Genomic DNA, 115,343 nt, shown 5'->3' on the forward strand with positions numbered 1-115,343 from the left:
ACAACGTTCCTTATCATCATCGATAATATAAATCCTGTCATTGCTCCTCATAAACCTATCCTTAAGTTTGAGTCATTTAATTTAAAGTATCGGACACATAATGAATAACTGTCAAATAATTGTCACAATTTATTTTAACCGTCATAAAATCTATCAAATTAGGCCGTATCGCTATAATTAAAAAATACTAACCTGTCCGGATGTTAATTAAAAAAACATAGTCATCACCAGACTAAATATTTGATTTATCTGTAACAAATAATCATCTTAAACGCATTACATTGATTACCAAAACATAATTCCTGACTTCCTATGGTCTTCGTAGCACTCACTTGAGCCTGCTTCACGAAATCCTTGGCTTGCATATATCCCATACGATTACAGAACGAATTGGCGGCTTGTTTACCACAGCCTTTATTGCGCTCCATACACCAATCCACTCGGTAATCATTATAACGGGGTACGGCAAATTTTTTCTCTCGATAATGGTAAGGTTTGGGAGGAGTATGTGATAAACCAATAGCACAAGCTATTGTCATAAAACCATTACAACGCCATCCTTTGCATTGAGCCTTGCTACCCAAGTAATTAGTTAAACCGACGTTATAGGCAATGACATTTTGAGTGGAGTAATCATAACCCAGCATTTGACAATAACGATTCGCCACCTCCTTTCCGCACTCTTTCCCATCTAAAGTACAGTAATCAAGTCGTTGCCCTAAATAAGTAGGATGCCAAAAATTTCTAAATGCCAAATTCTGCTTACTTGAAGCTGTTAACTGACCGCAAAAAGAAAAAAATATAAGTATAAAAACCAGGAAATTTCTAAAATTGCTCATTATAACAATCCATTACCAAGTATTAGCACATGTTAGCTTAGGATGACTGGGAGGCACAAGAGAGATTTATTCTTCTTTTACTCGTACTGTAATGAACTTTTGTCTTATTGCATTTTCTAGATATGGCTATGATTTAAAAGCTGACCAAAGACAAAACAACTATATCAAGATAATTTTTCAAAGGCTATAAACAATGTTATAAATAACATATGAACAGAACTTATCCCCTGGAATCAAGGCAACAAATGTTTTTAATAAGAAAGTTTGGCCAAATTGAATGACAGAATTAAAAACACTTTGTAACAAAGAGCATAGGGGCTTAAGCAAATTCTAATGAAACAAGCTTTTCAATCATCACTTTAAAAGCCCATATCAAAGGCTAGTCGTTTATGAAAAAATATTTAACTTTTATAGTGTCAGGCTTAGCCTTAATTGCAATAATATGGTTCATTCGCCACTTATGGATAATTGGGACTGTCAAGGTTGTGCATCCTGTTTATGGAACAGCAGTTCAAGCTGTCTATGCCACAGGAACAGTCGAACCAACCGTCATGATGCCAATTGCCTCACAAAACACAGCCCGCCTTGTCAAGTTGAATGCAGATGAAGGCTCGGAAGTAGTAAAGGGACAGATATTAGCCAGCCTGGAAGATGAACACCTGCAACATAACTTAAAAGAGCTGAAAGAACATGAAACATTAGCAAAAATAAGATACGAGCGGAATGCTCAATTAGTTAAAAAAGGAGTCATCTCCAAAGATGAGTATGATCGCACCTTGTCCGAATGGCAAGCAGCCAGTGCCGCAGTACGCAGAATAGAAGCTCAAATCAGTTATTTACAACTGATAGCCCCTGCAGATGGCCGTATCATTAAACGTGACGGTGAAGTTGGACAACTAATCCCAGCAAATCAACCTGTATTTTGGCTTTCTTGCTGTGCTCCCCTAAGAGTTTCCGCTGAAGTCGATGAAGAAGATATTATATTGGTCAGAGTTGGGCAAAAAGTATTGATCAGATCGGATGCTTTTCCAAATCAAATCTTTTATGGCCGTGTCAAAAGCATCACCCCTAAAGGCGATCCAATAGCCAGAAGTTACAGAGTTCGCATTAGTTTTTCAGAAAATAATCCTTTATTGATTGGTATGACAGCTGAAACCAATATTATTGTCCATGAAAAGAAAAATGCCTTATTGCTTCCTGTAAGTAGTATTTCTGAAAACAAAGTCTGGATTGTACAGGATGATGGGAAGCTCTCTCAAAATACAGTGACTATTGGCGCAAGAGGATTAAAACAAGCCGAGATTTTAAAAGGTGTCAATATTAATGACCTGGTTATCTTACAACCTGATAATAAGCTAAAAAATGGGCAAAAAGTGCGTTTTATTATTGTAAAACAGGAAGAATAATGAAGCTATTTTTAAAGATCGCTTTAAAACATTTGCTTGCACGCAAACGACAAAGCCTGGTTTCTTTGATGGGAATTGTATTGGGGGTAGCCTTCTTTTTAACAATTTCTTCACTGATGCAGGGGTCTGAAAAAGATTTCATCAAACGCTTGGTGGATAATTCACCGCATATCACGATCATAGATGAATATCGAAACCCTCGTATACAACCCATTCAACAGCTGCACACACATGGCGCTATTGAAATTCGCAGTGTTAAACCATTAACAGAACCTCGAGGGATTAGAGGGTATGAACAAACAATAAATAATTTATCGCTTACCATCCCGGGAATTGTTATTTCTCCTGTTCTAATTGGACAAGCCTTAATTAGTTATGCAGGGAAAGATTATTCGGTCACTCTGAATGGTATGATCCCTGAAGAGATAAAAAAAGTTTCTACTATCGAAAATTATATGACTTCAGGTTCGATTGATGATCTCATAGTCAATCCCGATGGTATTGTCTTGGGAAGCGAGCTCTTGCGTAAACTATCCCTGACAAAAGATGATAACATTACTGTGACAGCGCCCAATGGTCAAATACGCACTTTCAAAATTCTTGGCGTATTTCGCACTGGCCGTTCAGATTTTGATACCAATCAAGCGTTTATTAGTATTAAACGCGCTCAAGCATTATTAAACCGACCCAACCGCTCCAATAACATCATTATAAAACTGCCTAACCCCTATCAGGCCTATGACATTGCCGCTCAAATTGAAAAACAGATAGGCTATAAAACTATTTCCTGGCAGGAAAAATCGGAAGATTTGCTCAATACACTAGTCATTCGAAATATCATTATGTATAGCGTGGTTAGCGCTGTTTTAATTGTCGCTGCATTTGGAATTTATAATGTTATTTCAACTGTAGTAATGGAAAAACACAGAGACATTGCCATACTTAAATCAATCGGTTTCCAAAAACATGATATTCAATTTATTTTTATCATAGAAGGTTTTCTTCTAGGACTAGTTGGATGTTTGTTAGGACTGCCTTTGGGAAGTGGACTGATGTTCAGTCTCATGCAAGTCCAATTCAAGCCGCCAGGAAGCTCTGAATTGATTAATATGCCACTCGATTGGAGTTATTTACAATTTGTCATCGCCACAGCTTTTGCGATGTCCGCCTCAATAATAGCCGCCGTTCTTCCTGCTCATAAGGCAGCACTTGTTCATCCTGTTGATATCCTGCGAGGAGGGGTAATGTGAACAAGATTGTCATAAAAACAAAAGAGCTTTCGCGTCAACTGTCAGGTGAAGTTCCCGTCACTTTAGTCAAGGACATAAATCTCGAAGTCAGAGAAGGTGAATTCTTAGTAATTTCTGGCCCCTCAGGTTCTGGCAAATCGTCATTGCTTTATTTGCTAGGCTTGCTTGATAGACCCTCTCAAGGAACAATTTTGCTGAATAATGAAGATGTTTCAACTTATGAGGAAGAAAAAATGGCCTGGTTGCGCTTGACTCAAATTGGTTATGTCTTTCAATTCCATTTTCTATTACCTGAGTTTACAGCCCTGGAGAATGTGATGTTGCCTATGCAACGTCTAGGCAAACTAAGTCTGGGGGAAATGAAAAACCGAGCTACCAAGCTTTTAACCAGCCTAGGGTTAGAAGAGCAATTATCAAAACTGCCTAAACAGCTGTCAGGAGGGCAAAGCCAGCGCGTCGCTATTGCACGAGCTCTGGCCAATGATCCCATATTGCTCTTGGCAGACGAGCCAACTGGAAATCTTGATACCGTTTCAAGTACCAATGTGCAAAATATACTAAAAGAACTTGCTCATGAATACAGAAGATCGGTTATCATCGTAACACACGATATGAATTTTGCTGCTACAGCGGACAGAGTGATTCACATTGTCGATGGCAAAATGCAAGAATAGCCTCACTTCTTGCTAGTCAATGCTTACTTCATCAGTTTCATACTGATCTATTCTTCAGGACTAACGAAAACCCCAAGTTAGAGGCAAAAAATGTTTTTAATGAGGGAGTTTAGATAAACTAAATGACCGAATTAAAAATATTTTTTAACAAAGAGCTTGGGATTTATCGTAAGTCCTATTCTTTTTAAATCGGATTAGGACTATCTATAAACCAATGTTCCAAGTCAAAATAGTTTGCAAGATAAACACCGAGGGATTGAATGCCAAAACGTTCCGTCGCATGATGACCGCAAGAAAAATATTGTATCCCCAATTCCATAGCCTGATAGAACGTTCGTTCAGAAACTTCACCGCTTAAATAAGCATCAACGCCAAGTTGGTAAGCTTCTTCTATAAAGTCCTGTGCTGCTCCAGTGCACCATGCTATGGAGTGAATCATTTTTTCATTTCCCGCAATATGTAGAGGATACCGGCCAAGTTTGTGCTCTAAAAAACTGGAAAACTGTTCGCTGTTCATTGCCTTTGATAATTTTCCAGACCAAAGGAGATTGGCAGTATTGTTGACCTTATGCATCTCATGGGACTCTATTAACAGCAAATTCGCCAGGCTGGCATTATTCCCTAGCTCGGGATGACAATCCAAAGGCAAATGATAGGCAAATAAATTCATGTTATGGCCAAGTAGCTTAGCAAGCCTTCGCCTTTTCATTCCGGAAATAACAGGATTTTCACCTTTCCAGAAATAACCATGGTGAACTAACAGTGCATCAGCTTGCTGTTCAATAGCTTGGGAAATCACGTCCTCTGATGCACTGACTGCCGTACATATACGCTTAATCTTGTCTTTGCCTTCAACTTGAATTCCATTAGGTGCATAATCCTGGTATTGAGAGCAATTCAAGAAATCCAGTAAAAAAAGGCTTAATTCATCTCTTGTAATCACCTGTCAGAAACTCTCTTAATGTCCGCTCCCAGTAGAGATAATTTTTCTTCTATTCGCTCATAACCTCTATCAACATGATAAATCCGCTCGACTACTGTTTCCCCTTCAGCAACCAGGCCCGCGAGAATTAAACTGGCTGATGCCCTTAAATCAGTAGCCATAACCGGTGCGCCAGTTAATTTTTCAACACCATGAACGATGGCTGTATTTCCATTAAGTTGGATATTAGCCCCCATTCTCTGTAACTCTTGAACATGCATAAATCGGTTTTCAAAAATAGTTTCTATAATAGTTGAAGAACCTTCTGCTACGGAATTCATTGCCATAAATTGAGCTTGCATATCCGTTGCAAATGCAGGATAAGGGGCGGTTGAAATATTAACTGCCTGAGGCCGCTTGTTATGCATATTTAAACTGACCCAATCCTCACCAATGGTTAATTCCGCGCCTGCCTCTTCGAATTTACATAATTGAGATAATAAAGTATCAGGACGTACTTTCTTAACAGTCACTTGACCACGAGTAAGCGCTCCAGCTGCCAAATAAGTGCCCGCTTCTATTCTATCGGACATGACCGAATAAGTCCCACCGTTTAGTGATTCCACACCTTCTACTTCAATAGTTGAAGTACCCGCGCCTCGAATTTTCGCTCCCATTTGAATCAGAAAGTTAGCCAAGTCCACCACTTCTGGTTCGCGCGCAGCATTTTTAATCGTAGTAATGCCTTCTGCCAACACAGCTGCCATTAACACATTTTCGGTTCCTGTGACAGTAACTGTGTCAAACATCAAGCGTTTACCTTGCAGACGTCCCTTTTTGCAACGAGCATTGATGTAGCCATTTTTAACAGTAATATCTGCCCCCATGGCTCTTAATGCTTTTAAATGCAGGTCAACTGGTCTTGTTCCAATGGCGCATCCACCGGGCAAAGAAACATCTGCCTTACCGAAGCGCGCCAGCATTGGGCCTAATACCAAAATGGAGGCACGCATTGTTTTGACCAGATCGTAAGGAGCAACAAACTCATTGACTTGACTGGAGTCAACTTGAACATTCATCTTTTCATCAACAATTAAATGAGCTCCCAATTGTCCTAACAGTTCCATCATGGTAGTGATGTCTTTAAGATGAGGCACATTAGATATTGTGACGTGATCACTGGCTAGTAGACTGGCAGCCATGATTGGAAGAGCAGCGTTTTTTGCTCCCGAAATGACCACTTCACCATGTAATGCTTTACCACCATTAATCAATAATTTATCCATTTTGCTTCCCCCATTCTTCTTTTGTCCATGTCTTCATACTGATAGCATGAAGCTTTCCGGTGGTAATAAAGTCTTTAAGCTGGGCATAAACCCATTGCTGTCTTGCTACTTTAGACTTCTTAAGAAATATATCGGTCACTACAGTTACCTGATATTGATAACCATCGCCCTCTACCTTGACATAAAATACATCGTCAATTTCATTAAGTCTTTGTTCAATTTCTTCATTACTTAACATAAACTTAGCTCACTAATTAAAATAAATACAAATTTTTTATACTTTTATTGACAAAAAATAATGGACATGACTGAATCATTATCAAAAAAATCCGTGTTTACACCATCATTCTCTAAAGATTTAGACTGTTTCACCAACCACAACATTACCTCAAAATTCATGGGAATTTATCAATTCATGAGGACAACTAGAGTCTGTTAATTTTTCTCTGGCTTGAAACCCAAAACTTTGATTTTTAAGCACCGCAGCAGAAATATAAAACCATTATTAAGCAACGGAACACAGAAAACCAACGCTTTAAAGCCAAGGCAGTAGAAATGTCGATAGATTCTAGCGCTCTAAAGGGATAAGCTCTATGGAATAATAAATATTTCTGACTCAGAATTGTTTCAAGATCTTTGTAAAATAGTCTTCACTCCACAGAATTCAGCCAGAGATTGTGTTTCAGGAGATATTCCTATTACATCAAAAACCTTATTATTTTGTTTACATAATTTTCTAGCTTCAATAATTAAAGCAAGTCCAGCACTATCGCAATGAGTCACCTCGCTTAAATCAAGGCAAAATCTCCCTCTGGTATCTTCCATTAAAGCCTTATACAGCTTGTCACGTACCGATACCACTGATTTGAATGTAAGCTCAGCGCCGGGTTTAAAGTTATTAATTTCCACGATCAGGAAGCCTTCTTAATCTGTTTTTGTTGCATTTCCTTAATCACTTGACTAATGCTGGAATGTTGCAGTGCCTGCGCAAATTGCGATCTAAAACTTTGCAACAAACTAACACCTTCAACGCTTATATCATAAATTTTCCATTTCCCATTCTTGGACACAAGACTATAACTTAATGGTATATTTTGCCCTGCAGAACGCACAATCACGCTATTTACACGAATAAACCGACTATTTAAAGAACCGCGTAAAGGTAAAAACTGCACAGTTTCATCGGAATATTGGGCCAATGGGCTAGAATATGTACGAATCACCAAGCGAGTAAATGCTTTTGAGAACTCAACCCTTTCCGCTTCAGTAGCTTTACTCCAGGCTTGTCTTCCCAAGACTGAACGAGACATACCAGCAACGTCAACGTTGGGTAAAAGATTCTCCTCGACTGCTTTGTAAATAATCTCAGGATTACTTTTTAAGCGCGCTTTATTTTCTTTGAGAATAGAAATAATTTGATTAGCTGCACGTTCTAACATAGGGATAGGAGAGGTCTGAGCAACCATTGCTTGAGACAAGGTCATCAACACAACTAATAAAATTGTTTTAAAAACTCTCATGGTTCACCTATTTTTTTATATTAAATAATAATTGGCCTATAAGATTTTCAAGGATAATTGCTTCCTGAGTCTTCGCAATGGCATCCCCATCACGTAAATAGGGATGTTCTGTGTCAACGTCCTCGTCAAAACCGGGAACGATACTAATATAATTCGAACCAAGCAAGCCTTCGGTCAAAATTCGTGCAGAAGCATCCTCATAAGGAATCTTTTTATCACCATTCAAAGTCATAGTCACTCTTGCATTGAGCTCACCTGGCTGCAACTCAATTCGACTGACCTCACCAATACGAACACCTGCAACGGTCACTGGAGCTCGAACTTTTAAACCACCGATATCAGTAAAATCTGCAGTGACACGATAAGTTTTATCAGACATAAAATCAGTAATGTTACTCACTTTCATCGCCATTACTAATAATGCTAGCAGCCCAAGCAACATAAATATTCCTACACTAATGTCTACATAACGTTGCTTTTTCATTTACCAATCTCCAATCATCATTGCAGTCAACAAGAAATCAAGACCTAATACAGCAAGCGATGAGTATACTACAGTTTTAGTTGTAGCATGACTGATGCCTTCAGCTGTTGGCACACACTCAAAACCTTGGTATACAGAAATCCAAGTAACCACAAATGCGAAAACCAAGCTTTTAATAATCCCGCTTAAAATATCTATACGAAAATTTACAGCAGCTTGCATATTAGACCAAAAACTCCCTGCATCCACGCCTAGCCAGTAAACACCAATAAAATAACCACCATATATAGCTACTGCAGAAAAAATCAAAGCAAGTATCGGTAACGCTATAAATCCTGCCACAAAACGCGGATAAACCACTCTTCCTAATGGATCTACTCCCATCATATCCATACTGGATAACTGCTCTGTTGCCTTCATTAAACCAATTTCAGCTGTAAGGGCCGAGCCGGCACGCCCTGCAAACAACAGAGCACTAATCACAGGTCCTAATTCTCTGGCGACGCTTAAAGCCAATAATTGACCTAATTGACTTGAAGCACCAAATTTTTGTAACGTATTATACCCCTGAAGTCCTACAACCATACCAATAAACAAGGCTGAAACCACAATAATTAAACACGACAATACACCGATAAAATAAAGCTGATATCGTAATAATGGCCATAACCTTAAAACATTAGGCTTTCTGAACAACATGGAAAATAAAAACAGCCCTGAGCTACCAATACCTTGTAAGGCTTGTACACCTCGATTACCCAGACGCGCGATTGTATCAAGCATTTAATAACTCCTCTGTATACGGTTTTGCCGGATAATGGAAAGGCACTACCCCATCCGCTTCTCCATGCATAAACTGTCTTATCTGAGGCTCAATAGATCGCTTTAATTCATCCGGAGTACCTTGACCTATAATTTTACCCCCTGATATTAAGTAGATATAATCTGCAATTGAGCAAGTTTCTTCAACATCATGAGATACGATAATAGTGGTGGTATGCAATAATTGATTCAATCGTTGTATTAATCTGACCAACACCCCCATGGAAATTGGATCTTGACCGGTAAAAGGCTCATCATACATCATTAATACAGGATCAAGAGCAATGGTTCTGGCTAATGCAACTCTCCTGCACATTCCCCCTGATAATTGAGCGGGCATTAGATGGGCGGCTCCACGCAAACCAACCGCTTCAAGCTTCATTAATACAATATTTCTTATCATAGACGCGTTTAATTCAGTATGTTCTCTTAATGGAAAGGCAACATTTTCAAATACTGAAAGGTGTGTAAATAAGGCACTATTTTGAAAAAGCAATCCCATGTTTCGCCTGGTTTCATAAAGTGATTTGCGGGATAATTGATGGATATTCTGACCATTAACATAAATTTGGCCACTATCAGGCCTCAATTGCGCACCAATTAACCGCAGTAAAGTAGTCTTTCCAGAACCACTGGGTCCCATAATAGCGGTAATCTTGCCTTGTTTAACTACCATATCAATGCCATCAAAAATGCAGCGATCATCAAGGCTAAAGAATAGATTTTTTATTTCAACCCAATTATCAGGCATGCTTTATTATCCACTTATTATTTTAACGGGTAATGATGTCAGTTTGATATCTATCAAAGACAGGTAATGCTTTATTATATCTTTAATTAAGAAGTATATACTGGATAAATAAAAATGTGTTTAATAATTGCGTTTCCATTAAAAAAAAACTTTTTAAACGTTTTTTTACAATACCAATTTTTCAAAAATTAATCAGGAAATTTAAATAAAAGGCGTTTTTTATTATTTAAGTTCAATTTAAGTGTCATTTTAATAAATAATAATGTTATAAGCCGTTAGTCGGTATCAGTTACTGAAATATAGGGTACATCATTTAAATACATTATGTTAGAATGAAAACCAAACAAAATTACGACTCAATGACCTATGAACTTTTGCATACTTGGACTAGCAGTTATTGAAACTGAAGCACAAGCTGTATTTGAGCTAACTCAACGAATTGATGGACATTTTGAAAAAGCTTGTGAATTACTCTTATCATGCAAAGGACGTATCGTCGTCACAGGCATGGGAAAATCTGGCCATATAGCTAATAAACTGGCCTCTACTTTTTCCAGCACTGGCAGCCCCGCTTTTTTTATGCATCCTGGAGAAGCAAGTCATGGAGACTTGGGTATGATAACTCGCCAGGATATAGTTGTCGCCATTTCCAATTCGGGCAATACCCATGAAATAGTTACTTTGCTTCCATTATTAAAAAGGCTTGAAGTCCCCTTAATTACATTGACCGGCAATAAACAATCAACTCTGGCTAAATCTGCTGATGTCAATCTGGATGTCAGTATTAAACAAGAAGCTTGCCCTCTGGGTCTTGCTCCAACAACCAGTACTACGGTATCGCTGGTTATGGGGGATGCATTGGCTATATCTCTTTTACAAGCACGGGGATTTAGTGCAGAAGACTTCGCTCTTTCCCATCCTGGAGGCGCACTTGGCAAAAAATTGTTGCTAAAAATAGACGATTTATGTCATACAGGAGAGCAACTTCCCTTAGCGAATGAAAACTCAACAGTGAGTGACGCTTTAATTGAAGTCACGAATAAAAAGCTGGGAATGACTTGTGTTGTAGACAACCATGGCTATTTAGTGGGTGTATATACTGATGGAGATATCCGTCGAACATTGACACGTCAATTTAATATCAACACTACTCTAATCAAGGACGTCATGACTAAAAACTGCAGAACTATTTCTAAAGGCATGTTGGCTGCCGAAGCTTTAGCAATTATGCAAAAATATAGCATCACATCCTTGGTAGTAGTTGAACATGATAACAGACCTTATGCGGTACTCCATTTACATGACTTGCTAAAAGCAGGTGTTTTTTAATACAGAGATAGAAATGAACGAACTATTGGAAAAAGCGAAAAAAATTAAATGTCTTATTTGTGATGTAGACGGGGTGCTCAGTGATGGCTTACTTCACATTGATAATCACGGCAATGAGCTGAAATCATTCCATGTACAAGATGGAATGGGATTAAAATTATTAATGGCCGCCGGGATACAAGTTGCAATCATTACCACAGCACAAAATGCTGTAGTTGACCATCGAATGGAGCAATTAGGGATAACTCATTACTATAAAGGTCAAGTTGATAAGCGTAGCGCTTACCAACATCTAAAAAAAACATTGGGACTCAATGATGAGGAGTTTGCCTATATTGGCGATGATTTGCCAGATTTACCCTTGATACAACAAGTGGGCTTAGGAGTTGCAGTCAGTAATGCTGTGCCACAAGTTCTGGAATTCGCTGATTGGAGAACAGAGCGGACTGGTGGTAGAGGCGCAGTTCGTGAATTATGTGACTTAATTCTTAACGCACAAAATAAAGCAGAATTGGCGATCACAGGCTATTTAAAACAATGAATATTACCAAGCAAGCAATTTGGCTATTCTTGACCTTGCTTATTTTAGCAGGATCTGGTTGGTATTATGCTCATTTTAATCAGGCTATTATCAATAAGAAAACGTTGTCAAATGAAGTTGACACAACGATTTCGCAGCTTACCGTAAAGCAATTTAATTCAGAAGGTGTGTTAATTAACTTATTAACCACTCCAAAGGTAGAATATATTCCTAACAACAATCTCCATTTGCTTAAAAAACCCCATATTATTATTAAGCAAGACAATCAACCCGCGTGGGAAATCAATTCATTACGGGCAAAATCGTTTGATGGTGGTAAACAAATTACTTTTATAGAGCAAGTAGTAGTTCATCAAAATCCGGGAGAAAGCACCAGGGAAAGCACTTTAAAAACTGAAGAGATTACTTATTATCCCAAGGAAAAAAAAGCAACAACAAGTCTTTTTGTAACCTTTGAACAACCAGGCAATATCATACAGTCTACTGGAATGAATGCCTATTTGGATGAAAAAAGAGTAGAATTACTCCATAAAGCCAGAGGTAGCTATGCCCCAGCTAAAGGTTAAATACATTATACTACTATTGTTGATGTTGTGCTCCATTTCAGGAAATACTCTTCCGTTTGATAAGGAAAAAATGGTACAAGTAGTTTCTGATTCAGCCGATTTAAATCAGAAAAATCATCAGGGAGTCTATATAGGAAATGTGGAGTTCGTTCAAGGGTCAACCAATTTGCGTGCAGAAAAAGCCATTACGCAAGGAGATGCCAAAAATCAACTCACTTTAGCCATTGCTGAAGGCTCTAAAGACAAGCAAGCTCATTATTGGACTACAACAGCCCCTGATAAACCCCCATTCCATGCCTATGCTGACACTATAAAATATTATCCGCTAAAACATTTAATCGAACTAATTGGGAATGCTCGCATAGAGCAAGGACCCAACTCTCTTTCAGCGGCAAAAATTAGTTATGATACTCAGGAACAACATGTTTTATCACATAGTGACGAAAAAACAAGAACGACAATCATTATTTATCCTGAAAAGAAATCATGAGTTTACTAGAGGCTAAACAATTAAAAAAATCATTTAAGGGCCGGACGGTTGTGAATGGTGTTAGCATTCACATTAAGCAAGGTGAATGTGTCGGTTTATTGGGTCCTAACGGGGCGGGTAAAACCACTTGTTTTTATATGATTGTAGGTCTGCAATCCTGTGATGAAGGCCATATTATTCTTAACGGAACAGACATAACTCAAGACGCAATGCACCTAAGAGCAAGGCATGGTATTAGTTACCTTCCGCAAGAAGCCTCCGTTTTTAGAAAGCTTACTGTCGCTGAAAATATCATGGCGATTCTAGAACTAAGAAAAGATTTAGATGATCAAAAACGTGAAGAAAAGCTGGATCTTCTCTTACAAGAGTTTCATATTTCTCACATAGAAAACAGCTTGGGCATGGCCTTATCGGGCGGCGAAAGAAGACGCGTTGAGATTGCAAGAGCCCTGGCAATTGAACCATCCTTTATCTTGCTTGATGAGCCTTTTGCCGGGGTTGATCCAATTTCTGTAATCGATATCAAAAAAATTATCCTGCATTTGTGTGATAAAGGTATAGGAGTTTTAATTACAGATCATAACGTGAGAGAGACTTTAGACATTTGCGAACGCGCTTATATTGTAAGTCAGGGAAAAATTCTTTGCGAAGGAACCCCCAAAGCGATACTTGCCAATCAACAAGTAAGGCAAGTTTATTTGGGTGAAGAATTTGCTTTGTAGCCTCATTTAAAAGAATACATTTTAATTATACTTATGTTACTAATTATTGATAACTACGATTCATTTACATACAACCTGGTACAGTACTTCCAGAGCTTAAATCAAAAAGTTGAAGTTTTTAAAAATGACGAAATTCAAATCGATACTATCAGGCAATCAGCTCCGCAATACCTGGTCATTTCACCGGGACCCAACTCTCCTGATGAATCAGGAATCTCTATAGAAGTCATTAAAGAGTTTCACAAGCATATTCCGATATTGGGTATTTGCCTTGGCCATCAGTGCATAGCTCAGGCATTTGGAGGCAAAATCATCCCAGCACCAGAAATCATGCATGGTAAAACCTCAGAAATCACCCATCATTACCAGGGCTTATTTATAGGAATACCAAATCACTTTCAAGCGACGAGATATCATTCTTTAGCCGTGGATATCATGAGCTTGCCTAATTGCTTTTCAATAGATGCGTGGGCAGACGATACAATAATGGCAATATCACATCGTCAATTTCCTCTTTTTGGTCTACAATTTCATCCTGAAGCCATATTAAGTCAATTTGGCTTGCAAATACTCGAGAATTTTTTACGCTATGAAACCCAAACTTCTATTTGAACAACTTCTATCCCGACAAGATTTAAGCTCAGACCAGATGCAAGAGGTCATCCATGCCTGTATGACAGGTGAATTTAGTGATGTGCAAATTGCAACCTTTCTGGCATTAATGCGCATGAAAGGTGAAACAGTCAATGAACTTACTGCAGCGGCTAAAGTCATGAGACAATTAGCCCACAAAATAGATTTGGGAAATCCTCTGATAGATATAGTTGGCACTGGCGGTGATGGAAGAAATACTTTTAACGTATCGACAGCCTGTAGTTTTGTTGTGGCTGCAGCAGGAATAAAAGTTGCAAAGCATGGTAACCGTTCTGTTTCGAGTCGTAGCGGTAGCGCTGATCTATTAGAACAAGCAGGGTTTATACTCAATCTTTCTGACTCACAGGTACAAAACTGCATCAACCAGTGTCAATTGGCTTTCTTGTTTGCGCCACATTATCATCCCGCCATGCTACACGCGAGAACTGCAAGGCAACAATTAGGAATAAGAACTTTATTTAATTTACTTGGTCCACTGATTAACCCGGCACAGGTAAAACGACAAGTAGTTGGTGTATTTTCAACGAATTGGCTCAAAACAATAGCCACTGTTCTGGCTAACTTAGGTAGTGAAAGATCATTAGTAATAAGCTCTCAAGATGGACTGGATGAGATTAGTATTGCAGCGAAAAGTGAAGTAGTTGAATACCAAGATGGAAATTTTAAGCAATGGTTCATTTCTCCTGAAGATTATGGTCTAAAGCATTCTTCTTTAGATGCAATCATAGTCGACTCACCAGAGCAAAGCCTGCATTTGATTCAATCCGTACTTTCAGGTGCTTCTGGTCCAGCTCGAGATACAGTCCTTCTCAATTCTGCCGCAGCCATTTATTGTGCCAAAGATGGCGTATCGTTTGATGCAGCCATAGAGGAAGCAAGAATTGCCATTGATAGTGGTAAGGCAAATCTTTGTTTTAACAAACTCCGATTATTGACCCAAACTTTAAATAAAGAATCAAATCATGAATAGTATCCTGGAACGAATAGCCAAACATAAACTAGAAGAAGTTGCAGTTGCGAAAAAAAATAAGCCTTTACATGTTCTGTCAAAACAACAGCCGGGGGAAATACGTGACTTCATAACTGCTTTAAAATCCAATACCTCACCTGCAGTCATAGCCGAGATAAAAAAGGCTTCTCCAAGCAAAGGTCTAATTCGAAAAGATTTTAATGTTGCAGAAATTGCCAAGATTTATACCCAAAATGGCGCAAGATGCTTATCCGTTTTAACGGATATTGAGTTTTTTCAAGGTCATCCTGATTATTTGGCTTTAGCAAAATCAAAAACTACTTTGCCCGTATTGCGTAAAGACTTCATTATTGATTCTTATCAAATCTATGAAAGCCTTGTCTTGGGCGCTGATTGCATTTTACTGATTGTCGCATTATTAGATGATGTTCAATTAATGGATTTTTGCCAACTGGCTCAAGAACTGAAAATGTCTGTTTTGGTTGAGAGCCACACGCAAGATGAGTTAGAAAGAGCATTACGCTTACCCACCCCTCTTATAGGCATTAATAACCGCAGCCTACACAACTTTAAAACAGACATTCAACTGAGTATCCAATTAAAACAATTTGTTCCTAAAGATAAAATTATTATTACTGAAAGCGGAATCAACACCCGTGAAGACATAAAATTAATGCAATCCCATGGCATTAATGCCTTTTTGATTGGAGAGAGTTTAATGAGGGCAGATAACATCGGGAAAGCATTACAGAAACTAATTGACTAAATAAACTACTCAAAACCTGGCTCAGGAGTTTGACTCGGTTCAGGCTCAGGCAACTCGGGATAACCAGGCTCCAGAGGCTCTGGATTATCAGGGTATTCCAAAGGTTGTTCAGGGTACTCTGATGGCTCCTCTGGATACTCAATTGGCTGTTCTGGTATTTCAGTTGTATTCAAAGTATCGCCTCCTTCTGATAGTTCTATTTAAAGTATAGCAAAATCAATTTTAGCAATCATTTTGGTAAATACTCTTGCCCATGATACACTTTTTCATAAAATCCACATTAGAAACCTCAATGCCTCCCTAGCGCCACAGGAACAGAACTTACGAAAAACCCCAAGGTCAAGGCAAAAAAAGTTTTTAATGAGGGAGTTTAGATAAACTAAATGACCGAATTAAAAACTTTTTTTAACTAAGAGATTGGGGTTTTTCGTAAGTCCTGAAGAAGAGGGCATTAAACTTTTGTAAGGTATTTTATATGAATGTAGTAATTATCACTGGTGCAGCAAGTGGCATTGGACATGCCGTAAGTCAAGTTTGTCTTAGTAATGGAAAAACTATAGTCATGGTTGATAAGAATCAGGACAAATTACATACAGAAGCCCAATCATTCATGACCAAATTTTCTCCTGAACATGTTATTTGTTTTGCCTGCGATGTAACCCAACCATCAGAAGTAGAACGACTTGCGGAATATTCCTGTAAACAACTAGGCCAGGTAGACTGGATATTTAATAATGCTGGGATCATTGGCAATTTACTTCCTGCCTGGGAACTGCAAGAAAATGATATTAATCAGGTAATGCAAGTGAATTTGCATGGGATGCTTAATATGATTCGCTCATTCATGCCTTATTTATTCAAACAGAATTTCCGTTCTCATATTATCAACATGGCAAGCCTGTATGCCTTATGTACAGGCTCACAAATGGCTGCCTATTCCATGTCAAAACATGCCGTATTAGCCTTATCCGAGTCATTATATTTTGATTTAAATCGCCTTAAAAAACCTGTAGATGTTTCTGTAGTATTTCCTTCTTTTACAGATACCTCGTTATTAGCGAGTAGTAGTAAATTAAACCATTCTTCAATCCACAATCAATTAAATAACTTGTTAGCACATTCTCGACCCGCCATTGAAGTTGCAGAACATATAGTAAGGGAAGTTGAACAAAAAAGATTTTATATATTGCCTGATAAAGAAGTTAAAGGATATTGTGAAGACAGAACCAAAGCCATCCTGTTGCAGGAAACGCCTCATCGTAACAGCGTCGAACAATTAATGTGTTCTTTATTAAAGCGACAATCATCAAAAGCCAATCTGTAAATTGTGTCCGATTTTTAAAACAGAATAGGTGTAATCAGGCTTATAACTGATATGATTTTCCATGCTTTAACATTTATGTACTCATTACGAATCTAGGGATAGAATCTCAGTCTCTTATGTTTTTGGCCTAGCATTTCTAACAATTCCTTTCTGAAAATATGATAATCGACCTCTAGGGCATGGCGCATGTGCGATTTAAATCGATGATGGGGTTTATTGATTTCTTTGGCTATTTTTCGATGTAATTGATCAGGTCGTTTCAAAGTCCCTGCAATAATGCGAGCCACTATTTTTGATTGATAATCAGCCAAAGGCCAAATGCAACCTTGAGGTTGGCATAGGCCAATGAAATACAAATTTTCAAACTCGGGGTGCATCATTTTTCGATATAAAGGGATGGTGGTAGAGTTACTAAAATCAATACAACTTTTATCAAAAAATGGAAAACTGATTTGGTAACCCGTAGCGAAAATGATCGTATCGAACTCCCCTTGGGTTCCATCAGTAAAATGAACTGTGTTGCCCTCAAATCTCGATATGCCGGAACGAGGGTGTATTTTGCCATGGCGAATAAAATACAAGAGTTCGGAATTAATAGTAGGGTGAATTTCCAATGGCCCACAATCAGGTTTCATTAATTTATACTTGGCATACCGGCCTTGCAAGCCTCTAATAACCAAACTGATGAACTTCTGCCTTAGCCAGGATGGCATCCATTGTATTTTAGCTACCGCTACATCCGTTGGCTTACCAAAAATAAATTTGGGGAAAATATGATAACCCCTACGCATGCTAATGCAAGTTCCAGGAGCAACTCGCGAGATTTCAACAGCAACATCACAGGCTGAATTACCCCCACCAACAACCAGTACTCTCTTGCCTTTAAAAATTGAAGCCTTTTTATATTGGTGAGAATGAAGTATCTCCCCGTCAAATACTCCAGGATATACAGGCATAAAGGGATCCCAATGATGACCGTTTGCTACCAGCAAATAGTCATAGCACGCTTCATGAATTCCTTGGGCATCCTCATAGATAACATGCCATGTATTATCATCAAGTCGATGTACCTTTTGTACCACTGTGTTAAAACGAATGTATCTATCTAAATGAAAATGCTCCACATAACTCTGAAAATATTTTAAAAGCTGGGAGTGTGAGGGATAATCCGGGTAATCAACAGGCATAGGGAAGTCTTCAAACTCAGACCAGCGTTTTGAACTGATGATATGAGTCGTCTCATAAACGCTGGAATGCTCATTTTGCTCATCATAAACCCAATTACCACCTATTTGATTGTTTTTTTCAAAAACAGTAACATTAGTAATACCTTGTTCTTGCAAATTTTTAATGGCGGCAATACCGCTGGGACCAGCACCGATAACACAAACACGAGCAGATAGACGGTCCTTAAGCACCCTTTTTATTTCCATCAACTAACACCTTATCAACTTTATCCATTATCATGGCTTGTAAAATTTCGTCTTTGTCAATTGTAAAATGATTTACTTTTATCCCTTTTATCGAATCAACATTGATATTATCAATCTTTGTCAATTGAGGATCGACTGCTCTGAGTTTTAACCCGCTAAACATCGGTACAAAACCAGGTTTATATACATTCAAAGCTTGTTTAACATTAGGAGGCACAATAGTTTGTGATACTGCATCGACAGTCACCAACAAAGCAACAGGGACACCTGCGGCATTCAAATTTCGAGCCACTTTGATTTGTTCATTAGCCCCTAAAGAATGTCCCACTAAAATAATTGGCTTGTGATCTTTCTCTTGATAGTAATGGTCAATAATATACCGACTTACCGCTCCAGCGTTATACCACATAGTGCTATGAGCCGTGATATGGTATTTTTCAGACACTTTATCACGAAGTGTGTACATCCCCTTGCTGAAAATTCCCAGGCCGCCGAGCATAGTATGGACTTCGCCTTTTTTTGATGACATATTTTGTACTTTGGACTTTTTGTTAGGGACATCAGAAATTGCAGGTTGCACCTCTTTCTTGATATAAGTATTTCGTGCGCCCGTCAAATCCACACAAGCTGTTAAACTACTAACAATCAACAACAATAAAAATGATTTGGAAAAACGTATTTGCAGATTGCCAAAATAGTTCATATTAATATTATTATTGAAATTATTTGATTTTTTATCATACCTTATTCTTGTACCATTTTACAGAGGCACCTGGCGGGTTTAAGGCTATTCGCGAATTCATTTTAATGCCTTGAGAACAATCTGTTTTTCATCTCGTTATTTTATTAATTCTACAGAAGATAAAAAGCGTCCCTGTCCCCAAGGTATATGGACTATTTGTAATGCTTGCCATTGAGCCTCGCTCTCCACTTGAGTTGCTACCACCGCAATATCCATCGTTTTAGCCATTTCATTAAAATAATGTATGAAAAACTGCTTGCTTTCATTTTCATCAATATCTGTCACCAGACTCCCATGCAGCTTTAAATAATCTATGTTTAAATCACTCAAATAATGCAACGGAGAAAATTTAATACCCACTCGATCTATTCCAACTGTCACCCCCAATTTTTTGGCTTGCTTGATAAAGAACTTGGAGTTTGAAAAATGTGACAAAACGTGAGCCTCATTAATTTCCAGTGAGAGATTTCTCAAGACAGCTGCAGGAGTGTCTTTCAATTGCCGCAAATAACCAGTGCTATTGACTTTATTTGCTAAAGTATCTTCTGAAATATTAAGGGCAAAATGAGTATGTGTTGCAATATCCATGACGGTTAATTCATTGAGCACATACTGATCAATAGGATAGGCCAATCCTAATTTCTCAGCAACTGGTATAAAATAACCAGCGCCTAACTCCTCCCCTTCCTGGTTGCGAATTCGAACGAAGACCTCTTTATGAAAACAATTCTTACCATCTGTAACTGCCTGTGCATATAAACTTATTTTTTTCTGTTCCAATGAGTTTCTAATTTCATCGCCGCTGATTAACTGAGGATATTTATAAGTATCATGCTCTTTCTGGCAATAAAATACCCCGGTTTCACGAGCCTTTTTAACTGCTTGATCTACCATAGACAACAGATTGGAGACAGGTTGGTGGAGAAAATAACTCGCAGCCCCCATGTATGTTTTACAAATTTTAATATCAGTGATTCCTTGGCTCAAAATTTGTTCAAACTCCTTACATTCCTTTTCAAACACCAAAGGATCCCTTTCATGACTAATCAAGGCAAAGGTCGTCCCGTTAATTCTTGCCAATGTACTAACAGACGACTGCTTCCAATAGCTTTTACATATTTTGGCTACAGTTAATACCAATTGATCCCCTTGCTGATACCCTTGCTTCTGATTTAACTCATCCAGACCGTCTATGACTAGCATCATGACATAACCAGGTATAAATTCATCTTCATTACCCAGGATCAGAGCCAAATGCTGTAAAAAATAACGACGATTACTCATCCCTGTTAATGAATCTTGGTAAACCTGTGTTCTAAGTGACTCTGTTTGTTTTAACCGGTCTTGAAATAAGGATTTGACTTTAGTAACCATTTGGTTCATGGCTAAGGTAACTTGCCTCAATTCAGGGGTTTTTGGAATCTTCGTTTCTACAGGAAACTCATGTTCTGAAATTGCCAAAGCCTGTGCTGTGACTCGTTTTAAAGGTTGCAATAAATATTTTAGAAAGCAATAGCTTAGAACCAAAGCAACTAATGCAAAAATCAGATAAGCGTTTACCATTTCTACAGCATTGCGCCACAAAGAGGCGTAAACATAGCTCGGATCACTAGCGACTAAAACAACTCCTGCTTGCATCCACCCATCCATAATTAAGGATGACTTCTCAGTCGATGGCCATTTTATCAAGTTCACAAACCATTGTGGTATATCGCTTTCTTGTGGCAATTGATTCTTTAAAATGATCACTTTCCCTTTTATGTCTTTTACCTTAATTGATGAAAAATATCCTCTGTCAAAAACAGCTTTAACCATAGAATCCATGGTAGGTACATCATGATTGATTAAAGACTGAGATAAAGACAAGCCTAATGATGTCGCAGTATCTTGAGCATTACTTTCAAGTTGTTGGATAAAAAAATTACGCGCATTATTCATAGTGATGAAATAAGTTCCGATAAAAACGAATAACAACATAATCAACACGCCTACAGCCATTTTCTTAGTCAATGTCATGGTCTATCACCCTTTTTATTCCATACGTTTCATTAGAGCATCCCACTTGCCCAAACTTTTTGAATCCCCCATCAATGAGCTCTCTCCCCTTGTTTTCGCAAGCCATAAACCTTCCGCATTAAAGCTATAAACTGGTTTCAAATCAGGCCTTGCAGAGGCTTTCATAATTTTACTTTCTAAACTGTCAAGGATTAGTGGTTCGGATTCAGGAGTTGGGTAAAAAGACAGCACCATATGTGCTTGGTTTAGTGTCAGAGAAGCAGCATAAGTGATTCTTAACTGCTCAGAAGGAACACCAACAGCAACTAATGTAAAGTATTTTATTATAGCAAAATCTTCACAATCACCTCCCCCATCAACAATAAATTCTACTGGTGATTTCCAATAATCATCACTTGCACCAGTTATTGGGTCAGTTTCATAATTAAATTGATTAAAGAAAGAGTTGACTTTTTCCAGTTGTATTTTTACTGGCTTTTTTTTAAGCAAGTCAATTAAATTCGCCCATGCGGTAAACCGTTTTCGGGTGTCCCCCTGATAGGATTGCGCCAATTTCTGAATTTTTTCCACACTGATTAAAGGCGCGGCTTGAGTGGAAAAACTTGTTATATGACAAAGTATCAAACCAGTCCAAATAGATAAAACCAATCTATAACGAAGAGATTCCAAAAGAACATTCTGAAATCTCTTTGCTATAACACTAAGCCTTCTTGGGCGGCTCTTTGAAAGTAACCAGGACTCCTTCAACATGAGCCAATTCCTTTAGCCTTTCCATTCCATTACCCGCATGACCTCTGTATTCATAAGGACCTACAAAAACGGACAGAAGATCTTTATAAGGGCTCATGAAGGCAGTAAAGCCTAATCCATTTAACCGTTTAACCAAAACTAAAGCATTATTTCTATCTCTGAAAGAGCCTGCTGAGATATACCATAACTTAGGTGTTATTTGCTGAGGATAAGTAGTGTTTTTGTCTACCATCGACTTGGTTAAACGAGTTTTCTCCATGTTCTTAACAGGATGAGTGAGAACCATAGGATTATCCGTATTATTGGGATAAGGAATCTCATCCATTTTCCTGTTCAATAAAATATTGGTCTGAGCCGATGAGAACACATCATTATTAACCACATTTAACGGCAACCTCAAATTCAAATATTTTAATAAACAACCCATTCCATTCAGGATTCGATAGCGGGAAAGTATCTCGTCATTTTCCGCGCGGGCCAATTCAATTTGCGATTCATAATATTCATTTTGAGAATCAAGTAAATCGAGGAGTGTTCTTTTACCCACCTTAAATTCATCTTGATAGGCCGTACGTGTTTTTCTCGAAGCTGTAACGTGTTGCTTCAAAGGTTGGATGCGCAAGGCAGAGGCAACATAAGCATTCCAGGCTAACCTGATAGTCTCTTTTAATTCCAGCAATGTGCGATTTTTTGTTTCATAAGCTTCCTGGACTTGATAAGCCGTTTCTCGTATATGAGCGGCATCAGCACCACCACGAAATGCATTGTAATTCATTCTTACAGCCACCGTGTCGGAGTCATTGGGACCTACTAAACCACCTAAATTCTTGTTTTTTGAGCTATTCAAAACCAGATTAACCTCAGGGTAATAGGCTGCTCTGGCAACATCATACTGAGCCTTTGCTTCTTTAATATCAGCGTAACTTGATTTCACTGTTGGGTGATTATCCAATCCTTTTTCTATAATCCTGGCTAAATTATTAGGTAAACTTTTTCTATCTGGGACACGAGGCACTTGGAGGTTCTCTGGCCATTTACCTACTGTTTTTGCATAATTGATCTTCACCTCTTGCAAATCAGCCAATGCACTTATTTTATTAGCCTCGGCGAGAGCCAGCCTTGCATTAGCCTGATCGACTTCCGCCGTCCTGGTAATCCCAGCGGTAGCCCGTTCTTTTATCATCTTAAAAACCGCTTTATGTGCCTTAAGATTTTCAATGGAGTAAACATATAAACGTTCATGCAGTAATACAGCAAAATAATTTTTGGTAATTTCCAATGCCAAATCTTCAGCAATACCCTGTGTTTTCCATTTTTGGGCTTGAGTAAGGTATTGGTTGCGCTTAACCTCATTAATTATCCCTCCACCAGCAAACAGTCGCTGCCTTAATTCCACAGCGGATTCAACTGTATTCAAAGTTACACTGGGAGTGTTATCTATCGCTGCGGAGGTAGGGTTAACACTTCTTTGTCGTCCAAATCCACCAGTCACATCAATGGAGGGATATAAACCACCCTTGGCTTTATCAATTGCCTGTTTTGCTGACAGGCCTTTCGCAGTATTTAGTAATACATCGGGGTTGGCAATCATGCCATATTGTACTGCTTCATAGAGAGTATCCGCAGTGACGTAGGAAGAAGTTATCAATGCAGCTACAAACAGCACCTTTCTCATTCCTCATTCCTTATTATTGTTATTTTATTAATTATCTATATAGTAACGTATAACCTTAAATGAAATAACATCTCACTACAATATAATTTTATTTCTTTTTAATTAATTATTAAAGTATGTTTATAATTCAATTTAAAATGCTGATGTGCCGTGGCTTGTCCACAGAACCAGTGTTTTAGCGAAGATCTCCCGGATCCCGTGGACAAGCCACGGGACGTCGAAGCTCAGTAAAGTACTCGATTTTTAGAGATGTGTAGAAGATTGAGCTCACAAGGCGCGGGGCGAAGATTCAGGCTCGATTTGTCAACAGACACTAATGTTAATAAACTACTGATTTTATGGAATTTTTGCCAACATGAGCAGTCAATTACCAATACTGACAGTGAGTCAACTAAATAGACAAGTGAAAGGTTTTCTCGAAAATGAAATAGGTCTTGTGCATGTCGGAGGTGAAATTTCTAATTTAAGTAAACCCTCTTCAGGACACTACTATTTCACCCTGAAAGACAGTACAGCGCAAATTCGTTGTGCTTTTTTTAAAAATCGACATTCTGGTTCTGTGCTTAGAAATTTTAATGATGGTCAACAAGTTGTTGCCACCGGTAAGTCAAGTCTTTATGAGGCTCGAGGAGAATATCAGCTTATTGTTGAAGAGATAGTTGAAGCAGGAATGGGAGTTCTCTATCAACGATTTGAAGAGTTAAAAATCAAACTGGCCAGCGAAGGCTTGTTCAACACTGAAAGGAAAAAACCACTGCCCAGAATACCTGAAACGATTGGAGTCATTACATCACCTACTGGAGCAGCTATCCAAGACATTCTCTCGACTCTAGCTCGTCGATTCCCAATAGCCAAAATTATTATTTACCCAAGTGAAGTTCAGGGACAAACCGCTCCTCAACAACTAGCCAAGGCCTTAAAACTGGCTAATACCCATAAACGATGTCAAGTGCTCATCCTGGCACGTGGCGGTGGTAGCATTGAAGACTTATGGGCATTTAACGATGAATACCTTGCTCGACAAATTGCGATCAGCACAATTCCTATTGTTTCTGGTATTGGTCATGAAACAGATTTCACAATTGCTGATTTTGTAGCAGATTATCGTGCTGAAACACCTACTGCCGCTGCTGCGGCTGTTACCCCAAACTGCATTGAATTATTCAATCTTCTTAATGCTGCTATTTCCAGATTGCACGATGCCATCATCAGACTAGTCAAAGGATTGCAATTAAAGCTCAATCATTTGATGGATAAAATTGCCTCACCCAAGCAAACTATCTCAACATACTGGCAAACCCTGGATTATCTGGAGAGACAGTTAATATCTGCTATGACTCAATTTATTAACTTAAACATTAACAAGGTGAATCTTTTTTCAACACAATTGCAAGCTAACAATCCAAAAACACAAATTGAACGGACTAAAATCCAACTACGACAATTAATAATGCAATTAACCCAAGAGATCCGGATAAAAATAAACCAATTAAAAAATCAACTATCCACTAATCTTTCCACTTTGCATGCTGTAAGCCCCTTGGCTACACTAGATAGAGGTTATGCCATTGTGAGTAAAAACCAAAGAATACTCTTTGCTGCCCAACAGGCACAAATTGGAGATACTATCGATGTCCGTTTAGCAAAAGGAAGTCTTGCTTGTGAGGTTACTCAAATTAAGGATTGACTAAAACCATGAAGAAACTATTACATTCACTTGCCTGTCTATTGATATTAATAAGCTCAGCAAAACTATCCTATGGCCTGGCTCTACCAGAAAATCATTCTGTTAATGGGGGACTGACTATTATTCCTATTGATTTCAATCAGAAGCCTGAAGCCTATTTCGAGGGGAAACGCATCCCGGTTCTTCCTAGTACCCAACCCAGACAATGGTTATTAATCGTTGCAATCCCGCTTAAAAATACCAACTCTGTTCAATACATCAACGTGACAAAACCCATCAAAGCATCAATTCCCTTTCATGTTAGTGAAAAATTTTACAGTACCCAATTTTTAAATATAAAAGATATCAGTAAAGTGGATCCTCAACCTGAAGATTTAATCCGGATTGAAAAAGAAACCAAAAAGTTAACCCAAATTTTTGCTAATTACTCCAATACCAATCCATTTGAGAAACAATTCACAGCACCACTGAGAGGACCTATAACCAGTTTATTTGGCCTGAAGAGAGTTTATAATAAACAGCCAAGAGATCCGCATTCTGGATTGGATATCGCCGCTGACGAGGGGAAACCTGTGTATGCTGTAAATCAGGGAGTTGTAGCGGATACTGGTGATTATTTTTTCACAGGCAACACGGTTATCCTTGATCATGGCATGGGAGTATTCTCGGTTTATGCTCATCTTAGCAAAATTCTGGTTAAAACAGGAGAAACAGTCAAACAAGGCCAAGAGCTTGGATTAGTTGGTATGACAGGAAGAGTAACAGGCCCCCATCTCCACTGGACTATGGTAGTTAACCAAACTTTGGTTGAGCCTTTGCTTTTTGTGCCTTTTCGCAAAATCACAGTTACACCACTTATGCCAGATAAAAAATCAAACAAATCAACACAAGATGCAAAGGCAAAATCATGATTAACGAATTAACGACCAGTTTGAATGTAATTGTCACGCAGACACAAAATAGCCTGAAAATTTTGGGAGTAATACTACTAATTCCCTGGTCAGTATTTTTTATTAGTCATTATATAAGTAATAAAATTTTGCTTCTTGGCATTATCCCAAGGCATATATTGGGCCTCCCGGGGATACTATTAGCACCTTTACTTCACGCTAATTTTAATCACTTATTTTTTAACTCTATCCCTTTACTGGTTTTAAGTAATTTTATTCTGATTAATGGAGTTAACTATTATTTGATTGTCACAGTGATGATAACTCTTTTTAGCGGGACACTGATTTGGTGTTTTGCTAAACGAGGTATACACATTGGCGCCAGTGGTTTAATCACAGGCTACTGGGGATTCCTGGTGTATAACATTTATCAAACAGGTACCTTGACTACTATTATTCTTGGTCTGCTTAGCCTGTATTATTTTGCTGGTATTTTTCTGGGAATTTTTCCAGGTGAAAAAGGCGTATCCTGGCAAGGCCACTTGTTTGGGCTATTAGCAGGTTTTCTCACCAGCTATTTATTAGAAATCTATCCTCAGATTCTCATTTATTATTAATCATTAACTCTTCACAATAGCTGGCCTATGAAACCAGTTTATCATTTCACTTTGAACTTTTTTGTCATAATAAATTCAGTCTTAAACTGCAATTAAATCATCATATTTCACTAATAATCTATCTAACTCTATGCTATTCTTAAAAATAAAAACCAATCAGAGAACCACAATGAACATATTGAAACCAAAAGCATTTTTACTAGCCGGTGTGTTAGCTATATCAGCACCTCCTGCTTTCGCTGCTGATGGTTGCTGCAGTAAAATGGGAGGGATAAATTATTGCGATTCTTCTGCTGGTCGTCTTGTTTGTAACAATGGTTTCTATTCAACTTGCTACTGCACACGTCATGCCGTAATGGATTTACAATTTCTTATGGGATGTTGCTTATGGCATGGCGGGGTCTATCCACAATTAAATTCATCGGGTCTTGTGGTTTGCAATGACGGATATGTTTCGGAAGAATGCTCATTGCAAAAACCTGTTGAGCAAATTTCTGTTTATTGATTAGGTCTGACTTATTGCTGTTGAAGCATGGGCTGATAAAGGAGCAAGATGCTCTTCTTCTACGTCCTTGACTCTACGCTTCTCAATTAACTCACCAAAACATAAGGCACTCATCACTACCAACAAATAACCTGCAGTCGAATAGCATAAAATCGTGTCGGAAATGGAACCTATACAAAAAGAAAATAAAACACCTAAAAGAATAGGTCTGGAGCTAGTCAATTGAAATGATGTAATAAACAAACTCGCTAAAAATATTACCAAAAGTACCAGACCAATTAAACCTTGCTCAGCCAAAGTCATCCAATATTGACTGTGTGGATCTGTCAACTCTTTACCCCAACTTGGAACAGGTACGTCTTGTGAATAACTGTATTTAAATCCACCTGTGCCTATTCCAATAAAAGGATGTTTCAACATCAATTGCTTGGCATAGTGATGAAACTGCATTCTATAGCCTATCGATGTATTTTTATTATGTTGTTTTAATAACTTGATATCCTGAATTAAATCATAAATTCTGGTTTGCATTACAGGGCTATGATGATATGCCAAAGCAATGATGCCGCTGAAGAGAATAATCCCTGCTAAAGCCTGTTTGAAGTTTAATTTTTGTATCAAAAGCAATAACATCAAAATAAAGTAGACCAAATAACCTGTTCTTCCAGTATTTATAAAAAGCACTTGGTAACTGGTTAGTAACATCATGAAGATATAAATAAGTCGCAACCAGCCCGAACTTTGAAAAGCCAGCAATCCTGTTAAATAGGCTGCCAATGCCACCATAAAACCAGTAATAATATGATTGTAGAAAACCTCGCCCGGATCTTCTGACGCAATAATATTGTTAGCCTTTAAGATGGAAATAACACAAGTAATAAAAATAGCAGCCAAATAGCTATTGATACTCCAGTTTCTTACTTTGGGATTAATAAAACCAGTAGCTAAAATGGGAAGATAAATTAATTTACAATATTTACCAATGACCATCCATTGCATTGAATAAGGAGCGGGACTCCATAAACTTGCAATAACGACAAAGAGAAACAAACAAAATGCAGCGCGTCCCCACAAAGTATTATAAGCATAAACAATATGCTTTCTGTATTGTGGAGTAATCAATACGGCAATTAAACTGCAAATGAAACAAACAGACTTTATCGTAGGACTGATCGGAATAAAAAACATAAATGAAATAAAGAAAAAAGGAGCTAATAAAATACCCTTGGTATCCATTATGGTTAATCGCACGATTATTCCTCTTTTTTATGATTTACACCGGGTAATTTATTGATATCCCTGTCTTTATATATTTGTTTGACCCCACGATAAAAAGCGCCTTGCGCCCCAAATACTGCAAACAAAAAACCTGCCCTGCCGTCTAAAAATCCCTTCTGTAAAAATAGGCATCTGACAAACATCCATAGGGCACTAAAAAAAGTTTTTACTAATCCAATTTTTTCATTGGATTCTATACGGATTTTTGCACTATAAGAAGAATATTTGTTAAGTTTGTATAGTACATGATGTACATCGCTAAAAGAATGATGCCAAATCGGTTTTTTTAGTTTTCCCACTCTCGAATTAACAGGAATCAATACTTTTTCATGAACGATGTCTTTGCTATAAGAAGCATTCTCTCTTTTAAATAATCGTATATGCCTTTTAGGACTTCCTGAATATTTTAAAACTTGATTATAAAAAATCATTTGTATAGGAATACGAAAGGCATCTGCTGTATCCGATGAAATGGCCTGTAGTATTTCCTGTCGTAATTCCGAGCTTACTGATTCATCAGCATCAAGATTTAAAACCCAATCCCCTTGAGCCTTCTGCAAGGCCCTATCCTTTTGGATACCATAGCCTTGCCAATCTGTTGAAAATACTTTATCCGTATACTCCCTGGCTATTGTTAATGTATTATCTGTGCTGCCAGAGTCCAATACAATTATTTCATCTGCAAAATGAACGGATTCCAAGCACCGCCTTATGTTGGCTTCTTCATTTTTTGTGATAATGATTACGGATAACATGACTTTATATCAATTCAAAATAAATATTATATCGATATTTAAGCCGGATTGTAACAAGGTAAAATGGAATAATATTCGTTTAGCAGCCACAAAAATAAATTGTGATAACAATTACCAGTTATGCAACTAACAGGTTAAGGACAATTACTATCTCAGGATTATTGTGATTTTGTCTGTGCATAACAAAAAATTTGTCATGCACAGAACTGAAGAGAGTTCCGTTTAACAAACACCTTCTCTATGATCATGACTGTCAAAATGCAGTTTACCGTCTTTCACTCGCAAAGTGACATGACCACCATGCATTAATTTACCAAACAACAGTTCATCAGCAAGAGGCTTTTTGATGTTTTCCTGAATCAATCTAGCCATAGGTCTTGCTCCCATGGCTTTATCATAACCATGCTCCATCAGCCATTCCCTGGCTGACTTATCAACTGTAAAAGTAACGCCTTTATGACTTAATTGTTCATCCAACTCCATAATGAATTTATCAACGACTAGTCCTATAGTCTGAGTATCTAAGGGAGCAAAATTAATAATAGCATCTAAACGGTTCCTAAACTCAGGACTGAATTGCTTTTTAATTGCTTCCAACCCATCATTGGTATTATCTTGCGTTGAAAACCCTATGGAGTTACGAACAATTTCACTGGCCCCTGCGTTACTGGTCATTACAAGTATGATATGTCTGAAATCAGCTTGGCGACCGTTAGTATCAGTTAAAGTGCCATGATCCATTATCTGCAACAATAAATTAAAGACATCAGGATGTGCTTTTTCTATTTCATCAAGTAGCAGAACAGCATGTGGATTCTTAGTCACGGCTTCAGTCAATAAACCACCTTGATCGTATCCTACATAGCCGGGAGGCGCTCCAATCAAACGTGAAACAGTGTGTTTTTCCATGTACTCTGACATATCAAAACGCAGCAACTCTATGCCTAACACATTAGCCAGTTGCCTTGTTACCTCTGTCTTTCCTACACCAGTTGGTCCGGCAAATAAGAAACAACCTACTGGCTTCTGAGGTTCTCTAAGTCCGGATCTACCCAATTTTATTGCTGAAGCCAAGGCAGTAATTGCCTGGTCTTGCCCATAGACTAATAATTTTAGATCACGTTCCAGGTTACGCAGAGTATCTTTGTCGCGCGCAGATACCTTTTTAATTGGGATACGAGCAATTTTTGCGACAACACTCTCGATTTCAGTCACGCTTATGATTTTTTTACGTTTATTTGCCGTCAATAAATTCTGATAAGCGCCCGCTTCATCCACCACATCAATCGCTTTGTCAGGCAAAAACCGATCATTGATGTATTTTGCAGATAATTCTGCCGCCGCTTTTAATGAAGGAATTGAAAATTTTACTCCATGGTGAGCTTCCAATTTGCCTTTTAATCCTTTTAATATTTCAAAGGTTTCATCGATTGTTGGTTCTGAAATATCAATTTTTTGGAATCGTCTTGCCAAGGCCCTGTCTTTTTCAAATATTCCACGATACTCCTGATAAGTAGTTGAGCCAATACATTTCAATTCACCATTTGCCAATAATGGCTTAATCAGGTTGGAAGCATCCATGACTCCTCCAGATGCAGCGCCTGCGCCAATAATGGTGTGAATTTCATCTATGAATAAAATGGCTCCTTCTTGTTGACCCAACTGTTTCAGCACAGCTTTCAATCTTTTTTCAAAATCCCCTCTATATTTCGTTCCTGCCAATAACGCGCCCAAATCAAGAGAGTAGACTACGCACCCTCTTATGGAATCGGGGATTTCACCATCCACTATACGTCTGGCCAAACCTTCTGCGATAGCAGTTTTACCCACACCTGCCTCGCCAACTAATAAAGGATTATTTTTACGGCGTCTGCAAAGCACTTGTATAGTTCTTTGTATCTCTTCATGCCGCCCTATCAACGGATCTATCTTGCCCTGTTTTGCACGTCTGTTGAGATTGGTGCAATAACTATCGAGAGGAGATTCATTACCCTCAGGGGTCATCATGTCCTCGTCCATAGATGAATTCATGTTTTCATGCATATCATTGTTTTGATATTTTGACACTCCATGAGAAATATAATTAATGACATCAAGGCGAGTAATATTTTCACGTCGCAAAAAATATACAGCCTGACTTTCTTGCTCACTAAAAATTGCGGCTAGTACATTAGCTCCAGTGACTTCCGTTTTGCCTGCTGACTGCACATGAAATACTGCACGCTGCAAAACCCTTTGAAAACCTAAGGTTGGTTGAGTTTCCCTATCCAGTTCATCCTCAGGAATTCTTGGGGTTGTTTCATCAATAAATTCGATTAAATCACGGCGTAATGCCTCGATGTTAGCATCACAAGCCTGTAATACATTTCCTGCTGCTGGATTATCAAGCAAAGACAACAGCAAATGTTCAACAGTCATGAATTCATGACGCTTTTCTTTTGCTTCCTTGAAAGCTAGATTCAAGGTGAATTCTAGTTCTTTATTTAACATTGTCATTGCTCCTTACCAACCCACCACCAGTTTACTCCGGTTCCATACTAGATAATAACGGATGTTGATTCATTCTGGCGTATTCATTTACCAGGGCGACTTTTGTTTCTGCTATGTCTCTTGTAAACACTCCACAAACCCCCTTCCCTTGAAAATGAACCTGTAACATCACCTGAATCGCAACCTCCTCATTTAAATGAAAAAAGTGCTTCAGTACCTCTACCACAAAATCCATTGGCGTATAGTCATCATTGAGCAATAAAACCTTATACTTTCTTGGCCGTTTGATAGCTGTGCTAATTTCTGTGCTAAGCTCTGTATCAGCTATCCCTGTTTGTATTATTTCCTCTAAATTTTGCCTGCTCATAACTAACAACCTCTTACTATTTTTATAGACTCCCTACACGCATTTGGCCAGTAAATTTAGCTAATTTTAATGAAAAATTTAGTCATTGAAATAATCAATAGCATAGTGATTAGATATGATTCACTCAAATGTTGTACAATTTGTTATTGACCACCAGATTTTACTCAAGAGATTGAGCCGCCTCTAATCAGCAGAGTAGCATCATAATTAGCATGGATAAAGTTCCTGCTCAATTTTCATGAACTCGTAAGATGTATAAACCTGATAGTCAAAGATACTACCAATAATCTTGAAAGGATAATCCCAGTCTTTCATGAACAACGTATTGGCACTGAGTAAAGCTGTAAGCACTATATTGTCAATACGTGTTGTTCAGAAAGACCATGTGATAACTCCCCGGTTTACATATGCTTAATCATGGCATCTGCAAAACCAGAGCTGCTGACTAGCGTTGCTCCTTGCATACCACGTTCAAAATCATAAGTTACGGTTTTGGCTTCTATCGCGCCTTCCATACCTCTGATAATCAAATCAGCTGCTTCATACCACCCCATATGACGTAACATCATTTCGGCAGAAAGAATAATAGAACCCGGGTTTACTTTATTCTGCCCAGCGTATTTAGGCGCTGTTCCATGAGTCGCTTCAAACACAGCCATTTGATCACTAATGTTCGCTCCGGGAGCTATACCTATTCCACCAACCTGAGCAGCCAAAGCATCAGAAATATAATCACCATTCAAATTTAATGTAGCAATGACACTATAGTCTTCAGGTCTTAACAGGATTTGTTGCAAAAAGGCATCAGCGATCACATCATTAATGATAATCTGCTTACCGGTTTTAGGATTTTTAAATTCCATCCATGGCCCACCTTGATATTCTTTTGCTCCAAAAGAATCGCGAGCAACCTGATATCCCCAATCTTTAAAAGCCCCTTCAGTAAACTTCATGATATTGCCTTTATGTACCAAAGTCACTGTACTGCGGTCATTATCTATCGCATACTGAATGGCCGCTTTGACAAGTCGAGTGGTACCTTCTCTGGAAACAGGCTTCACACCTATACCACAATGATCAGGAAAACGAATTTTCTTAACACCCATTTCCTGAGTTAAAAATTGAATTACTTTTTTAGCTTCCACGGTATCTGCCTGCCATTCGATACCGGCATAAATATCTTCAGAATTTTCCCTGAAAATGACCATATCGGTTTTCCATGGCTCCCGAACTGGGCTTGGAACACCATTAAAATAGCGAATTGGACGTAAACAAACATAGAGATCCATGTCTTGGCGAATAGCAACATTTAATGAACGTATACCGCCACCAACAGGAGTAGTTAAAGGACCTTTAATTGAAACCACATATTTTTTCATGGCATCCAGAGTCTCTTTGGGAAGCCATTGATCGCCACCATAAACCTTAGTAGCCTTTTCCCCGGCATAAACCTCCATCCAGGAAATTTTTCTCTTATTGCCATATGCTTTTTGAACTGCAGCATCAACAACACGGATCATCGGAGGTGTTACATCAACACCGATACCATCCCCCTCAATAAAAGGAATAATTGGATTATCAGGAACACGAAGTGAATGGTCAGCAGCAACAGTAATAGCTTCGCCTTGGGCAGGCACTTTGATTTTATCGTATGTCATTGACGACTCCATAAATTTAGAGAAATTAATGATAGCATGTGATAATCGGGTTTCCCAAATATCAATTACGACTATTAATTATTTTTAGCTAAATTAGTTCAGATTGGAACTAGGCATGAAGCAACATCTTAATTTGTTCTGCTAACTGATCGTAACCTGCCTCGACATTAATATAATCACGTTTAGCGAGATAGACTGATAAAGATCCATCATCTGTAGCCGAAGGTTTTTGTAAAACACCATTAAAACCTTGCATTTTTAAACGCAGATAATCACTTAATTTAGTGACCAGATAAAAATTCCTAAAATAATTGTCAGGATTCATATACAAAGCTTTTGCATCCTTGGCAAGTTCATGTCCGGGCAAATAATCTTTTAAGGAATAGGAGGAGTTATTATGAACAGCTATTACTTTGCCCTCAGGTAGTAAGGCCTTAATTTTGTCTGCAAGTTTCTTCACTTCTTGATGTGCTTCAGGAGTATAATAACTGTATTGCGTCAAAGTTTTTTTGATCCCTTTGTCGGTAAAAATGCGGTTGGGATCAAATTCATAGCGTTGGTTATGTAAATAGAATACTATATTGCGACCGCCGGAATGGATCAGTGTAATGAGACTTCCACCCTCTTTTCTAATGACAGCTTTAGCAGCTTTTAATGCCGTTTGTTCATTGTGATGAACATGTACAAAAGTCTTACCTTGACCTTTGGTTTGTTGAATTATTACAGGTTCATCCCCAACCATAACCCTGTGATTCACTGCACAACTTGTTTGAGCGATAATTGCCATAACAACCAATACCCATTTCATGAATAAGAGTCACCATAACGAATAAAATTGTGTAATTGTATAGTGATTGGCCATAAAAAATCAATCTTGGCTTAAGTTCCAAGCGGGACAAAATCATATTTTAATTAATTAATGCACCTCATACCTTATTGCGTGAATGACAAAATATAACAATTACTTACGCTGTTTATCGTGCTTAAAGGCGTGACCTGGCCCTGAAGTGGTTGCTGTCAATAACCAAAAAATTTATCATTAATTTCCACAATCAACGCAATCATAAAATGCCGCAATTAATACTTTTTAATAAACCTTATGGAATCCTGACTCAATTTACTGGCGAATTACCCGAACAAACTCTCTCGGCATTTATTAAATTTCCGGGTTTTTATGCGGCTGGACGCCTGGATAAACAAAGTGAAGGCTTACTTATCTTAACTGACGATGGAAAACTACAACACCGCTTAACCCATCCTAAATTTGAGAAGAAGAAACATTACTGGGTTCAAGTAGAGGGGGTCCCTACAGACAAAGATTTACAACCTTTAAGAAAAGGCCTGGTAATCAAAGACATTACTTTTTTACCCGCCGAAGCCAAGTTGATTTCAGAGCCAAAAATCTGGCCACGAATTCCGCCTATAAGAGAAAGGAAACACATACCAACTACCTGGCTAGAAATTATTTTAAGAGAAGGAAAAAATCATCAAATAAGAAAAATGACAGCCGCTATTGGATTTCCTACTTTACGTTTAATTAGATACCAGATTGGTGATTGGCACTTAGATCAACTCCAGCCCGGGGAATATAAATTAATCAACCTTACTAACGATAAACTGAACGAGTTAACAAGGAAGAGTAACCCAAGACTCGAATCCAGGGCCAAATAATCATACCCAAAATGGCACTTGTCACAGGCATTATCAGGTTATAATTAAAACCTAACAGAGCATCAATAAATATAATAATTGATTGATATAGAAAACAAAAAAAACCAATCAAACAAACCTGCTGAATTAGTGAGAAAAATTGAACTCGTCTCGATTTGGTTGACGCTATCCATGTTACCAATAGCAATGCGAATGAATGTTCACCAATTACGGTTGATAAGAGTACATCCAGTAATAAGCCAACTATCAACAGAGCAGTCAGTTTAAATTTACCTGGTAAATAATATTCAATATATAAAACCAATAATAACACCCAAGGAGGTCGAAAAATTGAAATTAACTCCGGCATAGGCAGTATTGATAAAGCAAGTGCCACGAGAAACCCCAATCCTAAACGAATGTGAAGCACGCTCATGCTGTAGACTCCTCAGCATTCAATCGCTCATTAATTTGAGCAGTTAACTCCTCTTGTTCACTATCAGCCCAAATCAATAACACCAACCTGTTGCGATTGAGCAATGCGACAGGGCTAACTGTAACTTTGACAAAATCTTCACCAGGAATACTCTTAACTTCCTCAACGCGTCCTACAGGATAGCCCTCCGGATATCTTCGGCCTAAACCGGACGTTACCAGCACATCACCTGGATGAATAGAAGAAGTCTTCGGTAAATTAATCAAAGACAGTTCTTCAATATCATTAGTACCTACAAGGATTGCGCGCTCTCCGGTTCGATTGTTTCTTACTGGCACAGCGCTTTTTGAATCTGAAATCAGTAATAAAGTGCTTGTCATTGGTCCTACATCAATAACCTGCCCCATCACTCCCTTGGCATCCAACACGGGCTGTCCCACATAGACACCATCACGTGTGCCTTTGTTTAAGACGACAACTTGTCTTGCCTGGCTTGTATCAACAGCGAGTATCTGGGCAGCCATCACTCTCATATCAGCCTTGGATGAAGTCAATAATAATTCTTTTAATTGCGAATTTTCTTTTTGGATAACAATTAATTTTTGCAATTCAGCTTCAAGCATTGTTTGCTTGTATTTTAAACGCATATTTTCATCTATCAGCGCCTTTTTGGCACTAACCAACGACTGAATCCAACCGATGACTCGAACAGGATAATCTACCGCATATTGCAAGGGAGAAACTATTAGTGAAAAACCGCTACGAACGAAATCCAGGTATCGATAATGATAATCAGAAAACATCAGGAGAATAGAAAAAGCAAGGGCAAACACAAATCCCAGAGAACTGTGCCCGCCCTTGGCAAATAATCTATTGTGTTTATTATTCTGTTGAGAGGAAATCACCGCCGCGCAAATCCATGGTTTCTAAAGCTTTACCACCACCACGCGCAACGCAGGTTAATGGATCTTCAGCTATTAATACGGGTAATCCAGTTTCTTCCATCAACAAGGTGTCTATATTTTTCAACAGAGCGCCTCCGCCTGTTAAAACCATACCTCTTTCAGCAATATCTGCAGCCAACTCAGGCGGAGCAAGCTCCAAAGCAGCTCGAACCGCACCAACTATCCCTGATAGAGGTTCCTGTAGTGCTTCCAGGATTTCAGCGCTTGTTAAAGTAAAGCTACGTGGTACACCTTCCGCGAGATTTCTACCTCTTACCTCGATCTCAAATAAATCCCTGCTTGGGAAAGCGGAACCAATTTCATGTTTAATGCGTTCAGCAGTTGTTTCTCCGATGAGAGTACCATAATTACGGCGTACGTAGGATACGATTGCGTCATCAAATTTATCGCCACCAATACGTACTGATTGATGATAAACGATTCCACTTAGTGAAATAATTGCGACTTCGGTGGTACCACCGCCTATATCAACCACCATAGAACCACTGGCTTCCTCAACAGGCATTCCGGAACCTAATGCCGCAGCCATAGGCTCTTCAATAAGGAAAACTTCTCGAGCACCAGCGCCCATTGCAGATTCACGAATTGCTCTGCGTTCCACTTGTGTAGAACCACAAGGAACACAGACCAAAACGCGTGGACTGGGTCGTAAAAATTTATTTTCATGCACTTTGTGTATAAAGTGCTGCAACATTTTCTCGGTGACAAAAAAGTCAGCAATAACCCCATCTTTCATAGGTCTTATCGCATTAATATTGCCAGGGGTTCTTCCCAACATGCGTTTGGCTTCAAGACCTACAGCGGCAACACGCTTCTGGCCTGATTCATTACGCAATGCCACTACAGAAGGTTCATTGAGAACAATCCCCTTATCTCTTACGTAAATCAATGTATTAGCTGTTCCCAAATCGATTGACAAATCGCTAGAAAACACGCCTCTTAATTTCCTGAACATACGCAGTACTACCCCGTTGTTTTTTTGATTGCTACTTTATCCTATATTTGGATAAAAATCGACAGTTGCCGGATAAGAATTTTATACACCAGACAACTGCTTTTAACCGGATCCCATAGTAAAAGCAATGCTTTCATATGGGATCAATCTAATTTGCTTTATAAAACATGATTTACGTTTTATATTGCACGCGAATTAATTAATAACGAAAATTTCTTTCAGTTTTTCTCTATTTTTATCTACAAAACGCTGCCCTATACCCTTGATTTCTGCAAGCTCTTCCAGAGATTTAAACCCTTGATGATTCTCTCTATAAGCAATAATAGCTTCAGCCCGTTTTTTTCCTATCCCTTTAAAAGAGCCTGTTAAAGAATGCACATCCGCTGTATTAAGATTAATCTTGCCCTTAACAAGGACTTGTTTAGCTGGAGTTTTTTGAGGCTCGTTCTCAGCTTGAGAAGAGAAAGGGATTACGATAAATGACAACAAAATAGCAATGAGTCTTGCTTTCATAAATTTCTCCTAATTGTTGGACTAAACGGCTCGTTCCAGAGCCGCGAGCGAGTATCTCAATTTTTCAAACAAGAGTCTAGCCAATTTCAAATTATTTTTTCTGTGAAAAACTATAAAGAACGTACGAGACACATGAGGTGAGTTTTTTTACCATGTCCAAATGCAGGAACTCGTTCGGACCATGAGCATTGGAATGGGGGCCTAAAACACCAGTTATCATAAATTGTGCTTTGGGAAATTGCTCGCCTAGCATACTCATAAATGGAATGGTGCCCCCTTCTCCCATATAGGCAGCAGGTTTATCATAATAAGTCATTGATGCTTCAGATGCCGCTTTCGCCAACCAATCGGAAAGCAAAGGAGCATTCCATCCCTTCGAACCTCCATTTTGTATTTTAAAATTAACCTTTGCACTGTAGGGAGGGTTTTGGGTCAGGGCTTTTTCCATGGCAACAGAAGCTGCTTCTGGATCAACCAGGGGTGGAAGACGCATGGATAATTTCAAAGACGTAACAGGGCGCATTACATTCCCTGCATCAGCTATCGCTGGAAACCCATCTGCACCAGTCACCGTCAAGGCAGGTCGCCATGTTCTGTTTAATATTAATTGCTGTTTGTCTTGAATAACGGGTTTAGCAGAATCTATCCATGGAAATTCACTATAAACTTGCTCACCTAGAATTTCCGCACATTGTTGCGCTTGTTTTATTCTCTCATCAGGAATATCACAATACAACTGAGGTAATTTTATCTCTCCGGTGTTTTCGTCCTCTATTCTGCTGATCAATTGCCGAGCTACTCTGAAACTGTCTGCCACTATACCGCTGGCGCTCCCCGAATGAACGCCCTCATTAATTAATTCAACAGTTAACTTACCAACCAAATTACCGCGTAATGACGTAGTCATCCATAACTGCTCATAATTACCTGCTCCGGAATCAAGACAAATAACCAATGATGGTTTACCAATACGCTCTTTCAGCAACTCAATATAAAAAGGCAAATCGTAACTACCACTTTCCTCACACGCTTCGATGATTAATATACAACGGGGATATGGCAAACCTTGCTGTTCCAAGGCGCGAATAGCCGTGAGTGATGCATAAGCAGAATATCCATCATCTGCTCCTCCTCTTCCGTATAACAATCCATTTTTCAATACGGGTTTCCATGGATGTAAATCGTCACTCCAGCCTGACATCTCAGGTTGTTTATCCAAGTGGCCATAAAGCAACACAGTGTCATCAATTTGGCCTGGAATTTCCATAAATAGTAATGGAGTCCTATTTTTCAGGCGAACAATTTCCAGAGTCATTCCTTTGGGAGCATGCGACTTACACCAATTGGCAATGTGATTAACTGCCTGCTCCATATAACCATGTTCTTCCCATTTTGCATCAAAGTGAGGAGATTTATTAGGGATTTTTATGTAGTCACATAAACTTGGCAATATCTCTTCTTGCCACTGTTGGCATATGTAATCATACAATCCTTGGGGTTTGAACATGTGCTTGCTCCTTGATAATTGCCACAATCTTATCAGTGGCAGACTCAATTTTTAATGCTCTGATTTTATTATCTATTTCATCTTTTTTTCGCATTACGTCCTGTACTGCCTGTAATAGAATATCAGCTTTCAATAACTCGTCCTGAATCACAACGCTTATTCCCAATCCCTGGAAGTACCTTGCATTCTGAATTTGATCTCCTCTGCTTACTTGTGAAGAGATTGGAATTAAGATATGTGGTTTTCCTAATGCTAATATTTCATACAAAGAATTAGCTCCTGCTCGAGAAATCACCACAGAAGAAGCAGCGAACAGATCAGCCAACTCTTCATTGGCGTATTCAAATTGGCAATATCCCTCCACACCAACCAATGAAGAATCAAGTTTTCCCTTGCCACAAAGATGAATGACTTGAAATTCTGATGTCAATTGTTTCAATGCGCTTCGAATACAACTGTTAATTGAACCAGCCCCTAAACTTCCTCCCACTACAAGCAGGCAAGGTTTGGAGGAATTAAATCCGCACAACTCCAATCCTTTCATTCGATTTCCAGTTAATAGCTGTTGACGAATTGGAGTACCCGTCACTTCTATTTTATCCTGACTCTTAAAGTATTTTTTGCCAGCATCAAAAGTAAGGCATATTTTATTGACGAAAGGAAAGGATAAGCGATTCGCAAGTCCTGGACTCATATCAGACTCATGAGCGACAATAGGAATTCGATTTAACCAGGCGCCTACAACCACAGGAAAGGCTACAAAGCCACCTTTTGAAAAAACCACATCCGGTTTGATTTTATAAAATAGCAAAAAAGATTGAATAATTCCCAGAATAATTTTGAAAGGATCAAGCAAGTTCTTCAAACTGAAATACCTGCGCAATTTACCGCTACTGACTCCATGAAAAGGAATGTCCAGCGGTTCAATCATCTCCTTTTCAATTCCGGAAACAGAGCCGATATATTCTACATTCCAGCCTTCTTTTCGAAATTCCTTAATCAAAGCGATATTAGGCGTTACATGTCCAGCAGTGCCTCCCCCGGTAAAAACAATACTTGGGCTCATAATGTTTCCCTAATCAATAAGCTCAAATCAATTGCTTGAATTGACTTGGTTATGGATCCAACTGAAATAAAATCCACTCCGGTTTGAGCAATGTCTGCGATATTATTGATATTAATGCCGCCAGAGGCTTCCAACTCACAGTACTTGGGATGATTCATTTTGACCGCTTGCTCAAGCATATCTTGAGTGAAATTATCCAATAATATCCTGTCAGGATGAGCATCCAAAGCCTCTTGCAACTCCTCAAGGGTTTCTACTTCAATCTCAACCAGTAAGTGTTTATCGGTTTTCCTTGCCAGACTGATAGCATGAGCAACTGAACCACAGGCTTTGATATGATTTTCTTTGATTAGAAACGCATCATAAAGTCCCATACGATGATTTAACCCGCCACCACAATGGACAGCGTATTTTTGCGCTAACCGAAGTCCTGGAATTGTTTTCCGTGTGTCTAACAGCTTTGCCTTGGTACCTTTTAATTTCTGAGCATAGTGATAAGTTTGTGTTGAGGTAGCTGAAAGGGTTTGCAAAAAATTTAACGCAGTACGCTCTGCCGTTAAAATACTACTGGCAGTACCATGAATAATACATAAAGTAGCTGGCGTACTTAAAAAATCTCCTTCAGAAACCCGCCACTCCATTTCAACTGTATTATCAACTTGCTTAAAAACCTCATTTACCCAGGGCTGTCCACAAACAAGCATAGGTTCTCTTGATATAATTTCTGCTTCTACAATCAGCTGCTGAGGCAACAAAGCCGCAGTAACATCACCATTGCCCACGTCCTCTTGCAAAGCACGTTTTACATCAAATGTAACTTGCGATAAAACATTATTCATGCATTCCTATCCTCTTATGGTTTGGCATATCGCATCTTTAATAAAGGTGGCGCAATAAAGGTTGTGATCATGATCATCAATATAATTGCGGTAAACAAATTATCACTTATTACGCCTATAGTTCTGCCAATAGAAGCAAAAACCAAACCTACCTCTCCACGAGGCAACATTCCTATACCAATGAGCAGCCTATCATCCCGTCGATTAGCGCCTAAGCCACTAAGCAGCTTGCCGAGAATGGCCGCTACTGATAAGCCTCCCGCTAAAACAATGACATTCCAATCATAAAAAGTTTCTAACTTAACCTGTATCCCAATGAGAGTAAAAAACATAGGAGCCAATATAGTTTCCAAGGGAGATACCAAATGATGAATACTGCGATGATCTTTATGATGGGCTTTTTGCTCTCCAAAATAGTCGTCGTGCAAAATGACACCCGCAGCAAAAGCACCAATTATAGCCGCCAACTGTATAAATGAAGCCAACCAGGCTAATGCCATAATAAAAAGGAATGAGATAAATAATTTGGATTCCCAAGGCTCCAGAAAACGAAATAAATCGACTGCCTTCCGAAGTACAAAAGGCCCCATAAACAAGGTACCAATGAAAAACAGTAGGGCTAAAATGATAATTTTCATTACAATCATGATACTTACAGCACCACTGATAACGATACTGCTGACCACCGCCAAAATAATCAGGCCTAAAATATCATCCAAAGTAGCCGCACCAAGAATTGTTCTTGCTTCCCGTGTACTCAGTTTATTCATCTCTTTAAGAACACTTGCTGTAATACCAATGCTGGTAGCACTCAAGGTAGCACCGATAAATAAATTAATCTTGTAATTTGAGTTAGGTATGATAAAACAAGCCACTACAAACCCTAAAATCATTGGCGCAACGATACCGATCACAGCAACAAGAATGGATTCTTTGCCAGTTTTTTTCAAATCAGAAAGTGACGTCTCAAGACCAACCATAAACAGAAGAAATATGACACCATAACGTGAGAAAATATCAACGACATAGGCTATTTTAAGATATTCAGTTCCCTCTGCTCCACTTAAGGCATGGATCACCTGGTTAGCGTAATAGGAATTATGGATAACATGAGTTACCGCCTGATTTAAAGAAATTCCTGCTAACATTTCTTTGACAACATCATAAATGGCAGAACCTTCGCGAAGGATTACCACTAATTCACTTCCGAAAAAGTAAGAGAGATTCCCAACTATCATCCCTATCAGTAATTCACCAAGAACGCCAGGTTGATTAAGAAGCCTGGCCAAATAACGACCAATAATAGCTAAAAATAAAATAGTAGTGACACCCAGAAGAACAGAGGTGACTGGATCTGAATGCTCTCCCCCCTCAGATGCAAAAGTAATAGCAGGAATGAAACAGACTAAAAGAAACCACCATTTTGAATTACTCATACTGCTTTATCCTATATGCTTAATATGCTGCTTTCTCCCAAATGCAAGGGAATTTTGAATTGCAGCTCCATACCATCATAAGTAGTTCCATTACTAACAGCCAAAATAATTGTATTGATCAAAAAAACTCATCTTCCAAGGCAATCTGCTGCATTTCAAAATCATAGGAATGCCTCAGTAAGTCCCTAATGCATCAATAGCTTAACAATTTCAAACTGAATTGCCAGCACACTCTGGTTCATCAATTCATCGATTGTTTGGCTAAAAACAAACAGGTTTGTAAAACAGAGTCTGGGTTCAGAGAAACGCTCTCAATTCCTTCCTTCATCAGCCATTGGGCAAAATCCTGGTGATCTGAAGGACCTTGACCGCAAATACCTATATACTTGCCTTCTTTTTTACAAGCTGAAATAGCCATATGCAATAAAGCTTTCACAGCATCGTTGCGCTCATCAAATTGTGAAGCCACCAAACCTGAATCCCTGTCTAATCCTAAAGTCAATTGAGTTAAATCATTCGATCCTATGGAAAAACCATCGAAATACTGCAAAAATTCACTGGCTAACAAGGCATTAGAAGGTAACTCGCACATCATAATCACTCTTAACCCACATTTTCCTCTTTCCAGACCATGCTTTTTTAATACTTCGATGACATTACCGGCTTCAGAAACTGTTCGGACAAAAGGAATCATGACCTCAACATTATCTAAACCCATATCCTCTCTGACTCGTCTTACTGCTTTACATTCAAGAGCAAAGCACTCAGAAAAATTTGAAGAAACATAACGAGAGGCGCCACGAAAACCAAGCATAGGATTTTCTTCTTGGGGTTCATACAATGAGCCACCAACCAGATTAGCGTATTCATTCGATTTAAAATCTGAAAGCCTGACTATAACGGGTTTGGGATAAAAAGCAGCAGCAATAGTCGCTATGCCTTCTTTTAATCTTTCAATATAATATTCTACAGGTGAATCATACGCTATGGTCTTTTCTTTAATGTACCGCTTAAGTTCCGCATCCTTTAAAGTATCAAATTCCAGAAGCGCTTTAGGATGAATACCTATCGTGTTGGAAATCAAGAATTCAAGACGGGCCAATCCCACTCCGGAATTAGGTATTGATTGAAATGCGAAGGCTCTTTCAGGGTTTCCAACATTCAACATCACTTTCATGGGTAATTCGGGCATGGTTTCTACATCAAGTCGCTCTTGCTCGTAAGGTAACAGACCAGAATAGACAAAACCTGTATCGCCTTCCGCACAGCTTACAGTCACCACATCACCATCTTTAATCGTTTTTGTTGCATCACCACACCCAACAACTGCAGGAATCCCCAATTCACGAGCAATAATAGCCGCATGACAAGTTCTGCCTCCACGATTGGTAACGATTGCAGAAGCACGCTTCATGACAGGTTCCCAATCCGGATCGGTCATATCAGATATCAAAACATCGCCGGGTTGAACCCTGTGCATTTCATTAATATCTTTAATAACCTTTGCTTTACCCTGACCGATTCTTTGACCTATACTACGGCCTTCAGCCAATACGTCGCCTCTTTTTTGCAAAGTATACCGTTCGAGCACTTGTTTGTTATCCCTGCTTTTTACAGTCTCCGGACGAGCTTGCAGGATATACAGTTTACCATTGACCCCGTCTTTCGCCCATTCAATATCCATGGGGCGACCATAATGTTTTTCAATAATAAGTGCCTGATTTGCTAATTGCTCTACTTCCTCTTTGGATAAGGAAAACAATAATCTTTCAGCAGGGTCTACATCGACTGTTTTAACACGTCTTTCAAGGGAAGGGTCATCGCAATAAACCATCTTTAACGCCTTGCTGCCCAGGTTTCGACGGATAATCGCCGGTTTTCCGGCTTCAAGGCATGGTTTGTGGACATAAAATTCATCTGGATTTACAGCGCCTTGAACAACCATTTCACCTAAACCATAAGAGGAAGTGATAAAGACTACTTGATCAAAACCGGATTCAGTATCCATAGTAAACATAACGCCACTTACCGCCAAATCACTACGAATCATTTGTTGAATACCAGCAGATAAAGCCACTTCGTTATGAGCAAAATTATGATGTACACGATAAGCTATTGCCCTGTCGTTAAACAAAGAAGCAAATACCTGTTTAATGGCAGCCAATACCGCTTCTTCTCCTTTCACATTTAAAAAAGTTTCCTGTTGACCGGCAAAAGAAGCATCCGGCAAATCTTCAGCGGTAGCAGAAGATCTTACTGCAACACTAAAATTATCATGGCCAATCGTTTGAGCAAGTTTCTGATAGGAGGAGCGAACTGACTGTTCAAACTCCAGAGTGAATGGCGTATCAATAATCATTTCCCTAATCTGCTTCCCTACCACTGCCAGTTGGCAGACATCATCCGTATCGAGAGCAGTCAACTTATCATAAATTTTCTTATCAAGACCGTTTTGGGACAAAAATTCTCTGAAAGAATCAGCAGTTGTAGCAAACCCTCCCGGCACAGAAACGCCTGCTGATGACAAATGACTAATCATTTCACCAAGAGAAGAGTTCTTACCACCGACCTGATCCAAATCGCGCATGCCAAGATGTGCCAAATCTATAGTATGTCTTTTAACAGTCATAACCGCCCCAAATTCATAAAATAGTAAACATTCTACTTAAATTGTTACTTTATTGGAATTAGAACTTGTGCTGTATTTCATTTTTATAAAGGTCAAAATACCAGCATTTTCGCAAAAAATGACAAGTATATGTACTATGCGGTAAGATATCTTGCTGTCCATGTTTTAGGGTTGAACGGGTAAGCAAACCTGTTCCAAGAATATAATAAGCAAAAGGATTTGAAATGTTTAAACGCATAGGACTAATATCGATTGCCTTATCTTTAAATACTATCTCCTTAACCAGCGAAGCCTGTTCTGCCTTAGTGTTCAATAAAAACAAGCCCGCAACTGTTGCAGTCAATTTGGACTGGAAATACAGGGAAGGAGCCTTTGTGATTCATCCTCGGAATGCCATGATGGTTTCCAGTGTAGATTACCACAGCATGCATCCATTAATCTGGAAAAGCCAATATGGAAGTGTGATATTTCATGGAGGAAATCGGTTTAAAACAGGACCATCTGCTGATGGGATGAATGAAAAAGGACTTACTGCTTCGATACTGATGCTTGATTCATCAAGTTATCCCAGTAACTCTGAGCTTCCCGCTTTAAAAACTACTGAATGGGTTCAGTATATTTTAGATAATTTTCAAACAGTACAAGAAGTCATAGATGACAGCTCGAATTATCAACTGGTTGCAGACACCTACCGGGGAATAACCATGAATGTTCACTTGATGGTGAGCGATGCTGAAGGAAAATCTGCTGTTTTTGAGTACCTGGATGGTAAACTGGTAATTCATACTCAAGACAACTTGACCATGCCAGTACTAACCAATACAGACTATAAATCGTCATTGGCTCTTCTTGAAGAATACAAGGACCATGGTGGCTCTAAGGCTCTGCCAGGTGGATATGATTCTAAATCCCGTTTTGTAAGAGCAGCACATTATCTAAAAAAACTTCCCAGCTTTATAGCTAAAGAAGAACATATTGCTTACGCTTTCAACGGCCTCAATGTCGTCACACAAGCACCTGGTACTTCTTCTCCAACCCAACTGAGTATGGTGTTTGATATCTCGACCAAAACCATTTACTTCCGCAGCATTAACGAGGCTGCATTAAGAGTGATTTCAATGGATAGCATTGACTTTGATTATCTTTATCAACCAATCGCCCTGAATGTTTATCAACATTTGTTCGGGGACGTCACTGATAAATTTCAACCCATGATAGGATAAATTTGAATTCATTAGGCCCTCTTGCAGAACCTGATTATTTTGTTTAATGAAAAAGGCAGGTTTAGGCAAGGGGTCTATTGTGAAGACCCCAGGATATGGCACAAGCGAAGCCGAGAGGGATAATTGATTAATAACCGCTATTACAATTTATTGTAAAAATATTTAAGTACAACAAGAACTTAAAAGACTGTGATATCAATGCATCTATTAATTACCAAAGGATGGGGTAATGAGCATAAAAAATGAATATGAAACAGCAAGAGACCATTTCAGGTTATGGGACAAACAACTCAAAGACAATATACTGCTCGAAAAGTCTTGTTTAATGCACACTTACAAAACTCATTTTCCCGATGAGCCTGGTTTTATTCAACAATTGATTCAATTTTCCAAAGCAGTAGCTGAAGAATTAGAACCAACCGTTATGGAAAATAACCTGGATGCGAACTTGCCTAAAATAGAACAATACAATGCAATTGGTCAGCGCGATGATCGGGTAATCCACCATCCTGCCTATGTTCGATCCGGCGATATTATTTATGGTTCCAATCTCATGCAATACTTGCTAAAGCCAGGGCAAATGAAAAAGACGTTGAGCCTGTTTCTGCTCTCATCACATGCCGGGGAAGCGGGACACAACTGCCCTATTGCCTGTTCTGCGGGAGTAATACGTATTTTAAGTCGTTATTCCCAATTAGAGAAAACCCCATATTATCTTGATAAACTCACTCATCCTTCTTTCAGTTACAATTTTACTGGAGCCCAGTTTTTAACTGAAATTCAAGGTGGTTCTGACGTTGGCGCCAATGCGACCCGTGCCTACCAGGATGAGCAAAATCAATGGCACATCTCCGGTGAAAAATGGTTTTGCTCCAACGCGAATGCCGATTTAATTTTAATGACGGCTCGTTTCGACGAGGAAACTCCCGGAACCAAAGGGTTGGGTTTGTTTTTAGTGCCCAGTCACCTGGACGATGGCAGCCCTAATCACTATTACCTTCGTCGATTAAAACAAAAAATTGGTACTCGCACCATGGCAACCGCAGAAATAGATTTTGAAGGGGCGTTAGCCTACCCTATGGGTGATGTGACGGAAGGAATACATTTGGTTATGGAAAATGTGTTGCATTTATCAAGGATATTCAATTCCTTCTCAGTCTTGGGTATGTCCCGTCGCGCCTATCAGATTGCTTGCTATTATGCTAAAAACCGCCGAGCATTTAACCATCCTGTTATTGAATATCCTCTGGTAAAAGAAAGTTTGGCTAAAATAAAATCAGAAAATTTGGCTATGCTAGCCAGCGTGTTTCATATGGCTCGTTGTCAGGATGAATTGGATGCTCTCCCAGAGCCTCAACAAACCAAATCACAACAACTCTTATTACGTACACTGGCGAATATCAACAAGTACTTTACAGCCAAACGTTCAGTGGACAATATACATCATTGTCTCGATTTATTGGCAGGAAATGGCACCATAGAGAACTTTTCTTCATTACCAAGACTATTAAGAGACTGTATCGTTTGTGAAAATTGGGAGGGCACGCATTTTACATTATGGATGCAAACCCTAAGAGATATGCATAAATTTGCAATTGATGAATTATTCATTGCCCATTTGCAACAACTTCTGGAAAAAGTTCAGGATATCAACCCTCATAAAGCATTGTTTTTCGAAAAAATAAATGAGTTAGATAGAACAATAAAAACAATGAAATCAGCCAATCATGAGGATCAAAGTCTGCATATAAAAACAATCATTGAACATATGGCCTCGTTGCTTGCTGCTTTATGTCTGGCTATAGAGATACAACAAGGCCAGTCGCCAGAAACAAAACAAGTTGGATTAACTTTATTTATTCATGATCATATAGCCAGTTGTTTACTTGAACACGACGACTATATGAAAATACTAAATAAAATAATTGAATAGCTCACTCTGCAAATGCATTAACCAGCAGGCCGGGAAAAATTATTCGTAGTGTCAAACCAAAAAAATAGATTTTAAGTTTAGCAAATTGAATTACATATAAAAACAGGCTTGGCAATCTTTGAAATTTTTCGATTATCACTTTAATTCTATCTGTTCGAGCTAAGGAAGCACTCCCTCAACTCGAACAGATAGCCAGCTTCGCTCACTGGATAGCTGAGGCCAAAGGCTTTGCAACTTCAAAGGAAGGCTGACTCTTTCTGTCAGAATCATTAATTCGACAAACATCAAGAGCCTGAGAAAATTCCTTATAAAAATTTTGCTCTCCGATCAATTGAACAATTCCCATTTTACGGAGTTTCGCTTCAACCAATGAATTGGCCTCACTAAGTAAAACTCTGACTCCACGCTTTTGCAAATTCATAATCATTTCTTCCATAGCCTGCAAACCGGTGACATCAATAAAGGGAACCCAACGCATTCTGATGATCAAAACTCTGGGATCATTATGGGTATTAGTCAACGCCCTCTGAAATGTTTCGACAGCACCAAAGAAAAATGGGCCCTCGATAACATACACCATGACCCCTTCAGGCAAATCAAAATTCTTTTCTTGTGTTAGCTCTTGGGATAATTGCTCTTCTGACATACGTTGAATTTGAATGCTGTTAACCATTCGGCGCAGGAAATGCAAGACGGCAATCATGACACCTACATTAACTGCGACAACCAAATCAACAAACACCGTAAGACAAAAAGTAACCAGTAAAATGACTACATCAACCCGAGGGGCTACTCGAATTAATTTAATAAAGTGGCAGGCTTCACTCATATTCCACGAAACCACAAATAAAATAGCAGCCAGTGCCGCCAGTGGCACATTCACTGCTAAAGGAGCCAGGAATAACAGGACTAAAATCAAAGTAATGCTGTGAATAATTCCTGCCAGAGGACTATTTCCCCCATTGCGAATGTTCGTGGCCGTACGAGCAATCGCTCCAGTGGCTGCAAAACCACCAAACAAAGGTGCTACAATATTCGCTATCCCTTGACCGACTAATTCTCTATTGGAATTATGTCTGGTTCCACTCATCCCATCGGCAACCACAGCAGACAATAAAGACTCTATTGCTCCTAACATCGCAATAGCAAAGGCTGGCCCAGTCAACTCAATCAATCGGCCCATTGTGATTTCAGGCCAGATGAAGGCTGGCAAACCTTGTGGTATTCCTCCAAACAGGCTGCCTATAGTAGCAACTCCCTCAAAATGCCAAACTGACTGTATAATTGTAACCATTACCAAAGCGGCCAAAGGGCCAGGAATCCGTTTTAGTCCTGGTAATTTCTTGGAATACAATACAATAAATAAAGCACAAATACCTAAGGAAGTCGTAGCGATATTCAAGTGAGGAAAAGACTGAAGTAAATTCCAAAATTTTTCATAAAAATGTCCGCTTCCAGGTGTGGGTAAACCAAAAAAATACTGCCATTGTCCCACCCAAATAACGACAGCAATCCCAGAAGTAAATCCGATAATTACAGGACTGGGAATGAATTTAATAATGGTACCCAAACGGGCAAAGCCAAATAAAATCAGTATAAAGCCAGCCATTAAAGTAGCTATTTGTAACCCTGAAATACCATATTGGGCCGTTATCCCGGAAAGAACGACAATGAAAGCACCTGTAGGTCCGGCGATTTGAACTCTGCTGCCGCCCATAACCGAGACTATTAATCCGGCAACGATAGCCGTATATAATCCTTGTTCCGGTTTGGCTCCGGAGGCTATTGCAAAAGCCATTGCCAAAGGTAAGGCAACAACACCAACAATGAGCCCGGAAATAATATTTTGTAACCAATATTTCTTTTGAAATAAACCGGCTCGATAGGATTCTGTGAGCGTGTTCATAAATAATAACCTGACTCATTAAAAACCTGGTCATTATTATACACACTTTGAACAAATTTACGCTAATTTTCTAGAATATTTATCGCTTTAATTCACATCTTGTCCTGCATCTAATATTATATACGCTTTAATATTGGAATAAGCTACCTATCATGACACTTACTGCATTAAACGCGATTTCACCCATAGATGGTCGTTATGTCAATAAAACCAGAGTATTAAGTCCCTATTTTAGTGAGTTTGCATTAACCTATTATCGCTTAATGGTTGAAATCAAGTGGTTTGAATCATTAGCTGCTAACGACACTATTCCAGAAGTCCCTGCTTTGGATAACAAGGCCCGTAAATTTTTATCTGATCTTATTTCCAATTTTAATGAATCAGAAGCTGAAAAAATAAAAGAATTTGAAAAACAAACCAATCATGACGTTAAAGCTGTAGAGTATTATCTTAAGGATAAATTTCAGGAAAATGAACAACTCAAATCTTGCGTTGCTTTCATACACTTTGCCTGCACTTCAGAGGACATCAATAACCTGGCTTATGCTTTAATGATCAAACAAGCGATAGCCCAAGTTATACAACCTACTATAGCTGAGATCATGGGAAGCATTACGCTTCTTGGGAAACAACATGCTGACGTTGCGATGCTCTCAAGAACGCATGGTCAACCAGCAACACCAACCACCATGGGTAAAGAATTGGTCAATTTCGTAGCTCGCCTTAAACGACCCCAGCAACAATTAGCAGAAGTATTAATCCCAGCCAAATTTAATGGAGCTGTTGGCAATTACAATGCTCACGTAGCAGCCTATCCCGAAGTGGACTGGCGTAAGCATTGCGCTAATTTTGTTACATCCCTAGGTTTGTCCTTTAATGCCTATACCACTCAAATTGAGCCACATGATGGCATAGCGGAAGTCTCCCAGATTATGGTGAGAATTAATAATATTCTTCTGGATTATACTCAAGACATATGGAGCTACATTTCTCTTGGCTACTTTAAGCAAAAAACAGTTGCCGAAGAAGTAGGCTCATCGACCATGCCACACAAGGTAAATCCTATAGACTTTGAAAATGCCGAAGGCAATTTAGGTCTGTCTAATGCTTTATTTATTCATTTTGCCAATAAATTAACTCAATCACGCATGCAAAGAGACCTGTCTGATTCGACTGTCTTACGTAACTTGGGCGTAGCTTTCTCTTACAGTTTGATTGCCTATCACTCAGTAGCCAAAGGTAATGACAAATTACAAATCAATAAATCAGCTCTACAAAAAGATTTATCCGAAAACTGGGAAGTTTTAGCAGAGGCCATACAAACTGTCATGCGCCGCTACAATGAACCCAATGCCTATGAACAATTAAAAGAGCTTACACGAGGACAAATGATAGACGCTGAAAACCTTAAACAATTTATTAAAAACCTGCCTATTCCCGAAGAAGCAAAAGCAGAGTTAATGAAATTAACTCCAGAGACTTACACGGGTCTTGCAACCCAATTGGTCAAGGCTTTTTCATGAGTGATCAGCTATCACAACAAGGCCAATCGTTCGAATTCGATGTTCTCGTCATTGGAACAGGATTAGCCGGTTTACATTATTGTTTGCAGCTTTTAGCTATCCAACCCAAGCTAAACATTGCGTTAATCAGCAAAGCAGAGTCCATTGAGTGTAACAGCCGCTATGCTCAAGGGGGGATTGCTGCCGCCATTTCACCAGAAGATTCGCTGGAGTCTCATATATCTGATACTGTATTGGCTGGAGATGGGTTATGCTACTTACCTGCGGTGGAATTTATTATCCGCCAAGGGCCAGATATTATAAAACAACTTGATCAATATAAAGTTCAATTTAAAAGAGAAAGTGATGGTCGCTTTCACCTTGCCAAAGAAGGTGGCCATTCACACCGGCGCATTTTTAATTGTGGTGATCAAACAGGATTAACGCTAACACAAACTCTAAATCATTTGGCAAGCCAACATGAACAGATCCAGTTTTTTGAACATCACGTGGCGGTTAACCTGATTACTCAATATCATCCTCACCGGACAGATAATCAGGGTGAGGTATTAGGAGCCTATATACTCGACTGCCAATTTAATCGCATTCACACGTTTCTTGCGAAATGCGTTATTTTAGCAACTGGCGGCGCCGGAAAAACCTACAGGTATACAACTAACCCTATGGTTGCAACAGGTGATGGTGTTGCGATGGCATACAGGGCTGGGGCTCGTGTGGGCAACATGGAATTTTATCAATTTCACCCTACCCTCTTGCACCATCACACCATTAACAATTTTTTAATTTCTGAAGCAGTTCGAGGCGAAGGAGCTTTGCTTAAAAATCCTGAAACAGGTGAGCGTTTTATGAAGCGATATGCACCTGACCAACTTGAGTTAGCAACCAGAGACGTCGTCGCAAGAGCTATTTTTAGTGAAATTGAGCAAGGCCAGGCTGGATATGTGCATTTGGATATTTCTCACCAAAGCAAATCTTTCCTGAAAAAACGTTTCCCACAAATTTATTCCACATTGTTATCTATTGGAATTGATATGAGTCAGGATTTAATTCCTGTCGTTCCGGCCGCTCATTACCAATGCGGTGGGGTTCTTACTGATGTGGACGGTCGCACCGATCTGGCGCGATTATACGCTATAGGTGAAGTGGCTTTTACCGGATTGCATGGTGCGAACAGGCTGGCAAGTAATTCCTTACTTGAAGCCTTGGTCATGGGTTCCAATGCGGCACGCTGCACACTAAAAGACATTGCTACTCCGTTAAAACTTATCGATCATATCCCCAGCTGGAGCTCTCCAGGAGAAGTCAATGCAAGAAGAGCCAGCCAAATCAACGCCCAATGGAGAGGCTTAAGAGGGGAAATGACTTCCTATGCAGGCATTGTGCGCACTGAAGCAGGCTTAGAAGATCTACTACAATTAATATTGAAGCGTAAGAAAATTATTGAAGAGTATTACTGGAAACATTGCATTACCAGAGATTTTATTGAGTTAAGGAACATTATCCTTAATGCAGAATTGATTGTTAGAGCAGCCCTTTCCAGAAGGGAATCACGTGGTGGACATTTTCGTGAAGATTTCCCCAATAAAAATTTCAAAGCCCAGGAAAGTATTGCAAAACTGGGACAGGCAGACAGTTCATTAGGATAGCCTGGCAAGCTATCCCATTAACAATAATGAAAGAACCCTTCCCACAAATCCCTAATGACTAGAGGTAGATTTAATGTTTGAAAATTCAACAACTTACCAACCCGAAGCGACCCTCATGGCTATTCGTAATGATATGGCTATATGTCAAAGCGATTATCCATTAGACTGGTATCAAGAAGATTTTATTCCTTATGCCCAGGAATATCAGGCTTTACCCGATAGAAAGCTTACGACTGTTTTAAATTGGATGAAACCTTATCTTGCTAAAGCCCAAAATCATTTCGGTAACAAACTGTTACTGCTTGCTCATTATTATATGGGTGGAGAAATTGTTCGATTAATTGAACAGTTTGGGGGTAAAATCGGTGACTCCTACCAATTGGCTTTGATGGCTGCGAATAACCCTGAAAAATCAGTCATAGTGGAATCAGCAGTTCATTTTATGGCGGAATCCATAAGCATTTTGGCTAATGAAAATCAACACGTCTACATCACCAATCCCAAGTCAGGCTGCACCATGGAAATGCTTGCCAAAGACTTTATGGTCGAGCCTGCTTTCCTTGATTTAAATGAGCGTTATGGTGCTGAAAATATTTTACCTGTTTGCTACATGAATACCTCTGGTCGTGTGAAAGCCATGACCGGTGCCCAAGGAGGTGCGGTTTGTACAAGTTCCAATGTCAAAAAAATTTTTCAATGGGCTCAAAAGCAAAACAAGAAAATCCTCTTTATTCCTGATCAACACATGGGAGAAAATGTCGCTTACTGGCTGGGAATTAAAAATCTCGCTTATTGGCCTGGAGGAACTGCAGGCGCTAATTATTCACTACCAGCGCAAGACAAAAAAACACTCAAGCAATTTGATAAAGCAGAGTTGATTTTATTCGCAAGTCAATGCGCGGTTCATACCCATTATCAACCTGAAATGTGTGACTATTGGAAAAGCCAGGGATACACTACCATTGTACATCCAGAATGTCGTAATGATGTCATCAAAGTGGCTGATTACTCAGGTTCTACTGCATTCATATGGGATCTGGTAGTCCATGACAAAGCAGGTACAAAAAGTTATGCCATCGGAACTGAAAACCACATGGTAGAAAACTTAAAACAATATTGTAAAAGCCTTGGAATTCGTGTTGTAAATCTTGCTGAAGCCCCTCAAAAAGACACTGAAAAAGGAGTCGGATGTGGTTGTGCTACCATGTCTCGCAATGACCCGCCGCATCTGGTCGCTCTCCTCGATTTACTTCGCCAGGGCAAATCTATGCCTTACAATGAAGTAAAAGCAGGTGATGTGGTCAACGAATTCACAGGAACCAGAAACAGACTGCCAGTCAACGATCAACAATGGGTTATTAATAATGCCAAAAAAGCTCTGGAAATGATGATTAATATCACTGAAGACAGGGTTTAATACGTGTTAGCTAGTGTATTGTCCGCTTCCTTACGGTCGCGGCTCGGATTTGCATCAACAGGACTTACGCGCCCTGGGTCAGGGCAAAAAATGTTTTTAATGAGGGAGTTTAGATAAACTAAATGACTGAGTTAAAAATATTTTTAACAAACAGACTGGGGGTTTTTGTAAGTCCCGATCAAATCCGAGCCGGGACCGTAAGGAAGCGGGTATATTAAACCTTACCTCTAAACTATAACTCGAAAATTTATTATATTATGAATTAATACCTAGCCCAATCCACATCAAGCAGAAGGATCAGCCACATAAAACTGACATTCATTCAAACCACGTGTGCAGACATACCCGCACATAGTTTCTATCCAGCTATAATCAACACGAGCGGGTATTTTGGTCCGCACCTGCCATAAAATAGAAAAATCACCTACGGAGTTTCTATAAGTACAAGCCACACCCTGGCCATATCCTGCGACTAATATATTAGCCCGCACGAAGCGAGTATTTTCTTCTCCCTGAGGGCTATTTGGGGAAAAAGGATTTTCTATCCATGGTGATGGAGGCACACCCCATTGTAATGACGTGGTTTGAGGATCAGGGCATGTATGTGCATAAGCGATCAAACTGGTATGGGCTAAAGCCAAAACTAATAGTGTAGAATAATATCTTTTCATAAAAACTCCATCAACTCTAATCCTGATAATTCCAGTTTATTCTTGATATGATCTCATTATTTAATAAAGCTCAAGTAATTGTCAAATTAATAATCAAAATGCAATCAACCACGTAATTTTTCAAATAATAAATGAACTAAACCATTGTTAGAATTTATTTCTTTGTTATAATGACCGCGCGTGCCGGGGTGGCGGAATTGGTAGACGCGCCGGATTCAAAATCCGGTGGTGGTGACACCGTGTGGGTTCGAGTCCCACCCTCGGTACCATTGAGATAATTTTTATCAATTCTTAATGGTTCGCAATTCTACGTAACGCATTGATTTTTATTTAAATAATACTGACTTCTACTTCTCAAATCGTTCTCAACTATTCGTAAATTTTCATATTAAACCGTGCATACTTTGGGTAAGATCTTGGGTAATGTTTTTATACTTCCAAAGATGCCAATAGTTGAGGTAACTTCATATGTTAACTGACACATCAATTAGAGCATTAAAAGCAGAGAATGGAAAAACCAAAAGAAAAGCAGATCGTGATGGCCTCGTCATTGAAGCACGCCCAAGTGGAAAGAAGGTCTTTATTTTCAGATTCCAGTGGGAAAAAAAACCACAAACGATGACCCTTGGGCATTATCCCAGTTTAAGCCTCTCCGAAGCGCGTACTTTAGTTATAGATTATCGCGATCAAATCAATAAAGGCATTGATCCCAGAAGAGAAAGTGAGGATACCCCTAGAAAACTTACATTTCGGGAGGTAGCAGACCTATGGCATCGAAAAAACAGCCATCGTTGGAAAGCTGTCACCAGCAATCGTCATTATAAAAGTCTTGAACGTGATATCTATCCTTTTATTGGTGATAAGCCTATTGATGATATTACTAAAGCTGAGTTATTAGTTATTATCCATCCCCATGAATCATTGGGTCATCATGAAGTAGCTCATCGCTTACACGATAGATTAGAAGCAATATTCCAATTTGCAGTTGGAGCATCGCTTACAGAAAACTATCCATTTATTGGATTAAAGAAAGCTTTAGCTCCTAAACCCAGAGTTATTAATCAGCCCGCAATAAGCCCAAATGAAGCACATGAACTGTTAACAAGCATCAGAAATAGTAAGGCAACAAAAATAACAAAACTTTACATAGAACTGCTTGCTCATTTATTTACAAGACCATCAGAACTAAGGCTTGCAAAATGGAGTGAGTTTAACCTTGAAGGGACTGAATGGCATATTCCAGCAGAAAGAATGAAAATGGCAGCTCCTCACTGGGTACCATTATCACCCTACGTTATAAATCTTTTAAAAGAGCTTAGATTAATTACAGGATTTAATACTTACCTTTTTAATTCCCCTTCCTCAAAAACACCACAACCTATAAGCGAAACAAGTGCACGAAAAATAATTCATGTTACGGGCTACAAAAACCGCCATACCTTGCATGGCTTCCGTGCTTTAGCTTCCACAGTCCTACATGAACAAAGCCACTTTAGAAGTGATGCTATTGAGGCTCAGCTAGCCCATAAAGTTCAAGGGGTACGAGGGGTTTATTTAAGAGCAGATTTTAGACGAGAACGGAGAGAATTAATGAATTGGTATAGTAGTTGGTTATTAAATAAGCATGAGCGAATTTTATTAAAACAGGAGATGATCTAATATGAATTCGAAAATTGATTCTCTTGCGCTTGCTTTAAAACAATCTTTTTTAGGTATCTTCCCAAGAAGAACTTATATAGATGATTATGCAAAAGTAAAGGCGAGAATAAAAAAAGAACTGAAGATTCTATTAACTGTAAAAGAGATAGATCAAATTATTTTTTTCGTTATTAGATGCATTTCGAGTACCCAAAACCAATGCTCTTTGCTTCAATACATTAATTCAGAGCAAGCAAAAAATATCGTCAGTAGTAGTACAGTACTACTAAAAGAGTTTTATTATGAAATCAGTCATAAAATGGATAAAAGTATAGCTAATCAAGCAATAGGAATTGTTATTGAAGAAATGATTCAGTTTAAAGATCCCACAAAATTTATAAAAAATACTATCTCCTGGCGTCCTAAAATAGTTTGGGGCGATAAAACATATGAATCTAAGAAATCACAATTACAATCGTTGCTTAAAAGAGAGTTATTAACAGAAGAACTTCATTTGATTGCAGAGGTATGGTCTTATTACATGGCATTTATCGAAGATCTCCACAGTCCTGATAATTATACTAAAGAAAAAATAAAAGAATTAAAAACAACAATGACCGCCCTTATTGCACATCTTGAAGGGGTAGTTAAATCAAGTAGGGAGCTTATTGATCAACTCCGTGACTTTGATCGTTTTCCTTGGGTTGATATTGATGCAAAGGAAAAAAGCTTATTAGACAATCAAAGTAAGTTGGATGAAGCTAAAGCTCTTGCAGAGCTGTTACGACAAGATAATGGTTATAAATTAAGTACCAACCATATTCAAAAGTTATCTTTTTTTTCAATGTTCTTTTTAGGAGAGCTAATGGGGTTACATGAACCTGAATACAAGAAAGATGGGAATCCTCTCCTGACATTTTTAGATATCTTAACAGGTTGGACTGAATCTCAATTAGATAAGGAAGTAACTCGAAAAAGAATCAGTAAATATTACAGCAAATATAAGCAATTTAAATTAAACCAAAACACTAAGCCTTTAATCGATAGTTTATTAAGATGTCATCAGGAACAGGGAGTTAGTCTCAGCATTATTTTAAAAGAATTTCAATCTCACTTGTTAAAATTATCTATTAAACCCCGCGCCCTATCTATTGCCCCTGACGCTTAAATTAAAACAGCTATCGTTAAGGGGTTATTACCAATCCTCAAAATAACTAAAAATGCTCTTTACGAATCCTTGAGAACGATTCGTGAAGAGTAACAGCTATTTTTTGGAGAAAAAGATGAAAGAAGATTCATTATTGTTATACCCAAAACAAGCCCAAAAACTTTTGGGTATCGGAACAACTAAATTTTATGAACTGGTTAAATCACCAACCTTTCCAAAGGCTAAGTCTCCACTTGGAAAGCGGCCCATGTACTTAAGAGAGGAATTAGAAAATTGGGTTAAAAGTTTAGACTAAAACATAGGCTCATGGATGGCTTATGTTCCGTATAAAGCCACCTGAGCATCTGATAAGCATTAAAGAGGAAATTTATCATATGAACTTGATAATTGATAGAGCACAGGGGCAATGGCCTGAAATTTTAAGTGCATTAGGTATAGATAAGCGTTATTTAAAGAATAAGCATGGGGCATGTCCTGTATGCGGAGGAAAAGATCGTTTTAGATTTGACGATAAGGAAGGTAAAGGTACGTTTTATTGCAATCAATGTGGCTCTGGTTATGGAATAAAATTATTACAGAATTTCAATAAGTGGAGTTTTACTGAAGCAGTTAATCAAGTTGCAAAGGTATTAGGTATTCAAACTCAGATAAAGAACCATAATTTTAATCAAAGGATTAATTCCTCCCCCCAAATTCATAAACATAATAGGCTTAATACAGAGGAGTTATGGAAGCGTCAAGACTCTTTAAACTACACTTGGCTACAGTCGCAAATAGTCAGTTCAGGCGATCTCGTTGATGTTTATTTAAAATCACGTGGTATTTCTCTTAAAGAATATCCTTATTCATTACGACAGCACCCTCATTTACCGTATTATGATGATAAAGGCTTAGTAGGGCACTTTCCTGCAATGATAGCGCTTGTAAGAGATCAAAATAATAAAATGGTTACGCTTTATCGCACATACTTAGGAAAGGCTTGTAAGGCCGATATACCAACTCCTAAAAAGCTTATGCCTTCAATACAGCCCAGAGCATCTGTTGGAGCAGCGATAAAATTATACCAACCTGTTAATGGAAAAATTGTATTAGCTGAAGGTATTGAAACAGCACTTTCTATTCATGTTGCAACAAAGCTTCCAGTATGGGCAACAATAAGTGCCGTAGGATTAGAGAAGATAATACTACCTTCTTCAATTACAGAGGTAATAATCGCAATTGATAATGATGAATCACATTGCGGACAAAACGTAAGTAGTAAACTAGCAACACGTTTACTCGCTGAAGGACGTAAAGTGAAACGCATAATACCTCCAAAATCTGGACAAGATTTTAATGATTTATTGTTGGAGAATGCTATATGAGTATTGCTGCAATTAACGATCTTATAGATCAAGCACCTATTGAGGAACCAGTTTCGCTTGTTGCGGTTGAATTGATAAAATTTCTTGAAATGGAATTACCAGTACGAGGATCAATTTTATCTCCTTGGTTGCCAGAAGCTGGGTTGTGCATGATCCATGCCTATCGAGGTATAGGCAAAACACATATAGCACTGGGAATTGCTTATGCTGTAGCAAAAGGGGGTAAATTCTTAACTTGGGAAGCTTCAAAACCGCGTAATGTTCTTTACATCGATGGTGAAATGCCAGCCTCAGTGTTACAAGAACGTCTCGCCAATATTATTTTAATGATGGGTGATGATACGATAGGCGGGCGTCTCACCATCATAACGCCAGATTTGCAAAAATTTGGTATGCCAGATTTAGCAACCAAAGAGGGACAGGAGAAACTTAATCAATATATAACAGATGATACAGATTTAATTATTGTTGATAACCTATCTTGCCTAGCCCCGAGTATTAAAGAAAACGATGCAACTAATTGGGTGCCTCTACAAACATGGGTACTAAACCTGCGTGCTAAAGGCAAGAGCGTACTATTAGTGCATCATTCCGGCAAAGCTGGCGCACAACGAGGAACATCTAAAAAAGAAGATGTTTTAGATACGGTGATTGTTTTAAAACGACCGAAAGATTACAACTCAAGTCAAGGAGCACGTTTTATTGTAGAGTTTGAAAAAGCCCGTGGTTTTTGTGGAGAAGATGCAAAGTCATTTGAGGCTCAACTACTTAGTGATGAGCACGGTAATCCCTGCTGGACAGCCAAGTCCATAGAGGAAAGTACTTTTGAGAAAGTAGTCAAGATGCTTAATGACGGTATGACACAACAAGAGATAGCTGTTGAGTTGGAGATACATAAATCTAGTGTTTCCCGTCATGTTAGTAAAGCCAAAGAGGCTGGACTGATAAAGCAACAAAATGGGGGAAACTATGAATAACAATTTACAGGGTTGCGCTGTTGCCCCCATTACAAAGTGCAACCATGCAACTTCAACTCATGATAATGCAACTCATAATGAAACCACTACTCAACCTCTGGGCTTGTTAAGTATTGCTATCAAGGTTTTGGAGAGAAATAAAAGCAACTCTATACGAAACCTATCTGCAACTTCACAGTTGCATTATAGAAATACTAATGCAACTGAAACGTTAGAGGCTTTATCTTCAAATACTGGGTTGCATAGGAGAGCAACTATTCTAGGCGTTGCTGCTATTGGAGAAAACCATGATAGTTGCATAGTTTCATTTCCTACAGGGCACAACCACAAAACTCATTTTACATGTCATCAATGTGGATATAGAAATCCCTTTTGTTCTTGCAAATTACCTCCTAAATCAGGCATGGTAACTTGTAACAGCTGCAATTACTTTACTGTAGATATTATCGGTGATGGAGCAGGTATTGGTAGTTGCGAATTAGGTATAAAATGGACTCAAGAGTTTAATGGACGTATGCCGTTATTTCGTTATTCTGAAAGATACTGTGAGCAATTCAATAAGTTAATGGATTAATTTTAAGCTAAGCAAGGAGTATAAAATGACTGAAGTATCAGTAAAAAAAGGTAGGCCAACGAAATATAATGATACTCTGGCAAGAGAGATTTGCGACACTATTGCTTCGTCAAGCAAAGGTACAAAGAAGCTATGTTTTGAGCACCCACATTGGCCTTGCCAAGATACCTTATTCGCTTGGTTAAAAGCATATCCTGAATTTTCCGAGCAATACGCACAAGCCAAAAGATGTCAGGTTGAGTTGCTGATAGATGAAATTTTAGAAATTTCTGATGATGTATCCCAAGATCAGTATACGAATGAGGTAGGGGCATTAGTACCTAATCCACCAGCTATAAGCAGAGCACGATTAAAAATAGATACCCGTAAATGGTTGGCATGTAAGTTAGTTCCCAAGGTGTATGGTAATAAAATTGAGATTGAAAGCGATAGTAGAATGTCAGAGGAACTACGTAAGTTAAGTGCTGATCTTGATGCTAAGTATACTCGTGAATATTAATGAAGTGACTCTCAGTTGTAAGAGAATATCTCATGCGTGTCTAAGCATAGGTTTTTGAGTTCAAAATTGGTGCTACTTAGGGTCATATCAGCTTAAGAACAGTTAGGGGGTATACCGCCCCAAAGAACCTACCCCCTTTGTTTACTATGGAGTCCCTCCGCTTTAAGAGCTATTATATTTTTAAGTCACCGAGTCCAAATTACTTTAAAACGAACGTATCGCTCGTACGTTCCCTCCATAGGCACCACTTATACCACAAGCTGAGGAACCATGAGAAACTGCGCCAGTATCAAATTGTTGAAACCATGCTTGTCCTACTTCAAATTCATTGGAACTCCAATACGATTTACAACTATTATCAGCTGGACCAGTATATACACTGAACTCACCAATAATGTACCTCTGTTTAAACATTAGGTTAAGCTCATATTTTGATGGCAAATACCAGTCATTATACCCACCGTCCCTGCAAGAGGCGGCAATTTTAGCTGCATAATTTCCTGCTGGGCCTAGAGCCTCTTCAATTCGTTTGGTATTGAACTTTCCTGCATAAATGCCATCTTGGGTTGCACCAGTAACATATTGTCTATTTGCCCATTTAACACCCCTCGCTTGGTCAGAGCTAGCCGCAATCAATCCATGATTAGTACTTTCATCTATCCAAAATATCACTCCTCCTTGATAATATTCACCAATTTCATGAGCAAATATAGAGGTACTAATAAATACGCTAAAAAGTAATGTGGAGATGAAATTGATATTTTTCATATAATTACTATCCGTTATTAATGTTTCGTGGATTTTCACCACTCATCATTCGATTAATTGTTTGCTGTTCAAATCCACCCGAGCAGTATGCAAAAGTATTAAGGGAAATAACCCTCAACAAGCTTATTAAAAAAATTTTCATTTCTAATTTCCTACATTGATTACTCAAGTATAAATTCCAAACAACACCTATCCCGCAGAAGCACTCTTATGTAAACAAGCCCACGTTTTTATATTTATTGTTGTTTTTATTATTTTGAGAGCAGGAGACGTGATTAAAAACAACCTGTATGTAATTATTTTAATCAGATTGATGAATAATAAGGAATCATTGCTATATTGTCAAGGAAAAACCAAGAATCTCTTATCTATATTCTATTGAAATAATCGAGCTAAGATAGATGATTGATTCATCTGTACCAAAAAGATTAAAAGAAGCCAGAAAAATCGCGGGGTTATCTCAAAGAAAGTTAGGGGTGGATTCGGGAATGGATGAGTTTTCAGCTGGTCCCCGCATGAATCAATAGGAAACAGTGAAACATACTCCTGATTTTCTTACATTGAAGAAGCGCATTGCTGATGTGCTGCTTATACCCACTGCGTATTTTTATACAGAAAATGATCGGTTAGCCGAAATAATAAGAATTATAGTGGCCTTGGGTTTGAAAAACAATCTAATGTTTACCGACTTATACTACGTAAATATCCTAAAAAAACAGCCCTGGTTCATAGTAAAAATTCTTTAGTTTTTCATGTATAATTCATCACGAAATTACTACTTAAATGAGCCAATTGTATGCTTGATACATTTATTTTAAATAAAATTAATGAAAATGCTGCTCAATTAGAAGAAAAATTAAAGGGTGATATTCTTTATTATTATGGGCCGACACATCCCTTATTAGTAAAACCGTTTAGAGATCTAATTGAGAGAATGGCTTCTGAATCATCTCATAAGAAAATCTGTATTTTTTTAAAAACAGGAGGGGGACAAGTAGAACCTGTTGAAAAAATGGTTGATATTTTACGCTTTCATTATGAAACAGTCTGGTTTTTTGTTCCAGATTTTGCCATGTCTGCGGGAACAGTTTTTTGCATGTCTGGTGATAAGATATTTATGGATTACTCCTCGTCTCTTGGCCCCATTGATCCACAAGTTACAATTAAAGATAATGGTGTTGATAAATTAGTCCCTGCTTTGGGGGTTTTAGAGCAAGTTGAGCAACTTATTGAAAAATCAAAAAATGGTTCAATTAGCCCTGCCGAATTTGCTATCTTGCAAAGTCAAAATCTTGCTTTGTTAAGTAGCTATGAGCATGCAAAAGATTTGTCTATTGATTTAGCTGTAAATTGGCTCGTAGAGTATAAGTTTAAAAATTGGCAAACTCATCGAACAGATGCAATAAAACGTGGCAAAGCCGTTACTTTGGAAGAAAAAATTGAAAGAGCCAAAGAAATTGTTACTCAATTAGCAGATCATAAGTTATGGCATTCTCATGGTAGATTCATTAGTGCTAAAATGTTGCACGAAAAACTCAGACTCGAAATTGATAACTATCCAGATGATGCAAAAATATTAATCAGATCATACAATGACCTTCTTACTGACTTTATAGAACAAAAGAACTATCCTTATTATATGCATGAAAAAAATCGAATCGGTTAGAGGAATGGTGCTATGAATATTACCAGACGAGTTCGTGATGCTATAGAGCATGGTGAGAAAAATATAGTTAAAGACGATTCTTTAGCTAAGTGCATTGAATTCTCTAAACAAATGAAGGAAGCTGGATTATTAGACCCTGTACGAGAATCAAATGCTGAAATACTCACTGGTGGCTTGGAGCAGCTAAAATTATACCAACAGTCCGCAGTCTTATTTAAAAAAGGCTTTTAACCAATAATTTCCTTTGTTTCTAAATCACAAACTCTCCAATTGGAAGTATCTATTCTTGCGGGTACTTTTTCATGAGGAGCCTCATCGTCTAATTTTAAGTAGGAATCTGTACCAACAAAATTTTTAGGAAAAACGACTAAACATAAGCAGGCAGTGAGTTTTGAAGGATATAAAATGCCTTCTATTCCTGATTGATGGATAATATGTCCAAAGATTTGAGAATTTGCTGGAATATCATAGTTGCAAGGAAGTTGTCTCCATTCAGGAGTTAGTAATGTCTGAATTAATAATTCAGATGTTTTAATTATTTCTGGGGATGAAAATCCCAGTTTTTTAGACAATTTTTTAAGCTCTGGAGAAAATTTAAAATCTTTTATCAATTCAACCAACGGCAAAAGATTTTTTTCATTAGTTAAATCAAAAACCTTATCGATTTTTCCAGAAATTGAAACGATTGTTTCTGAGGCTGGGTTTGTTAAAGCAACTTCACGAGGGGTTAGTTGATCATGTTTCACTTGGCCAAGATGCTCTTGTAATGCAGTATCTTTATTTTCCGCTATGTATAACCCTGAGAAATATGGTACTTCAGTGTTTACACCCTTACCTGTATTAAATCGACCGCCTATAAAACTTAAGCTGCCTGCTGTAGAAAAGGGATGTAATCCATATTTATATTTAACGGCTCTTTGCCAATGAGTTAATTCATAAGGAATGCAAGTTTGAATCACTGCTTGCTGAATTTTATCTTGAATTTCATTTCGTTGGCGAGCTAATTCCGAATAATAAGCCCAATGATATTTTAGTAGTTCATCAGTAGTTTCTTTTGCTTGGCGTATACTTTTGATGGATCCTGATTCAAGTAGGTAAGATACCTTTTTAGTTTTAAAAGAATGACGACTACTTCTTTTTGTAAATTTGGGCATGCGGACTATCTCTGATTTTCTTCTATAGCCGTTTGAATAAAATTAAGCAATTTTTTGAATCGGCCAACACGAATCATGTCTCTTGGAGCCATATCGCCTAAAAGAGGATTCGGAATAGAAAACCAAAGTATTGTTTTATCTTTGTCTTTGAAAAAACCATAAACTAAATTTAAAGCAGTAGCCCACTCGGTAAGCCGTTCTTTAAGTTCAAGCGGCATTTTTTGGGGCTCATAGCGAATTGATGAAACGGGGACATTAGTTGCAGTTGAAACATCTGCTTTTCTATAATTTAAAAGATCAACAACTTTTTGTCCATCAACAACCCCCTCATTAAACACATGAAGATAGTCTTTGTCAGGAACAGTCCTGAATAATGATGGTTGCGACATGTTCATAGCTCTACTCGTAGAAGAATGCATTTTTAGCCTATTTAAGTAAAATAATAGTAGTTATACACGATTTAACCACAAATATACCATAATTTTTCCGATTTATGTTAAGTATAGGCCATGTTTTGGAAAAAAGTTTTTTATTAAATATGGATGAACAACGAAGTACCTCGATAAAATTTCTTCTGAGTTATTTTCTGACTAACAAAGACCGCAACTATTCTTATCTTTTCACATCAATTCAAATCAGCTATCATATGCCACGTTGGGTAAGATCTTGGGTAATTTTCGAGTCCTTATTATTTTAAACCAATAAAATCAAGGCATTGCGTGTGGGTTCGAGTCCCACCCTCGTACCATTGAGACTCGTTATTTTCTAAGTGAATTAACCCTGGTCATTAAAGTATCACCATTGTCTTCTATGTATTCAATATCAGATTGATTGATGTCCTGAATATGCATTTTTTCTGTGCTGTACTCAAGTTTATCTTTATCTAGCTTGGATAGTGTCGCGTCTTTTTTTATAGTCACTTCAGCAAGATAAGGTTTAATGTAAAGTACTCGGTTTTTACCAAAAAAAGTTTGGCTATTAACTCCCTCTTTTGCAGCTTCTTTAGATTTAAACAGTGTTGCTCCAGATATAAATGAGTCAATTATATCTTCAAGAGTGGGTTCGACATCGTTGAGACCATCATTGAAAATGGCATTCCATATACTATCTGATTTGACCTTGAACGCTACACCTTTTCCAACCGCATAAAATTTACTATCTTTCGCTAAAGCAATCACTCCAATTTTTTTTGCATTATCTTCTTTTTCCAAATATAAATTCACTAAATCGAACAGCTCTCTAGAAAGAGTTCGGACTTTCATGAGACTCTTTAAATCAAGCAGTGGGAATAGATCATTTAGGAGTACATCTTTTGGAATTAATAGCAAAGAGCCATTTTGATCGTAACGAATATCGGCATTATTATTGTTATTCGTACTTTTTAACAAAGCAGTCAATTTTTTAAACATTTAATTCTCCTATTTGTATGGATGGGAATACTATTCATATTTAAACATTCATAAATGCTAAATAAATTTAAGTTTTTGACTTATTCCATTATATTGAGGGTTAAAATAGTACCTCTTTTACCAATCGATTTTAGTATTTGGAATAGTGTATTCAAATTTTTACCAACTCCTGCTAATAGATAAAGCATCATCGCTAGAGCATCAAGTTCGGTTTTTTTGTATACTGTACAATATGTGTATTAAAATGCCCTTCATTTTTAAATAATGTCACTTTTTAAAACCATTTATTAGTTTCACCTGATCCGGAGTCTTTTGATTTACCATAAAGACCTGAAAGTACAGACTTTAGAAGCAAGAGATGTATGCCTAATTCAAGTATTTCTACTTTTGAATTACTTTGGTATTTTTAAAATATATCGATTCCATCAGTTTCATTTTTTCTTTACATGGTACATTTTTGTTCAATATATTAGCAAATTTATATTAAGTGAATATTAAATACTCAATTTTAATTAGATTCTCCGAGTTAATAGTATGGACCCTGCCCCCTTTAAGGTAGGCTCAAAAAATTGACCAGAAAGTGGTGGAACGAAATGAATTTAGTTAAAACATTATAGTAAGCGTTCACTTAATGGCGTCATCTTAAGGGAAATCATCAGAATACCCTCCTGAAGACGTGATGCCGCTTGGGTATTCCTACTTTGTCTCTGCTAAAAAACGACCTGGTCGAATTTTAACTTTTGCTCTAGCAGCCGCTCTATTAAAGAACTTTTGAAAGCGCTCTGGATTGATATTCCCCACCATAATTTCTTGGAACTGGACTTTCATGAGTCCAAGTAAGACTTAGAAATTAAGACGTGTTTCAGGAATATTATCTGGATCCCAGGGGCCTTTTGCATCACACATATGCAACGATAAAATATTACACATGACTATATGAGCCCAGAACTCTTGAAGGATTGCTTCAAGACGGGTTCCTGAAAAATTTTCTAATTCTGCACTAATCTTAAGCCGCTTATAGCATTCTTCTATATACCATCTCAAAGTGTAGATACGCGTAATATCATTCCATGAAAACAACCCTCGAGAGAATAGAGAAGTAATTAATACATCAACCTCCCCCGTATTAAGTGTTAATGCAACCACCCGAACCATTGTTTGGGCACCATCTCGAGTTTTTATCTGATGATCAAAATCAGTTTCCCCTTGGTCTACACGAGTCTAAAGACTCTTATACGCATGACGTTGCACGTGAAAAATAAAATTCACACCCAGCACCTCATGCTGTTGTATAAATTTTAGCTTCTATCATAGAGAAATAATAATTTATCTTACTTCAAAGCCCGCATTTTATTCACCACTTCGGGAAGTTGTTCTACTGCTAGATCTTGCTTCTCTACATCCTATGCTGCTAATTGAAACTGTTTGCAATCAATTTTATTTCTATAAAATTAAAGGAGTCAGCTTCCCTGATCCATGAACTTCCTAAATCAGGGACTTTATCTTGTTTTTTTTAAAACAATTGATTTTTTAAGTTATTGATACTTAATAATTAATTACTTAAGTTGATTCCATTACGCGAACGTTTACATTAGAAACTCTTTTCTCAACAGACCCTAGTAAGAACTGCCTTTTTTAGCATAGTGTTTATTTAAAGGAATTAAGCCGTACCTATTGGAGAAACGCCTGTTTTACTTATCAATCTCTCTCTAGTTTGCTCTTTTATCAAAACTAAAAAAGGTATAAAAAACAAAGCGAAAACGATGGATAACTGATATAAACCGACCCAGCCGATATGCATTTGAATGGTAGCAGCTACAGGACCTGAAATGATCCTGGGTAAAGTCGATAATGCGACTAACATAGAAAATTGTGTTCCAGTAAACTGTTTATTCACCAAACGCATAAATAAAGCAACCAATGCAGTAGAACCCATCCCTGCAACAAAGTTATCTGAAAACACTGCGATTGCTAACAGCACAATATTTTTTCCTGACATCGCTAATATGACAAAAAAAACATTAGTTAGTGCTTGTAGTAAGCCAAAGAAAAATAATGCGCGATACAAAGAATATCGCATTAACAAAAAACCTGCCGTTAAACCGCCTAACAGGATAGAGACTATTCCAAGCATTTTATTGATATAGCCAATAGTATCCAGAGAGAAACCCAAGCCTTGAATTAAAAAAGGCATCACTATACCGCTAGTCGTCGTAGTAAATGCTTCACCTAATTTATAACAAAATATAAATATTAAAAGATAAATAATCCCTGGGCGGCTTAAAAGTTCTTTCACTGGTGCAATGAACGAAATAATGAAATTACTTTTTTCTTTTATTTCTGTAGAGGGTTCCTTGCTGACAAATATTGCCAACATACCTATCGCCATTGCAAATCCCATAAAGCGATAAGTAAAAGCCCAACCTAATTTTTCTGCCATTACTAAAGCCAAACCGCCAGATAACAAAAGAGCCAATCGATACCCAAACACAGCCAGAGACGCGCCTAATGCATGTTCCTGTGGGGGAAGATATTCTGCTCGGTGAGCATCAATTGCCACATCTTGTGTGGCTGAAAAACAGGCTAATACTAAAGCTAAAAATGCCATAAATTTCGGATATTGAGATGGAATAAACCAGGCCATGAGATTAAAACCCAGAAGCAGTAGTATCTGCATGGTGAGGATCCAGCTTCGCCTTTTCCCTAAATGAAATAAAGAGTAGCGATCCAGAATAGGACCCCAGAAAATGCGATACGCATAAGGTAGACTGACTAAACTTAAAGCTCCCGTCGCAAGCACTGACATGCCATTATTAGCGTACCATGCTTGCAAGGTACTGCTGATTAATGCCATAGGTAAACCGGAAGAAAAACCTAAAATGAAAACTATAAACAGGCGCTTGTTCATTCCTTTGTTCACTCAGTGTGAGTCATAGCCTTTAAAACAGACATATTTTAATTTCCTCAATGGTGTTAGGCTGACACCTGTTATGAAGATCATTAGCTTTTACAAACAGAGCATCCCTCTCTAAATGAGAAGGATGCGTTTTGTATGACTTTAATTCAAAAAAACTTAAGATGATTTTTTCACTGAAATTAAGTGAATTTTAAATATTAAAGTTTCATTTGGGCCAATAGGTCCGCCAACGCTACGTGGGCCATATGCAAGACCTGAGGGAACATAAATTTCCCAAGTTGATCCTGCTGGCATCAATTGCAAAGCTTCTGTCCATCCTGGGATAACTTGTGAAACCTGAAAAGTTGCTGGCTTGCCAGTTTTTTCGGTACTGTCAAAAACGGTACCATCAATCAGACGACCAGTGTATTCGACAGTAACTGTATCCGATTTACCGGGTTTAACACCATTTCCAGCATTGATTACTTTGTATTGCAAACCACTTGGCAATACAACAACGCCTGGCTTGTTTTTGTTTTCAGTTAAAAAGGCTTCCCCTTTTACTTTATTTTCATCAGCTTTCTTGTTGAATTCAGCAGTACGCTTTGTCATCAAATCTTTCTGAAACTTGTTAAGAACGTCTTTCATTTGCTGTTCGGTTAAAGCCAATTGAGCGCCACTCATAGCGTCTTGCATGCCTTTAGCCATTGCTTCCGGATTAACATCTATGCCTTGATTTTTAAAATTCTTCCCCAAATCGGCACCAATGCTATAAGACAACTTATCCTTGTCTGTAGCTAATGATGTGGCATCGGTTGCAGCCATTGCTGTTGACATTGCAAGCCCCATAACAGCTGCAGTCACCAATTTCATCTTCATAAACAATCCCCTTTTAGTCTTACAATTAAGTTCTCATACTGCACAATAAATTGAGCAAAATTAAACAAAAACAAATCGCCCAGTAATTCTGCCTAAATTTACATAAAATTACCAGTCATAAGCTATCATTTAATTATATAATGGACAAAAAGGTAATATCCTTCTACACTTGCCTCTAATAATGAACAAGAGATTTTAACGGCGATGAACATTAGTGTTTTTGATTTATTTTCTATAGGAATTGGGCCATCAAGCTCACACACAGTAGGCCCTATGTTAGCTGCCAATGCTTTTTTGCAATTACTGGAACAAAAAAATCTGTTTGATAAAACTCTGAGAGTCAAAGTAGAGCTTTATGGTTCGCTAGCGCTTACTGGCAAGGGGCACGGTACTGATAAAGCCATTTTAAATGGTCTTGAAAACAAAGCGCCCGAGACAGTTGATCCTGCCTCCATGATCCCAAGAATGCATGAAATCCTTGATTCTAATCTACTCAATTTGGCCGGCAAGAAAGAAATTCCTTTTCATGAAGCGACCGATTTTTTATTTTTGCAAAAAGAACTATTACCCAAACATAGTAATGGAATGCGCTTTTCTGCTTTTGATGGAAAAGCTAATCTACTGATTGAGCAAGTCTATTACTCTATTGGCGGCGGTTTTATTACAACTGAAGAAGACTTTGATAAATCAACAGCCGATAGCAATCCCCCCCCTTACCCTTTTGCAACAGCAACTGAGTTATTGAAATTATGCAAAAAACATCACTTGACCATCGCTGAATTGATGTTAGTCAATGAAAAAACATGGAGAAATACAGCAGAAATTCATAAAGGAATTCTTGATATTGCCAAAGTAATGGATGACTGCATCAACAACGGTTGCAAACATGATGGAGTGCTTCCCGGTGGCCTTAATTTAAAGCGACGGGCACCTGACTTGTATAGAAAACTAATAGAACAAAAAGGGGTTAAAAGTGTTTTTGAACAGTCAGATATTATGAATCATTTGAACCTTTATGCTATGGCTGTCAATGAAGAAAACGCAGCGGGAGGACGAATTGTCACAGCCCCAACAAATGGAGCTGCCGGAATTATTCCAGCTGTTCTTAAATATTGTCAGCAAGCTCATGACAGGATGAGTAATGAAGACATCTACACTTATTTTTTGACTGCCGCAGCGATTGGAATCCTTTATAAAAAAGGCGCTTCAATTTCTGGCGCTGAAGTAGGATGCCAAGGTGAGGTTGGTGTTGCCTCTTCCATGGCAGCTGCTGGTTTGACAGCGGTTCTTGGCGGAACCATCGAGCAGGTTGAAAATGCTGCAGAAATTGCAATGGAACATCATCTGGGAATGACCTGTGATCCCGTTCTGGGCCTTGTGCAAATCCCATGCATCGAGAGAAATGCCATGGGGGCTGTGAAAGCAGTTAATGCAACCCGAATGGCACTCATAGGTGATGGTCAGCATCAAATCTCTTTGGATAAAGTCATCAAAACAATGAAGCAAACCGGCATGGATATGCAAAGTATATACAAGGAAACGTCCATGGGTGGATTGGCTGTTAACTTGCCTGAGTGTTAGTTATCACCGCTCCCTCACGGTCGCGGCTCGGATGATTAAATCAAATAATAATTAAACCTGAGCCGCGACCGTGAGGAGCGGATAACAAATTATCGAATTAAAAAACAAAATAAATAAATGGTTTCACAGGGGAAAACATAAAAATTAACACCGTAAAAATAGAAAAAGAATAGAGCCATTTTTTAATCCAGAATGGCTGTACAGCTGACAAAACTTTTGTTTCAATTGATTTAAAAGTTGGCCCTATAAAGCACAGGGCGAACAGTCCCACGAGATAAAATAAAGAATCGGTATAAGCTGAAGCACGTTGATTCATTGCAAATTCCTGCACGAAACCAGGAATATCATACATCTTGCCGAGAATAGTGAATGCCTGTTCAAACGAAGTGGAGCGGAATATCACCCAGCCTACCACTACTAATGAATAAGTCATTATAATTGAACCAATTTTTATCAATTGATTTTCAGTTTGTATATTGCTTTTAATGCTATAAAACCGGAAAACATGATAAATGGCTAATAAACAACCATGGTATATGCCCCAAATCGCATAATTCCAGGAAGCACCGTGCCATAAGCCAGCAATAAACATAGTAATTAATAAATTATTCACCGTTTGATGCAAACGACCTCTGTTGCCTCCTAAAGGAATGTATAGGTAATCTCGAATCCATAATGACAAAGTAATATGCCAACGCTGCCAAAATTCACTGATATTGCACGCATTATAAGGATGATTAAAATTAACAGGTAATTTAATATTAAAAAATAATGATACTCCCCGTGCTATATGGGTATATCCAAGGAAATCAAAATAAATCTGTATAGTAAATGCAATACTGGCCAACCAGGATTCTAGATGGCCGATTGTTTGGTATTTATCAAACAAGGGATCTGAGATAGAAGCCATTGAATCGGCTATGATCAATTTGAAAATAAAACCATAAAGTACTAACTGAAATCCCTCTTTTAAACGTGAAGTTTCAGGTAATTCAATTTTATTTTCATATTGAGCATGCAGTTCTTTATAACGGACAATCGGTCCTGAAATCAGATGCGGGAAATACATAATATAAAAATTGTAGTTCAACCAGCTACTAGCTGGCTTTTCCCCTCGATAGATGTCTACAATGTAACTGATCGCCTCAAACGTGTAAAAAGAAACGCCGAGAGGTAAAATAATATGCATAGGATTTAACAAAAGTTGGGTAGCTCCCAAACTAAAGCCAATAGCATCAATACTGGAAATAAAAAAATTCATGTATTTGAAATAAACCAGAATGGAGCAATTAACCAGAATAGATAAAGTCAAATAGAGCTTTTTATGAGTTTGGGAATTACTTTCATAGATTTTTTTCCCCAGATAGTAATCGACCGAGGTTGAAAATAAGATGACACTGATTAATGGAACACTCCAGGTACCGTAAAAAAAATAGCTGCAAAGCAAAATAAAATATTTCCGATAATGGGGAGACATCATCATAAAGACAATGACTGTAATAACTAAAAAAACAACGAACTGAAAAGTGACAAAATTCATGCTTTGTTCTCATTATTGCTTTTTAGGTATTGAAACAATTCCTTATCCAAATACCCGTCAGGCCCTACAAATTGTTTGTTGATAATTTTTTGCGATAACAATGTAGTTATCTTTACAGCACCATAGATATTAGGATGTACTGGATCCTGGAAATAAACAGGATCCTGACATTCCTCGAATAAGTTTATAAAAGCAATATTTTTCTTTAAAGCATAATTTTCAAGCGTACTGACAATAGCGCCATTAGATGGCAAGTTGAATTCATCATAAACCTTACGAGTCACTGGATGGTAAACTGGTGCCAGGACTAAAATTACTTTAATTGAATTTTTATTCAGATCATCAATAATACTGTCTAACGCATCGGTACCCAAATTAAAATTAGCAAACACATGCCTGTATTCATATCTTAAAAATTCAAGCATTCTGGGCGTATTCACTGATTGTTCGGTAAGACTCCCAAAATTCGGCGAAAAACCTTGCTTTGAAACCGCAGGATATTTAATGAATAAATTATCAACACGTAAGCGTTGAGTGTGCAATATGGCTTGTAAACTATTATTTAGTTGTTGATGATAATAACGGATTAATCGAAAAAAATAAGAATATTCCGCTATCTTACAGTACATTTTTGAAGCTATTGTTGGCTTGTCCACTATAAAACAACGAGTATAGTAATCCAGCGAGTTATTATCCTGATATGCTGGTTCTATAATGTGATCATTACTATCATGAGCAAAATTATTCAAATTAAGATTGTGAACAGAAACATTCATAATCACTAAATCCGGTTTTACATTCCTTTTCAATAAGAACCTTAGATGTGCCCGATGATGGAGAATTCCCGAACCCTCTACTCCAATGTTATATACTTCGTAGGATTTGGAAAATTTTTTAGTCAATAAAGAAGAAAAAAGTTCTGGATAAAAGCTTCTGGCAATAATGGAATCCCCAATAGCAACGATGCCTTGCCTGATGGATTCACTAACAACCATTTTCTGATCGTTTCTGATATTCTCACCAAAAGGTGCTGTACTTGTAGCTGCTATCCATCTTGAGAAAGATTCGAGAAACAAAAAAACCAGGAATAAAATCAATACACCAAGCAAACCCTGTTTGAGAAGTTTTGATCTGTAGCTTTTTTCGCAATGTGTATCAGACATAAATAACAGAAATTAATTTTACAATATTCCAATTTGCGCAGAATAAACATATTTGATAATGATGTATAGTATTAAAAGCTATAAAAAAACTGAAGAAACAATTTAGTTTAAACGTAATCCGCTCCCTCACAGTCGCGGCTCAGATGATTAATCAGATTATTAAATGGAATTATGACTAAAACCGAGCCACGACCATAAGGGAGTGGATTAAATGGAATTATGGCTAAAACCGAGCCGCGACCATAAGGGAGCGGAGATTGTTGATATTAAGAATTATTAACTATAGACCATGCTTCCAGAGGATTAGTAGTAAAAAACAAATCGCTCACTGCATAACCGACAACACAAGCCAATTGATCATTAATGTAAACCAATGGAACTCGCTCCCTTAGCCATGGGGGAACTTGCCACTCCTGAAATAATTTTTTTAGATGTTTAGTTTGGCCATGCCAATAAATCTCTTCACCACCCTTTCTGAATCGTATTTCTATTTGCGCATCTTTCGGGATCATTAATCCCTTTTGGGCCTTTACTGCAGACAACTCAATATTAGCATCTGGATAAGTTAAAGAAGCTGGAAATTGTTGCCATTTAATGGCCTTCGGTAGATTGATCTGGTCTGCCTTAAGCAAATAAAGATGTTGTTGGAAACGACGTACTTGTATTTGATCCCAACTAACTGTTGGCATGGCATCGAGCTTTGCAAAAATTATTTCATGAATGATACGATGAAACGTCTTGGACGAAGGCAATTGAATTCTATTTTTTTTAAGCCAAAACTTTAAAACATTTGTAATCCGCTCAAATTCAAGTCCTTTTATGGGTTCAATCAGCAAATGATCAGTAGCGTTTAACAAATCAGGACAATCCTTTATAGCCAATACCTCAAGATTCGCTTTTGCCTGCTGACAATGAGTCGCAGCTCGGGAAATATTACCTGCTACTCCCGGCCACTTTTCAAGCAATAATGGCATTACGCGATGGCGCAGATAATTGCGAGAATATTTTGTATCTTGATTGCTTTCGTCTTCTATCCATTTCAATTCATGAATACGAGCATAATGCTCTAATTCCACTCTGGGGCAGGTCAAAAATGGTCTTGCCAATTGCCCAGCACCCAAATTGCTGCATTCCTGCATGGCTGCCAAGCCATCAACTCCTGCGCCGCGAAACAGTTGCAAAAGAACTGTTTCGGCCTGATCATCAAGATGATGCCCCAAAACCAGACAATCATTATCCTCTAATAAAGAGGAAAAAAAATCATATCTCGCATTGCGTGCTGCTTCTTCAACATTTGCAGTACGATCAAATTCAATGGCTTTGGCAATAAAAGCAATGCCTAAATCCAGGCACAATTGCTCACAATGCCTTTGCCAGTTCAGAGAATTTCCACTAATGCCATGGTTAATATGGACAGCCAAAAGTTGATTAGACAAGGAAGGAGTTGAGGCAAGGACATGCAGGAGTACTGTAGAGTCCAGACCACCGCTGAACCCTACTATCAATTTCTTGAATTGTTTAAGAAGAGCTACCCATTCGGGACTTAGTAAAGGCCTAGTCACAAGCACCCATTGCCATAAATTTTTGATACCTTAACTCAATTAATTGATCCAGAGGTACCTTTTTCAAAGCCTGGAGTTCACTCGTTAATAATCTCTTCAAGCGACTTGCCATCTCATCAACGTCTCGGTGTGCGCCCCCCAAAGGCTCAGGAACTACCATATCAACCAATTCATTTTCGAATATTCTGTCTGCAGTAATTCCCATAGCACGCGCGGCTTCACTCGCTTTAGAGGCGTCTTTCCAAAGGATTGAGGCGCACCCCTCAGGAGAAATGACTGAATAAATACTGAATTGCAGCATAATAATCTTATCACCAACCCCAATCGCCAAGGCACCACCTGAACCGGCTTCTCCTGTAACAATACAGACAATTGGTGTTTTAATGCGAGACATAGCAAAAAGATTCCGTGCAATGGCTTCTGATTGGTTACGTTCTTCAGCACCAATGCCAGGATAAGCTCCAGCCGTATCAATAAATGTGACTACAGGCATTTTGAATTTTTCAGCCATCCTCATCAAACGCAGTGCTTTCCTGTATTCTTCAGGTCTTGCCATACCAAAGTTTCTGTATACTTTTTCCTTGGTACGTTTACCTTTTTGGTGACCAAGCACCATGACAGGCTCCCCGTTTAATCGCGCCATGCCTCCGATAATTGCAGGGGCTGAAGAATAACTGCGATCACCATGCAACTCCTGAAAATCAGTAAAAATTCGCTCAATATAGTCAGTAGTCTGCGGCCTTAAAGGATGTCTGGCCATCTGAGCGATTTGCCATGGTTCAAGCCTGGAGAATATATTCTCTGTTAACTCGGAGCATTTCGCTTCAAGTCGAGCTATCTCTTCACTTAAATTAACTTCATTATCACTGCCAACCATACGCAGTGCTTCAATTTTTTGATTCAACTCTTCAATAGGTTGTTCAAATTCCAAAAATTGTCGGGTCATTGATTACTCTTTGGTGAATTAAACGTCTTTGGTATATGATACTCTTAACCGTTAATCGATGCCAGATTTCAGATACAACAGATGATAATTACAGGATTTACTCCATTAAACACACAAAACTGCATTTTAAATGAGTCACGTATTGATCTTTGGCAGTTCTCATTAGACTATGAATTGCATAGCGCGTATCAGTTATTGAATGCTGATGAACGCTCCCGTGCTGATCGCTTTTATTTTAATCGCCATAAAAGACGCTTCACCAACGCCAGAGCGACTTTAAGAATTATCCTGGCCCGATACCTTAATACGCCCCCTGAACGATTGGAATTTACTTACAATGCCCAGGGCAAGCCCAATGTGATTAATTCGCAAAAATTGCAATTTAATATCAGTCATACTGGTGAAATGGCCATATTGGCAGTGGGTAAAACCTATCCGATTGGAGTGGATATTGAAAGATATTCAGCCCGGCCTTATGAAGGGATTGGTAAAAATTTGTTTTCCGAGCAAGAATACCAGGAACTGAAAAAAGCACATCAGTCCCTTAAGCCAGCCTTATTTTTTCATATATGGGCTCAAAAGGAAGCGTTCATCAAAGCGAGTGGTTTAGGTCTCTCCTATCCAACCAAAGAATTTCATGTCCCTACCAATTTCCCTACAAAGCAATTGGTTGACGATCCCTTGCATAACATGACCTGGCAACTACGCTCATTCATGCCGGAAGTATGCTGCAGTGGCGCTTTATGCTACCACCCTTCTGTTAGAGAAATTCGTCATGGGATCGTCCAGCTTCAACAAAATATTAGTTTAAAATTTTAAATCATGTTTCAATTTAATACTTCTCAACATACGTTAATGCAAATACTGGGCGATGGGGCATGTCATAGTGGGAGTGAATTAGGAAACGCTTTAAAAATCAGTCGCTCAGCAGTATGGAAACAAATCAATCAGCTTAATGATTTAGGCATACCTGTTATCCGCATACCACATCAAGGATATCAATTGGAAAAGCCTTTAATCCTGCTAGACTCCGATGAAATTACCAAGCAATTACACAGCAAAGGATTTAGCCAACTGTTTAACCTGCATTTATTTACATCGATTGACTCAACCAACCGTTACCTGAAAGATCTGCCCTCAAGCTCAGCCGTTGAAATTTGCTGCACTGAAATGCAAACTCAAGGGAGAGGGCGCTTTGGACGACACTGGCACTCTCCTTTTGGAGAGAATATTTACTGCTCTACCCGGTGGAGTTTTAATTGTGATCTTTCTCGACTTTCTGGTTTAAGTCTTGTTTCAAGTTTGGCCGTGGTTGCCTTTTTAAATACCTTAAGCAATTCAAAAGATATCAAAATCAAATGGCCCAATGACATACTCTGGGGTAACAAAAAATTGTGCGGGAGTCTTATTGAAATCCTTGCAGAATCAAATAGTAATTCACAGGTTATTATTGGAATAGGCTTAAATGTCAATACAGATACAGAAAATCATCCTTTACCAGATAAACCATGGTGTTCCTTGTATGAAATTTTTAAACAACAGTATGATCGTAATTTTTTAATTGCTCATCTTATTGTTCACTTGGAACAATATTTAAATAAATTTATGAATACTGAGCTCGATCATTTTATCAGTGAATGGAATACAGTTGATTACCTGACAGGGAAACACATTACTGTTTCACAATCCTCAGGCTTTATATCAGGAGTTGCTTGTGGCGTGAATCGTTCAGGACAATTGATTTTAAAAGATGACCAGGGAATTCGTCATTATCTTTCATCAGGCGATACTTCACTTCAACCTGGCAAAAGCTAATAAGCTAAATTAACAATATGGTACAAGAAAGGATTTAAGGTTCGTCCCGAGTATTTTTAAGTACTCGGAACTGGATGAGCTGCGTGGAAATCGATTTATACTGCTTGTTCCGAATCATCAGATTCTTTTTCTTGTTGTATGCGTAAATAAATTTCTTCGCGATGAACAGAAACATCTTTTGGAGCATTAATTCCTAAGCGAACTTGATTGCCTTTTACACCTAAAACAGTAATATTGACATCATCACCTATGATTAATGTTTCACCTATACGCCGAGTCAAAATCAACATGACTAAAATCTCCCTAACATAGCAGCTACCTACTTCTCCATAGAACGCTTCCATGGTGTTCTTGGCAACTACAATATGAACAAATTTTAAGCAAAATTTATTGCTTGGATCACATTGTACACTCTGATTATTAACAGAATATTAAGTAACAGATAAATTTGCGTTTAATTTTTGCAGAAATGAGTTGAAAAATTAATAAACTCCTTATCATAAATTCATCATAAAACCGTTCAACATTCCCTAATATCAAAAACTCTCCATTATAAATAAACCGGACTCAAAAAGAAAAACAAGTTTATTTTCCTACAATAAACTCAAACAATATAAAAATACGTATTTAAAATCATATAGATACGATATTAATAAAATAAATTTACAGCTAAATTCAGAAAATTACCAGTTTATTGATTGAAATAATAAACTGGATTATAAAATTCTGTTCCTAAAACTATCTGTTATTCAAATTTTGAGCTTAGGTTGCAATTTATCTTTATAAATCGCAGACTTGGAGAATGAATAAAACATAACAAAATAAATGATAATAATCTTTAAACCAGAGCGCTAACTTCCTGCTCAGTTAATCCATTATTTAAGTTGGCGGGAACTGCAAAATGCATGTTTTTAGGAAAAGACAAATTCAGATTACCCATCATTTCAACATACTCTTGTCTGGATTTTACCTGCAGCCTGGGATTATTTTTCTTTTCCTGTTCAATTGTACTGTAATATTTCTGGTTATAATCATGTCCCGGATAAACTTTCATAAAACCAGGTAATTTTAAAAGCTTATTAAACAGACTATCGTATTGCTCGCTCGCGCTACCATTTTGAAAATCAGTACGCCCGGTAGCGTTAATTAATAAAGTATCACCCGTGAATACCTTGTCTTCCAGTATGAAACAATAGGAGTCTGGAGTATGGCCTGGAGTATGCATTGCTCTAATTTTGATGTTTCCAAAATTTAGAATCTCATCATTACAAAACTTAACCTGCACAAACTTAGCCTCAGTCTCAATCCCCATCATAGACTGACAATCAGTTAAAGTAGTTAATTGACCAGAGCCGGTAATGTGATCCGCATGCAGATGAGTATCTATAGAGGCAACCAAATTTAACCCTAACTCGTTAATCAAGTTAATATACGTTGAAACATGAGATTTCACCGGATCAATGATTACTCCATGCTTGCTATCAGCAGAGCCTATCAGGTAGGTATAAGTACAAGAATCTTGATCAAATAATTGATGAAAAATCATTAAATCTCCGCACTAACGATATACAAAACAAATACTTAAAAAAACTGATGAAATGAATCAGGAGCAATACGATTGAATTAGTATACTTTATGTAGCAATTTATGAAAACTTAAATTATGATTTCGCATTTCTAATGCCGCTAGAACAGGGATCATGTTATTCAATTCGTATTTGTTTTTATTTGTTTATTTACCAATTGCCCTAATTGGGAGCTATTTTCTAATTTATTACTTTAAATCTGGTGTCACTCCATGGCTATTAATCTTTTCTTTAATTTTTTATGGTTGGTGGAACCCGAACTATCTTATTTTGTTAGTTGCCTCGATAAGTTTTAATTATTTAATCAGTATGTTAATTATTAAAAATGAACAAATATTCCACAAAAAAACTTTTTTAACTCTTGGGATAACTTGTAACCTTGGAGCACTTTTTTATTTCAAGTACATGAACTTTTTTATACAGAATTTCAATACAGTTGCCCATACTAATTTTAATTACTTAAACATTATTTTACCTCTGGGCATCTCCTTTTTCACTTTTACACAGATAGCCTATTTGGTTGACACTTACCAGGGAAAAGTAAAGGAATTTAATTTTATTAACTATTCATTATTTGTTACCTATTTTCCACATTTAATAGCAGGCCCAATCATTCATCACTCCGATGTCATGCCTCAATTCAAAAAAATTGTCGGTATAAAACAGTTCCCTTTCATGCGCTACTTTATAATAGGATTATCCATATTTATAATCGGTTTATTTAAGAAAGTTTGTTTGGCAGATACCATCGCCCCCAAAGTCAATTATATTTTTGATTTGCCAGGGAAAGGATATGACCTTTCTTTTGTAGACGCCTGGATTGGTGCCATAGGCTATACCTTGCAACTCTACTTTGATTTTTCAGGTTATTCCGAGATGGCAATAGGCCTCAGCTATATGCTAGGGATTAAATTACCAGTAAACTTTAACTCTCCTTATAAAGCAATCAATATCATTGATTTTTGGCGAAGATGGCATATGAGTTTATCCCGTTTTTTCAGAGATTATTTGTATATACCTCTTGGTGGAGGAAGACGAGGGACCTTTCGTAAATACCTGAATTTATTCATTGTAATGGTTATCGTTGGGTTTTGGCATGGTGCTGGATGGACATTTATTTTATGGGGCACCTACCATGGCAGTTTGCTTATACTGAATCATGGATGGCATGCCTGCAAAAACGCTCTTTCAGCCAGCTTCCATTTTAAGATAAACTCAAAAGTAACTTCGCAAATATTACGATACCTTTCCATTGCCTTCACATTCTTTCTTGTAGTCCTTGGATGGGTCTTATTTCGTGCTGACAATTTTGGAACTGTCGAAAACTTCTATAAAGGCATGTTTCATATTCATCATCATTTTTTTGGCACTGCTGGATTGCTTACTATATTAAATTATATCTTTTTTGGATTATTTCTATTAGTAGGCTTGGCAATTTGCTCTATCCTGCCAAACACGATTGAAATCATGAAAAATACTAATGCGATATTAGATAATCCAATTAAAGAATCTGGTAGTTCTGCTCCAGGAGCAATCACAAATAAATTATTATGGACACCAAGTATTTGGTATGGTTTTTCTCTAGGAGTATTGGCTTACTTCTCAATAACCACTATATCTCAAACACCAAGTACTTTTTTATATTTTAATTTTTAATACAACGACATAATAAAATGATTCAAAAAATATACTATAAATACGTTATCACAATAATTATTGGGTTAATCTTCACTCATTTTTTTTGGAGCTACTTTCTTGGTAGTTTGACTTCTTTTTTTTATAGTAGAAATTTAATTAATGTTAGAAATTTTATTGATATTGAGCGATATCCTCTTATCAATGCGTATTTGAACCAAAAATTAAAATCACCCAAAAAACCCGTCATTCTGGTGTTTGGCTCATCATTTTCTTATGGATATGATTTGCTAGCTAATGAAGCTTACACTCATTATATGGCTAAATACTTTCCAAACCATACTATTCTAAATGCTTCCCAAATTGGGTCAAGTGGTGAAGACACCTTAACTAATATTAATTATTTAAAAGCTACAAATATACATTTAGATACCTTGATAATAGAAATAAATTTATTTAATTTTACTTCTTCAAAAAGTATAGTAGCAGCAGATACAAGCCCAAAACGCTGGTTTGATTATATAAATAATTCATATAGCCAGTTTTATTTACTCCACCCACACGGAATCAACCTACTGACCAATTTAGAATTGAATAGAATATTCAACCCCGGTAAAAAAATTGAAACCTTATATTCTTTTAGTCCCTTTCCAGATAGTTTCTCTGAAAAATACAGCGATTTTAAAAAAAAATTGCCTATTTACGAGACTTTCCTCAAGTCTTTATTTTCATCTGCTTCATCTGTTGCTGACCATGTCTATTTTTTTGTTTCCCCAATCTATAAAAATGGTATAAAACAGACTCAATTTAAAGTATCTGATATTCAGAGTGAATTAAATGATATTTATCAAATATGTAGAAACTTTACCAAAATTCATTGTCTAGTTGCCAGCTTTAACTATCCAAAAAATAACTTCATGAACCTGTCACATTTTAACGAGCAAGGACACCGAGTATTAGCCAAATGGTTATCTGAGCAAATATCTAAAACGCAGAATCTACAAATAACAACTGTGGAATTAAACAAACAAGTCAGCTAAAATGCTAACCAATTTATAACTAATCAAAATACTCCATCATGAAAAAAATAGTAATCATTGGTGCAGGTCAACTTGGCAGCAGACATTTACAATCGCTTAATTTACTTAATCAGGAAATAGAAATAGACGTTATTGATTCCAGTTTTGAGTCACTTGAAACAGCAAAAAACCGCTTTGATGCCACTATTCAAGATGTAAAACATAAAATTAGTTATTCACAAAACTTAGCCAATCATCAAACAATAGACATAGCGATTATTGCCAGCACAGCAAACAGCCGCAGAACTATAATAGAAAATTTATTAAATAAAACAGAAGTGAGACATCTAGTCCTTGAAAAATTATTATTTACCCAAGAGAAAGATTATTATGAGGTTGCTAAACAATTATCCTCAAAAGATATGAAAGTCTGGGTTAACTGTACCATGAGAATGATGCCGTATTATCAGCATTTAAATACTGCATTTAAAAATGAAGTAGTCCAATACCATGTCAATGGAAGTCAATATGGTCTGGTCACGAATGCAATCCATTATCTTGATCATTTAGCCTATATCACCGGAAGCGACCAATTCGAGATTGATACCCGATATCTTGATAAGCAAATTATACCGAGTAAAAGAAATGGTTATTTTGAGTTAACCGGAACTCTAATAGCTCGATTTGAAAATGGGAGTACCGCGTTTTTACATTGTGACAACAGAGGGATAGCGCCTATTCAAATTGAAATTTACAACCATAAACTACGAGTAATTTCTAGAGAATGGGAACAAAAAGCATGGCAGACCAGCCTGGAAAAGGACTGGAAATGGGAAGAAGTCAATGCGCCTATACCTTACCAAAGCATGCTTACTGCTGACCTAGTCACTAACCTGCTAGAAACTGGCAGTTGCAACCTGACAAGCTATGAAATTTCCATGCAGCATCATTTGCAACTATTAGGTCCCTTAAAAGAGTTTTTATTAGAAAACAAATTAAATAGCGAGATGGATTATCCATTTACCTAGTTTCTTGTCTATGGTCTATGGAGTGTGATTCTATCCGCTCCCTTACGGTCGAGGCTCGGATTGCTGTTAAAAAAGAACTACGATCATAGCCGAGCCGCAACCGTAAGGGAGCGGATAATGCTGACAAAAACTTGTATGATATTAATGAATAAATTAATCATAATATGAATAAACCTACCTTAATAAGTATTGATCACATTAATCAATTAATACCTGCTATTGCCGCATATCGACATAATAAAATAATAAACAAGTCCACGTTAAAGCCGTTGATAATTCTTACCAAACCACATATTCCATTTAATTCCATTAAAATCTCACATATTCAAGCATTAATCAGTAATGAACCTAACTCCATTATTTTATCGGGTTACTCTCTATTCAAACACCCCAAATTCATCACTTACTTACCAGTAAGATTACGCGCAAAACTAATACGTGATAAACTAAAAAAATATGAATTTGATGAGCTTTTCTTTTCCCATGATATCAGTAGTGATTTTTGGAACCAGGCATTGATGCACGCCTTTCCCCATGCGAAGCGTATATGTTATGGTGATGCCTTGGGATTAGTCTATACTCAAACTTATTTCTCTCGATTTATGTATCAGATTATTAATAAAAATGGAATTATACCGCACAATATACTTGCAAGATTAAAAAGAAAATTAATCTACCCGGCAAAAAAATATCAATTACAAGCTCAACAAGCTATACTGGCCATACCTTGCGATCCTGGGAGAGATTTTTTAACTCAATGTGATTTCTCTATTATTCCCAAAGGCGATTTAAAAAAATGTGTTACGGATCTTGCTGATTGTATCCCTGAATTTAAGACCCATATGCAAGACTTAATTAAAAATAGCCCAAATCCATGCTATCTGCTTATGCTCAGCAATTTTACAGAGTCTAAATTAACCACGATAGATAATGAAATAGCACTTTATAAAGACATTCTATCAAAATACGCTACTGTGGGCAGTATTGTTATTTTAAAACCCCATCCTGCACATAGCCCTGATTTATTTTCATTAATTATTAATACGCTAAAAGAAAATTACAATATAGAGGTAATAGACCAGAAGTATTATCATCTACCAATTGAATTGGCCGAAAGTTTAGTACAAGGATGCGAAGTATTATCCGTATCGTATTCCTCTATTTCTCTTCCATACCTCTATGATAAACAGGTAAATCATGTGCTGACACAAGAGCTTGTGAATAAATATTTTTTAATTCAAAAAATGAGTTGGTTTATAGAAAGCAATAATTTATACATCAGTATGATCAATGCTCTCCCAAATTGGAAACAGGACCGTGAGCTACTTATCTAACAATAATATGGATAACTCTATTAATATTGGAGTCGTCATTATTAACTACAACTCTGGGAAATATCTGTTAAAAGCAGCTCGAGCACTAGCTGATCAAACCTATAAACCTTCTCAGGTTATCATTTTTGACAACGCAAGCCATGAAGAAATCCCCCAAGAGATTTTTAGTCTGAATTTACCCTTAACAATCATTAAACATGACAAAAATCTTGGATTTGCGTCTGGTAACAACCGTGCAATGGAATACTTATCTCACGAAATTAATTGGATTGCATTACTTAATCCCGATGCCTACCCGCATAAAGAATGGCTTGAAGAAATGGTACACACCATCCGTGAATACCCACAGTTTGCTTTCCTGGGTTCAAAATTAATTTGTGAGCAAGAGCCCCATTTACTAGATGGCACCGGAGATTGCTATCATATCAGCGGAAAAGCCTGGCGTAGAAATCACAGGAAACCACTTCATCAGGATCCTGGCAGTATTGAAGAGATTTTTTCCCCCTGTGCTGCAGCAGCCCTATACAAACGGGATGCATTCCATGCCGTAAAGGGATTTGATGAGCATTATTTTTGCTATTATGAAGACATCGACCTTGCTTTCCGTTTATGGCTTTCAGGTTATAAAGGCGCTTATGTTCCTAAAGCCATTGTTGAACATACCGGTTCTGCAACAACAAAAAGGCATAGCGATTTTTATACCTATCATGGACATCGCAACCTGGTTTGGACTTATTTTAAAAATATGCCTATATCCCTATTGCTTCTAAGTTTCCCATTACATCTTTTATTAAATATCGCTACCATTCTGATATTTATTTTCAGAGGACAAACATCCATCATTTTAAAATCAAAAATTGATGCAATAAAGGGTTTGCAAAGGGTTTTAAGTCAGCGCAAAATAATCCAAAAATCGCGAAAAATAAATACGTTCCATCTGCTTAAAGTCCTGAATAAAGGTTTACCATGGTAAAAAATTTAGTCACAGTCGTTATAGTTAATTACAATTCAGGCGAAATGTTACTGAAATGTATCAAACAAGTTTTAGCCAGTACCGTGCCAGTAAAAATAATTATTTCCGATAACGCCTCATCTGATGATAGCCTGCACCTGTTAACTGTCGCATACCGGGATAATCCAAATATTCATATTCATAAAAACCATGCCAATCTTGGTTTTTCAGCAGCCAATAATGCTGTATATCCTATGATAGAAACCCCCTTCATACTCTATTTAAATCCAGATTGTTTTATTAACGAGAACACCATTGAGCACCTGCTTCAAGTGATGAATAATTACCCGGACGCAGGAATGGCAGGTTGTCTCGTAACCAATCCGGATGGAACAGAACAAGCAGGATGCAGAGGACTTACACCAAGCCCCGCCCGAGTTTTTAATCAAATGTGCAAATTGGGAAAAATATTTCCAGACAATTCCAAATTTTCAGGCTACTTGCTCTCTGATAAACCCTTGCCAGATCATCCCATAGAGGTAGAATTGATTTCGGGATCCTGTATGTTTGTTAGAAAAAAAACTATAGATGATATAGGTCTTCTTGACGCAAAATACTTTCTTTATTGCGAAGATTACGATTGGTTTTATAGAGTGATTCAAGGAGGATGGAAAATTATTTTTACCCCTCAAACAAAAGTTACCCATATAAAAAGCTATAGCACTCAACAAATTCCTATTAGAGTCCTGCGGTATAAAGCAAAAGGAATGTGGAGATATCATAATAAGTTTTTTAAAAATGACTCCTCTTTTTTTAGCACCTTGTTGGTAAGAGTCGGGATACTCAGTCGTCTGTTTGTTTTAAGCAATATATGCTTATCAAAAAAAATATGGGCAATCATTAACAAATCTATAAAACTCTGTGCAAAAGAATAAAATAAAAATATAAAAAGCGCATTATTGCTTTAAAATTTCTGCGAGATTATAATTCGACCAATAAAAAAATAACAAATGATTTTATAATGATAAATAATAAAAGGATTGTTGCCTTTATACCTGTGCGAGGAGGAAGTAAATCCATCATCAATAAAAACCTCGCCCTACTTGGTGGAAAACCTTTAGTTGCATGGCCTATTGAAGTGGCTTCAGAAGTACCTGAAATCGATGAAATTATAGTGTCTACTGATGACAAAAATATTGCAAATACTGCCAAATCCTATAATGTTACCATCCAACACAGACCGGATTATCTAGCTACAGACACTGCATTAGTCGCTGATGCAATTCGATATTGTCGCTCGCTCCTTTCTTCTGAAAATAATCTACCTGATTACATGATATTGCTAGAAGCAACATCCCCTTTTCGGACAAAAGAAATCATACAAAAATGCCTTTACCGCTTGGTTCAAGAAGATCTGGATTCCATTGCTACTTTTAATGAATCTGAAATAAATCCACACAGGATTTGGTCTGTTGAAAATGGCCAACCCGAGCCTTTTATTAAAGGTGCCATACCATGGATTTCAAGACAAAATTTACCAAAGGCCTATCAGTTAAATGGAGTTGTTTATGCGTTTAGCCTAAGAACCTTTCCTAATGAAGGACCCAACGTCCTTTTTGGAAAAATGGGGGCAGAAATTCTAGATGGAAATTCTGTAATTGATATTGATACAAAAAAAGATTTGGTGATTGCAAATGTCTTATTCGAAACCAGAAACAGCACCGAGATTATCTGACCTTTTTTCACTACATGGTAAAACCGCTTTAGTGATAGGAGGATCGGGGTTATTAGGCAGTGAAATAACCCATGCCTTTGCTGAACAGGGAGCTAATGTTATCATCGCTAGCCGTAGTTTGGAAAAGTGTCAAAATTATACTAATTATCTAACTGAAAATTTTAAAAATAGCATTTTCACCCCCCTATCCGTAGATATTTCTAATCCTGAATCGATAGATCTATTCATGCATACTGTTAATGAGTTATTTCCTGATGGACTGGATATTCTAGTTAATTGTGGCTGGTCAGGTCGCAAAAATACTTTTGAATCCATTTCTGATGAGGACTGGAATCTGGATATAGAAATATGCCTAAATGGAGTATTCAGAACTATCAAACGAGCTTATCCTCTTTTAAAGAAGAAAAAGGGGAATATTCTCAACATAGCATCTATGTATGGACATGTTGCGCCTGATTATAGGTTATACGATAGTGAACGATTTGCTAATCCCCCAAGCTACGGAGCAGCTAAAGCGGGTTTAATTCAACTCACCAAATATTTGGCAAGCTTTTTATCACCCCACCAAATCAGGGTCAATGCCATAAGCCCCGGCCCATTTCCATTTGAAAGTACTCAAAAAGAAAATCCTGATTTTATTCAGCGCCTAAAGAGCAAAAACCCACTTAATAGGATTGGGAAACCTCATGAATTAAAAGGTACCGCAATATTATTATGCTCAGAAGCGGGATCTTACATAACAGGTCAAAATATATGCGTTGATGGTGGCTGGGGTGTATGGTGATGAAGGCGGGTATTTTAGGATACAGCGAAGGAAACGGTCATCCTTTTTCTTTCTCCGCTATTATTAATGGATATGATCCTGATGCCTTTATTGCAGCGGGCTGGCCTGTTATTCTAAATTATCTGGAAAAGCAGCCTAGAGATGCTTTTGACTTTCATGATCTGCAAGTGACTTGTGCATGGACCCAAGACAAAAACTTAACCCGACAATTATGTGCAGCAAGTAAAATTGCTTATGCACTTGATGATTATGAAGAAATGATAGGCAAAATAGATCTGGTCTTCATAGCCAGAGATGATTATCAAACTCACTACAAAATGGCCAAGCCATTCCTGGAACATGGCATACCTGTTTTTATTGACAAACCACTGACCTTAAATATTGATGAATTAAATTATTTTGAAAAATATTTAAATAATGGCTTACTCATGAGTACTTCTGGAATGCGTTATGCTCAAGAATTAGATCTGTTAAGAAGTAACGATTTGAAGCTTGGAGATTTAAAATTAATAGAAGGTGTTGTTTTAAATCATTTGGAAAGATATGGAATTCATCTTATTGATGCAATTAATGGTTTAGGACTGGGAAAAGTAATTTCTGCAACGCGTCTACCTACATTATTCGAATCATATAATCTCACACTGGAAAATAACATTGTATTTAACTTGTCGTGCTTGGGGGCTGTCGGAAAAACTTTTCATTTATCATTTTATGGCACCAATGGTCACTGTCATTATGATCTGCATGATAATTTTACAGCATTTAAACGCACCATTAAAAATATGCAACTAATGGTTGAGAAAAAAAGACCTGTTATACCACCACATGAAACAATAAATACCATGCATTTAATAACGCAATTGTCTTCATTAAAACCTATGGAGCAAGTTACTTTTAATAATAATTAATTAAGGAAAGCGAGTGTTTGATCTTACAAATAAAACTGCAATTATCACGGGTGGAGCTGGAATTCTTGGTAAAGGTTTTAGTCGAGAGCTCGCAAAAAATGGCGCTAAAGTTGCCGTAACTGATGTTTGCTATGAAAAAGCTGAGCAAGTATGCCTATCAATTCTAAATGAATACCCAGATGCCAGAGTTATGCCTTTAAGATGTGATGTCACTGATAAAGCGAATATTGCTCATATGGTTGAAACGGTAAAGACTCAATTCAATTCTATTGATATACTGTTAAATAATGCAGCCAGTAAGACAAATGATTTATATCAATTCTTTGCCCCTTTTGAAGAATATAGTTTAGAGACCTGGCGAAAAGTAATGGAAGTCAATTTGGACGGAATGTTTCTTGTAGCTCAAGCAGTGAGTCGAGAAATGATCTCTCAGAACACCGGTGGGAGTATTATTCAGACAAGCTCTATTTATGGTGTTGTTGCACCAGATCAAGGTATCTACAAAGGCTCAGAATACATGGGTGTAGAAATTAACACTCCAGCTGTTTATTCTGTATCAAAAGGAGCGGTCCTAAGCCTGACTAAATATCTGGCAACTTATTTGGCTAAATACAACATCCGTGTTAATACCCTAACTCCCGGCGGTATTGAAAGTGGGCAAAACGATGTTTTTATTAAAAATTATTCAAGTAAAGTGCCTTTAGGAAGAATGGGAAAGTTCAACGAGTTATTAGGTGCATTGGTTTTCCTGGCTTCAGATGCCTCATCTTATGTGACAGGACAAAATATCATAGTAGACGGCGGATTTACTTGTTGGTAATAACAACTCCTGTTTTTAATCAACATTTTCGATTCATTATTGCGGGTGTTCTTTTAATATTTGAACGGAGGCAAGCACCAAATTGATTGTTATAATTATCCTAAAAAAACCAAATCTAATGTTAGCTTAAAGGATGATAGGAGGAAAAATATTTTAAAATCTAAAAGCAAATAATCAATTTGCATCGATAATTTAATTCCAAGTTTATTATATTGTATAATGATGTATTTATTTTTATACAAAATTAAATAATGCTTTTTAATTCATATTCTTTTCTCTTCTTCTTTTTGCCTGTTAGTTTTACTCTATTTTCCTTTTTTCAGCTTAGTCAAATTCGTTCAAAAACGATCACGTTCCTCTTTCTTGCATCTATTACTTTTTACGGATATTGGAATTTCTACTATTTGCCACTTTTATTAATTTCAATATTATTTAATTTTCTCATTAGCTTATTGATGGAGCGAATCAATAAAAAGTTCTTCTATGCGGGACTTATTGGCAATTTATCTTTACTTATTTACTTTAAATACAGCCAATTTTTATTGGCTAATTTATACCTATTACTTAATCATCCTCTAGAGTTAATTAATGGAGACTTGCCACTAGGCATTTCTTTTTTTACCTTTACTCAAATTGCTTATCTCACTGATTGCTATAGAAAACAAATTAAGGTGCCTCACTTTATAAACTACGGTTTATTCGTTACATTTTTTCCTCATTTAATGGCAGGACCTATACTTCATCACCGGGAAATAATGCCTCAGTTTGAAGATAAAAGAAAAAAATTGCTCAACTGGGCAGATTGTGCTGTTGGCATAACTATTTTTTCTATCGGCCTTTTTAAAAAAACTATCATTGCCGATTCTTTGGCACCTTACGCAAATACTGTCTTTAGCTCAGCATCAAAAGCATCCATTACTTTTATAGAAGCGTGGTGCGGAAGTATTTCCTATAGTTTTCAATTGTATTTTGATTTCTCAGGTTATTCTGATATGGCTATAGGTTTAGCACGCCTCTTTGGTATTATTTTCCCTTTGAATTTTAACTCACCTTACAAAGCACCTAATATTATTACTTTCTGGCGTCGCTGGCATATGACTTTATCTCGTTTTTTGAGGGACTATGTCTATATCCCTTTAGGTGGAAACCGCAAAGGCAAGATTAATCGATATATTAATCTGATGATAACTATGATCATAGGGGGCATTTGGCATGGAACCGGATGGACTTTTGTTATATGGGGTTTATTACATGGTTTTTATCTGGTGATCAATCATTTATGGCTGCTGTTAAAAACTCATTATTTTCAATTCTTCTCTATAAAGAAATGTATAGGTAATTCTTTTGCTCAAATCATTACCTTTCTGGCTGTTATGATAGCCTGGATATTTTTCCGAGCTGAAGATTTTACAACCAGTAATCACATTATTATTGCCTTATTTCAGAATGTATCGGTATCTAGTACTCTGTTTAATATTGAACAGCTACAACAATTGTTTGTCATTTTATTCATAACTGGCCTAATCGTATTTTTAGGGCCTAATACTCAACAATTACTTTATAAATATAATCCTGCGCTTGAAACTTACCCGGGAGAAATTGAGCCATATCTAATTAAGAAACTATATTGGGTACCTACTGCATTCACTGCAGCAGTTTGTGCCATTTTAACTTTGCTTTCATTAATGTCTTTTGGGCATATCAGTGAGTTTTTATATTATAAATTCTAAGGTGAATTTAATTGAATCGCTTTAAAAAATTTTCCATTTATTATCTGTCGTTTCTTTTATTATTTGGTTTCATTATTATATTGTTTAACTGGTTAGTTAATCCGTACGATATTTACAAATCAATACCTATTCAGAAACTTAGTAAAAAACCTCAAGTGACATCACACCTGCGCCTTACCAAGGCAATAGCAATAGAGTGGAATAAGCCAGAATATTTAATAATGGGCTCATCCACTGCTGAAACAGGTCTTAATCCTGATTTTTCTGCATGGAATAATTCTCACGTTTATAACCTTGGTTTGAGTGGAGCAAATATTTATGAAGTGATGCGCTATTTACAGCATGCTGAAGCAATTAAACCCGTAAAAAAGGTCGTTTTAGTATTGAATTTCTTTATGTTTAATGCCTATGTAAATAATAGAGATGATTTTAATGAGTCATTACTTCATGTCGATTCAAGTGGGAATAGAAACCCTCATACTGTAAATACTATTTTTTCTACCTTACTTTCATTTGATGCATTAAAAGCGAGTTGGGAAACTATAAAAAACCAGCACACAAGAAACGCTTTTTTAAGTAACGGGCAACTTGTCCATGATTATAGAGAAGATCAAATACAGCAACTAAAAGGCTATAAAAATAATTTTTTGTATACAGAAAGTTACAGCAAAGCATCCTTATTGCCACCACCACACCATCAATTCAGTTTTACTAATCCTGAAAAAGGAATTGACACGATTGCCTATTTACAAAAAATCATAACGATTTGCGAAAGTAACCATACTGAATTAATTCTTATACTTGCACCAGAGCATGTCAGGCTGTTGGAAACTTATAAATTGTTAGATTTATGGGGCACTTATGAACAATGGCAAAAGGAATTAGTGGCTATAATAACAACTCATAATCAAAAATACCCCAACTCAAAATTTGCTTTATGGGGTTTTAATAACGTTAACTCCATTACAACCGAACAACTTCCAGATAAAGATGATGCGACGACTAAAATGTATTGGTTTTGGGACCCCCAACACTTCAAAAATGAATTAGGAAATCTAATATTATCAATGGTCTTAAGATTAAAAGATGTATCAGGGGTTAGACATTTTTCGACTTTACTGACGGAAGATAATATTCTGAGAAAATTAGAAAATGATAGTTTAGAACTAAGTCAATGGGAAGATAGACACCCAAAAGATATTATTGAACTTAAACAGAGTCTATTTAGAATTGAAGTAGATTCAGAGAAGAGTCTAATTGCCTAGATCCGATTCCCAAACGCTTAATAGGTTAGCCCCTACAAATTTTTACTGAAAGTTTATAAGGGCTAATTTATTACAATCAACAAGGATCCAAGAAGCTACATTGTAGAAAATTAAACTTTTTCAGAGGTCAGTAAAAACTTTCTTTTATTTAAAAGTTGCTTTAATTGCTGATCTATTTTAACAATGGCAGTTCCATCAATTGGTCCTAACAAGTCAGTGTATTGTGTAGAGTTTTTAATTATGCTTTGAAACCAACTTGGATCAGATATGGCTTTATGGACTATAGCTTTAAAATCGTCCAGATTTGATACTTGGCAATAAGCTGGAATTTCAGGAAAATTATTTATACCAAAATTATAAATATCAAAATTAATAACTAGCTTTCTTGCTGCAAGAGCCCATCTTGCCATACTAGAACTACTGATTACTAATATATCGCATTGAGGAATTAAATATAACGGAAAGCCATTATAATCTTCAACGCCTAATGCCTCAATATCCTTGCGGGTAGATAAAGACATTTTGGGGTGGAAAGAGTAATAAAGTTTGATGTTTTTATATTGATTAAAGTATTGATGTATTGCTTCTACATATTTTCCAACCGATTCAAATGGACACTGGTGGCCCCATCCTTCATGATCACAGGATGGGAGGCATATTAAGATAGTAGTAGTAATATCATCAATTTTATCAAAATTATTATAGGCATTAAGGAGTTTTTTATTAGATTGAAATACCTCATACATTATATCGCAATAAACTGAGCCAGTTTTTTTAAGTTTTTGGATTTTGACTCCTTCAGAAAGATAGCGTTGTATCATAAATTCATTTTCAATTAAAATCACATCGCTAATCCCACCTTGAAAACACCATGGTTCCTTGATTTCTATATTTAAATCTTCTACTGCAAGAATGAATTCTTCAGGTAAGTAAATCACATCCCCATATTTAGTATTTTTTACCCACTTAGGATAGTGTTTTTGAATCAATTGAACTGATTTTTTTGAGGTAGTACGTAATTGATTTCTTGTGTGTTGTTCTTCAACTCCTTTTAAAATAAGATATGTTGAGTTAGCAAGCCCATAAGGGAGAGTGACAATTCTGCATTTTTTTTTCTTTGCAATTGAAAATAGCCAATAATTCGAGGCAATTCCATCTTCCCCGGTCACAATAATGTCTGGGTTATAAGAATTTATTATTTTTTTTGCTTCTTGTAATCTATAGGAATGATATTTACGAAATATTTCCAATGTTGATAGTGAGATATCATTTGCACTCAATTCTGATTTAGTAATTTTATTTTTTTTAATTTTATTCAAAATCTTTTTAAAGAAGTTGGTAGGTTCTAGATCACCAGGTTCTTGATTGCCATCATGAAGATAAAAACCAAAACCATGCTGAACAGCTGATTGATTTATTTTTTCTGGAACCCCAGGATCATCTCTATCGCAACAATAAGCAATTTCATAACCTTGTTTCTTTAACCGACTAGCAACTTCTTCATAATAACGTAATTGTCCAAGTTCAGCAGTTGCAATTAATATTTTTATTTTACTTTTCATATTATTGGTTCTTAATTATTTGACAGATTGAAACCGTGTTTATATCAATCATTTTCCTCTAGTCTGGTCTGAACAGATTACAAAAAACTCTAATTTTTTAACTACCAAAAACATTGTTTGTAACAATTTTAAATTTGAATAGCCAAAAGATCTAAGCTAGTTTTATACACGAGTAATATGTGGATTGTGACTTTCATGTAAATTATTTAGCCACTCTAGAATGTCATCGACTATCATACCCGATTCAAACCCATGATAAAACAGTACTTCATGCGCAGCACCACATTCAGGTATACCCTCCACAAACCTACGTTTCACGGATCTTGATTTCAGTAAAGGAAGCAGCTCGGACCCTACTCCACCCCAACCATGATGATTCTCTAAAATTAATGAGAGTTTAGCTTGCCGCGTTCGTTCACTAAACCACTTAGCATCAAACCGACTTAGCCAAAGCAACGATATAACCGTCACAGGTTTACCAAGTTCGGCCAACCGTTCTGAGGCAAGCAGTGCTTCGCGCAGCATTGTAGGACCGTGACAGATAATAACCACCTCAGTTCCCTCACGCCAAATGCGACCCTGCCCTTCTATAGGGATATTCACTGGCGTTTTAGTATTCAAGTATGTAGGCATGGCTGCCAATCTCAAATAGGAAGGGTGACCTTGACGACTCAAACACCATTCCAAGGCCACATCCACATCCTCATCACAGGCAGGCTCAAGAACTTCCATCCCTGGAATAGAAGCCATTAAAGCAATATCCCGCAACGACTGGTGGGAGTGACCTGGCTCAGCAGGAATAAGTCCCGCAAGACCACCCACATAAAGTATCTGTGTCCGCTCAGTTGCATTATTATAGATTTGCTCGTTTGCTCTCGATGTCAGAAAACATGAGAACGAATGGCAGATAGGCAATCTACCACCAACTGCTAAGCCACCAGCCTGAGATACCATATCCATTTCAGCAATACCACACTGAATATACCTGTCAAAAAATCGCTCCCTAAATTCTAGCAAGCCCATATCGAACGAAAGATCCGCATCAAGAACATGGATCCGCTCATCTTTCTCTGCAACCCTAACCAAAGATTTTTCGTACGCTTTTATAAGATGATGCTTGTACCTCGTCGCAACATCAACCACTTTGGGCACATGTCTCGAATTGGAAAATTGAATATTTGGTGCAAGGCTCAAGATTCTCGCCATCAATTCTGTGGAAGCTGTGGCATAAACATCAGAAGACGGCCCACCGCTATGAAACCTGTACCTTTCTAGATTCGCTTCATCAGCCTCCATAAAGCTGACCCCTTTTCCTTTAATCGTATTGCAAATAATCACTTTAGGCCCTTTTAGAGATATCATTTCCTCTAAAGCACCGGACAGCTGCCTAAAATCATGTCCATCAACATTTGCTACGTTCCACCCAAAAGCATTAAATTTAGCCTCCAGATCGCCCAGATCACTTGTATTCTTCACGCTAAAATCGGACTGGAATCTATTACGATCTACCAGAACAAAGAGGCGGTTCATTTGTGAATCCCTGACGTTTAGGGCCGACTCCCAAATCTGTCCTTCTTGTAATTCACCATCCCCTGTCAGGACAAAAACCCTCGCATTAGATTTACCAATACCTGACCGCAGCCACCCCTTTGCTTTAGAAATTCCCATCCCCAAAGATCCAGTATTAAATGTGATCCCTGGTGTGCGGCGATCCGGATGGCCAGGAAGACCATTAATCCGGCGCAGAGCACTCAATTGTTCTAAATTAAGAATTCCTCGAGAAAATAGCACCGCATACAATCCAGGTACATCATGCCCCTTGGAGGAAAAAAAAAGATCATTCGCAGACAGTTCCATTTCATAAAGCCAGGTCATTATGTCGATACTTGAGAAGCAAGTACCCAAATGGCCCGAACCAGCTCTGGCTATTGCGTATAAAATATTTAGTCGATTACAGTCTGCCAAAATGCGAATATTGTTCCATTTATCGGACTGAACACCCAATCGTAAATTTTGCATCTGATCTGGAGAGATCCAAAACAACTCTCCCAAATTAACAGCCTGCGAATTAACTATGTCTCCCATGTCGAAAAACACCTCTCTTTAATGTTCATTCCAATCATTTTCCAATTTGAATATATATCTAATGCCTGTAGACCAGGCTCCCTAGTACCATTGCCTGACCACCTAAGTCCACCAAATGGAAAGTGAGGCTCACTTCCATGGGTACCTGCATTAACATTTACCGTACCTACTTTGGCCTGCTCACAGAATTGCCATGCCACATCAATATTTTGAGTATGAATTGACGCTGTCAGCCCATAGGGAGAATCGTTAACCATCTCAATCATCTCATCAAAATAAGAAAAACTATGTAATGATGAAACAGGACCAAAAAGTTCCATATTTAGAATAGAGCTCTCTCTCGGCAAATTGCCCAGAACAGTTGGTTCAAAATAATAACCACAGCCAACTTTCCGACGTCCGCCGATCAATACACTTCCACCCTCTGAGCATGCCGTGGCGATAGCGCGCTCAAGTCTAACAACCGCCTCTTCATTTATAACAGGTCCTAAGTCATATTCATCCCCATATCCGACCTTAAGCCCCATTGTTCGCCTAATAAGTTCTGTCTTAAATTGTTCAAAAATATCCTTATGTACTAATAGCCGGCTTGATGACGCACAGCGCTGACCAGCATTACTGAAGGAAGAAAGGAGTGCCCAATGAAGAGCATGCTCGATATCGGCATCTTTATATACAACTAACGCATTCTTCCCACCAAGTTCCAATGAAATTTTTTTTAGGTTTTTGCCAGCAATTTCAGCTAACAAAATACCAACAGCGGTAGAACCCGTGAAACTTAGGACATCTATATCCTCAGACTCGGCGATACGCTGCCCACATTCTTTACCAAAACCATTTACAATATTAAGTACGCCTGCGGGCAAAAGAGATTCTATGAGCGTTGCAATCTTCCAGATGGTTAATGGCGCGTCCTCCGGTGCCTTTAGTACAACAGTATTTCCACAAACTAAAGCTGGAAATAACTTCCAAGCAAAATTAGCGACTGGAGTATTTGCCGACACAATTAAACCAGCAACACCACAAGGTTGTCGAACCAGCATTGCCTGTTTGTTTGGCACCCCGCTGTTCAGCGTCTGCCCGTAGAGCCTCTGCCCCTCAGCAGCAAAAAATCTCCCAAGCTGAATCGCACCCATAATTTCCGACTTGGCATCCTTGGTGCTTTTGCCTGTCTCAACTGACACAATCTCAGCAACCTCTTCAATATTATTCCATATCGTGTCGGTAGCCTTATAAAGAATGTTCCCACGTTCAACACTAGTAAGTCCCCGCCATTTATCCTTACAGGCTACTGCTGCGCAAATGGCCTGGGATGTATCATTGGCAGTCGAGCGAGCGACACGAACAAGAACCTTGCCATCATGAGGAGCCACCTTTTCGAACCAGCTAGCTGATATGCTAGGTTGCCATTTCCCATTAATTAGATTCTCAACCTGATTTGGTAGCACCATTATGACCCACCCTTACATTTATTTGATTGTCCACCCACCATCGATTCGTAATTCAGAGCCAGTCATATATTTTGATGAGTCGCTCAAAAGAAAATGAATTGCTCCAACATAATCAGAAGGAGTAGCCATTCGACCCATAGGTACACGAGCACAATACGCAGAAAGAAAGTCACTATCTTGATCAGCAAACATTCCTGCCAAAGTGATAATATTGGTTCTAATATTTTTAGATGCCCAGTACTCGGCAAGATACCTGGTCAAATTATATAAAGCAGACTTAGAAGCTGAATAAGCTATCGGTTTATAGAAGTTTTCTCCACGCTCTCTTCGGTATTCATAAATTTTCTGATCAGGGCTTACTACCCCATATATGGAACCAATATTAACGATAGATCCTATTCTACGTTTTTCCATTGCCTTTCCAAATACTTGGCAGGACAAGAATACCCCCTTTACATTGACATTCATGACCTTATCAAAGGTCTCCTCAGAAAAATCCTCGAAAGGCCCATTATCCGTAGCCGAAGCATCAGGGGGACTGTCGATAGCAGCACAAGTAACAAGTCCATCTATCCCACCCCACTTTTGTTCAATTTTCTCTCTTGCTATTGTCAACGCAATCTTATTTGTGACATCCGCGTTTAGATGCATGACAAGGCCATTCCGACAATCATTATGCTGAAGATCAATGGATGCTACAAAAGCGCCTTGATCTGCCAAATATCTAACCAAGTTACTACCTAGATTTCCAGCACCACCCGTTACAACAATGACCTTATTCTCAATGGAAAACATAGAAGCCTAAATCTCAACAACGTCAAAATTTACACTATCGTCTTCATTCAAAGCAACACGAGTTTTTTTACCCACAAACTCATTAACTCTGTAAGGTGGGACTCCATCAGCAGGCGATTTGAATTTAAGATCTTCAAATCTAATTATATGACCTATTGGTAGATTCCTACCAACTACAATTTTCTTGGCCATTTTGTAATGTGGATTTTCTTCGCTTTGGTAACGTCGCTTTATCCCATCACCAAGCGCCTGCTCAACTCTACGAATATCTCGAACCATTTTCCGAAAACCTTGTGGTCCCAATGAAAATGCATGATCTGTACCCTTCCAAGTACGATTCAAAGTAAAATGCTTTTCAATAACTCGTGCGCCAAGGACATAACCTGCTACTGGAGAAGCTATTCCACTATCATGTGACGAAAACCCAACAACAACATCGGGAAATTCCTTCCGATAGGTATCAATCACTCGCAGATTTAGTTCATCATACTCACAAGGGTATCCAGAAGTGCACTGCAGTATACAAATATTTGAATTTATTGGCATGACTTTATCATAGACACGTCGCACATCTTCAAAATCAGCACCACCAGTCGAAATGAACATTGGCTTGCCAAATCCTGCAACATATTCTATTAAAGGTAGGTTCCTTAGATCCCCACTTGCTATCTTAAAGTAGGGAATATCAAGTTTTTCAAGAAAGTCTGCACTCTCGAAGTCAAAGGCTGTCGAAAAAAAATCCACCTTTAAATTATAACAGAATGCCTTCAACTCCAGATACTCAGACTCACCAAACTCCAAAAACTCTCGATGCTCTCCATAGGTGGATCCAAATGCATTTTCGCTGTTATATGGACTGTTGTACATCTCTCGAGTAAATAAGTTACGGTTATTGCGTTTTTGCAACTTTACCGCATCCGCACCTGATTCGACCGCGGCCTGAATAAGATCCTTACACTTCTCAAGTGAACCTTGATGATTATGCCCGATTTCCGCAATCACATAACAAGGCGACAAGTCTGAAATCTCCCGATGCCCCAAATTTAAAACTCTCCGCATCCCTATTCTCCTAAATCAACAGAATGACTTACAGTTAATCCTTTAGAATCTCGAACAATGTAACATGTTCAAGTATATTAATTTGAAAGCGTCACTTTGCTCTATTCCTTTGTAACTGAGTCATTAAATCAAATGTTCTAATGAATTCTAGTGGTAATATACTTTGACTTTCCGGAATGTCAAGGAAATAAGGACCGAAAACGAGCTGCCTCATTCAAAAAAGTGATTCACCACAAATAACTCTTAACTTCAATATCTTATCAACTCAATTGTAAACGAATACATTGGGGAAAATGTTATCAAAAAAATCAGGCCACCAACACTCACCACAGGATATAACCATGTACCAAATCCCCAAAGGTATCCATAGCATATCACAATCTCCAATAAAATCAGATCGCACCCCCTATACCCCATTGTGCACCCATGGACTGGAGGGATTTCAGTAAATAATATTGACAAAAAACAACTGATGAAATAAATCTCACGACGAAGTGTTATCGTTATGTATCCCCTTAAAATCAGGCTCTTCATAAACGTCAAGAATCAATCCCTTTCCCTTAACTCGCCTATTATCATCGCACAAACTTAGTGAGGTAGTGAGTTGTCTATTCAGGAGACATAGCATCTTGAGCAATAAGAGGCAACTGGATAGAAAATAAGGCCTCTGCAATCAGTAAGTCTTCCATCGAATCAATGTTGACTGACTCTCGCGCTGACATAACGACAGCATCGGGTTTCTCCCCCATACCGTTGGTAGCGTAATCCCTTTGTAGGATAAGTTCACGGTCTCGAAGAAATACAGCCCCATTTGGATAGAAAAGCTCAGGACGAACTTGTCTCGGATATCTCCCCTGACCCGGGTTTAATTTTAAGAATGGAGTGAACGAAAGCCCATCACTGTCCCGTTGATAACATATGTACGGGTGACCATGTTGAATAGCCGTTACAGTAAATACACTCCTTGCACCCTTGTAAAATCGTTTAATAACCTCGTCGATTGTCTCAGGTCTAATATGAGGCACTGTCGGCTGCAAATTCAAAATAGCATCATATCTTCGTCCTATCTTATCAAAATGGTCCATCGCATGCCCAACTACATCCAGCAATACAGTATTGCCGTCGGCGAGTTCCATTGGCCTCATAAAAGGGAGCTCCACCCCCATCTGACGCGCGACATCTGCAATCTCGGTATCATCGGTCGAAACAATTAAATCTTCAACCAAACTTGCATTCAGAGCTGCCTGTATAGCGTGCGCAATCAATGGCCTACCGGCAAGAGGACGCACATTTTTTCTTTTTAGAAGTGTAGATCCACCACGTGCTGGAATAATTGTTAAAATCTTCATTTCAATCGTCCCCGAAGATAACCGCTTCCCAATAGAGCATTATCCACCCGCTTACGCTCGCTTTCATCCAGGTCACGATAATAAAAACTTGTGTAGGGCTTACAAAGTCCTAAAAGAGAAAGCATGTACTTCTCTTCCGCGGCTCCCAGAAAATTATCCTTCTTAATAGAAAGAGGGAGCTGGTCCATGAAGAGATTAAGTTTGTTTTGTTTTTGAATTGCCTCCGAAAACCTACCGGCATGAACTAGCTCGTAGATTTCATTAAGAGCTCCAGGAATCACACTTGCAATACTCGATGTGTGGGCTTGAGACCCAAGCATATAGCAGGTTACCGTCTGCCTTGCAACTGCTGTAACTACCTGAAATGCATCATCAGCCATTCCAATCACCGACTGAAGATCAGTTGTAATACGATTGCTAAATTTGATTCCAGCAATGTTTGGATGACACTTTAAACGTTCGATGACATTTAACGGCAACTGCTGGCTCCAATTCCCACTTGTATAGAGCCAAAGCGGGCTCGGCGCAACCTCTGCCAATCTTAGATAATACTGTTCCAACTGACTTGTACTGATCAACGGGTGATATGGCATAACATGATAATAGTCGGCACAAAGATCCATAGTCTCACGAAAAAAGCTAATAGTATCGTCAAAAGCGAAAAATCCCGCACCAAGGACGATCGGCACACGACCAGCGACAGACTCACATACAGTCTGAGCTATTTTTAATCGCCTTGAGAACGTAAGGTTCATATCTTCGCTTCCAGTCCCAAGCACCCAGAGCCCACCAATTTTATAGGTCATCAAATACTCAATAACCCTACTCAAACTTTCTGTGTCCACATCTCCGCTTTCATCAAACGGGGTAATTAAGACCGGAATAGTACCAATTAATTTTTTCATGCCAACCCTCTCAATACTAAAATTGGTGATGGAGCCATCCATGTCGAATAGCATATTCTCTCAATGCCTGTTCCTTTTCATAAAGCACACGTGAATCTATATCTCTATCATCGTCGATGGATGAGACTGCGAGCTTGATAAATTGTGCCGACTCGATCATGGCAGCATCACCAACTGTATTGCCCATAGCAAAAACCGGTGCTACTGAAAATCTCTCCAGCAATCTTGATCTCTTCCCTGGACCAAAGGGCAAGGGCATTCGAACAGCTTCTGTAAGCCGACCATTTGACCCAACAATAGACTCCATTCCAATAATCTCTACATTTAAATTGATCTCAGAAAGGGCAAGCGAGACAAGGCGATCAATAGACGCAGATACAACGATCACTTTTATGCCTCTGGATAACAAATTCTCTATCAGTTCAATAGTGGAAGCAAATACCAAGACTTGCTGATCAAGAAGAAATGATTGAATTTCACTATCCAATTCTTCTGGGTACTTCCCAGCGTTGATTGAGGCAAGGTCGGCAAACGCTGCAGCAGAATTACTCTGCTTACGCTCCAAAAACTTTGCTCTCGTGTAATCAATCTTAATTAACCCATGCTCCAGCTGAAATTCAAAAAATCGGATACCAATGTCCCATTTCCAAATTGTCCCATCGGCATCAATCGCTGCATAAGGTATATTCGACCCGAGGATACCAGTACATGATTTATCAATCTGATCTACAATTTCTTTGACAAACCGTTCGCCGCCTAATTCAACTTGCATGTTTACCTTCAAGCACCTTCTATTTTTTCATTAAATACCAACGCTCAAACTCTCCAGGATGCTTTGTGTGCATTGTCGGCTTAAGTCCCATTGATTCACAAAATTCAATAGTCGCTCTGCGAGCTCCGGGAAACTTAAGTGAAAAATATTCATCCAGGAATACATAACCACCAGAACTAAGCTGATCCCAAATATATGGGAGCGCCACTTTATAGCTTGCATAAAGGTCGCAATCCACCAATGCTGCAAAAACTCGATTTGGAAGTCGAGTCGAACTCATTGTTTGAGAGAATTCCCCTTCAATCAAAATAATGTTATCCAAACCAAGAAATCTAATTTTTGACTCTAGCTCTTCTCTACTATTTTTAGCGAAATCGCCTGAACTAGAAATCGTCGCTACACCTACCTCAAATCCCTTAAGGAAAGACCTATACTCCTTGAGGCGAATATGTTTTTCATAATGATCTCTGGATATTAAGCCCTCAGATAGAAGCCTGTCAAATTCGGATAACTCGTCAGCAGGATGATAGATAGGAGGAAAACCTGAAAAACTATCGAAGCCATATACCAATTTAGATGAGCCCAGTTCCTTTAAAAGAAGTGCAGTAGCTAACAGACTACGCCCCCTATAAACCCCTACCTCGACTATATCTCCATCTATCAATTGGTGAAATTCTCGAATGAATGAAAAATATTCGTCAAGTTTATTTAGCTTCTTATAGTTCCACACACCGAATACGTTAAACTCCCAATCCTCAACCAGATGACGAGATACATTTTTCATAGTCTTATACCTATAATTGGAATCGTGTTAAATGTAAGTACACTAGCTTTCATTGTCAATACAGTAATTCATTAATTTCTGATTGTCAGTATTAAAGTAATATTAAAGTATCAATCCAATTATGAGATGTTTTGAGCGTATAAATATAGTCAGATAATTCATGGACTTTGGCATGGGTATGTAATATCATCCAAAAATATTTCGGCATTCCTCGAGATTAAAACACTATTTGGTAGAGATTGAGATTGTTATGGATGAAGTAACTATTGAATTGCCTGGATCCCGCATTGCTGATGATGATATCTATCTGAAGGAAGATAGACGAGATCAACCTAAAGATTGTTTTAAGGATTCTTTAAAGTTCATTGATGTAAAAAGATGGCCAACTAATTCAATCTGGTTGGATATCGGTTGTGCTACAGGTGACTATATCGATTTTCTTAAAACGCGATGTAATCAATTTAAGTTTATTGGCTTAGACATCTCTGAACAAATGATAAAAGAGGCTAGTAAAAGGGATCCTGAAAGCCGTTATATAAGTGGCGATGTGCGGAATCTCAGTCTTCTGCCTCAAAACAGCATTGATATTATTACCATTTTTGGAGTAATTGATTGTTTCGATGAAGTTAAAACTACATTTACTAGTCTGATGCATTGGATTAAACCAGGAGGATTAATTCTTGCTTTGGATATTGTCAATGCTTATCCTGTTGATACAGTAACTCGTTATCGTCGCACACATGAGTTAAATACCCCTTGGGAAATGGGGTGGAATACATACTCACGTCATACACTTGAAAGACAAATAATGCAATTTCAACAAGTTGAATCTTTTGATTTTATTCCCTTTGAAATTGCTACTGATTTGCTCCCAAAAACAGAAGATCCCATGAGAACTTGGACCATAAAAACGGAAGAAAAACCACGGCAATTGGTCAATGGTGCAGGTCAAATGGTAAATCTATATTTTATTCCCATTAAAATTAAACATTGCAAATGATTGTTATCAGTGTCAATTCATTAGCTCAATTAAAAATTTTTGAATATTTATGTCAGCGTATCAAAAATCGTTACAGTAATATTGCATTTGTTGCCTTCGAATGTAATGCTAGGCAAATTAAGTGTATTGAAGAATCTGCTCAGAAATTAGGAATTAATTTTGGCATTCAAAAAGCTGAAGAGCTACCAACAGACAATGTAAAAATTAATAAAAACTTCCCACCAATGACTTGGATTGAAAAAGGAATTTATCGCTTTAAATCAAAGAAATATAAGACTTTAACTGATAAATTGTTTTTAAGAAAGATGATTTATTTAAACAGTATCATTGCAAATTTGAATGCAGCACAAAGAATCATTGAACAATATAAGCCTAATCTTATTCTAGTTGCCGAGGATGGTGTTTCTGGAAATGTTTATTTAATTCATGAAGCCTGTAAGTATAAAATTCCTATCATTGATATACCTTACGAAGTTAGTGGTAAAGAAGATTTTGTTAATCTAATTGATGAAAAAATTAAAGAAGATAGCATTATTAGATTTGATGCCAATGCTTCTCATTTCCATCGCTATATTCATAATAAACTTAAAAAATGGATAATTTCCTCAAGTGAAGGTGAGTTACTCCTTTTTCCACCTGAATTGATTATAGCCAAATTAGAAATGGGACTTGATCTACCTAATCCTTGGACAACCCATGGAGGTTATGCTTCTATATTAGCTGCAGAAAGTGCTGCTATGCTAGATCATTATAAAACCGAGCAACTTGACTCTGCTAAATTAATATTAGTAGGAAGTGTTTATTGTGATGCTCTCTACGATAGCTTACATAGTAAACAAATTTATCAGGAGGCATATTATAGACAATCTAAGATACATGCTGGAAAAACTTCAATTCTGATTTCTATACCACCTAGTTATCATAATTCTAGAAGAGAAAGCAGTGAGTTCTCTAGCTACAAGGAAATGATAGAGCAATTGTTGTCAATGTTAGTGTCGAAAGAATTAGATATTTCTGTTTCATTGCATCCGGCTATTCCACAAGAAGATCTTGCGCTGATTAAATCTTTTGATATAAAAATTATTGATGATTGGATTATTAATTTAATTCCTAAATATGATATTTTTTTCTCGATAAGCTTTTCATCGACTATCCGTTGGGCATTAGCCTGTGGTAAGCCAGTTATTAATTACGATGCCTATCGTCATAATTTAAAAGTCTATGATGGAGTACCAGGGTTCAATACTAGTCAGCAATTAAAAAATATTGAGAATCATTTAAGTGATCTACTTGATGATAAACAATATCATGAATTGGCTCTGCAATTAGCAAAAGAACGTGATAAATGGGGTATCATAGATGGTAAAAATACAATACGCTTGTGCCAAATATTCGATAAATACATAGCCAATTAAACTTTTTTAGAAAACAATTTAGTAACCTAGGATCGCCGACATTTGTAATTGTTCGGGCCCTTTGTAAATAAAAGGAATTTTTTGTCTTAACGATTACTATCCTGGTAAACGTTCACGCTCCATGTAAAGGGGCGTTTAATTATATTTGAATAGAAGTCCATTTTAGAAGGGCTTCCATGATAAATGTTAAGACATTATTTTTTTGTTGTTTGCAAGTAGCAATAACAGAAAAGATACGTTCAATAAAACGACTGCCTCGCTCAGATTGAGTTCCAAAAGTAAGTTTTTTAGAAATAACCAGAGGTCTGAGTTGACGCTCAGCGTGGTTATTTGTTGGAGGAACATTAGGTAGTTCAAAGAAGCTCCATAAGCTACCAACAGACTCCCAAATATTAGTGCATGTTCTAGCTGTTGCTTTATGTGAACACCGAGCTCCTTCTCGTAAATGACGAAGTAATTTTGCTTTAAAATAACGAAACCTTTTTCTAGGTTTTTTAAACGAGAGCATGTTTGGGTCATACTCTGTTTTCCAGAACTTAAAAAGACGCTCATAAGCTTTAAGAAGCCTTTTTCCTATTTTTCCTGGCACTCCAGGGAGTTCGGATATTTTTTGAAAATCCCTTTTCAAATGAGCCCAACACACTTGACGATTCCTATCCGGCAAAAAATCATAAGCAGAATAACGATCTGTTACATAAATGTGGTTTCGAAAATCACCAATGAGTTCTTTAGCAATTTTCCTTCCTCGAGAACGCTCTAATTTGAAATAAGTCGCTTCCTGTGTGCTCATAATCCATGCCCAACCATTTTGGTAGCATTCTTTATGGCCTGTTTCATCTAAATGAATCACTGTTGCGTTTTGAACTTGGGCTTTAATTTCTTCATGAGCTTGCTCGAGTGATTGACTCACCGTGTGCTCAACATTCGATACACTTCCTAAGCAAATGGGCATTTGATAAACATCAGCAAACCAAGCATGAACCAAACGCTTACTCAGCCGGTATTTACTGGTCAATAAACTCACCATCGCTTGAGCTCTGGGACCAAATCCCTTACGACTCACGCCTTCAGGCAAATTGCCTTGATAGCGGCGTCGGCATGTTCTACAGCATCCAGTTTGAAGCTGGTATTCAATCACTTCATAACGGGGGGTAGGTAGTTCAAAAACTTGATGTCGTTCAAACTGACCTAAAACATCTAACTCTTTACCACAATCACAATGGCTTTGGGGTGGGCAAACAATCACTGAGTTGATTTTCTCTATAGGTACTAATGCACGTTGATGACCTTTATGTCCCGCTTGCCCTCCAGGTTTCCGACCACTCTTGGGCTTACTTTGCTTTTTCTTTTTAAGGTCTCGCGATGGTGGCAATGAGGAATTTTTCGAATTGGTATTCAACCGCTCTTTAAGGCAGGCATTTTCTTCTTTAAGCTCAACTATTATTTTTGCCAAATGACCTATCGTCTCCAATGCTTCTTCCAAGCTCTTCGGAGTTAAATTGATTTGCGATAAATCAGCCATAAAATCAAAATGTTATATTTTGACTCCTTATAGCAATTTTCTAAACTAATAAAAACCCCTCCTCACAAAAATTATTAAAATTTATATGGTTATGTGACAAGGGGCGTGAACGTTTACCTATCCTGCAGCTTGCTTGCAGGATAGTAATCGTTAAAAAACATCCCGCTATTCTAAGGCACTAGGATACCTGATGTCTTAATATCCATTGTCCATTATCAAATGCCCAAAGATGCGGTGATCTAAAATGATTAGTCAATCTCTCAAAATATTCTCTATCCATTTTAGGTTGCTCAAATTGCTTAGCCGCTATGGGTAATTTTTTTGAATCAATGCTTAAATATTCAAAATTTTCCTTTTCAAAACGCGCCGGGTATTCACCATCAAAACGTTTTACTAAAGCCACTCCTTCTTCACGAACCAACTCACCATTGCGAATTTCCTGAGAACTATCATAAGTGGCTCGTCCAATCCCAAATTTGATAAACGTAGTGTAATAGTGCAAATCATCAATCTTATCGTCTATACCACTGTATTTACTATAGGTACCCGCTGTTCTTTCAGGCGAAGGTGTAAATCCACCATGATTTACAGCAAAGTAATAACACTCTTGCGGATGCCAGGGTAAATAGTATCCCAGATATTGTACCTCAATCTTTTTCTCAACAAGTCTATTGGGATTAGGTGGAATATAAGGCTGTAGCTCTACCTCTGTTAAACCAAACTCTTCCTTCAATTCAAGTGCTGATATCCCAGAAAGATAAATATTGGAAATATCATTCGCAGTGAAATAACTGATATCTTTCGTCGCTTTTTCATTTTCCTTAGCATTGTTACCATATTCCGATGGGTTTTCCCCATAAAACACTAATGGAATATTCAAATCCATTGCAATTTTTGGCGGATAGTACATTTGACCAAGAATAAATGGTTGAAACGGGTGATATAACTTTTCCAGTGCTAATCTGGTAAGCAGTCTATGCACCTGACCATTAGGAGTAAACAGATAGTTGTCAAATCCAGCATGAATCCATGCCTGAAAATTATTCCACCCCCATGAAGTATAAATATGGGGAGCCCAAGTAACAGTTAATGGATTCATTCCATATTCATATTTTAACATATACGCCGTGTAAAAACTGTCTTTCCCGCCAGAACCAGGAATAAGACAATCGTAATGACCACTTTTGCTCCGATATTTATCGCATAACTCTTTTAATTCCCTCTTTCTTTGCTCCCAATCCACCGCCTTTTTCTTTTCCGCTACTCGGCATGCTGAACAAACTCCCTTTTCATCAAAATTAATGGTGGGTTTCTTCGCAGCAATAGTGTGCTTGTATTCCTTTTCAGAATTGGGCTTTTGATTGCTATAGGTGCATTTTTTACAAAAATACACCTCTTTCGGCAAACCATAAAATGCTTCTTCTGGTTTACTATCAAGCTTATACTTGGAAAAATTGATTTCTCCTGGATATGTAATCATTAAATAGATGCTCCTAAAATATTCACTAGCTTTGATTATTCACCAAAAATCCTATGAATTAAATCCATGGTTTTTAGGCTGTCTTTCAAGGTTATAGCTTTATTAGCCTCGCCCCTAGCACCCTTGCAAATTTCTATAGCCTGTTTATAAAATCCAGCTTTAAATTGTTGATCAATATCATCCAAAGTTAAATCATGTACTGTTCTTTCATTGACATTTTGAAAACGTGCCTTTTCTAAAGGCTGCATTGTCCAACGTATGCTCGGAGTACTGACACTACAAGCCCAGGGACCTGGTCCCTTCCAAATCCCTTCATATAAGGCATGATCACCACTATCAAATTCTACATAGCTAATCACAGTCTGTGTTTCCTCCTTTTTCCAGGGAACCACAGGAACTACCTTAGTTATTTCACCTCTTGCAAAGAAGCGAATCAAATCAATGGTGTGGATTGAATTAGCATACATAAATTTTTGTACAACTTTCTCAGGATGCTGGCAAGCTCTTGCTTCTTCAAAACTTTGTTGATCCTGAATGTGGATGAATCTCTTGTCAGCACTTTTAGCATCAAGACGCTCACGAATTTGCATAGAGCTTGAATAAAATCTTCTGTTTAATCCTACATAGACAGGTTTTGTAGATCGTAATGCCGCTTCTGCAATGTCATGAGCATCCATCAAATCGTATCCGGCAGGTTTTTCCAACAGCACAGCCCAATCATATTGAAAACATTGTTTAGCAATTTGATTCGCTTCAAGCTCAGGAACAGCAACCACTACTATATCTGCTTTAGTTTGGTTATTTAACTCTTCAATTGAGCCTGTGACATAAGGTATGTCAAACTCACTTGCCAGAGCCACTGCTTTTTCATGCGTCCGACTTAATAACCCAGTCACTTGAACCCCTGGAACAGCTCGAAATGCCTTAATGTGCTCACGTCCCATTCGGCCTGCCCCTATTATTGCAACACTTAAATCCTTCATAATTACCCTTTATAAACAGTTAATAAGCTTTTCGAGGTACTTTTTTAAGATGAATTAACTCCCTGATCAAATCATTAATTCGATAAGCTGATTTGCCATCCAAATTACCCCATTTTCTTTTTTCAATTTCCAGTTGTTTCTTAATAGCAATAAATTGTTCTTGTTCACTGATGGTATTCATAGCCAGCTTAAACTCATCTTTAGTACAAACATTAAGCACACCATTGACTTCTTTGTAATCTGAAAAATCATAGTAAAACATATCATAATTAATCGTTGGGACACCACATGATATCGCCCAACGAATCGTCGCAGAGGCGAATGCCAAATAAACATCAGACAAAGCGACTAGCCGAGCTGTATCTATTTGAGTAACTAAAATATTTTTTTTCGCAAAATAATCAGATAATTCTAAAAAATTTGGATGAGGTCGAAAAATAATCTCATAATCCTTTTTAAATACATCGAGGCATCCAACAATGAAATTCACTGCATCCTCTGCGTCTTCAAAATCAAAGCCGGGAGGACTTGCGGTAATTTGATTTGGAAATCCCCCTATCAGGAAAAATGGTTTATTGCTTTTTATGCCTAATTCTTGGTACAGCTGTCCTCTTTCGCTTTCCTTATTCATACAATAGTAGGCTAAATTATCATCATAACAGGCCCCTGTAATTTTCATTTTGGATGCAGGTATGCCACTATTACGATAGTATTCAAACATTTTCTCATTTTCAATGGCAATCACATTAGCATAACCACTGTTCATCATCCAGGGGTCCGGTGGTGAAGAGCGAGTTATAAGATGACCCATAATATGTTCTGCTGGTAGTCTTAGCACTTTTCGATTTTCATCCTTCATTACCCAAGAGTTGCATAAATTTCCAATCAGTTTATTAAAAAAATTATGTTTGACCTGAAACTCATCACGATCTTTCAATGCTTGAAATGCTTCACTTTGATTAGCGATCGTATAAGGAAGTATTATGCTTGGAACTTTTAAGGAATGGCCAGATTTTATTATCAGAGGGGTTACTTTTCCAACAATGTCTTCGGGCAAAATAATTAGTTTGTATTGACCAGATTTTACAATCTTTCTAAAACGTGAATAATTAATTTGATAAATTATTGGTACAATAACAAAAGGGGCAAAATATAAGATTAAAGATAAAAAATAAATTATGAACCTATATAAAAAAGTTAGCAAACCCAGAGTAGCACCATATTTTTTATTTCTTAACTCTATTAATTTTCTTTTGGAAGCTTTATAGAATTGTTTTGTTCTTCTTAATAGATTTTTAACACCCCATTTTGAACTGTATTTGACAGGCTGAAGATTAGTTGAGTTTTGTGGTGCCCCTAAGTTTATTAGTAATTTTTTATTAGAAATCTCTAATCCATCTATGTCACCTGTGCTGATACTTTTTTCAATTTCCTTAAGGACAATTAAATCATACATTGGGGAATCAACACCACAAAATAGAATGATGGGCTGATAACCAAATTTTTTCAGGCTAACTGCAGCCCTCTTCATTTCCACAAAATCAGATAAGCGCTGGACAACGAACAATATTTTGAATGATTCAACTGGAGGTACATTCATATCAATCAAGAAATTTATAGGAAAAAATTACTCGGGATAATTCCATATTTTTCAAATATTGTAAAGTTTTCTCTTCAATATTGCAGAGCAAGATCATACTATGATGAATATATTTTCATCTAAGTTAACTAGGTGAATTTAGCATTCATGGGGTACAATTTTTCAATCCACAAATAATAACTAAATAAAATCAGCAGCAACATAAATAACGCGCATAATATGGTCACTTTCTGTGCCCAACTCAATAACACCAGACCTCCAATGAGTCCATTCATTAGTAATTGAGCAAGTAATATTAAACGGGTATCCATTCCAACTTGTTTTAATCGCTGGTAAGCATGTTTCCTGTGCGGAGCAAACCACCGCTCTTTATTCACGATTCGTCGTAATAAAGTGATTGTAGAATCAAAAAGAAAAAGGCTGTTTAACATAAACCAATAAATTACAGGAATTTGGTATTTTTGTTGGGCAATCAAGGCCATTGAGAAAATAATTAATCCTAATGAAGCACTGCCTACATCCCCCATGAATAATCTGGCTGGAGGGAAATTAAAAATTAAAAATCCAACTAAACTGCATATTAAAATCCAACAAAATTCCTGGTAAACCAAAGCATGATGTACATTAAATAAAACAAAATAGCAGGCAAGCAAATAAATAGCCTGTGATGCGCAAAAGCCATCCAGGCCATCCATGAAGTTAAAGTGATTTATGGCCCAAATGACCATGAAAAAAACAAAAGGGATGATTATATAATCATGATTCAATGAAAAAAGGATAAAATCCAGTTTTTCTGGCCTTATGAATACAGCTAAAATGAAAGCGACAATGCATTGCACTCTGAGCCTAATCTTGATAGGGAGATCATATATATCATCCAAAAAACTGACCCCGGCTATTAACAGAATGCTCAACAATAAAAACACCAACTCTTTATAAATCGTGCCTGTAAAATACGAAATAAACGGTAAAATTAATAAAGACAAACCAATAAATACAATGCCCCCACCTCTAACCGTTGGTTTCAAATGTAGAGTTCTATCATTGGGCTTATCAATTAGTTTTGAATTTTGTGCAATACCACAAAATAGTTTGGTACAAACAAAGGATACCAGTATAAAAAAAATACTAAGCATTATATTCATATTGATACCAATCTGCTGTTTTTTTTAAGCCCTCACATGAATCAACTGGTGGAGTCCAGCCTAAGTCTGAAATAATCTTTGAATTATCAATTTCCAGAGAACTCAGCAAGCGAGTATTTAAACTGCCCATTCCTGTAATCTTGAACAGGCCGGCTAAAAAAGTATTAGGAAAGTGATACAATCTTAAATTGATTTTCATATTTTGTGCTAGCAAGGATAACAAATCAGCTAAAGACCAAGATTCATTATCTGCTACAAGATAAAGTTGATTTGCCGCTTTAGGATGTGTCATTACCATTAGAATGGCCGAAATCAAATTATCGATAAAAATAAAACTTCTCTTATTCTTTATACTGGCAAAAGGCAATGGCCATCCTTTTTGAACCATACCCAATAATTTTAAAAAATTAGCTTTTACTCCAGGTCCATAAACAAGTGGAGGCCTCAAGATAACCACTTCCATGTCACTGTTTTCACTAACCTCACGTAAATAGAGTTCCGCTTCTAACTTACTCTGAGCATAAGAATCTTTTGGTTGGGCTGAATTT

General features: G+C 37.7%; 110 protein-coding genes and 1 tRNA gene (2 of these 111 only partly in view). 50 read left to right on the forward strand and 61 right to left on the reverse strand.

All coding sequences use genetic code 11. From position 1 onward, the window contains the following. Both OQI99_RS07555 and OQI99_RS07560 read right to left on the reverse strand, forming a co-directional pair. Window positions 1-51, reverse strand: the 5' end (the start) of a protein-coding gene (locus OQI99_RS07555; protein WP_061481540.1) for a sigma-54 dependent transcriptional regulator. Its footprint begins 1,365 nt before the window's first position; the window shows 51 of its 1,416 coding nt (coding positions 1-51); the start codon lies at window positions 49-51; its stop codon lies off the left edge, out of view. A gap of 194 nt (window positions 52-245) precedes the next feature. Further along, the gene (locus tag OQI99_RS07560) at window positions 246-839 is read right to left on the reverse strand and encodes a hypothetical protein (RefSeq protein WP_061481542.1); all 594 of its coding nucleotides are present in this window, start codon (window positions 837-839) and stop codon (window positions 246-248) included. Between the two features lie 389 nt (window positions 840-1,228). Here OQI99_RS07560 and OQI99_RS07565 point away from each other — a divergent pair, with 389 nt between their 5' ends. Genes OQI99_RS07565 through OQI99_RS07575 form a run of 3 tightly spaced genes read left to right on the forward strand, consistent with a single transcriptional unit; the run spans window position 1,229 to window position 4,169 of the window. Further along, entirely contained in the window at window positions 1,229-2,245 is a 1,017-nt protein-coding gene (locus OQI99_RS07565; RefSeq protein WP_265731630.1) for an efflux RND transporter periplasmic adaptor subunit, read from the forward strand. Further along, a complete protein-coding gene (locus OQI99_RS07570; RefSeq protein ID WP_265731631.1) occupies window positions 2,245-3,495 on the forward strand; it encodes an ABC transporter permease in 1,251 nt (416 codons plus the stop codon). The genes OQI99_RS07565 and OQI99_RS07570 overlap by 1 nt, the downstream gene beginning before the upstream one ends. Continuing rightward, a complete protein-coding gene (locus tag OQI99_RS07575) occupies window positions 3,492-4,169 on the forward strand; it encodes an ABC transporter ATP-binding protein (protein ID WP_061512899.1) in 678 nt (225 codons plus the stop codon). The genes OQI99_RS07570 and OQI99_RS07575 overlap by 4 nt, the downstream gene beginning before the upstream one ends. A 184-nt stretch (window positions 4,170-4,353) precedes the next feature. On the opposite strand, the gene OQI99_RS07580 is transcribed toward OQI99_RS07575, so the two are convergent. The 8 genes from OQI99_RS07580 to OQI99_RS07615 all read right to left on the reverse strand — a co-directional run bounded on the left by OQI99_RS07580 (window position 4,354) and on the right by OQI99_RS07615 (window position 9,954). Then, complete coding sequence (locus OQI99_RS07580; protein WP_265731632.1) at window positions 4,354-5,112, reverse strand: Nif3-like dinuclear metal center hexameric protein; 759 nt, start codon at window positions 5,110-5,112, stop codon at window positions 4,354-4,356. After that, complete coding sequence (gene murA, locus OQI99_RS07585) at window positions 5,109-6,377, reverse strand: UDP-N-acetylglucosamine 1-carboxyvinyltransferase (protein WP_014326812.1); 1,269 nt, start codon at window positions 6,375-6,377, stop codon at window positions 5,109-5,111. The genes OQI99_RS07580 and murA overlap by 4 nt, the downstream gene beginning before the upstream one ends. Then, window positions 6,370-6,615, reverse strand: a complete 246-nt coding sequence (locus OQI99_RS07590; RefSeq protein WP_265731633.1) for a BolA family protein — start codon at window positions 6,613-6,615, stop codon at window positions 6,370-6,372. Before OQI99_RS07590 ends, murA begins: the two co-directional genes overlap by 8 nt. Window positions 6,616-7,004: 389 nt before the next feature. Then, window positions 7,005-7,286: an STAS domain-containing protein gene (locus OQI99_RS07595; RefSeq protein ID WP_010946581.1), complete on the reverse strand. Its 282-nt coding sequence runs from the start codon at window positions 7,284-7,286 to the stop codon at window positions 7,005-7,007. 2 nt (window positions 7,287-7,288) lie between these two features. Beyond that, window positions 7,289-7,897 (reverse strand): MlaC/ttg2D family ABC transporter substrate-binding protein, encoded by a 609-nt coding sequence (locus OQI99_RS07600; protein ID WP_010946580.1) that lies wholly within the window; start codon window positions 7,895-7,897, stop codon window positions 7,289-7,291. A 7-nt stretch (window positions 7,898-7,904) separates the two neighbouring features. Then, complete coding sequence (gene mlaD, locus OQI99_RS07605) at window positions 7,905-8,381, reverse strand: outer membrane lipid asymmetry maintenance protein MlaD (protein WP_265731634.1); 477 nt, start codon at window positions 8,379-8,381, stop codon at window positions 7,905-7,907. Beyond that, on the reverse strand, window positions 8,382-9,164 hold the full coding sequence (mlaE, locus tag OQI99_RS07610) for a lipid asymmetry maintenance ABC transporter permease subunit MlaE (protein WP_010946578.1): 783 nt from the start codon (window positions 9,162-9,164) through the stop codon (window positions 8,382-8,384). After that, window positions 9,157-9,954 carry an ABC transporter ATP-binding protein gene (locus OQI99_RS07615; RefSeq protein ID WP_061512895.1) on the reverse strand — a complete coding sequence of 266 codons (798 nt, stop codon included), beginning with the start codon at window positions 9,952-9,954 and terminating at the stop codon, window positions 9,157-9,159. Before OQI99_RS07615 ends, mlaE begins: the two co-directional genes overlap by 8 nt. Window positions 9,955-10,320: 366 nt before the next feature. Between OQI99_RS07615 and OQI99_RS07620 the strand changes: the two genes are divergently transcribed. From OQI99_RS07620 to trpC, 8 genes are read left to right on the forward strand one after another with little or no spacing between them, the layout of a single operon-like run. Continuing rightward, window positions 10,321-11,283, forward strand: a complete 963-nt coding sequence (locus tag OQI99_RS07620) for a KpsF/GutQ family sugar-phosphate isomerase (RefSeq protein WP_265731635.1) — start codon at window positions 10,321-10,323, stop codon at window positions 11,281-11,283. Window positions 11,284-11,296: 13 nt separating this feature from the next. Beyond that, the gene (gene kdsC, locus OQI99_RS07625) at window positions 11,297-11,824 is read left to right on the forward strand and encodes a 3-deoxy-manno-octulosonate-8-phosphatase KdsC (RefSeq protein ID WP_011945955.1); all 528 of its coding nucleotides are present in this window, start codon (window positions 11,297-11,299) and stop codon (window positions 11,822-11,824) included. After that, entirely contained in the window at window positions 11,821-12,390 is a 570-nt protein-coding gene (gene lptC, locus OQI99_RS07630; RefSeq protein ID WP_265731636.1) for an LPS export ABC transporter periplasmic protein LptC, read from the forward strand. The genes kdsC and lptC overlap by 4 nt, the downstream gene beginning before the upstream one ends. Next, complete coding sequence (gene lptA / locus OQI99_RS07635; RefSeq protein ID WP_061512892.1) at window positions 12,371-12,880, forward strand: lipopolysaccharide transport periplasmic protein LptA; 510 nt, start codon at window positions 12,371-12,373, stop codon at window positions 12,878-12,880. Before lptC ends, lptA begins: the two co-directional genes overlap by 20 nt. Beyond that, complete coding sequence (lptB, locus tag OQI99_RS07640; protein WP_010946572.1) at window positions 12,877-13,602, forward strand: LPS export ABC transporter ATP-binding protein; 726 nt, start codon at window positions 12,877-12,879, stop codon at window positions 13,600-13,602. Before lptA ends, lptB begins: the two co-directional genes overlap by 4 nt. A 33-nt stretch (window positions 13,603-13,635) precedes the next feature. Continuing rightward, window positions 13,636-14,214 (forward strand): anthranilate synthase component II, encoded by a 579-nt coding sequence (locus OQI99_RS07645; RefSeq protein ID WP_061512891.1) that lies wholly within the window; start codon window positions 13,636-13,638, stop codon window positions 14,212-14,214. Further along, on the forward strand, window positions 14,192-15,226 hold the full coding sequence (gene trpD / locus OQI99_RS07650) for an anthranilate phosphoribosyltransferase (protein WP_061512890.1): 1,035 nt from the start codon (window positions 14,192-14,194) through the stop codon (window positions 15,224-15,226). Before OQI99_RS07645 ends, trpD begins: the two co-directional genes overlap by 23 nt. Continuing rightward, window positions 15,219-15,992, forward strand: a complete 774-nt coding sequence (gene trpC, locus OQI99_RS07655) for an indole-3-glycerol phosphate synthase TrpC (RefSeq protein ID WP_061512889.1) — start codon at window positions 15,219-15,221, stop codon at window positions 15,990-15,992. The genes trpD and trpC overlap by 8 nt, the downstream gene beginning before the upstream one ends. 5 nt (window positions 15,993-15,997) lie before the next feature. Here the strand turns inward: trpC and OQI99_RS07660 are convergent, their stop codons facing one another. Beyond that, window positions 15,998-16,165: a hypothetical protein gene (locus tag OQI99_RS07660; protein ID WP_011945949.1), complete on the reverse strand. Its 168-nt coding sequence runs from the start codon at window positions 16,163-16,165 to the stop codon at window positions 15,998-16,000. 302 nt (window positions 16,166-16,467) lie between these two features. On the opposite strand from OQI99_RS07660, the gene OQI99_RS07665 reads away from it, so the two are divergent. Continuing rightward, on the forward strand, window positions 16,468-17,316 hold the full coding sequence (locus OQI99_RS07665) for an SDR family NAD(P)-dependent oxidoreductase (protein ID WP_265731637.1): 849 nt from the start codon (window positions 16,468-16,470) through the stop codon (window positions 17,314-17,316). Between the two features lie 92 nt (window positions 17,317-17,408). On the opposite strand, the gene OQI99_RS07670 is transcribed toward OQI99_RS07665, so the two are convergent. The 5 genes from OQI99_RS07670 to OQI99_RS07690 form a co-directional block, all read right to left on the reverse strand. Then, a complete protein-coding gene (locus OQI99_RS07670) occupies window positions 17,409-18,749 on the reverse strand; it encodes a flavin-containing monooxygenase (protein ID WP_265731638.1) in 1,341 nt (446 codons plus the stop codon). Then, window positions 18,727-19,452, reverse strand: coding sequence for a thioesterase domain-containing protein (locus OQI99_RS07675; RefSeq protein ID WP_061512886.1), 726 nt, complete (start codon window positions 19,450-19,452; stop codon window positions 18,727-18,729). The genes OQI99_RS07670 and OQI99_RS07675 overlap by 23 nt, the downstream gene beginning before the upstream one ends. A gap of 135 nt (window positions 19,453-19,587) precedes the next feature. Next, window positions 19,588-21,507, reverse strand: coding sequence for a LapD/MoxY N-terminal periplasmic domain-containing protein (locus tag OQI99_RS07680; RefSeq protein WP_265731639.1), 1,920 nt, complete (start codon window positions 21,505-21,507; stop codon window positions 19,588-19,590). 15 nt (window positions 21,508-21,522) lie between these two features. Continuing rightward, a complete protein-coding gene (locus tag OQI99_RS07685) occupies window positions 21,523-22,257 on the reverse strand; it encodes a transglutaminase-like cysteine peptidase (protein ID WP_265731640.1) in 735 nt (244 codons plus the stop codon). Next, complete coding sequence (locus OQI99_RS07690) at window positions 22,208-23,932, reverse strand: TolC family outer membrane protein (protein ID WP_265731641.1); 1,725 nt, start codon at window positions 23,930-23,932, stop codon at window positions 22,208-22,210. The genes OQI99_RS07685 and OQI99_RS07690 overlap by 50 nt, the downstream gene beginning before the upstream one ends. A gap of 355 nt (window positions 23,933-24,287) precedes the next feature. On the opposite strand from OQI99_RS07690, the gene xseA reads away from it, so the two are divergent. From xseA to OQI99_RS07710, 4 genes are all read left to right on the forward strand, one after another. Then, window positions 24,288-25,619, forward strand: a complete 1,332-nt coding sequence (xseA, locus tag OQI99_RS07695) for an exodeoxyribonuclease VII large subunit (RefSeq protein ID WP_265731642.1) — start codon at window positions 24,288-24,290, stop codon at window positions 25,617-25,619. A gap of 8 nt (window positions 25,620-25,627) precedes the next feature. Beyond that, complete coding sequence (locus OQI99_RS07700; RefSeq protein WP_265731643.1) at window positions 25,628-26,530, forward strand: M23 family metallopeptidase; 903 nt, start codon at window positions 25,628-25,630, stop codon at window positions 26,528-26,530. Then, the gene (locus OQI99_RS07705) at window positions 26,527-27,126 is read left to right on the forward strand and encodes a rhomboid family intramembrane serine protease (protein ID WP_265731644.1); all 600 of its coding nucleotides are present in this window, start codon (window positions 26,527-26,529) and stop codon (window positions 27,124-27,126) included. Before OQI99_RS07700 ends, OQI99_RS07705 begins: the two co-directional genes overlap by 4 nt. A gap of 169 nt (window positions 27,127-27,295) precedes the next feature. Next, a complete protein-coding gene (locus OQI99_RS07710; RefSeq protein WP_061512879.1) occupies window positions 27,296-27,631 on the forward strand; it encodes a hypothetical protein in 336 nt (111 codons plus the stop codon). Here the strand turns inward: OQI99_RS07710 and OQI99_RS07715 are convergent, their stop codons facing one another. The 6 genes from OQI99_RS07715 to OQI99_RS07740 form a co-directional block, all read right to left on the reverse strand. After that, window positions 27,632-28,882 carry an O-antigen ligase family protein gene (locus tag OQI99_RS07715; protein ID WP_265731645.1) on the reverse strand — a complete coding sequence of 417 codons (1,251 nt, stop codon included), beginning with the start codon at window positions 28,880-28,882 and terminating at the stop codon, window positions 27,632-27,634. Window positions 28,883-28,884: 2 nt separating this feature from the next. Then, window positions 28,885-29,664, reverse strand: coding sequence for a glycosyltransferase family 2 protein (locus OQI99_RS07720; protein ID WP_265731646.1), 780 nt, complete (start codon window positions 29,662-29,664; stop codon window positions 28,885-28,887). A 222-nt stretch (window positions 29,665-29,886) separates the two neighbouring features. Then, entirely contained in the window at window positions 29,887-32,154 is a 2,268-nt protein-coding gene (clpA, locus tag OQI99_RS07725; RefSeq protein ID WP_027221176.1) for an ATP-dependent Clp protease ATP-binding subunit ClpA, read from the reverse strand. A gap of 31 nt (window positions 32,155-32,185) precedes the next feature. Further along, on the reverse strand, window positions 32,186-32,521 hold the full coding sequence (gene clpS / locus OQI99_RS07730; RefSeq protein ID WP_011215007.1) for an ATP-dependent Clp protease adapter ClpS: 336 nt from the start codon (window positions 32,519-32,521) through the stop codon (window positions 32,186-32,188). Between the two features lie 401 nt (window positions 32,522-32,922). Then, entirely contained in the window at window positions 32,923-34,179 is a 1,257-nt protein-coding gene (gene icd / locus OQI99_RS07735) for an NADP-dependent isocitrate dehydrogenase (protein WP_416209980.1), read from the reverse strand. 109 nt (window positions 34,180-34,288) lie between these two features. Next, window positions 34,289-34,987 carry a protein tyrosine phosphatase gene (locus OQI99_RS07740; protein ID WP_080447214.1) on the reverse strand — a complete coding sequence of 233 codons (699 nt, stop codon included), beginning with the start codon at window positions 34,985-34,987 and terminating at the stop codon, window positions 34,289-34,291. A gap of 260 nt (window positions 34,988-35,247) precedes the next feature. Here OQI99_RS07740 and OQI99_RS07745 point away from each other — a divergent pair, with 260 nt between their 5' ends. Further along, entirely contained in the window at window positions 35,248-35,850 is a 603-nt protein-coding gene (locus OQI99_RS07745) for a pseudouridine synthase (protein ID WP_061513004.1), read from the forward strand. On the opposite strand, the gene mreD is transcribed toward OQI99_RS07745, so the two are convergent. From mreD to ppsA, 9 genes are all read right to left on the reverse strand, one after another. After that, the gene (mreD, locus tag OQI99_RS07750; protein WP_010946549.1) at window positions 35,786-36,265 is read right to left on the reverse strand and encodes a rod shape-determining protein MreD; all 480 of its coding nucleotides are present in this window, start codon (window positions 36,263-36,265) and stop codon (window positions 35,786-35,788) included. The genes OQI99_RS07745 and mreD overlap by 65 nt on opposite strands. After that, window positions 36,262-37,170 carry a rod shape-determining protein MreC gene (gene mreC / locus OQI99_RS07755; RefSeq protein ID WP_265731648.1) on the reverse strand — a complete coding sequence of 303 codons (909 nt, stop codon included), beginning with the start codon at window positions 37,168-37,170 and terminating at the stop codon, window positions 36,262-36,264. Before mreC ends, mreD begins: the two co-directional genes overlap by 4 nt. Then, window positions 37,148-38,185, reverse strand: coding sequence for a rod shape-determining protein (locus OQI99_RS07760; RefSeq protein WP_011213320.1), 1,038 nt, complete (start codon window positions 38,183-38,185; stop codon window positions 37,148-37,150). Before OQI99_RS07760 ends, mreC begins: the two co-directional genes overlap by 23 nt. 195 nt (window positions 38,186-38,380) lie before the next feature. Further along, on the reverse strand, window positions 38,381-38,698 hold the full coding sequence (locus OQI99_RS07765; RefSeq protein ID WP_265731649.1) for a ComEA family DNA-binding protein: 318 nt from the start codon (window positions 38,696-38,698) through the stop codon (window positions 38,381-38,383). Window positions 38,699-38,789: 91 nt separating this feature from the next. Further along, window positions 38,790-40,205 carry a M20 family metallopeptidase gene (locus OQI99_RS07770; protein ID WP_265731650.1) on the reverse strand — a complete coding sequence of 472 codons (1,416 nt, stop codon included), beginning with the start codon at window positions 40,203-40,205 and terminating at the stop codon, window positions 38,790-38,792. Further along, complete coding sequence (locus OQI99_RS07775; protein ID WP_265731651.1) at window positions 40,180-41,271, reverse strand: undecaprenyldiphospho-muramoylpentapeptide beta-N-acetylglucosaminyltransferase; 1,092 nt, start codon at window positions 41,269-41,271, stop codon at window positions 40,180-40,182. Before OQI99_RS07775 ends, OQI99_RS07770 begins: the two co-directional genes overlap by 26 nt. Further along, window positions 41,268-42,110 carry a carboxylating nicotinate-nucleotide diphosphorylase gene (gene nadC, locus OQI99_RS07780; RefSeq protein ID WP_265731652.1) on the reverse strand — a complete coding sequence of 281 codons (843 nt, stop codon included), beginning with the start codon at window positions 42,108-42,110 and terminating at the stop codon, window positions 41,268-41,270. Before nadC ends, OQI99_RS07775 begins: the two co-directional genes overlap by 4 nt. Window positions 42,111-42,124: 14 nt before the next feature. Further along, window positions 42,125-43,546, reverse strand: a complete 1,422-nt coding sequence (locus OQI99_RS07785) for a cation:proton antiporter (RefSeq protein WP_061512872.1) — start codon at window positions 43,544-43,546, stop codon at window positions 42,125-42,127. A gap of 241 nt (window positions 43,547-43,787) precedes the next feature. Continuing rightward, entirely contained in the window at window positions 43,788-46,175 is a 2,388-nt protein-coding gene (gene ppsA / locus OQI99_RS07790; protein ID WP_265731653.1) for a phosphoenolpyruvate synthase, read from the reverse strand. Window positions 46,176-46,399: 224 nt separating this feature from the next. Between ppsA and OQI99_RS07795 the strand changes: the two genes are divergently transcribed. Next, window positions 46,400-47,398 carry a linear amide C-N hydrolase gene (locus OQI99_RS07795; RefSeq protein WP_265731654.1) on the forward strand — a complete coding sequence of 333 codons (999 nt, stop codon included), beginning with the start codon at window positions 46,400-46,402 and terminating at the stop codon, window positions 47,396-47,398. Window positions 47,399-47,627: 229 nt separating this feature from the next. After that, a complete protein-coding gene (locus tag OQI99_RS07800) occupies window positions 47,628-49,331 on the forward strand; it encodes an acyl-CoA dehydrogenase family protein (RefSeq protein WP_265731655.1) in 1,704 nt (567 codons plus the stop codon). Window positions 49,332-49,533: 202 nt separating this feature from the next. Here OQI99_RS07800 and OQI99_RS07805 read toward each other — a convergent pair whose 3' ends face one another. Beyond that, window positions 49,534-51,237 carry a SulP family inorganic anion transporter gene (locus OQI99_RS07805; RefSeq protein ID WP_265731656.1) on the reverse strand — a complete coding sequence of 568 codons (1,704 nt, stop codon included), beginning with the start codon at window positions 51,235-51,237 and terminating at the stop codon, window positions 49,534-49,536. A 152-nt stretch (window positions 51,238-51,389) separates the two neighbouring features. Here OQI99_RS07805 and purB point away from each other — a divergent pair, with 152 nt between their 5' ends. The 3 genes from purB (at window position 51,390) to nadA (ending at window position 55,823) form a co-directional block, all read left to right on the forward strand. Continuing rightward, window positions 51,390-52,760, forward strand: coding sequence for an adenylosuccinate lyase (gene purB / locus OQI99_RS07810; protein ID WP_061512867.1), 1,371 nt, complete (start codon window positions 51,390-51,392; stop codon window positions 52,758-52,760). Then, window positions 52,757-54,406: an L-aspartate oxidase gene (gene nadB / locus OQI99_RS07815; RefSeq protein ID WP_061512866.1), complete on the forward strand. Its 1,650-nt coding sequence runs from the start codon at window positions 52,757-52,759 to the stop codon at window positions 54,404-54,406. The genes purB and nadB overlap by 4 nt, the downstream gene beginning before the upstream one ends. Before the next feature lie 73 nt (window positions 54,407-54,479). Beyond that, complete coding sequence (nadA, locus tag OQI99_RS07820; protein WP_265731657.1) at window positions 54,480-55,823, forward strand: quinolinate synthase NadA; 1,344 nt, start codon at window positions 54,480-54,482, stop codon at window positions 55,821-55,823. Between the two features lie 284 nt (window positions 55,824-56,107). Here the strand turns inward: nadA and OQI99_RS07825 are convergent, their stop codons facing one another. Beyond that, a complete protein-coding gene (locus OQI99_RS07825; RefSeq protein ID WP_265731658.1) occupies window positions 56,108-56,494 on the reverse strand; it encodes a DUF3757 domain-containing protein in 387 nt (128 codons plus the stop codon). Between the two features lie 182 nt (window positions 56,495-56,676). On the opposite strand from OQI99_RS07825, the gene OQI99_RS07830 reads away from it, so the two are divergent. The 8 genes from OQI99_RS07830 to OQI99_RS07865 all read left to right on the forward strand — a co-directional run bounded on the left by OQI99_RS07830 (window position 56,677) and on the right by OQI99_RS07865 (window position 62,714). Next, window positions 56,677-56,763 (forward strand) — tRNA-Leu (locus tag OQI99_RS07830). Between the two features lie 199 nt (window positions 56,764-56,962). Further along, window positions 56,963-58,153, forward strand: coding sequence for a tyrosine-type recombinase/integrase (locus OQI99_RS07835; RefSeq protein WP_265731659.1), 1,191 nt, complete (start codon window positions 56,963-56,965; stop codon window positions 58,151-58,153). 1 nt (window position 58,154) lies between these two features. Continuing rightward, the gene (locus OQI99_RS07840) at window positions 58,155-59,300 is read left to right on the forward strand and encodes a hypothetical protein (RefSeq protein WP_070322100.1); all 1,146 of its coding nucleotides are present in this window, start codon (window positions 58,155-58,157) and stop codon (window positions 59,298-59,300) included. A 115-nt stretch (window positions 59,301-59,415) separates the two neighbouring features. Next, complete coding sequence (locus OQI99_RS07845; RefSeq protein ID WP_070322101.1) at window positions 59,416-59,595, forward strand: helix-turn-helix transcriptional regulator; 180 nt, start codon at window positions 59,416-59,418, stop codon at window positions 59,593-59,595. A gap of 79 nt (window positions 59,596-59,674) precedes the next feature. Then, window positions 59,675-60,664, forward strand: coding sequence for a toprim domain-containing protein (locus OQI99_RS07850; RefSeq protein ID WP_265731660.1), 990 nt, complete (start codon window positions 59,675-59,677; stop codon window positions 60,662-60,664). Continuing rightward, complete coding sequence (locus OQI99_RS07855; protein WP_070322103.1) at window positions 60,661-61,641, forward strand: AAA family ATPase; 981 nt, start codon at window positions 60,661-60,663, stop codon at window positions 61,639-61,641. The genes OQI99_RS07850 and OQI99_RS07855 overlap by 4 nt, the downstream gene beginning before the upstream one ends. Further along, a complete protein-coding gene (locus OQI99_RS07860) occupies window positions 61,634-62,215 on the forward strand; it encodes a hypothetical protein (RefSeq protein WP_070322104.1) in 582 nt (193 codons plus the stop codon). The genes OQI99_RS07855 and OQI99_RS07860 overlap by 8 nt, the downstream gene beginning before the upstream one ends. Window positions 62,216-62,240: 25 nt before the next feature. Continuing rightward, window positions 62,241-62,714 carry a hypothetical protein gene (locus tag OQI99_RS07865; protein WP_265731661.1) on the forward strand — a complete coding sequence of 158 codons (474 nt, stop codon included), beginning with the start codon at window positions 62,241-62,243 and terminating at the stop codon, window positions 62,712-62,714. A 204-nt stretch (window positions 62,715-62,918) separates the two neighbouring features. Here OQI99_RS07865 and OQI99_RS07870 read toward each other — a convergent pair whose 3' ends face one another. Continuing rightward, window positions 62,919-63,482, reverse strand: a complete 564-nt coding sequence (locus OQI99_RS07870; protein WP_265731662.1) for a DUF1566 domain-containing protein — start codon at window positions 63,480-63,482, stop codon at window positions 62,919-62,921. A 401-nt stretch (window positions 63,483-63,883) separates the two neighbouring features. On the opposite strand from OQI99_RS07870, the gene OQI99_RS07875 reads away from it, so the two are divergent. The 3 genes from OQI99_RS07875 to OQI99_RS07885 all read left to right on the forward strand — a co-directional run bounded on the left by OQI99_RS07875 (window position 63,884) and on the right by OQI99_RS07885 (window position 65,379). Beyond that, a complete protein-coding gene (locus OQI99_RS07875; RefSeq protein ID WP_265731663.1) occupies window positions 63,884-64,009 on the forward strand; it encodes a hypothetical protein in 126 nt (41 codons plus the stop codon). 269 nt (window positions 64,010-64,278) lie between these two features. Continuing rightward, window positions 64,279-65,148 (forward strand): SDH family Clp fold serine proteinase, encoded by an 870-nt coding sequence (locus OQI99_RS07880; RefSeq protein WP_265731664.1) that lies wholly within the window; start codon window positions 64,279-64,281, stop codon window positions 65,146-65,148. A 12-nt stretch (window positions 65,149-65,160) separates the two neighbouring features. Beyond that, window positions 65,161-65,379, forward strand: coding sequence for a hypothetical protein (locus OQI99_RS07885; protein ID WP_265731665.1), 219 nt, complete (start codon window positions 65,161-65,163; stop codon window positions 65,377-65,379). Here the strand turns inward: OQI99_RS07885 and OQI99_RS07890 are convergent. The 6 genes from OQI99_RS07890 to mip all read right to left on the reverse strand — a co-directional run bounded on the left by OQI99_RS07890 (window position 65,376) and on the right by mip (window position 71,486). Next, a complete protein-coding gene (locus tag OQI99_RS07890) occupies window positions 65,376-66,302 on the reverse strand; it encodes an RES family NAD+ phosphorylase (RefSeq protein WP_265731666.1) in 927 nt (308 codons plus the stop codon). The two genes, OQI99_RS07885 and OQI99_RS07890, sit on opposite strands and share 4 nt — an antisense overlap. A 5-nt stretch (window positions 66,303-66,307) precedes the next feature. Beyond that, window positions 66,308-66,691 (reverse strand): hypothetical protein, encoded by a 384-nt coding sequence (locus OQI99_RS07895; RefSeq protein ID WP_265731667.1) that lies wholly within the window; start codon window positions 66,689-66,691, stop codon window positions 66,308-66,310. Between the two features lie 369 nt (window positions 66,692-67,060). Then, window positions 67,061-67,711: a hypothetical protein gene (locus tag OQI99_RS07900; RefSeq protein ID WP_265731668.1), complete on the reverse strand. Its 651-nt coding sequence runs from the start codon at window positions 67,709-67,711 to the stop codon at window positions 67,061-67,063. Window positions 67,712-68,554: 843 nt separating this feature from the next. Beyond that, the gene (locus tag OQI99_RS07905; protein ID WP_265731669.1) at window positions 68,555-68,866 is read right to left on the reverse strand and encodes a hypothetical protein; all 312 of its coding nucleotides are present in this window, start codon (window positions 68,864-68,866) and stop codon (window positions 68,555-68,557) included. Between the two features lie 505 nt (window positions 68,867-69,371). Then, the gene (locus OQI99_RS07910) at window positions 69,372-70,619 is read right to left on the reverse strand and encodes an AmpG family muropeptide MFS transporter (RefSeq protein ID WP_265731670.1); all 1,248 of its coding nucleotides are present in this window, start codon (window positions 70,617-70,619) and stop codon (window positions 69,372-69,374) included. Between the two features lie 165 nt (window positions 70,620-70,784). Further along, a complete protein-coding gene (gene mip / locus OQI99_RS07915) occupies window positions 70,785-71,486 on the reverse strand; it encodes a macrophage infectivity potentiator Mip (protein WP_061512860.1) in 702 nt (233 codons plus the stop codon). 204 nt (window positions 71,487-71,690) lie between these two features. Here mip and OQI99_RS07920 point away from each other — a divergent pair, with 204 nt between their 5' ends. Continuing rightward, window positions 71,691-73,067 (forward strand): L-serine ammonia-lyase, encoded by a 1,377-nt coding sequence (locus OQI99_RS07920; RefSeq protein ID WP_265731671.1) that lies wholly within the window; start codon window positions 71,691-71,693, stop codon window positions 73,065-73,067. 97 nt (window positions 73,068-73,164) lie between these two features. On the opposite strand, the gene OQI99_RS07925 is transcribed toward OQI99_RS07920, so the two are convergent. The 4 genes from OQI99_RS07925 to OQI99_RS07940 form a co-directional block, all read right to left on the reverse strand. Further along, complete coding sequence (locus OQI99_RS07925; RefSeq protein WP_265731672.1) at window positions 73,165-74,607, reverse strand: MBOAT family O-acyltransferase; 1,443 nt, start codon at window positions 74,605-74,607, stop codon at window positions 73,165-73,167. Then, complete coding sequence (locus tag OQI99_RS07930) at window positions 74,604-75,770, reverse strand: DUF1574 family protein (protein WP_265731673.1); 1,167 nt, start codon at window positions 75,768-75,770, stop codon at window positions 74,604-74,606. The genes OQI99_RS07925 and OQI99_RS07930 overlap by 4 nt, the downstream gene beginning before the upstream one ends. 266 nt (window positions 75,771-76,036) lie before the next feature. Next, window positions 76,037-77,332 carry a tRNA lysidine(34) synthetase TilS gene (gene tilS, locus OQI99_RS07935; RefSeq protein ID WP_265731674.1) on the reverse strand — a complete coding sequence of 432 codons (1,296 nt, stop codon included), beginning with the start codon at window positions 77,330-77,332 and terminating at the stop codon, window positions 76,037-76,039. Then, window positions 77,325-78,278 carry an acetyl-CoA carboxylase carboxyltransferase subunit alpha gene (locus tag OQI99_RS07940; protein ID WP_010946522.1) on the reverse strand — a complete coding sequence of 318 codons (954 nt, stop codon included), beginning with the start codon at window positions 78,276-78,278 and terminating at the stop codon, window positions 77,325-77,327. Before OQI99_RS07940 ends, tilS begins: the two co-directional genes overlap by 8 nt. A gap of 81 nt (window positions 78,279-78,359) precedes the next feature. On the opposite strand from OQI99_RS07940, the gene OQI99_RS07945 reads away from it, so the two are divergent. Both OQI99_RS07945 and OQI99_RS07950 read left to right on the forward strand, forming a co-directional pair. Further along, complete coding sequence (locus OQI99_RS07945; RefSeq protein WP_265731675.1) at window positions 78,360-79,097, forward strand: 4'-phosphopantetheinyl transferase family protein; 738 nt, start codon at window positions 78,360-78,362, stop codon at window positions 79,095-79,097. A 3-nt stretch (window positions 79,098-79,100) separates the two neighbouring features. Continuing rightward, window positions 79,101-80,093, forward strand: a complete 993-nt coding sequence (locus tag OQI99_RS07950) for a biotin--[acetyl-CoA-carboxylase] ligase (RefSeq protein WP_265731676.1) — start codon at window positions 79,101-79,103, stop codon at window positions 80,091-80,093. Between the two features lie 95 nt (window positions 80,094-80,188). Here the strand turns inward: OQI99_RS07950 and csrA are convergent, their stop codons facing one another. Both csrA and OQI99_RS07960 read right to left on the reverse strand, forming a co-directional pair. Further along, a complete protein-coding gene (csrA, locus tag OQI99_RS07955) occupies window positions 80,189-80,383 on the reverse strand; it encodes a carbon storage regulator CsrA (RefSeq protein ID WP_011213314.1) in 195 nt (64 codons plus the stop codon). A gap of 548 nt (window positions 80,384-80,931) precedes the next feature. Beyond that, complete coding sequence (locus OQI99_RS07960) at window positions 80,932-81,639, reverse strand: MBL fold metallo-hydrolase (RefSeq protein ID WP_265731677.1); 708 nt, start codon at window positions 81,637-81,639, stop codon at window positions 80,932-80,934. A gap of 444 nt (window positions 81,640-82,083) precedes the next feature. On the opposite strand from OQI99_RS07960, the gene OQI99_RS07965 reads away from it, so the two are divergent. The 12 genes from OQI99_RS07965 to OQI99_RS08020 all read left to right on the forward strand — a co-directional run bounded on the left by OQI99_RS07965 (window position 82,084) and on the right by OQI99_RS08020 (window position 94,888). Continuing rightward, window positions 82,084-83,334 (forward strand): MBOAT family O-acyltransferase, encoded by a 1,251-nt coding sequence (locus tag OQI99_RS07965; protein WP_416209981.1) that lies wholly within the window; start codon window positions 82,084-82,086, stop codon window positions 83,332-83,334. A 17-nt stretch (window positions 83,335-83,351) separates the two neighbouring features. Further along, entirely contained in the window at window positions 83,352-84,353 is a 1,002-nt protein-coding gene (locus OQI99_RS07970; RefSeq protein ID WP_265731679.1) for a hypothetical protein, read from the forward strand. Window positions 84,354-84,391: 38 nt separating this feature from the next. Further along, a complete protein-coding gene (locus tag OQI99_RS07975; RefSeq protein ID WP_265731680.1) occupies window positions 84,392-85,360 on the forward strand; it encodes a Gfo/Idh/MocA family oxidoreductase in 969 nt (322 codons plus the stop codon). Between the two features lie 164 nt (window positions 85,361-85,524). Further along, window positions 85,525-86,694 (forward strand): polysialyltransferase family glycosyltransferase, encoded by a 1,170-nt coding sequence (locus OQI99_RS07980; RefSeq protein WP_265731681.1) that lies wholly within the window; start codon window positions 85,525-85,527, stop codon window positions 86,692-86,694. Continuing rightward, a complete protein-coding gene (locus OQI99_RS07985) occupies window positions 86,678-87,667 on the forward strand; it encodes a glycosyltransferase family 2 protein (protein ID WP_265731682.1) in 990 nt (329 codons plus the stop codon). Before OQI99_RS07980 ends, OQI99_RS07985 begins: the two co-directional genes overlap by 17 nt. Beyond that, a complete protein-coding gene (locus OQI99_RS07990; protein WP_265731683.1) occupies window positions 87,661-88,581 on the forward strand; it encodes a glycosyltransferase family 2 protein in 921 nt (306 codons plus the stop codon). Before OQI99_RS07985 ends, OQI99_RS07990 begins: the two co-directional genes overlap by 7 nt. A gap of 86 nt (window positions 88,582-88,667) precedes the next feature. Next, the gene (locus tag OQI99_RS07995) at window positions 88,668-89,381 is read left to right on the forward strand and encodes a cytidylyltransferase domain-containing protein (protein WP_027223854.1); all 714 of its coding nucleotides are present in this window, start codon (window positions 88,668-88,670) and stop codon (window positions 89,379-89,381) included. Continuing rightward, window positions 89,341-90,165 carry an SDR family NAD(P)-dependent oxidoreductase gene (locus OQI99_RS08000; protein ID WP_265731684.1) on the forward strand — a complete coding sequence of 275 codons (825 nt, stop codon included), beginning with the start codon at window positions 89,341-89,343 and terminating at the stop codon, window positions 90,163-90,165. Before OQI99_RS07995 ends, OQI99_RS08000 begins: the two co-directional genes overlap by 41 nt. Beyond that, window positions 90,165-91,073: a Gfo/Idh/MocA family protein gene (locus OQI99_RS08005; protein ID WP_265731685.1), complete on the forward strand. Its 909-nt coding sequence runs from the start codon at window positions 90,165-90,167 to the stop codon at window positions 91,071-91,073. Before OQI99_RS08000 ends, OQI99_RS08005 begins: the two co-directional genes overlap by 1 nt. 13 nt (window positions 91,074-91,086) lie before the next feature. Further along, window positions 91,087-91,893, forward strand: a complete 807-nt coding sequence (locus OQI99_RS08010) for an SDR family oxidoreductase (RefSeq protein WP_265731686.1) — start codon at window positions 91,087-91,089, stop codon at window positions 91,891-91,893. Window positions 91,894-92,348: 455 nt separating this feature from the next. Further along, a complete protein-coding gene (locus tag OQI99_RS08015) occupies window positions 92,349-93,623 on the forward strand; it encodes an MBOAT family O-acyltransferase (protein WP_265731687.1) in 1,275 nt (424 codons plus the stop codon). An 11-nt stretch (window positions 93,624-93,634) separates the two neighbouring features. Next, a complete protein-coding gene (locus tag OQI99_RS08020) occupies window positions 93,635-94,888 on the forward strand; it encodes a hypothetical protein (RefSeq protein ID WP_265731688.1) in 1,254 nt (417 codons plus the stop codon). Between the two features lie 110 nt (window positions 94,889-94,998). Here the strand turns inward: OQI99_RS08020 and OQI99_RS08025 are convergent, their stop codons facing one another. The 9 genes from OQI99_RS08025 to OQI99_RS08065 all read right to left on the reverse strand — a co-directional run bounded on the left by OQI99_RS08025 (window position 94,999) and on the right by OQI99_RS08065 (window position 105,650). Continuing rightward, entirely contained in the window at window positions 94,999-96,450 is a 1,452-nt protein-coding gene (locus OQI99_RS08025) for a hypothetical protein (RefSeq protein WP_061512840.1), read from the reverse strand. 162 nt (window positions 96,451-96,612) lie between these two features. Further along, window positions 96,613-98,535, reverse strand: coding sequence for a transketolase C-terminal domain-containing protein (locus tag OQI99_RS08030; RefSeq protein WP_061512839.1), 1,923 nt, complete (start codon window positions 98,533-98,535; stop codon window positions 96,613-96,615). Further along, window positions 98,523-99,986, reverse strand: coding sequence for an aldehyde dehydrogenase family protein (locus tag OQI99_RS08035; protein WP_080447206.1), 1,464 nt, complete (start codon window positions 99,984-99,986; stop codon window positions 98,523-98,525). The genes OQI99_RS08030 and OQI99_RS08035 overlap by 13 nt, the downstream gene beginning before the upstream one ends. 18 nt (window positions 99,987-100,004) lie before the next feature. After that, window positions 100,005-100,781, reverse strand: coding sequence for an SDR family oxidoreductase (locus OQI99_RS08040; protein WP_061512837.1), 777 nt, complete (start codon window positions 100,779-100,781; stop codon window positions 100,005-100,007). Window positions 100,782-100,787: 6 nt separating this feature from the next. Then, window positions 100,788-101,840 carry an N-acetylneuraminate synthase family protein gene (locus tag OQI99_RS08045; protein WP_061512836.1) on the reverse strand — a complete coding sequence of 351 codons (1,053 nt, stop codon included), beginning with the start codon at window positions 101,838-101,840 and terminating at the stop codon, window positions 100,788-100,790. Window positions 101,841-102,448: 608 nt separating this feature from the next. Further along, a complete protein-coding gene (locus OQI99_RS08050; RefSeq protein WP_061512835.1) occupies window positions 102,449-103,189 on the reverse strand; it encodes a cytidylyltransferase domain-containing protein in 741 nt (246 codons plus the stop codon). Beyond that, complete coding sequence (locus OQI99_RS08055) at window positions 103,186-104,094, reverse strand: dihydrodipicolinate synthase family protein (protein WP_061513002.1); 909 nt, start codon at window positions 104,092-104,094, stop codon at window positions 103,186-103,188. The genes OQI99_RS08050 and OQI99_RS08055 overlap by 4 nt, the downstream gene beginning before the upstream one ends. Before the next feature lie 16 nt (window positions 104,095-104,110). Then, window positions 104,111-104,866 (reverse strand): HAD family hydrolase, encoded by a 756-nt coding sequence (locus OQI99_RS08060; protein WP_061512834.1) that lies wholly within the window; start codon window positions 104,864-104,866, stop codon window positions 104,111-104,113. A gap of 19 nt (window positions 104,867-104,885) precedes the next feature. Then, on the reverse strand, window positions 104,886-105,650 hold the full coding sequence (locus OQI99_RS08065) for a TylF/MycF/NovP-related O-methyltransferase (RefSeq protein WP_061512833.1): 765 nt from the start codon (window positions 105,648-105,650) through the stop codon (window positions 104,886-104,888). A 250-nt stretch (window positions 105,651-105,900) separates the two neighbouring features. Between OQI99_RS08065 and OQI99_RS08070 the strand changes: the two genes are divergently transcribed. Continuing rightward, window positions 105,901-106,650, forward strand: coding sequence for a class I SAM-dependent methyltransferase (locus OQI99_RS08070; protein ID WP_061512832.1), 750 nt, complete (start codon window positions 105,901-105,903; stop codon window positions 106,648-106,650). Further along, entirely contained in the window at window positions 106,647-108,065 is a 1,419-nt protein-coding gene (locus OQI99_RS08075) for a hypothetical protein (RefSeq protein WP_061512831.1), read from the forward strand. The genes OQI99_RS08070 and OQI99_RS08075 overlap by 4 nt, the downstream gene beginning before the upstream one ends. A gap of 139 nt (window positions 108,066-108,204) precedes the next feature. Here the strand turns inward: OQI99_RS08075 and tnpC are convergent, their stop codons facing one another. The 6 genes from tnpC to OQI99_RS08105 form a co-directional block, all read right to left on the reverse strand. Beyond that, on the reverse strand, window positions 108,205-109,587 hold the full coding sequence (gene tnpC / locus OQI99_RS08080) for an IS66 family transposase (RefSeq protein WP_265731689.1): 1,383 nt from the start codon (window positions 109,585-109,587) through the stop codon (window positions 108,205-108,207). 178 nt (window positions 109,588-109,765) lie between these two features. After that, window positions 109,766-111,067, reverse strand: a complete 1,302-nt coding sequence (locus tag OQI99_RS08085; RefSeq protein ID WP_061513613.1) for an N-acetyl sugar amidotransferase — start codon at window positions 111,065-111,067, stop codon at window positions 109,766-109,768. 35 nt (window positions 111,068-111,102) lie between these two features. After that, entirely contained in the window at window positions 111,103-112,050 is a 948-nt protein-coding gene (locus OQI99_RS08090) for a Gfo/Idh/MocA family protein (protein ID WP_061513614.1), read from the reverse strand. A 19-nt stretch (window positions 112,051-112,069) separates the two neighbouring features. After that, window positions 112,070-113,650, reverse strand: coding sequence for a hypothetical protein (locus OQI99_RS08095; RefSeq protein WP_061513615.1), 1,581 nt, complete (start codon window positions 113,648-113,650; stop codon window positions 112,070-112,072). A 128-nt stretch (window positions 113,651-113,778) separates the two neighbouring features. Beyond that, window positions 113,779-114,795: an MraY family glycosyltransferase gene (locus OQI99_RS08100; protein ID WP_080447374.1), complete on the reverse strand. Its 1,017-nt coding sequence runs from the start codon at window positions 114,793-114,795 to the stop codon at window positions 113,779-113,781. Next, a protein-coding gene (locus tag OQI99_RS08105; RefSeq protein ID WP_061513616.1) for an NAD-dependent epimerase/dehydratase family protein crosses the window boundary here: on the reverse strand, window positions 114,779-115,343 show its 3' portion. 392 nt of this gene lie beyond the right edge of the window; the window shows 565 of its 957 coding nt (coding positions 393-957); its start codon lies off the right edge, out of view; it ends in the stop codon at window positions 114,779-114,781. Before OQI99_RS08105 ends, OQI99_RS08100 begins: the two co-directional genes overlap by 17 nt.

Origin of the sequence: Legionella sp. PATHC039 (genome assembly GCF_026191275.1) — a bacterium.
Classification (GTDB): Bacteria; Pseudomonadota; Gammaproteobacteria; order Legionellales; family Legionellaceae; genus Legionella; species Legionella pneumophila.

What these genes read in the sequence shown, in the direction of transcription:
- clpA (WP_027221176.1), bottom strand. Translation starts at nt 32,154, where the DNA reads ATGTTAAATAAAGAACTAGAATTCACCTTGAATCTAGCTTTCAAGGAA.
- OQI99_RS08095 (WP_061513615.1), bottom strand. Translation starts at nt 113,650, where the DNA reads ATGAATGTACCTCCAGTTGAATCATTCAAAATATTGTTCGTTGTCCAG.
- OQI99_RS07855 (WP_070322103.1), top strand. Translation starts at nt 60,661, where the DNA reads ATGAGTATTGCTGCAATTAACGATCTTATAGATCAAGCACCTATTGAG.
- nadC (WP_265731652.1), bottom strand. Translation starts at nt 42,110, where the DNA reads ATGAATAATGTTTTATCGCAAGTTACATTTGATGTAAAACGTGCTTTG.
- OQI99_RS07785 (WP_061512872.1), bottom strand. Translation starts at nt 43,546, where the DNA reads ATGAGTAATTCAAAATGGTGGTTTCTTTTAGTCTGTTTCATTCCTGCT.
- mlaD (WP_265731634.1), bottom strand. Translation starts at nt 8,381, where the DNA reads ATGAAAAAGCAACGTTATGTAGACATTAGTGTAGGAATATTTATGTTG.
- OQI99_RS08025 (WP_061512840.1), bottom strand. Translation starts at nt 96,450, where the DNA reads ATGAAAAGTAAAATAAAAATATTAATTGCAACTGCTGAACTTGGACAA.
- OQI99_RS07880 (WP_265731664.1), top strand. Translation starts at nt 64,279, where the DNA reads ATGCTTGATACATTTATTTTAAATAAAATTAATGAAAATGCTGCTCAA.
- lptB (WP_010946572.1), top strand. Translation starts at nt 12,877, where the DNA reads ATGAGTTTACTAGAGGCTAAACAATTAAAAAAATCATTTAAGGGCCGG.
- OQI99_RS07620 (WP_265731635.1), top strand. Translation starts at nt 10,321, where the DNA reads ATGAACTTTTGCATACTTGGACTAGCAGTTATTGAAACTGAAGCACAA.
- OQI99_RS07900 (WP_265731668.1), bottom strand. Translation starts at nt 67,711, where the DNA reads ATGTTTAAAAAATTGACTGCTTTGTTAAAAAGTACGAATAACAATAAT.
- OQI99_RS08100 (WP_080447374.1), bottom strand. Translation starts at nt 114,795, where the DNA reads ATGAATATAATGCTTAGTATTTTTTTTATACTGGTATCCTTTGTTTGT.
- OQI99_RS07895 (WP_265731667.1), bottom strand. Translation starts at nt 66,691, where the DNA reads ATGTCGCAACCATCATTATTCAGGACTGTTCCTGACAAAGACTATCTT.
- OQI99_RS08050 (WP_061512835.1), bottom strand. Translation starts at nt 103,189, where the DNA reads ATGAAGATTTTAACAATTATTCCAGCACGTGGTGGATCTACACTTCTA.
- OQI99_RS08075 (WP_061512831.1), top strand. Translation starts at nt 106,647, where the DNA reads ATGATTGTTATCAGTGTCAATTCATTAGCTCAATTAAAAATTTTTGAA.
- OQI99_RS07980 (WP_265731681.1), top strand. Translation starts at nt 85,525, where the DNA reads ATGAATAAACCTACCTTAATAAGTATTGATCACATTAATCAATTAATA.
- OQI99_RS07670 (WP_265731638.1), bottom strand. Translation starts at nt 18,749, where the DNA reads ATGGAAATAAAAAGGGTGCTTAAGGACCGTCTATCTGCTCGTGTTTGT.
- OQI99_RS07615 (WP_061512895.1), bottom strand. Translation starts at nt 9,954, where the DNA reads ATGCCTGATAATTGGGTTGAAATAAAAAATCTATTCTTTAGCCTTGAT.
- OQI99_RS08055 (WP_061513002.1), bottom strand. Translation starts at nt 104,094, where the DNA reads ATGAAAAAATTAATTGGTACTATTCCGGTCTTAATTACCCCGTTTGAT.
- OQI99_RS08070 (WP_061512832.1), top strand. Translation starts at nt 105,901, where the DNA reads ATGGATGAAGTAACTATTGAATTGCCTGGATCCCGCATTGCTGATGAT.
- OQI99_RS07770 (WP_265731650.1), bottom strand. Translation starts at nt 40,205, where the DNA reads ATGTTCAAACCCCAAGGATTGTATGATTACATATGCCAACAGTGGCAA.
- OQI99_RS07600 (WP_010946580.1), bottom strand. Translation starts at nt 7,897, where the DNA reads ATGAGAGTTTTTAAAACAATTTTATTAGTTGTGTTGATGACCTTGTCT.
- OQI99_RS07865 (WP_265731661.1), top strand. Translation starts at nt 62,241, where the DNA reads ATGACTGAAGTATCAGTAAAAAAAGGTAGGCCAACGAAATATAATGAT.
- OQI99_RS07745 (WP_061513004.1), top strand. Translation starts at nt 35,248, where the DNA reads ATGCCGCAATTAATACTTTTTAATAAACCTTATGGAATCCTGACTCAA.
- OQI99_RS07560 (WP_061481542.1), bottom strand. Translation starts at nt 839, where the DNA reads ATGAGCAATTTTAGAAATTTCCTGGTTTTTATACTTATATTTTTTTCT.
- OQI99_RS07705 (WP_265731644.1), top strand. Translation starts at nt 26,527, where the DNA reads ATGATTAACGAATTAACGACCAGTTTGAATGTAATTGTCACGCAGACA.
- tnpC (WP_265731689.1), bottom strand. Translation starts at nt 109,587, where the DNA reads ATGGCTGATTTATCGCAAATCAATTTAACTCCGAAGAGCTTGGAAGAA.
- OQI99_RS07760 (WP_011213320.1), bottom strand. Translation starts at nt 38,185, where the DNA reads ATGTTCAGGAAATTAAGAGGCGTGTTTTCTAGCGATTTGTCAATCGAT.
- OQI99_RS08035 (WP_080447206.1), bottom strand. Translation starts at nt 99,986, where the DNA reads ATGGTGCTACCAAATCAGGTTGAGAATCTAATTAATGGGAAATGGCAA.
- OQI99_RS07970 (WP_265731679.1), top strand. Translation starts at nt 83,352, where the DNA reads ATGATTCAAAAAATATACTATAAATACGTTATCACAATAATTATTGGG.
- OQI99_RS07645 (WP_061512891.1), top strand. Translation starts at nt 13,636, where the DNA reads ATGTTACTAATTATTGATAACTACGATTCATTTACATACAACCTGGTA.
- OQI99_RS07680 (WP_265731639.1), bottom strand. Translation starts at nt 21,507, where the DNA reads ATGACATTGACTAAGAAAATGGCTGTAGGCGTGTTGATTATGTTGTTA.
- OQI99_RS07920 (WP_265731671.1), top strand. Translation starts at nt 71,691, where the DNA reads ATGAACATTAGTGTTTTTGATTTATTTTCTATAGGAATTGGGCCATCA.
- OQI99_RS07910 (WP_265731670.1), bottom strand. Translation starts at nt 70,619, where the DNA reads ATGAACAAGCGCCTGTTTATAGTTTTCATTTTAGGTTTTTCTTCCGGT.
- OQI99_RS07800 (WP_265731655.1), top strand. Translation starts at nt 47,628, where the DNA reads ATGAGCATAAAAAATGAATATGAAACAGCAAGAGACCATTTCAGGTTA.
- OQI99_RS07805 (WP_265731656.1), bottom strand. Translation starts at nt 51,237, where the DNA reads ATGAACACGCTCACAGAATCCTATCGAGCCGGTTTATTTCAAAAGAAA.
- OQI99_RS07840 (WP_070322100.1), top strand. Translation starts at nt 58,155, where the DNA reads ATGAATTCGAAAATTGATTCTCTTGCGCTTGCTTTAAAACAATCTTTT.
- OQI99_RS08065 (WP_061512833.1), bottom strand. Translation starts at nt 105,650, where the DNA reads ATGAAAAATGTATCTCGTCATCTGGTTGAGGATTGGGAGTTTAACGTA.
- OQI99_RS07905 (WP_265731669.1), bottom strand. Translation starts at nt 68,866, where the DNA reads ATGGTTCGGGTGGTTGCATTAACACTTAATACGGGGGAGGTTGATGTA.
- OQI99_RS07835 (WP_265731659.1), top strand. Translation starts at nt 56,963, where the DNA reads ATGTTAACTGACACATCAATTAGAGCATTAAAAGCAGAGAATGGAAAA.
- OQI99_RS07685 (WP_265731640.1), bottom strand. Translation starts at nt 22,257, where the DNA reads ATGTTGAAGGAGTCCTGGTTACTTTCAAAGAGCCGCCCAAGAAGGCTT.
- OQI99_RS08015 (WP_265731687.1), top strand. Translation starts at nt 92,349, where the DNA reads ATGGAGCGAATCAATAAAAAGTTCTTCTATGCGGGACTTATTGGCAAT.
- trpC (WP_061512889.1), top strand. Translation starts at nt 15,219, where the DNA reads ATGAATAGTATCCTGGAACGAATAGCCAAACATAAACTAGAAGAAGTT.
- trpD (WP_061512890.1), top strand. Translation starts at nt 14,192, where the DNA reads ATGAAACCCAAACTTCTATTTGAACAACTTCTATCCCGACAAGATTTA.
- OQI99_RS07890 (WP_265731666.1), bottom strand. Translation starts at nt 66,302, where the DNA reads ATGCCCAAATTTACAAAAAGAAGTAGTCGTCATTCTTTTAAAACTAAA.
- OQI99_RS07700 (WP_265731643.1), top strand. Translation starts at nt 25,628, where the DNA reads ATGAAGAAACTATTACATTCACTTGCCTGTCTATTGATATTAATAAGC.
- clpS (WP_011215007.1), bottom strand. Translation starts at nt 32,521, where the DNA reads ATGAGCAGGCAAAATTTAGAGGAAATAATACAAACAGGGATAGCTGAT.
- OQI99_RS08085 (WP_061513613.1), bottom strand. Translation starts at nt 111,067, where the DNA reads ATGATTACATATCCAGGAGAAATCAATTTTTCCAAGTATAAGCTTGAT.
- OQI99_RS07720 (WP_265731646.1), bottom strand. Translation starts at nt 29,664, where the DNA reads ATGTTATCCGTAATCATTATCACAAAAAATGAAGAAGCCAACATAAGG.
- OQI99_RS07675 (WP_061512886.1), bottom strand. Translation starts at nt 19,452, where the DNA reads ATGAACTATTTTGGCAATCTGCAAATACGTTTTTCCAAATCATTTTTA.
- OQI99_RS07795 (WP_265731654.1), top strand. Translation starts at nt 46,400, where the DNA reads ATGTTTAAACGCATAGGACTAATATCGATTGCCTTATCTTTAAATACT.
- OQI99_RS07965 (WP_416209981.1), top strand. Translation starts at nt 82,084, where the DNA reads ATGAACTTTTTTATACAGAATTTCAATACAGTTGCCCATACTAATTTT.
- OQI99_RS07740 (WP_080447214.1), bottom strand. Translation starts at nt 34,987, where the DNA reads ATGAAATGGGTATTGGTTGTTATGGCAATTATCGCTCAAACAAGTTGT.
- OQI99_RS07590 (WP_265731633.1), bottom strand. Translation starts at nt 6,615, where the DNA reads ATGTTAAGTAATGAAGAAATTGAACAAAGACTTAATGAAATTGACGAT.
- ppsA (WP_265731653.1), bottom strand. Translation starts at nt 46,175, where the DNA reads ATGACTGTTAAAAGACATACTATAGATTTGGCACATCTTGGCATGCGC.
- murA (WP_014326812.1), bottom strand. Translation starts at nt 6,377, where the DNA reads ATGGATAAATTATTGATTAATGGTGGTAAAGCATTACATGGTGAAGTG.
- kdsC (WP_011945955.1), top strand. Translation starts at nt 11,297, where the DNA reads ATGAACGAACTATTGGAAAAAGCGAAAAAAATTAAATGTCTTATTTGT.
- OQI99_RS08045 (WP_061512836.1), bottom strand. Translation starts at nt 101,840, where the DNA reads ATGCGGAGAGTTTTAAATTTGGGGCATCGGGAGATTTCAGACTTGTCG.
- OQI99_RS07960 (WP_265731677.1), bottom strand. Translation starts at nt 81,639, where the DNA reads ATGATTTTTCATCAATTATTTGATCAAGATTCTTGTACTTATACCTAC.
- OQI99_RS07690 (WP_265731641.1), bottom strand. Translation starts at nt 23,932, where the DNA reads ATGAGAAAGGTGCTGTTTGTAGCTGCATTGATAACTTCTTCCTACGTC.
- OQI99_RS07975 (WP_265731680.1), top strand. Translation starts at nt 84,392, where the DNA reads ATGAAAAAAATAGTAATCATTGGTGCAGGTCAACTTGGCAGCAGACAT.
- lptC (WP_265731636.1), top strand. Translation starts at nt 11,821, where the DNA reads ATGAATATTACCAAGCAAGCAATTTGGCTATTCTTGACCTTGCTTATT.
- mlaE (WP_010946578.1), bottom strand. Translation starts at nt 9,164, where the DNA reads ATGCTTGATACAATCGCGCGTCTGGGTAATCGAGGTGTACAAGCCTTA.
- OQI99_RS07565 (WP_265731630.1), top strand. Translation starts at nt 1,229, where the DNA reads ATGAAAAAATATTTAACTTTTATAGTGTCAGGCTTAGCCTTAATTGCA.
- purB (WP_061512867.1), top strand. Translation starts at nt 51,390, where the DNA reads ATGACACTTACTGCATTAAACGCGATTTCACCCATAGATGGTCGTTAT.
- mip (WP_061512860.1), bottom strand. Translation starts at nt 71,486, where the DNA reads ATGAAGATGAAATTGGTGACTGCAGCTGTTATGGGGCTTGCAATGTCA.
- lptA (WP_061512892.1), top strand. Translation starts at nt 12,371, where the DNA reads ATGCCCCAGCTAAAGGTTAAATACATTATACTACTATTGTTGATGTTG.
- OQI99_RS08030 (WP_061512839.1), bottom strand. Translation starts at nt 98,535, where the DNA reads ATGGGAGACATAGTTAATTCGCAGGCTGTTAATTTGGGAGAGTTGTTT.
- OQI99_RS07665 (WP_265731637.1), top strand. Translation starts at nt 16,468, where the DNA reads ATGAATGTAGTAATTATCACTGGTGCAGCAAGTGGCATTGGACATGCC.
- OQI99_RS07845 (WP_070322101.1), top strand. Translation starts at nt 59,416, where the DNA reads ATGAAAGAAGATTCATTATTGTTATACCCAAAACAAGCCCAAAAACTT.
- xseA (WP_265731642.1), top strand. Translation starts at nt 24,288, where the DNA reads ATGAGCAGTCAATTACCAATACTGACAGTGAGTCAACTAAATAGACAA.
- OQI99_RS07870 (WP_265731662.1), bottom strand. Translation starts at nt 63,482, where the DNA reads ATGAAAAATATCAATTTCATCTCCACATTACTTTTTAGCGTATTTATT.
- mreD (WP_010946549.1), bottom strand. Translation starts at nt 36,265, where the DNA reads ATGAGCGTGCTTCACATTCGTTTAGGATTGGGGTTTCTCGTGGCACTT.
- OQI99_RS08000 (WP_265731684.1), top strand. Translation starts at nt 89,341, where the DNA reads ATGTCTTATTCGAAACCAGAAACAGCACCGAGATTATCTGACCTTTTT.
- OQI99_RS07990 (WP_265731683.1), top strand. Translation starts at nt 87,661, where the DNA reads ATGGTAAAAAATTTAGTCACAGTCGTTATAGTTAATTACAATTCAGGC.
- nadB (WP_061512866.1), top strand. Translation starts at nt 52,757, where the DNA reads ATGAGTGATCAGCTATCACAACAAGGCCAATCGTTCGAATTCGATGTT.
- OQI99_RS07570 (WP_265731631.1), top strand. Translation starts at nt 2,245, where the DNA reads ATGAAGCTATTTTTAAAGATCGCTTTAAAACATTTGCTTGCACGCAAA.
- OQI99_RS07825 (WP_265731658.1), bottom strand. Translation starts at nt 56,494, where the DNA reads ATGAAAAGATATTATTCTACACTATTAGTTTTGGCTTTAGCCCATACC.
- OQI99_RS07930 (WP_265731673.1), bottom strand. Translation starts at nt 75,770, where the DNA reads ATGTCTGATACACATTGCGAAAAAAGCTACAGATCAAAACTTCTCAAA.
- OQI99_RS08060 (WP_061512834.1), bottom strand. Translation starts at nt 104,866, where the DNA reads ATGCAAGTTGAATTAGGCGGCGAACGGTTTGTCAAAGAAATTGTAGAT.
- OQI99_RS08090 (WP_061513614.1), bottom strand. Translation starts at nt 112,050, where the DNA reads ATGAAGGATTTAAGTGTTGCAATAATAGGGGCAGGCCGAATGGGACGT.
- OQI99_RS07710 (WP_061512879.1), top strand. Translation starts at nt 27,296, where the DNA reads ATGAACATATTGAAACCAAAAGCATTTTTACTAGCCGGTGTGTTAGCT.
- nadA (WP_265731657.1), top strand. Translation starts at nt 54,480, where the DNA reads ATGTTTGAAAATTCAACAACTTACCAACCCGAAGCGACCCTCATGGCT.
- OQI99_RS07945 (WP_265731675.1), top strand. Translation starts at nt 78,360, where the DNA reads ATGATAATTACAGGATTTACTCCATTAAACACACAAAACTGCATTTTA.
- OQI99_RS07875 (WP_265731663.1), top strand. Translation starts at nt 63,884, where the DNA reads ATGATTGATTCATCTGTACCAAAAAGATTAAAAGAAGCCAGAAAAATC.
- OQI99_RS07950 (WP_265731676.1), top strand. Translation starts at nt 79,101, where the DNA reads ATGTTTCAATTTAATACTTCTCAACATACGTTAATGCAAATACTGGGC.
- OQI99_RS07850 (WP_265731660.1), top strand. Translation starts at nt 59,675, where the DNA reads ATGAACTTGATAATTGATAGAGCACAGGGGCAATGGCCTGAAATTTTA.
- OQI99_RS07765 (WP_265731649.1), bottom strand. Translation starts at nt 38,698, where the DNA reads ATGAAAGCAAGACTCATTGCTATTTTGTTGTCATTTATCGTAATCCCT.
- OQI99_RS08005 (WP_265731685.1), top strand. Translation starts at nt 90,165, where the DNA reads ATGAAGGCGGGTATTTTAGGATACAGCGAAGGAAACGGTCATCCTTTT.
- OQI99_RS07885 (WP_265731665.1), top strand. Translation starts at nt 65,161, where the DNA reads ATGAATATTACCAGACGAGTTCGTGATGCTATAGAGCATGGTGAGAAA.
- OQI99_RS08040 (WP_061512837.1), bottom strand. Translation starts at nt 100,781, where the DNA reads ATGTTTTCCATTGAGAATAAGGTCATTGTTGTAACGGGTGGTGCTGGA.
- OQI99_RS07940 (WP_010946522.1), bottom strand. Translation starts at nt 78,278, where the DNA reads ATGACCCGACAATTTTTGGAATTTGAACAACCTATTGAAGAGTTGAAT.
- OQI99_RS07925 (WP_265731672.1), bottom strand. Translation starts at nt 74,607, where the DNA reads ATGAATTTTGTCACTTTTCAGTTCGTTGTTTTTTTAGTTATTACAGTC.
- OQI99_RS07860 (WP_070322104.1), top strand. Translation starts at nt 61,634, where the DNA reads ATGAATAACAATTTACAGGGTTGCGCTGTTGCCCCCATTACAAAGTGC.
- csrA (WP_011213314.1), bottom strand. Translation starts at nt 80,383, where the DNA reads ATGTTGATTTTGACTCGGCGTATAGGTGAAACATTAATCATAGGTGAT.
- icd (WP_416209980.1), bottom strand. Translation starts at nt 34,179, where the DNA reads ATGACATACGATAAAATCAAAGTGCCTGCCCAAGGCGAAGCTATTACT.
- OQI99_RS07775 (WP_265731651.1), bottom strand. Translation starts at nt 41,271, where the DNA reads ATGAGCCCAAGTATTGTTTTTACCGGGGGAGGCACTGCTGGACATGTA.
- OQI99_RS07995 (WP_027223854.1), top strand. Translation starts at nt 88,668, where the DNA reads ATGATAAATAATAAAAGGATTGTTGCCTTTATACCTGTGCGAGGAGGA.